Origin of the sequence: Micromonospora tulbaghiae, from assembly GCF_900091605.1 — a bacterium.
In the GTDB taxonomy this organism is placed as follows: domain Bacteria; phylum Actinomycetota; class Actinomycetes; order Mycobacteriales; family Micromonosporaceae; genus Micromonospora; species Micromonospora tulbaghiae.
In genome coordinates, this window is sequence record NZ_FMCQ01000008.1 from 1 (window position 1) to 110,999 (window position 110,999).

Annotated in this window: 109 protein-coding genes, 2 pseudogenes and 2 riboswitches (1 of these 113 running past the window's edge); of the genes and pseudogenes, 52 read left to right on the forward strand and 59 right to left on the reverse strand. The window is 73.3% G+C overall.

All coding sequences use genetic code 11. The features are described from left to right. The 3 genes and pseudogenes from GA0070562_RS21790 to GA0070562_RS21800 form a co-directional block, all read right to left on the reverse strand. Positions 1 to 241: pseudogene (locus tag GA0070562_RS21790) on the reverse strand (hypothetical protein); the annotation flags it as partial. Between the two features lie 1,000 nt (positions 242 to 1,241). Next, positions 1,242 to 1,925, reverse strand: a complete 684-nt coding sequence (locus tag GA0070562_RS21795) for a response regulator transcription factor (protein ID WP_091425325.1) — start codon at positions 1,923 to 1,925, stop codon at positions 1,242 to 1,244. A 21-nt stretch (positions 1,926 to 1,946) separates the two neighbouring features. Then, positions 1,947 to 3,239 carry a sensor histidine kinase gene (locus GA0070562_RS21800; RefSeq protein WP_254663853.1) on the reverse strand — a complete coding sequence of 431 codons (1,293 nt, stop codon included), beginning with the start codon at positions 3,237 to 3,239 and terminating at the stop codon, positions 1,947 to 1,949. Positions 3,240 to 3,439: 200 nt separating this feature from the next. Between GA0070562_RS21800 and phoU the strand changes: the two genes are divergently transcribed. Then, entirely contained in the window at positions 3,440 to 4,084 is a 645-nt protein-coding gene (gene phoU, locus GA0070562_RS21805; RefSeq protein WP_091425327.1) for a phosphate signaling complex protein PhoU, read from the forward strand. 46 nt (positions 4,085 to 4,130) lie between these two features. Here phoU and GA0070562_RS21810 read toward each other — a convergent pair whose 3' ends face one another. After that, positions 4,131 to 4,898, reverse strand: a complete 768-nt coding sequence (locus GA0070562_RS21810) for a phosphoglyceromutase (RefSeq protein WP_091425329.1) — start codon at positions 4,896 to 4,898, stop codon at positions 4,131 to 4,133. Positions 4,899 to 5,050: 152 nt separating this feature from the next. On the opposite strand from GA0070562_RS21810, the gene GA0070562_RS21815 reads away from it, so the two are divergent. Next, positions 5,051 to 6,376 (forward strand): MDR family MFS transporter, encoded by a 1,326-nt coding sequence (locus tag GA0070562_RS21815; protein ID WP_091425331.1) that lies wholly within the window; start codon positions 5,051 to 5,053, stop codon positions 6,374 to 6,376. An 80-nt stretch (positions 6,377 to 6,456) separates the two neighbouring features. Further along, positions 6,457 to 7,707, forward strand: coding sequence for an MFS transporter (locus GA0070562_RS21820; RefSeq protein ID WP_091425333.1), 1,251 nt, complete (start codon positions 6,457 to 6,459; stop codon positions 7,705 to 7,707). A 374-nt stretch (positions 7,708 to 8,081) separates the two neighbouring features. On the opposite strand, the pseudogene GA0070562_RS31115 reads toward GA0070562_RS21820, so the two are convergent. The 3 genes and pseudogenes from GA0070562_RS31115 to mshA form a co-directional block, all read right to left on the reverse strand. Next, positions 8,082 to 8,681 (reverse strand): annotated as a pseudogene (locus tag GA0070562_RS31115) (hypothetical protein); the annotation flags it as partial. Between the two features lie 662 nt (positions 8,682 to 9,343). Beyond that, a complete protein-coding gene (locus GA0070562_RS21830) occupies positions 9,344 to 9,877 on the reverse strand; it encodes a type III secretion system chaperone family protein (protein ID WP_013288782.1) in 534 nt (177 codons plus the stop codon). 45 nt (positions 9,878 to 9,922) lie between these two features. Continuing rightward, positions 9,923 to 11,284 carry a D-inositol-3-phosphate glycosyltransferase gene (gene mshA / locus GA0070562_RS21835; RefSeq protein ID WP_091425337.1) on the reverse strand — a complete coding sequence of 454 codons (1,362 nt, stop codon included), beginning with the start codon at positions 11,282 to 11,284 and terminating at the stop codon, positions 9,923 to 9,925. A 171-nt stretch (positions 11,285 to 11,455) separates the two neighbouring features. Here mshA and GA0070562_RS21840 point away from each other — a divergent pair, with 171 nt between their 5' ends. Then, positions 11,456 to 12,220, forward strand: coding sequence for an SDR family NAD(P)-dependent oxidoreductase (locus tag GA0070562_RS21840; RefSeq protein ID WP_091425339.1), 765 nt, complete (start codon positions 11,456 to 11,458; stop codon positions 12,218 to 12,220). A 56-nt stretch (positions 12,221 to 12,276) separates the two neighbouring features. Then, a complete protein-coding gene (locus tag GA0070562_RS21845) occupies positions 12,277 to 13,059 on the forward strand; it encodes an SAM-dependent methyltransferase (RefSeq protein ID WP_091425342.1) in 783 nt (260 codons plus the stop codon). Between the two features lie 171 nt (positions 13,060 to 13,230). On the opposite strand, the gene GA0070562_RS21850 is transcribed toward GA0070562_RS21845, so the two are convergent. Continuing rightward, positions 13,231 to 14,322 carry a UDP-N-acetylmuramate dehydrogenase gene (locus tag GA0070562_RS21850; RefSeq protein WP_091425344.1) on the reverse strand — a complete coding sequence of 364 codons (1,092 nt, stop codon included), beginning with the start codon at positions 14,320 to 14,322 and terminating at the stop codon, positions 13,231 to 13,233. Positions 14,323 to 14,392: 70 nt separating this feature from the next. Here GA0070562_RS21850 and GA0070562_RS21855 point away from each other — a divergent pair, with 70 nt between their 5' ends. From GA0070562_RS21855 to GA0070562_RS21885, 7 genes are all read left to right on the forward strand, one after another. Then, on the forward strand, positions 14,393 to 15,148 hold the full coding sequence (locus GA0070562_RS21855) for a maleylpyruvate isomerase family mycothiol-dependent enzyme (RefSeq protein ID WP_091425345.1): 756 nt from the start codon (positions 14,393 to 14,395) through the stop codon (positions 15,146 to 15,148). Positions 15,149 to 15,324: 176 nt separating this feature from the next. Continuing rightward, the gene (locus GA0070562_RS21860; protein ID WP_091425347.1) at positions 15,325 to 16,632 is read left to right on the forward strand and encodes an extracellular solute-binding protein; all 1,308 of its coding nucleotides are present in this window, start codon (positions 15,325 to 15,327) and stop codon (positions 16,630 to 16,632) included. Positions 16,633 to 16,702: 70 nt separating this feature from the next. Continuing rightward, a complete protein-coding gene (locus GA0070562_RS21865; protein ID WP_091425349.1) occupies positions 16,703 to 17,692 on the forward strand; it encodes a carbohydrate ABC transporter permease in 990 nt (329 codons plus the stop codon). Further along, positions 17,689 to 18,522, forward strand: a complete 834-nt coding sequence (locus GA0070562_RS21870) for a carbohydrate ABC transporter permease (RefSeq protein WP_091425352.1) — start codon at positions 17,689 to 17,691, stop codon at positions 18,520 to 18,522. Before GA0070562_RS21865 ends, GA0070562_RS21870 begins: the two co-directional genes overlap by 4 nt. Continuing rightward, complete coding sequence (locus tag GA0070562_RS21875; RefSeq protein ID WP_091425355.1) at positions 18,519 to 19,886, forward strand: GH1 family beta-glucosidase; 1,368 nt, start codon at positions 18,519 to 18,521, stop codon at positions 19,884 to 19,886. The genes GA0070562_RS21870 and GA0070562_RS21875 overlap by 4 nt, the downstream gene beginning before the upstream one ends. 19 nt (positions 19,887 to 19,905) lie before the next feature. Beyond that, complete coding sequence (locus GA0070562_RS21880; protein WP_091425361.1) at positions 19,906 to 20,913, forward strand: LacI family DNA-binding transcriptional regulator; 1,008 nt, start codon at positions 19,906 to 19,908, stop codon at positions 20,911 to 20,913. A 46-nt stretch (positions 20,914 to 20,959) separates the two neighbouring features. Then, positions 20,960 to 21,865, forward strand: coding sequence for a GNAT family N-acetyltransferase (locus GA0070562_RS21885; RefSeq protein ID WP_091425363.1), 906 nt, complete (start codon positions 20,960 to 20,962; stop codon positions 21,863 to 21,865). Here the strand turns inward: GA0070562_RS21885 and GA0070562_RS21890 are convergent. Beyond that, entirely contained in the window at positions 21,858 to 22,376 is a 519-nt protein-coding gene (locus tag GA0070562_RS21890; RefSeq protein ID WP_091425365.1) for an O-acetyl-ADP-ribose deacetylase, read from the reverse strand. The two genes, GA0070562_RS21885 and GA0070562_RS21890, sit on opposite strands and share 8 nt — an antisense overlap. Position 22,377: 1 nt before the next feature. Further along, entirely contained in the window at positions 22,378 to 23,169 is a 792-nt protein-coding gene (locus GA0070562_RS21895) for an EI24 domain-containing protein (protein WP_091425368.1), read from the reverse strand. A 40-nt stretch (positions 23,170 to 23,209) separates the two neighbouring features. Here GA0070562_RS21895 and GA0070562_RS21900 point away from each other — a divergent pair, with 40 nt between their 5' ends. Further along, on the forward strand, positions 23,210 to 24,205 hold the full coding sequence (locus tag GA0070562_RS21900) for a helix-turn-helix transcriptional regulator (RefSeq protein WP_091425370.1): 996 nt from the start codon (positions 23,210 to 23,212) through the stop codon (positions 24,203 to 24,205). On the opposite strand, the gene GA0070562_RS21905 is transcribed toward GA0070562_RS21900, so the two are convergent. Continuing rightward, the gene (locus GA0070562_RS21905) at positions 24,196 to 25,110 is read right to left on the reverse strand and encodes an SDR family oxidoreductase (protein ID WP_091425373.1); all 915 of its coding nucleotides are present in this window, start codon (positions 25,108 to 25,110) and stop codon (positions 24,196 to 24,198) included. The two genes, GA0070562_RS21900 and GA0070562_RS21905, sit on opposite strands and share 10 nt — an antisense overlap. 76 nt (positions 25,111 to 25,186) lie before the next feature. On the opposite strand from GA0070562_RS21905, the gene GA0070562_RS21910 reads away from it, so the two are divergent. Next, a complete protein-coding gene (locus GA0070562_RS21910) occupies positions 25,187 to 25,858 on the forward strand; it encodes a nucleotidyltransferase domain-containing protein (protein WP_091425375.1) in 672 nt (223 codons plus the stop codon). Positions 25,859 to 25,867: 9 nt separating this feature from the next. On the opposite strand, the gene GA0070562_RS21915 is transcribed toward GA0070562_RS21910, so the two are convergent. From GA0070562_RS21915 to GA0070562_RS21935, 5 genes are all read right to left on the reverse strand, one after another. Next, positions 25,868 to 26,605, reverse strand: coding sequence for an alanyl-tRNA editing protein (locus GA0070562_RS21915; RefSeq protein ID WP_091425376.1), 738 nt, complete (start codon positions 26,603 to 26,605; stop codon positions 25,868 to 25,870). Between the two features lie 11 nt (positions 26,606 to 26,616). Further along, entirely contained in the window at positions 26,617 to 27,504 is an 888-nt protein-coding gene (locus GA0070562_RS21920) for an alpha/beta fold hydrolase (RefSeq protein WP_091425378.1), read from the reverse strand. Then, entirely contained in the window at positions 27,501 to 27,815 is a 315-nt protein-coding gene (locus GA0070562_RS21925; RefSeq protein ID WP_091425380.1) for a DUF2516 family protein, read from the reverse strand. Before GA0070562_RS21925 ends, GA0070562_RS21920 begins: the two co-directional genes overlap by 4 nt. A gap of 72 nt (positions 27,816 to 27,887) precedes the next feature. Then, a complete protein-coding gene (locus GA0070562_RS21930) occupies positions 27,888 to 28,643 on the reverse strand; it encodes a hypothetical protein (protein WP_091425383.1) in 756 nt (251 codons plus the stop codon). After that, positions 28,640 to 29,257: a helix-turn-helix domain-containing protein gene (locus GA0070562_RS21935; RefSeq protein ID WP_091425385.1), complete on the reverse strand. Its 618-nt coding sequence runs from the start codon at positions 29,255 to 29,257 to the stop codon at positions 28,640 to 28,642. Before GA0070562_RS21935 ends, GA0070562_RS21930 begins: the two co-directional genes overlap by 4 nt. Before the next feature lie 113 nt (positions 29,258 to 29,370). Between GA0070562_RS21935 and GA0070562_RS21940 the strand changes: the two genes are divergently transcribed. After that, positions 29,371 to 30,168 carry an alpha/beta fold hydrolase gene (locus GA0070562_RS21940; protein WP_091425387.1) on the forward strand — a complete coding sequence of 266 codons (798 nt, stop codon included), beginning with the start codon at positions 29,371 to 29,373 and terminating at the stop codon, positions 30,166 to 30,168. A gap of 125 nt (positions 30,169 to 30,293) precedes the next feature. Here the strand turns inward: GA0070562_RS21940 and GA0070562_RS21945 are convergent, their stop codons facing one another. The 4 genes from GA0070562_RS21945 to GA0070562_RS21960 form a co-directional block, all read right to left on the reverse strand. Continuing rightward, positions 30,294 to 31,253: an asparaginase gene (locus tag GA0070562_RS21945; protein ID WP_091425389.1), complete on the reverse strand. Its 960-nt coding sequence runs from the start codon at positions 31,251 to 31,253 to the stop codon at positions 30,294 to 30,296. A gap of 94 nt (positions 31,254 to 31,347) precedes the next feature. Further along, a complete protein-coding gene (locus GA0070562_RS21950) occupies positions 31,348 to 32,190 on the reverse strand; it encodes a beta-keto acid cleavage family enzyme (protein WP_091425392.1) in 843 nt (280 codons plus the stop codon). A 111-nt stretch (positions 32,191 to 32,301) separates the two neighbouring features. Continuing rightward, positions 32,302 to 33,411, reverse strand: a complete 1,110-nt coding sequence (ygfZ, locus tag GA0070562_RS21955) for a CAF17-like 4Fe-4S cluster assembly/insertion protein YgfZ (protein ID WP_091425395.1) — start codon at positions 33,409 to 33,411, stop codon at positions 32,302 to 32,304. Continuing rightward, positions 33,408 to 33,815 carry a Fur family transcriptional regulator gene (locus GA0070562_RS21960; RefSeq protein ID WP_091425399.1) on the reverse strand — a complete coding sequence of 136 codons (408 nt, stop codon included), beginning with the start codon at positions 33,813 to 33,815 and terminating at the stop codon, positions 33,408 to 33,410. The genes ygfZ and GA0070562_RS21960 overlap by 4 nt, the downstream gene beginning before the upstream one ends. A 92-nt stretch (positions 33,816 to 33,907) precedes the next feature. Here GA0070562_RS21960 and GA0070562_RS21965 point away from each other — a divergent pair, with 92 nt between their 5' ends. Beyond that, positions 33,908 to 34,753 carry an aminotransferase class IV gene (locus GA0070562_RS21965; RefSeq protein ID WP_091425402.1) on the forward strand — a complete coding sequence of 282 codons (846 nt, stop codon included), beginning with the start codon at positions 33,908 to 33,910 and terminating at the stop codon, positions 34,751 to 34,753. Positions 34,754 to 34,832: 79 nt separating this feature from the next. Here the strand turns inward: GA0070562_RS21965 and GA0070562_RS21970 are convergent, their stop codons facing one another. Together GA0070562_RS21970 and mtfM are read right to left on the reverse strand one after the other, a co-directional pair. After that, on the reverse strand, positions 34,833 to 35,459 hold the full coding sequence (locus tag GA0070562_RS21970; RefSeq protein ID WP_091425406.1) for a heme-binding beta-barrel domain-containing protein: 627 nt from the start codon (positions 35,457 to 35,459) through the stop codon (positions 34,833 to 34,835). Then, a complete protein-coding gene (gene mtfM / locus GA0070562_RS30940; RefSeq protein WP_013288813.1) occupies positions 35,425 to 35,529 on the reverse strand; it encodes a small membrane protein MtfM in 105 nt (34 codons plus the stop codon). Before mtfM ends, GA0070562_RS21970 begins: the two co-directional genes overlap by 35 nt. 23 nt (positions 35,530 to 35,552) lie before the next feature. Here mtfM and GA0070562_RS21975 point away from each other — a divergent pair, with 23 nt between their 5' ends. From GA0070562_RS21975 to GA0070562_RS21985, 3 genes are all read left to right on the forward strand, one after another. Further along, positions 35,553 to 35,915, forward strand: coding sequence for a DsrE family protein (locus GA0070562_RS21975; RefSeq protein ID WP_091425409.1), 363 nt, complete (start codon positions 35,553 to 35,555; stop codon positions 35,913 to 35,915). A gap of 73 nt (positions 35,916 to 35,988) precedes the next feature. Then, positions 35,989 to 36,378, forward strand: a complete 390-nt coding sequence (locus GA0070562_RS21980; RefSeq protein ID WP_091425412.1) for an SCP2 sterol-binding domain-containing protein — start codon at positions 35,989 to 35,991, stop codon at positions 36,376 to 36,378. Continuing rightward, positions 36,375 to 38,453 (forward strand): amylo-alpha-1,6-glucosidase, encoded by a 2,079-nt coding sequence (locus GA0070562_RS21985; protein ID WP_091425415.1) that lies wholly within the window; start codon positions 36,375 to 36,377, stop codon positions 38,451 to 38,453. The genes GA0070562_RS21980 and GA0070562_RS21985 overlap by 4 nt, the downstream gene beginning before the upstream one ends. A gap of 2 nt (positions 38,454 to 38,455) precedes the next feature. On the opposite strand, the gene GA0070562_RS21990 is transcribed toward GA0070562_RS21985, so the two are convergent. From GA0070562_RS21990 to GA0070562_RS22015, 7 genes are all read right to left on the reverse strand, one after another. Continuing rightward, complete coding sequence (locus GA0070562_RS21990) at positions 38,456 to 39,307, reverse strand: hypothetical protein (RefSeq protein ID WP_091425419.1); 852 nt, start codon at positions 39,305 to 39,307, stop codon at positions 38,456 to 38,458. 55 nt (positions 39,308 to 39,362) lie between these two features. Then, complete coding sequence (locus tag GA0070562_RS21995) at positions 39,363 to 40,415, reverse strand: hypothetical protein (RefSeq protein ID WP_091425422.1); 1,053 nt, start codon at positions 40,413 to 40,415, stop codon at positions 39,363 to 39,365. A 130-nt stretch (positions 40,416 to 40,545) separates the two neighbouring features. Next, complete coding sequence (locus GA0070562_RS22000; RefSeq protein WP_091425424.1) at positions 40,546 to 40,884, reverse strand: DUF1416 domain-containing protein; 339 nt, start codon at positions 40,882 to 40,884, stop codon at positions 40,546 to 40,548. Next, a complete protein-coding gene (locus GA0070562_RS22005; protein WP_091425427.1) occupies positions 40,884 to 41,732 on the reverse strand; it encodes a sulfurtransferase in 849 nt (282 codons plus the stop codon). Before GA0070562_RS22005 ends, GA0070562_RS22000 begins: the two co-directional genes overlap by 1 nt. A 207-nt stretch (positions 41,733 to 41,939) precedes the next feature. Beyond that, on the reverse strand, positions 41,940 to 42,017 hold the full coding sequence (locus GA0070562_RS31005) for an Ms5788A family Cys-rich leader peptide (RefSeq protein ID WP_310503780.1): 78 nt from the start codon (positions 42,015 to 42,017) through the stop codon (positions 41,940 to 41,942). A 191-nt stretch (positions 42,018 to 42,208) separates the two neighbouring features. Next, the gene (locus GA0070562_RS22010; RefSeq protein WP_091425430.1) at positions 42,209 to 42,991 is read right to left on the reverse strand and encodes an LmeA family phospholipid-binding protein; all 783 of its coding nucleotides are present in this window, start codon (positions 42,989 to 42,991) and stop codon (positions 42,209 to 42,211) included. Positions 42,992 to 43,070: 79 nt separating this feature from the next. Next, positions 43,071 to 44,117, reverse strand: coding sequence for a hypothetical protein (locus tag GA0070562_RS22015; RefSeq protein WP_091425433.1), 1,047 nt, complete (start codon positions 44,115 to 44,117; stop codon positions 43,071 to 43,073). A gap of 246 nt (positions 44,118 to 44,363) precedes the next feature. On the opposite strand from GA0070562_RS22015, the gene GA0070562_RS22020 reads away from it, so the two are divergent. From GA0070562_RS22020 to pstB, 7 genes are all read left to right on the forward strand, one after another. Then, a complete protein-coding gene (locus GA0070562_RS22020) occupies positions 44,364 to 45,083 on the forward strand; it encodes a winged helix-turn-helix transcriptional regulator (protein WP_176722767.1) in 720 nt (239 codons plus the stop codon). Between the two features lie 151 nt (positions 45,084 to 45,234). After that, complete coding sequence (locus GA0070562_RS22025) at positions 45,235 to 46,089, forward strand: polysaccharide deacetylase family protein (RefSeq protein ID WP_091426008.1); 855 nt, start codon at positions 45,235 to 45,237, stop codon at positions 46,087 to 46,089. 67 nt (positions 46,090 to 46,156) lie between these two features. After that, the gene (gene mshD, locus GA0070562_RS22030) at positions 46,157 to 47,092 is read left to right on the forward strand and encodes a mycothiol synthase (protein WP_091425435.1); all 936 of its coding nucleotides are present in this window, start codon (positions 46,157 to 46,159) and stop codon (positions 47,090 to 47,092) included. 233 nt (positions 47,093 to 47,325) lie between these two features. Continuing rightward, the gene (pstS, locus tag GA0070562_RS22035; protein WP_091425437.1) at positions 47,326 to 48,423 is read left to right on the forward strand and encodes a phosphate ABC transporter substrate-binding protein PstS; all 1,098 of its coding nucleotides are present in this window, start codon (positions 47,326 to 47,328) and stop codon (positions 48,421 to 48,423) included. Positions 48,424 to 48,464: 41 nt separating this feature from the next. After that, complete coding sequence (pstC, locus tag GA0070562_RS22040) at positions 48,465 to 49,550, forward strand: phosphate ABC transporter permease subunit PstC (protein ID WP_091425439.1); 1,086 nt, start codon at positions 48,465 to 48,467, stop codon at positions 49,548 to 49,550. Next, positions 49,547 to 50,635 carry a phosphate ABC transporter permease PstA gene (gene pstA / locus GA0070562_RS22045; protein WP_091425441.1) on the forward strand — a complete coding sequence of 363 codons (1,089 nt, stop codon included), beginning with the start codon at positions 49,547 to 49,549 and terminating at the stop codon, positions 50,633 to 50,635. Before pstC ends, pstA begins: the two co-directional genes overlap by 4 nt. Before the next feature lie 20 nt (positions 50,636 to 50,655). Beyond that, complete coding sequence (pstB, locus tag GA0070562_RS22050; RefSeq protein ID WP_091426010.1) at positions 50,656 to 51,432, forward strand: phosphate ABC transporter ATP-binding protein PstB; 777 nt, start codon at positions 50,656 to 50,658, stop codon at positions 51,430 to 51,432. On the opposite strand, the gene GA0070562_RS22055 is transcribed toward pstB, so the two are convergent. Next, a complete protein-coding gene (locus GA0070562_RS22055) occupies positions 51,413 to 52,618 on the reverse strand; it encodes an epoxide hydrolase family protein (RefSeq protein WP_091425444.1) in 1,206 nt (401 codons plus the stop codon). The two genes, pstB and GA0070562_RS22055, sit on opposite strands and share 20 nt — an antisense overlap. 63 nt (positions 52,619 to 52,681) lie before the next feature. On the opposite strand from GA0070562_RS22055, the gene GA0070562_RS22060 reads away from it, so the two are divergent. Continuing rightward, positions 52,682 to 53,638, forward strand: coding sequence for a helix-turn-helix transcriptional regulator (locus GA0070562_RS22060; protein ID WP_091425447.1), 957 nt, complete (start codon positions 52,682 to 52,684; stop codon positions 53,636 to 53,638). Between the two features lie 2 nt (positions 53,639 to 53,640). Here GA0070562_RS22060 and GA0070562_RS22065 read toward each other — a convergent pair whose 3' ends face one another. Further along, positions 53,641 to 54,468, reverse strand: a complete 828-nt coding sequence (locus GA0070562_RS22065; RefSeq protein ID WP_091425448.1) for an NUDIX hydrolase — start codon at positions 54,466 to 54,468, stop codon at positions 53,641 to 53,643. 430 nt (positions 54,469 to 54,898) lie between these two features. Here GA0070562_RS22065 and GA0070562_RS22070 point away from each other — a divergent pair, with 430 nt between their 5' ends. Together GA0070562_RS22070 and GA0070562_RS22075 are read left to right on the forward strand one after the other, a co-directional pair. Then, positions 54,899 to 55,486, forward strand: a complete 588-nt coding sequence (locus GA0070562_RS22070; RefSeq protein WP_091425450.1) for a DinB family protein — start codon at positions 54,899 to 54,901, stop codon at positions 55,484 to 55,486. Positions 55,487 to 55,547: 61 nt separating this feature from the next. After that, positions 55,548 to 56,516: a Gfo/Idh/MocA family protein gene (locus GA0070562_RS22075; RefSeq protein WP_091425452.1), complete on the forward strand. Its 969-nt coding sequence runs from the start codon at positions 55,548 to 55,550 to the stop codon at positions 56,514 to 56,516. 48 nt (positions 56,517 to 56,564) lie between these two features. Here GA0070562_RS22075 and GA0070562_RS22080 read toward each other — a convergent pair whose 3' ends face one another. The 3 genes from GA0070562_RS22080 to GA0070562_RS22090 form a co-directional block, all read right to left on the reverse strand. Further along, positions 56,565 to 57,569 (reverse strand): inorganic phosphate transporter, encoded by a 1,005-nt coding sequence (locus tag GA0070562_RS22080; RefSeq protein ID WP_091425454.1) that lies wholly within the window; start codon positions 57,567 to 57,569, stop codon positions 56,565 to 56,567. A 4-nt stretch (positions 57,570 to 57,573) separates the two neighbouring features. Next, positions 57,574 to 58,200: a DUF47 domain-containing protein gene (locus GA0070562_RS22085; RefSeq protein ID WP_030504473.1), complete on the reverse strand. Its 627-nt coding sequence runs from the start codon at positions 58,198 to 58,200 to the stop codon at positions 57,574 to 57,576. 149 nt (positions 58,201 to 58,349) lie between these two features. Next, entirely contained in the window at positions 58,350 to 59,300 is a 951-nt protein-coding gene (locus GA0070562_RS22090; RefSeq protein ID WP_091425457.1) for a PPK2 family polyphosphate kinase, read from the reverse strand. A 187-nt stretch (positions 59,301 to 59,487) separates the two neighbouring features. Here GA0070562_RS22090 and sigJ point away from each other — a divergent pair, with 187 nt between their 5' ends. After that, the gene (gene sigJ, locus GA0070562_RS22095; RefSeq protein WP_091426011.1) at positions 59,488 to 60,441 is read left to right on the forward strand and encodes an RNA polymerase sigma factor SigJ; all 954 of its coding nucleotides are present in this window, start codon (positions 59,488 to 59,490) and stop codon (positions 60,439 to 60,441) included. Between the two features lie 6 nt (positions 60,442 to 60,447). Here sigJ and GA0070562_RS22100 read toward each other — a convergent pair whose 3' ends face one another. Continuing rightward, a complete protein-coding gene (locus GA0070562_RS22100; RefSeq protein ID WP_091425459.1) occupies positions 60,448 to 60,954 on the reverse strand; it encodes a DUF402 domain-containing protein in 507 nt (168 codons plus the stop codon). 124 nt (positions 60,955 to 61,078) lie between these two features. Between GA0070562_RS22100 and GA0070562_RS22105 the strand changes: the two genes are divergently transcribed. Next, positions 61,079 to 63,220 (forward strand): ATP-dependent DNA helicase, encoded by a 2,142-nt coding sequence (locus tag GA0070562_RS22105; RefSeq protein WP_091425461.1) that lies wholly within the window; start codon positions 61,079 to 61,081, stop codon positions 63,218 to 63,220. A 53-nt stretch (positions 63,221 to 63,273) separates the two neighbouring features. On the opposite strand, the gene GA0070562_RS22110 is transcribed toward GA0070562_RS22105, so the two are convergent. After that, entirely contained in the window at positions 63,274 to 64,548 is a 1,275-nt protein-coding gene (locus GA0070562_RS22110; RefSeq protein ID WP_307800465.1) for an AI-2E family transporter, read from the reverse strand. Positions 64,549 to 64,720: 172 nt separating this feature from the next. Between GA0070562_RS22110 and GA0070562_RS22115 the strand changes: the two genes are divergently transcribed. Together GA0070562_RS22115 and GA0070562_RS30355 are read left to right on the forward strand one after the other, a co-directional pair. Further along, on the forward strand, positions 64,721 to 65,068 hold the full coding sequence (locus tag GA0070562_RS22115) for a GroES family chaperonin (protein WP_091425468.1): 348 nt from the start codon (positions 64,721 to 64,723) through the stop codon (positions 65,066 to 65,068). Positions 65,069 to 65,187: 119 nt separating this feature from the next. Next, the gene (locus GA0070562_RS30355) at positions 65,188 to 65,346 is read left to right on the forward strand and encodes a hypothetical protein (protein WP_162881441.1); all 159 of its coding nucleotides are present in this window, start codon (positions 65,188 to 65,190) and stop codon (positions 65,344 to 65,346) included. 27 nt (positions 65,347 to 65,373) lie between these two features. Here GA0070562_RS30355 and GA0070562_RS22120 read toward each other — a convergent pair whose 3' ends face one another. Then, on the reverse strand, positions 65,374 to 66,930 hold the full coding sequence (locus GA0070562_RS22120; protein WP_175438827.1) for a PrsW family intramembrane metalloprotease: 1,557 nt from the start codon (positions 66,928 to 66,930) through the stop codon (positions 65,374 to 65,376). 23 nt (positions 66,931 to 66,953) lie between these two features. Beyond that, positions 66,954 to 67,076, forward strand: a riboswitch (SAM riboswitch). A 46-nt stretch (positions 67,077 to 67,122) separates the two neighbouring features. On the opposite strand from GA0070562_RS22120, the gene GA0070562_RS22125 reads away from it, so the two are divergent. Beyond that, positions 67,123 to 68,385 (forward strand): aminotransferase class V-fold PLP-dependent enzyme, encoded by a 1,263-nt coding sequence (locus GA0070562_RS22125; RefSeq protein ID WP_091425470.1) that lies wholly within the window; start codon positions 67,123 to 67,125, stop codon positions 68,383 to 68,385. A gap of 139 nt (positions 68,386 to 68,524) precedes the next feature. Here the strand turns inward: GA0070562_RS22125 and GA0070562_RS22130 are convergent, their stop codons facing one another. Next, on the reverse strand, positions 68,525 to 69,778 hold the full coding sequence (locus GA0070562_RS22130) for an FUSC family protein (protein WP_091425472.1): 1,254 nt from the start codon (positions 69,776 to 69,778) through the stop codon (positions 68,525 to 68,527). 69 nt (positions 69,779 to 69,847) lie between these two features. Between GA0070562_RS22130 and GA0070562_RS22135 the strand changes: the two genes are divergently transcribed. Beyond that, on the forward strand, positions 69,848 to 70,483 hold the full coding sequence (locus GA0070562_RS22135) for an HD domain-containing protein (RefSeq protein ID WP_091425474.1): 636 nt from the start codon (positions 69,848 to 69,850) through the stop codon (positions 70,481 to 70,483). Here GA0070562_RS22135 and GA0070562_RS22140 read toward each other — a convergent pair. After that, on the reverse strand, positions 70,409 to 70,741 hold the full coding sequence (locus GA0070562_RS22140) for a DUF4031 domain-containing protein (protein WP_091425477.1): 333 nt from the start codon (positions 70,739 to 70,741) through the stop codon (positions 70,409 to 70,411). The two genes, GA0070562_RS22135 and GA0070562_RS22140, sit on opposite strands and share 75 nt — an antisense overlap. 33 nt (positions 70,742 to 70,774) lie before the next feature. Here GA0070562_RS22140 and GA0070562_RS22145 point away from each other — a divergent pair, with 33 nt between their 5' ends. Continuing rightward, positions 70,775 to 72,175, forward strand: a complete 1,401-nt coding sequence (locus tag GA0070562_RS22145; protein WP_091425479.1) for an FAD-binding oxidoreductase — start codon at positions 70,775 to 70,777, stop codon at positions 72,173 to 72,175. Position 72,176: 1 nt separating this feature from the next. On the opposite strand, the gene GA0070562_RS22150 is transcribed toward GA0070562_RS22145, so the two are convergent. Next, on the reverse strand, positions 72,177 to 72,674 hold the full coding sequence (locus GA0070562_RS22150; RefSeq protein WP_091425480.1) for a hypothetical protein: 498 nt from the start codon (positions 72,672 to 72,674) through the stop codon (positions 72,177 to 72,179). 65 nt (positions 72,675 to 72,739) lie between these two features. Then, positions 72,740 to 74,557 carry a glycerol-3-phosphate dehydrogenase/oxidase gene (locus GA0070562_RS22155; protein WP_091425483.1) on the reverse strand — a complete coding sequence of 606 codons (1,818 nt, stop codon included), beginning with the start codon at positions 74,555 to 74,557 and terminating at the stop codon, positions 72,740 to 72,742. Positions 74,558 to 74,625: 68 nt separating this feature from the next. Between GA0070562_RS22155 and GA0070562_RS22160 the strand changes: the two genes are divergently transcribed. The 3 genes from GA0070562_RS22160 to GA0070562_RS22170 all read left to right on the forward strand — a co-directional run bounded on the left by GA0070562_RS22160 (position 74,626) and on the right by GA0070562_RS22170 (position 78,320). Then, the gene (locus tag GA0070562_RS22160; RefSeq protein ID WP_091425485.1) at positions 74,626 to 77,037 is read left to right on the forward strand and encodes a S8 family serine peptidase; all 2,412 of its coding nucleotides are present in this window, start codon (positions 74,626 to 74,628) and stop codon (positions 77,035 to 77,037) included. A 43-nt stretch (positions 77,038 to 77,080) separates the two neighbouring features. Beyond that, on the forward strand, positions 77,081 to 78,007 hold the full coding sequence (locus tag GA0070562_RS22165; RefSeq protein ID WP_091425487.1) for a GNAT family N-acetyltransferase: 927 nt from the start codon (positions 77,081 to 77,083) through the stop codon (positions 78,005 to 78,007). Positions 78,008 to 78,077: 70 nt separating this feature from the next. Continuing rightward, positions 78,078 to 78,320, forward strand: a complete 243-nt coding sequence (locus GA0070562_RS22170) for a hypothetical protein (protein WP_091425489.1) — start codon at positions 78,078 to 78,080, stop codon at positions 78,318 to 78,320. A 71-nt stretch (positions 78,321 to 78,391) separates the two neighbouring features. On the opposite strand, the gene groL is transcribed toward GA0070562_RS22170, so the two are convergent. From groL to GA0070562_RS22185, 3 genes are all read right to left on the reverse strand, one after another. Beyond that, entirely contained in the window at positions 78,392 to 80,014 is a 1,623-nt protein-coding gene (gene groL / locus GA0070562_RS22175; RefSeq protein WP_013288853.1) for a chaperonin GroEL, read from the reverse strand. A gap of 274 nt (positions 80,015 to 80,288) precedes the next feature. Continuing rightward, positions 80,289 to 81,401, reverse strand: a complete 1,113-nt coding sequence (locus tag GA0070562_RS22180; RefSeq protein ID WP_254663855.1) for a hypothetical protein — start codon at positions 81,399 to 81,401, stop codon at positions 80,289 to 80,291. 291 nt (positions 81,402 to 81,692) lie between these two features. Continuing rightward, entirely contained in the window at positions 81,693 to 81,896 is a 204-nt protein-coding gene (locus GA0070562_RS22185; RefSeq protein WP_013288855.1) for a cold-shock protein, read from the reverse strand. Positions 81,897 to 82,114: 218 nt separating this feature from the next. Here GA0070562_RS22185 and GA0070562_RS22190 point away from each other — a divergent pair, with 218 nt between their 5' ends. Then, positions 82,115 to 82,630: a GNAT family N-acetyltransferase gene (locus tag GA0070562_RS22190; RefSeq protein WP_091425493.1), complete on the forward strand. Its 516-nt coding sequence runs from the start codon at positions 82,115 to 82,117 to the stop codon at positions 82,628 to 82,630. 59 nt (positions 82,631 to 82,689) lie between these two features. Here GA0070562_RS22190 and paaN read toward each other — a convergent pair whose 3' ends face one another. The 4 genes from paaN to GA0070562_RS22210 form a co-directional block, all read right to left on the reverse strand. After that, a complete protein-coding gene (gene paaN, locus GA0070562_RS22195) occupies positions 82,690 to 84,363 on the reverse strand; it encodes a phenylacetic acid degradation protein PaaN (protein WP_175438828.1) in 1,674 nt (557 codons plus the stop codon). A gap of 52 nt (positions 84,364 to 84,415) precedes the next feature. Then, positions 84,416 to 85,435 (reverse strand): GNAT family N-acetyltransferase, encoded by a 1,020-nt coding sequence (locus GA0070562_RS22200; RefSeq protein ID WP_091425496.1) that lies wholly within the window; start codon positions 85,433 to 85,435, stop codon positions 84,416 to 84,418. 346 nt (positions 85,436 to 85,781) lie between these two features. Next, on the reverse strand, positions 85,782 to 87,071 hold the full coding sequence (gene thrC / locus GA0070562_RS22205; RefSeq protein ID WP_091425498.1) for a threonine synthase: 1,290 nt from the start codon (positions 87,069 to 87,071) through the stop codon (positions 85,782 to 85,784). A 12-nt stretch (positions 87,072 to 87,083) separates the two neighbouring features. Further along, a riboswitch (SAM riboswitch) is annotated at positions 87,084 to 87,216 on the reverse strand. Positions 87,217 to 87,288: 72 nt separating this feature from the next. After that, positions 87,289 to 88,263, reverse strand: coding sequence for a DMT family transporter (locus GA0070562_RS22210; protein WP_091425501.1), 975 nt, complete (start codon positions 88,261 to 88,263; stop codon positions 87,289 to 87,291). An 89-nt stretch (positions 88,264 to 88,352) separates the two neighbouring features. On the opposite strand from GA0070562_RS22210, the gene GA0070562_RS22215 reads away from it, so the two are divergent. Together GA0070562_RS22215 and GA0070562_RS22220 are read left to right on the forward strand one after the other, a co-directional pair. Continuing rightward, positions 88,353 to 88,661, forward strand: coding sequence for an ArsR/SmtB family transcription factor (locus GA0070562_RS22215; protein ID WP_091425503.1), 309 nt, complete (start codon positions 88,353 to 88,355; stop codon positions 88,659 to 88,661). A gap of 7 nt (positions 88,662 to 88,668) precedes the next feature. Then, on the forward strand, positions 88,669 to 89,346 hold the full coding sequence (locus GA0070562_RS22220; RefSeq protein ID WP_254663856.1) for a DUF4232 domain-containing protein: 678 nt from the start codon (positions 88,669 to 88,671) through the stop codon (positions 89,344 to 89,346). Positions 89,347 to 89,401: 55 nt separating this feature from the next. Here the strand turns inward: GA0070562_RS22220 and GA0070562_RS22225 are convergent, their stop codons facing one another. The 3 genes from GA0070562_RS22225 to GA0070562_RS22235 form a co-directional block, all read right to left on the reverse strand. Further along, entirely contained in the window at positions 89,402 to 89,848 is a 447-nt protein-coding gene (locus tag GA0070562_RS22225) for a DoxX family protein (RefSeq protein WP_091425507.1), read from the reverse strand. Positions 89,849 to 89,998: 150 nt separating this feature from the next. Beyond that, positions 89,999 to 90,916 carry an ABC transporter permease subunit gene (locus tag GA0070562_RS22230; protein ID WP_091425509.1) on the reverse strand — a complete coding sequence of 306 codons (918 nt, stop codon included), beginning with the start codon at positions 90,914 to 90,916 and terminating at the stop codon, positions 89,999 to 90,001. Continuing rightward, positions 90,916 to 93,780: an alpha/beta fold hydrolase gene (locus tag GA0070562_RS22235; RefSeq protein WP_091426016.1), complete on the reverse strand. Its 2,865-nt coding sequence runs from the start codon at positions 93,778 to 93,780 to the stop codon at positions 90,916 to 90,918. Before GA0070562_RS22235 ends, GA0070562_RS22230 begins: the two co-directional genes overlap by 1 nt. Positions 93,781 to 94,154: 374 nt before the next feature. Between GA0070562_RS22235 and GA0070562_RS22240 the strand changes: the two genes are divergently transcribed. Genes GA0070562_RS22240 through GA0070562_RS22270 form a run of 7 tightly spaced genes read left to right on the forward strand, consistent with a single transcriptional unit; the run spans position 94,155 to position 102,639 of the window. Next, positions 94,155 to 95,333 (forward strand): hypothetical protein, encoded by a 1,179-nt coding sequence (locus tag GA0070562_RS22240; RefSeq protein WP_091425511.1) that lies wholly within the window; start codon positions 94,155 to 94,157, stop codon positions 95,331 to 95,333. Continuing rightward, the gene (locus tag GA0070562_RS22245) at positions 95,320 to 98,175 is read left to right on the forward strand and encodes a nitrate- and nitrite sensing domain-containing protein (protein WP_091425513.1); all 2,856 of its coding nucleotides are present in this window, start codon (positions 95,320 to 95,322) and stop codon (positions 98,173 to 98,175) included. The genes GA0070562_RS22240 and GA0070562_RS22245 overlap by 14 nt, the downstream gene beginning before the upstream one ends. Then, positions 98,172 to 98,636, forward strand: coding sequence for a roadblock/LC7 domain-containing protein (locus tag GA0070562_RS22250; RefSeq protein WP_013288866.1), 465 nt, complete (start codon positions 98,172 to 98,174; stop codon positions 98,634 to 98,636). The genes GA0070562_RS22245 and GA0070562_RS22250 overlap by 4 nt, the downstream gene beginning before the upstream one ends. Further along, positions 98,633 to 99,082, forward strand: coding sequence for a DUF742 domain-containing protein (locus GA0070562_RS22255; RefSeq protein WP_091425515.1), 450 nt, complete (start codon positions 98,633 to 98,635; stop codon positions 99,080 to 99,082). Before GA0070562_RS22250 ends, GA0070562_RS22255 begins: the two co-directional genes overlap by 4 nt. Next, positions 99,060 to 99,821, forward strand: coding sequence for a GTP-binding protein (locus GA0070562_RS22260; protein ID WP_175438829.1), 762 nt, complete (start codon positions 99,060 to 99,062; stop codon positions 99,819 to 99,821). Before GA0070562_RS22255 ends, GA0070562_RS22260 begins: the two co-directional genes overlap by 23 nt. A gap of 45 nt (positions 99,822 to 99,866) precedes the next feature. Further along, positions 99,867 to 100,361 (forward strand): hypothetical protein, encoded by a 495-nt coding sequence (locus GA0070562_RS22265; protein ID WP_091426019.1) that lies wholly within the window; start codon positions 99,867 to 99,869, stop codon positions 100,359 to 100,361. A 37-nt stretch (positions 100,362 to 100,398) separates the two neighbouring features. Next, positions 100,399 to 102,639 (forward strand): AAA family ATPase, encoded by a 2,241-nt coding sequence (locus GA0070562_RS22270; protein WP_091425517.1) that lies wholly within the window; start codon positions 100,399 to 100,401, stop codon positions 102,637 to 102,639. Positions 102,640 to 102,711: 72 nt separating this feature from the next. On the opposite strand, the gene GA0070562_RS22275 is transcribed toward GA0070562_RS22270, so the two are convergent. The 4 genes from GA0070562_RS22275 to GA0070562_RS22290 form a co-directional block, all read right to left on the reverse strand. Continuing rightward, on the reverse strand, positions 102,712 to 103,740 hold the full coding sequence (locus GA0070562_RS22275) for an SRPBCC family protein (RefSeq protein ID WP_091425519.1): 1,029 nt from the start codon (positions 103,738 to 103,740) through the stop codon (positions 102,712 to 102,714). 3 nt (positions 103,741 to 103,743) lie between these two features. Beyond that, positions 103,744 to 104,199: a hypothetical protein gene (locus tag GA0070562_RS22280; protein WP_091425522.1), complete on the reverse strand. Its 456-nt coding sequence runs from the start codon at positions 104,197 to 104,199 to the stop codon at positions 103,744 to 103,746. 154 nt (positions 104,200 to 104,353) lie between these two features. Continuing rightward, on the reverse strand, positions 104,354 to 104,863 hold the full coding sequence (locus GA0070562_RS22285) for a GNAT family N-acetyltransferase (protein WP_091425524.1): 510 nt from the start codon (positions 104,861 to 104,863) through the stop codon (positions 104,354 to 104,356). Positions 104,864 to 105,013: 150 nt separating this feature from the next. Continuing rightward, positions 105,014 to 105,916 carry a hypothetical protein gene (locus tag GA0070562_RS22290; RefSeq protein WP_091425526.1) on the reverse strand — a complete coding sequence of 301 codons (903 nt, stop codon included), beginning with the start codon at positions 105,914 to 105,916 and terminating at the stop codon, positions 105,014 to 105,016. A 151-nt stretch (positions 105,917 to 106,067) separates the two neighbouring features. Here GA0070562_RS22290 and GA0070562_RS22295 point away from each other — a divergent pair, with 151 nt between their 5' ends. Continuing rightward, entirely contained in the window at positions 106,068 to 106,280 is a 213-nt protein-coding gene (locus tag GA0070562_RS22295; RefSeq protein WP_013288875.1) for a hypothetical protein, read from the forward strand. Positions 106,281 to 106,286: 6 nt separating this feature from the next. On the opposite strand, the gene GA0070562_RS22300 is transcribed toward GA0070562_RS22295, so the two are convergent. The 4 genes from GA0070562_RS22300 to GA0070562_RS22315 all read right to left on the reverse strand — a co-directional run bounded on the left by GA0070562_RS22300 (position 106,287) and on the right by GA0070562_RS22315 (position 109,771). After that, entirely contained in the window at positions 106,287 to 106,742 is a 456-nt protein-coding gene (locus tag GA0070562_RS22300) for a DUF3263 domain-containing protein (protein ID WP_091425529.1), read from the reverse strand. 138 nt (positions 106,743 to 106,880) lie between these two features. Next, complete coding sequence (locus tag GA0070562_RS22305; RefSeq protein ID WP_091425531.1) at positions 106,881 to 107,894, reverse strand: ABC transporter permease subunit; 1,014 nt, start codon at positions 107,892 to 107,894, stop codon at positions 106,881 to 106,883. Continuing rightward, positions 107,891 to 108,889, reverse strand: a complete 999-nt coding sequence (locus GA0070562_RS22310; RefSeq protein WP_091425534.1) for an ATP-binding cassette domain-containing protein — start codon at positions 108,887 to 108,889, stop codon at positions 107,891 to 107,893. Before GA0070562_RS22310 ends, GA0070562_RS22305 begins: the two co-directional genes overlap by 4 nt. 96 nt (positions 108,890 to 108,985) lie before the next feature. Next, on the reverse strand, positions 108,986 to 109,771 hold the full coding sequence (locus GA0070562_RS22315) for a DeoR/GlpR family DNA-binding transcription regulator (RefSeq protein WP_091425536.1): 786 nt from the start codon (positions 109,769 to 109,771) through the stop codon (positions 108,986 to 108,988). Positions 109,772 to 109,970: 199 nt separating this feature from the next. On the opposite strand from GA0070562_RS22315, the gene GA0070562_RS22320 reads away from it, so the two are divergent. Further along, a complete protein-coding gene (locus tag GA0070562_RS22320; RefSeq protein WP_091425539.1) occupies positions 109,971 to 110,900 on the forward strand; it encodes an SIS domain-containing protein in 930 nt (309 codons plus the stop codon). A gap of 55 nt (positions 110,901 to 110,955) precedes the next feature. Then, positions 110,956 to 110,999 carry the beginning of an ROK family protein gene (locus GA0070562_RS22325; RefSeq protein ID WP_091425541.1) on the forward strand. The gene runs 889 nt beyond the window's last position, so 44 of the gene's 933 nt are visible here — the first part of the coding sequence; the start codon lies at positions 110,956 to 110,958; the stop codon falls past the right edge of the window.

A 110,999-nucleotide genomic window follows, 5' to 3' on the forward strand; every position in this document is an offset into this window, starting at 1 on the left:
CCTTCTTCGTCGCCGCGATGATCGCCTTCACGTTGGCGGTCTGCTCGTCGTTCAGGTCGATGTGGGACTGGGTGCCCTGCACACCGTGCGGGATCAGCTTGTCACCCTGCACGCTAACGCTGACCGGCTTGGCGCTGGCCGTGGTGTCGGCCGCGTGAGCGGCGACCGGGCCGGCGAACACGCCACCGGTGAAGGCCAGACCAGCGATACCCAGGATGCTCTTCCGCAGGATCGTGTTCATGAGGGGGCTCCATTCGGGGGATCGACGCCCACACCGACGGGGGCCGGCGCGGGTGCGAGCACCGTCAGGCGCTCAAAAAGTCTTCGAGGGGGGATCTCGGCTGCTCGCGGGGCAGGGGGTGCCTCGTCGCGACGCCGGAAGCATGTCCAACGACCCGCCACCCGGCATCATTCCCGGGCTCACGCCGCCAGGGGAGCAGCGCGGGGGTTCACGTCGTCGGAACCGTGTTCAACGACCAGCCCGCCGGGATGATTCCCTGCGGCTCACGTCGCCGGAACCGTGTTCAACGACCGACAGCCCGCGGCTGTTCCCGCAGGCAGCGCGCCTCTTGCGCGGCTCGGCTGATGCTCGGTCGTTCACCCGGTTACAACGCCACCCACCCGCCGACGATTCCGCCGTCAGAGTGCCGCCCACCACCCCCGAAACGGACACCACACCACCCCGCGCCGTCGATCATGAGGTTGGCGGCGACAAAACGGGCACCGGCCGCCGCCAACCTCATGATCGACGCGGCCGGGCTGGGCCGCCCTGCGCGATCTTGCACTTGGAGCCCACCGAATGCCCGGTTGGCGAGGTTTGCGGGGTGCCAAAGTGCAAGATCGCCGAGCCCGGAAGGAGACCAGGACGGTCATGACTCGCCGCCCATAAGAGCTGCGACAAAGATCCCCGCAACCCGATCGGCGATCTTGGAGTTGTGGCACCTCGCAAACTTCGCGAAAAGGGCAAGGTGGGCGCCACGACTGCAAGATCGGCGAGGTCCACGCTCCAGCGGAGCAGCGACGGGCAGGGCTGAACGGTGAGCGCGTGAGGCGACGCGCAGGCCGCGGAGCGCCGGAGCGCCGGAGCGTCGGAGCGTCGGAGCGTCGGAGCGTCGGAGCGTCGGAGCGTCGGAGCGTCGGAGCGTCGGAGCGAACGGATCATGGAAGGAAAGGGCCCTCATAAGGGCCGAAATCTTCCAAGATCTGCCACGGTCACCCTCGCCGGACGGACCCCGGGCCGGTTACGGCTCGAACTTGTAGCCCAGGCCCCGGACCGTGACGATGTAGCGCGGCGCGGACGGCTCCGGCTCGATCTTGGAGCGCAGCCGCTTCACGTGCACGTCGAGCGTCTTGGTGTCGCCCACATAGTCGGCACCCCAGACCCGGTCGATCAACTGGCCGCGGGTGAGCACCCGCCCGGCGTTGCGCAGCAGCAGCTCCAGCAGTTCGAACTCCTTGAGCGGGAGTTGCACCCCGGCGCCGCCGACTGTCACCACGTGCCGTTCGATGTCCATCCGGACCGGGCCGGCGGCGAGCGTCGGCACGCCCGTCTCGTTCGACTCGGCGCTCTGCCGCCGCAGCACCGCCCGGATCCGGGCGACCAGTTCGCGCGGCGAGTACGGCTTGGTCACGTAGTCGTCGGCGCCGATCTCCAGGCCGACCACCTTGTCGATCTCGCTGTCCCGCGCCGTGACCATGATGATCGGCACGCGCGAGCGCTGGCGGAGCTGCCGGCAGACCTCGGTGCCGGACATCTCCGGCAGCATCAGGTCGAGCAGCACGATGTCGGCGCCGGTCCGGTCGAACTCGGTGAGGGCGGCGGGGCCCGTCGCGGCGACGGAGACCTCGAACCCCTCCTTGCGGAGCATGTAGGACAGGGCGTCGGAGAACGACTCCTCGTCCTCGACCACCAGTACGCGGCTCAACGGGTGTTTCCTTTCCTGTGGTCAGACCTGCCGGAGCTCGGCCGGGCCGGCCTCGATCCCAGCGGAGGCGAGTGTCGTCTCCAGGTCGTCCGGGGGGCGTGCGGGCAACCGGAGGGTGAACGTCGACCCTCCACCAAGGGTGCTCGACACTTCCACCCGGCCGCCATGGTTGCTGGCGATGTGCTTGACGATGGCCAGGCCCAGGCCGGTGCCGCCGGTCGCCCGGGAGCGGGCCTGGTCGGCCCGGTAGAACCGCTCGAAGATCCGGTCGACCTCGTTCGGGGCGATGCCGATGCCCTGGTCGGCCACGGCGATCTCGACGTGTTCCTCGGTGCCTGTGACTGTCACCCGGACCGTGGTGTCCTCGCCGGAGTAGGTGATCGCGTTCTCCACCAGGTTCGCGACCGCTGTGGCGAGTTGGCTGTCGCTGCCGTACACGGTCAGGCCCCGCTGCCCGCCGACGGCGATCTCCACCCGGCGGGCGGTGGCGGCGGTGCGGGTCCGGTCGACGACCTCGGCGAGCACCCAGTCCACCGAGACCGGCTCGGGGGCGGGCTGCGGTTCGGCGCCCTGAAGACGGGTCAGTTCCAGCAGCTCCTGCACCAGGCGGCCGAGCCGGGTCGACTCGTGCTGGATCCGCTCGGCGAACCGCCGCGCGGCCACCAGGTCCTCGGACAGGTCGGGCGCGCCGCCGGCAGCCGGCTCGGTGGCGTCGACGAGCGCCTCGGCGAGCAGTTGCAGCGCGCCGATCGGCGTCTTCAGCTCGTGGCTGACGTTCGCCACGAAGTCCCGGCGTACCCGCGCGAGACGGTGCGACTCGGTGACGTCCACCGCCTCGATCGAGATGTAGCCGGAGCCCAGTCCCATCGCCCGCAGGTGTACGCCGAGCGGGTTGTCCCCGCCGCCGTCGCGGCCCCGCGGCAGGTCCAGCTCGATCTCGCGCCGCACGCCCGTGCGGCGGACCTGCCCGGCGAGGGTACGGATCAACGGGTGCGCCGCGATCGACCCCGGCGTCGCCCCGGTACGGAGCAGACCCATCGCCCGGGCGGCCGGGTTCACCAGCACCGGCACGTCGTCCGGGCCGAGCACCACCACACCTGCCCGCAGCGAGTCGATCGTCTTGCGGCCGAGCCCGGATAGGCCCCCCTGCTGGTCGTCCGGAATCGTCGTCCTCCCTGCGTCACGACGGAGGCTCCCGCCGCCCCGCGACGCCCGGCGGCGCCGCCATTCGTCAACGGGTCCGGACAGCAGCGCCCCGGCGACCAGCCCGGTCACCAGCGCTCCGGCCACCACGGCGGCCACCGCCCATTCCACCCGGCGATCGTAGGGTCATTGTTAACCCGGGGATCGGGCACAAAGGGACGAACCACTCTCGCTTTCGGCAAAGTTCACCTGCGGGCCCCGCGTCGTTCATCCGCGTTCACCCTGGTGCAGGCCGTTCGGCCTAGCGTGGGGCGCGCACCTGCTCCTGCCGTACCCCTCGGGGTCGCGGCCACCGACCTCAGGAAGTGACGATGCGCGACGAGTTCCGGGCCGACCTGCAGATTGTCAGCCAGTTGCTGGTGGACATGGCCGAGGCGGTACGCGCGGCCATGCGGCAGGCCACGAAGGGTCTGCTGACCGCCGACCGGACGGCCGCCGAGACGGTGATCGCGCGGGACGCCGAGATCGACGAGCTGTACCGGCACGTGGAGGAGCGGGTCTGCGACCTGCTGGCTCGGCAGGCGCCGGTCGCCTCCGACCTGCGCGCCATGATCACCGCCCTGCACGTGGCCGCCGACCTGGAGCGGATGGGCGACCTGGCCGACCACGTGGCCAAGACGGCGCTGCGGCGGCACCCCTCGCCGGCCGTCCCGGCGGAGCTGCGGCCGGTCTTCACCGACATGGCCGGGATCGCCGACCGGATGGCCGAGAAGATCGGGTCCGTGCTGGCCAAGCCGGACGCCGACGTGGCTGCCGAACTGGACGGCGACGACGACGCGATGGACGACCTGCACAGGAGCCTGTTCGGCGTGCTGCTCGGCGACGACTGGCCGTACGGGGTGGAGACGGCGATCGACGCCACGCTGCTGGGCCGCTTCTACGAGCGCTTCGCCGACCACGCGGTGAACGCGGGCGAGCACGTGGTCTACCTGATCACCGGTTCGACGTCCGGCTGAGAACCGTGGGCGGGGCCGCCTCGGGGGAGGCCCCGCCCACGCCGTCTCAGCGGCCCTGGTTGGCGACCGCGGCAGCGGCGGCCTTGGCCGCCGCCGGGTCCAGGTACGTCCCGCCGAGCACCTGCGGGCGCAGGTCGGCGTCCAGGTCGTAGCGCAGCGGGATGCCGGTCGGGATGTTCAGCTTGGCGATCGCCTCGTCGGAGATCTGGTCGAGGTGCTTGACCAGGGCTCGCAGCGAGTTGCCGTGCGCGGCGACCAGCACGGTACGGCCGGCCAGGATGTCCGGCACGATCGAGTCGTACCAGTAGGGCAGCATCCGTTCGACGACGTCCTTCAGGCACTCGGTGCGCGGCATCAGCTCGGTCGGCAGCAGCGCGTACCGGGGGTCGCCGACCTGGGACCACTCGTCCGCGTCGTCGATCGGCGGCGGCGGCGTGTCGTACGACCGGCGCCAGAGCATGAACTGCTCCTCGCCGTACTCGTCGAGGGTCTGCTTCTTGTCCTTGCCCTGCAGGGCGCCGTAGTGACGCTCGTTGAGCCGCCACGACCGGCGCACCGCGATCCAGTGCCGGTCGGCGGCGTTCAGCGCCAGCTCGGCGGTGCGGATCGCCCGGCGCATCAGGCTCGTGTGCACCACGTCCGGCAGCAGGTCGTGCTCGCGCAGCAGCTCGCCGCCGCGCCGCGCCTCGGTCTCCCCCTTGGCGGTCAGGTCGACGTCGACCCAGCCGGTGAAGAGGTTCTTGGCGTTCCAGTCGCTCTCGCCGTGCCGCAGCAGGACCAGCGTCCCGACGGTGGGCCCCTCGCTCGCAGTCATGCCGATCATCCTGCCGTACCGGCCGGGCGGACACGCGGCGACCTGTGGTGACGACCACCACGTGGAAAACCTGATGACCACGGCTCCGGCCCGGCACTAGGTTGTAAGGCGTTCTGAACGGGCCGGTCATTACCAAAAACGGGGGCGTCGGGATGCGGACGGTGCGAGGCTGGTTCCAGGACACGGCCGGTGGCCTGCCACGGACGTTCTGGTACCTCTGGGCCGGCACGCTGATCAACCGGCTCGGCTCGTTCGTCCTGATCTTCCTGGCCATCTACCTGACCCAGGAACGCGGCTTCTCGGCCTCCCAGGCCGGTCTGGTGATCGGCCTCTGGGGCGCCGGCGGCGCGGTCGGCACCACCATCGGCGGCACCCTGACCGACCGCTGGGGGCGGCGGCCCACGCTGCTCACCGCGCACGTCGGCGCCGCGGGCATGATGATCGCGCTGGGCCTCGCCCGTCCGCTGTGGGCGGTCGCAGTGGGCGCGCTGCTGCTCGGCGCGTTCACCGAGGCGGCCCGGCCCGCCTTCGGCGCGATGATGGTCGACGTGGTGCCGGACAAGGACCGGCTGCGCGCCTTCTCGCTCAACTACTGGGCCATCAACCTCGGCTTCGCCTGCGCGGCCGTGCTCGCCGGCTTCGCCGCCCAGGGCAGCTACCTGCTGCTGTTCCTGGTGAACGCGACCACCACGCTGGTGACCGCGCTGATCATCTTTGCCAAGGTCGGCGAGACCCGCGGCCCGGTCACAGTGCTCCCCGCCAAGGGCATGCCGGCGCCGCCCGGCGCGCTGCGCACCATCCTCGCCGACCGGGTGTTCCTCGGCTTCGTCGCGCTCAACCTGCTCGCCGCGCTGGTGTTCCTCCAGCACATCTCGATGCTGCCGATCGCCATGGGCGACTCCGGGCTCAGCCCGGCCACCTACGGCTCGGTGATCGCACTCAACGGCGTGCTCATCGTGTTCGGCCAGCTCTTCGTACCCCGGCTCATCAAGGGCCGCAGCCGCTCGCACGTGCTGGCGCTCGCGTCGCTGGTGATGGGCGCCGGATTCGGGCTCACCGCGCTCGCCGACACGGTCTGGCTCTACGGCCTGACCGTGCTGATCTGGACCGTCGGCGAGATGCTCAACTCGCCGTCGAACGCCACCCTGATCGCGGAGCTGTCCCCGGCCGCGCTGCGTGGCCGCTACCAGGGCGTCTTCTCGCTGTCCTGGCAGCTCGCCGGCGCCGCCGCGCCGATCCTCGGCGGCCTGACGCGCGAGCACGCCGGCAACAGCGCGCTCTGGCTCGGCTGTGCGGGCATCGGCGTCGTGGCGGCGATCGCCCACCTGATCTCCGGGCCGGCCCGGGAGCGCCGCGCGGTCGCGCTGCGCGCCGTGGGCACGCCCGTCACGCCGGTCACCGCCACCGCCGCCCCGGCGCCCGAGGCGGCCGAGGCCGCGGCGACCGCACCCGCCGACCCGGTCCGCGCCGGTTCCTGAGTACGCCCCGGCGCGACCGCACCGAGGCGGGTGGATACGGTACGGGACGGAATCGGTAAGGAAACCTTCCTGGAGGACGGGTGCGCGGCCTGCGGCGCTGGTGGGACGACACGGCCGGCGGACTGCCGGCCACGTTCTGGTACCTCTGGTCCGGCCTGCTGATCAACCGGGCCGGCGCGTTCGCGCTGCTGTTCCTGTCGCTCTACCTGACCGCCGCGCGGGGCGCCCCGCCCTCGCTGGCCGGGTTGGTGGTCGGCGCGTACGGGATCGGTGGCGCGGCCGGGACGCTGCTCGGCGGCGTGCTGGCCGACCGGTGGGGACGGCGGGCCACCCTGCTCGCCGCCCACCTCGCCGCCGCCGGGCTGATGGCGGCACTGGCGTTCAGCACGCACCTGGCGGTGATCGCCGTACTCGCCACGCTGGTCGGGGTGGCGCACTCGATGCCCAGCCCGGCGTTCGTGGCCGCCATCGTGGACGTGGTGCCGGAGGCCCGCCGCTCCCGCGCGTTCAACCTCCAGTTCTGGGCGTTCAACCTGGGCATGGCGGTGGCCTCGCTGCTGGCCGGTCTGCTCGCCGAGGCCAGCTTCGTGGCGCTGTTCCTGGTCGACGCCGCTGCCACGCTGACGGCGGCGGTGGTGATCGCGCTGAAGGTGCCGGAGACGCTCACCCGGCGGCCCGCGCTCACGCCGCGGGCGGTGGCAGGACGCCGTCCCGGGCTGCACACCGCGCTCACCGACCGCACGTTCCTGGTGTTCGTCGCGCTGACGTTTCTGCTGGCCGTGCTGACCATGCAGACCTCCACGATCATGCCGCTGGCGATGCGCGCGGACGGTCTGCGCCCGTCGGCGTACGGGCTGGTGGTGGCGCTCGGCGGCGCGCTGATCGTAGTCGGGCAGCTGTTCGTGCCCCGGCTCATCGAGCCGTACCGCAAGTCGACCGTGCTGGCCGTCTCCACCGGCCTGATGGCGCTCGGGTTCGGCGCGCTCACAGTCGCCGACGGGTTGCCGCTCTACCTCGGTGCCGCGGTGGTCTGGACGATCGGGCAGATGCTCGCCGCGCCGCCGAACGCACAGATCAACGCGGACCTCGCGCCGCCCGAACTGCGCGCCCGATACCAGTCGGTGTTCTACCTGACGTTCCCGGCCGCGTCGTTCGTGGCGCCGGCGCTCGGCGGGCTCAGCCTGGAACGCCTGGGCGAGCGGCACTGGCTGGTGGTGGGCGCACTCGGCCTGGTGGCCGCGGCCGGGCATCTGCTCGCCGGGCCGCGCCGGGAGCGGCGGGTGGCCGCGCTGCGGGCTGCGGCCGCGGAACCGGTCAAGTCCGCCCGCTGAGGGGAGACAACGGCAGAGCGCCCACCCCGACCCCCGTCGAGATGGGCGCTCATACCGTACGCCCGGCGGCGGCGGGCGACACTCACCCCCGTAAGCGTCGCCCGCTCGCGCCGCCGGTTCCACGGGCGGCACCGTCCCCCAACGGTGTGCTCCACCCGATCTTCGCGTCTCGCCTGCGCGGATCTGATCGATCCACCGCTCCCCCGAACGAAAACAAGCGTGACGCGGTGCAATAAAGTTAGTTCGCCCGGATTCCGGATTCAACCCAGAACGCTGTCTTGCCCGTCACAGCACCCGTGTCGGAAACCCGGCTGTCCGTGCCGTCGTCCCTGGAATGGCAAACACGGGGTTCCCGTCGGCCATTCCCGCAAACCTCAGCCGTCCTCGCGATTCGGGTTCTCGGTCCGGAAGAAGTTGCTCTGCCGGCCGTCCCGCATCTGCTCCTGGTAGATCAGGTTCAGCCGCCGCAGGTCGAACGTGCGGAACCAGTCGTCCCAGGTGATCTCGCGGATCCGGCTGCTCTCCCGGTACCCGGGGATGTTGAACGTCAGCACCCCGGGCCGGCCCTCGCGCTCGGTGCCGGCGATGGTGGCGGGCTTCGCGCCCCGCGCCCGCGCCCAGCGCTGGATCACCTCGTGGTCACGGGTGACCAGGCTCCGGCCCGGACGCTCCGGCCGGTCCGCGAGTGACGTGATGAGCTGCGACGATCCGATCGACCGGCTGGACGCCGGCCCACGGGTCGGCGCGGTCTGCGCAGTCGGCGCCTTCCGAGCCGGTGCCGCCTTGGCCCGAGCCGGTGCCGCCTTCGCCCGCGACGGGGCCGCCTTGGCACGCGAAGGAGCGGCCTTCGCCCGCGACGGGGCGGCCTTGGCACGCGACGGGGCCGCCTTCGCCCGCGACGGGGCTGCCTTCGCCCGCGACGGAGCCGCCTTCGCCCGAGCGGGCGCGGCCTTCGCACGGGACGACGCAGCGGTGGCCCGCCCGGGTGCCGCCTTCGCCCGAGCCGAAGTCGCCTTGGCTCGAGACGGGGCCGCCTTCGACCTCGTCGCGGTCGCCCGCGACGAAGTCGCCTTCGCTCGGGACGGAGCCGCCTTGGCACGCGCTGTCGTCGCCCGCGCGGAAGTCGCCTTCGCTCGGGCGGGCGCCGCCTTGCGCGTACCCGTCGCCTTGGCCCTGGCGCCGGTGGCGCGTGCGGCCGGCGCGGCCTTGGCCGGCGACGCGGCGCTCCGGCGGGCCGACGTGGTCCGCTTCGCCGCCGTGGTCTTCTTGGCGGCGGTGCTCTTGCGGGTCGCCGACGGACGACCGGCCGGGCCGGTGCTCCGCCGGGCGGCGCCGCCCTCCCCGCGCATGCTTCGCGCCAGGGTCTTCACCAGTTCCGGCTTCCGCAGCGCGGAGATCCCCGTGACCCCGCGCCGCCGGAGCTGGCTGCGGATGTCGTCGACCTTCATCCGGGAGATCGCCGACTCCGACACCCCGGGGGTGTTCGGCGTCTGATTGCCGGTTTGCCGCTTGGTCCGAGTCGCAGTCGTGCCGCGACCTGAGCTGTTGCGCTGAGCCATGGGACACGCTCCTCGACAGTCCGTCCTCGGCCCGCGGTGGGTCCCAGTGCTCCGCACCGCGCGGGGCGGCATACCCGTCAGGAGGGCTCCGAACCTCCGGCGGACGATCCGGCAGTGGCGGACGGCTCGAAAAGGTGCGCGAACGCGGCCAGGTTGGCTGTCGACTCGCCGCGCTTGACCCGCCACTCCCACTCCCGGCGGATGGCGGTGCCGAAGCCGATCTCCAGCATGCTGTCGAACGACTCGTCGGCGTACGTCAGCACGGAACCAAGCAGCCGGTCCAGCTCGTCGGCGTCGATCCCGGCCAGGTTGACCCGCCCGGTCAGGTAGACGTCGCCGACCGAGTCGATGGAGAACGAGACGCCGTACATGCGGGCGTTGCGCTGGAGCAGCCAGGCCCACAGCTCCTCGCGGCGCTCGTCGGGCTGGCGCATCACGAACGCCTCGACCCGCAGCGCGTGCTCACCCACGATCAGGTTGCAGATCGTCTTGAGCTTGTGCGTGCCGGGCAGCGTCACCGCGTACGACGCCTCGCCGGTCGACTCCCACTCCAGCTCACGCTCCGCGCAGACGGACTCGATCAGCGCGGCGACCTCACTCCTGCGGCTCATCGCACCCACTCTACGACCGGCGTACCGGGGCCGCCCGGTGGCGGATCACCAGGAGCACAGCAGGGCCGGGTCGCCGAGCCGCCGCGCCAGCCGGGCCCGGTGCTCGGTGATCGCCTCCCCGTAGACCGCGAGCAGGCCGGAGGCGGTGCGGTGCCAGGAGAAGTCCCGGGCGTGCCGCTCGGCGCCCCGGCCCAGCGCGGCACGGCGTGCCCGGTCGGGCAGCAGCCGGGCCATCGCGCGGGCCCAGTCCACCGGGTCGTGCCCGTCGATGAGCATGCCGCTGACGCCGTCGCGTACCGCGGTGACCAGGCCGCCCACTGCGGCGGCCAGCACCGGAGTGCCGCACGCCTGGGCCTCCAGCGCGACCAGCCCGAACGACTCGTTGTGCGACGGCACCGCGACCAGATCGGCGGCGCGGTAGAGCGCGGGCAGGTCCGCGCCGGTCTGCGGCGGGAGGAAACGCACCCGGTCGGCGATGCCGAGCGAGTGCGCGAGTTCGATCAGCGCGGTGGGCCGGTCCAGGCCGGTGCCACTCGGCCCGCCGCAGATCACCACGGTCAGATCGCCGGCCAGCGCCGGATCCCGTTCGCGCAGCGCAGCGGCGGCGCGGACCAGCACGTCCGGTGCCTTGAGCGGCTGGATCCGGCCGACGAACGCGACCACGTACCCGTCGGTCGGCAGGCCGAGCCGGCGTCGTGCGGCCCGGGTCGCGGCGTCCCGGTCGCCCGCGGCGGGACGGAACCGCTCCAGGTCGACACCGGGTTCCACGACCGCCACCCGGTCCGGGGCGGCCGCGTACCGGTCGAGCAGGTCGCGGGCCTCGACCCGGGTGTTCGCGACCAGCCGGTCCGCCTCGGCGACCACCTGCTCCTCGCCGATCACCCGTGCCTTCGGCTCGGGACGGTCCCCGGCGGCGAGGCGGGCGTTCTTGACCTTGGCCAGGGTGTGCGCGGTGTGCACCAGCGGTACGCCCCAGCGCTCCTTGGCCAGCCAGCCGACCTGGCCGGAGAGCCAGTAGTGCGAGTGGAGCAGGTCGTAGTGGCCCGGCGGGCGGGCCGCCTCGGCCCGCAGCACCCCCGCGGTGAAGGCGCAGAGCTGACCGGGCAGTTCCTCCTTGGTCAGCCCTTCCAACGGCCCGGCGGTGACGTGCCGGACGGACACACCGGGTGCCACCTCGACCACCGGGGGCAGGTCACCGGCGGTGGCCCGGGTGAAGATCTCCACCTCGACGTCGGCCTCGGCCAGCCGCCGGGCCACCTCCAGGATGTAGACGTTCATGCCGCCCGCGTCGCCCGTACCGGGCTGGTGCAGCGGCGACGTGTGCACCGACAGGGTGGCGATACGGCGGGGCCGCGGCCACGGAAGGGCACCTCGCTGACGACCGACACCGGTGTGCAAATCCGCCACGTCCGCTCCCTCTGTCACGGTTGATGCCGTCCCGCACGACCGGCGCTTCTCGGTCAACCCGTGTGCCGGATCTCATCTTCCCCATCGGGGTACCGAAATGCTTTCCGCCGGGTCCCGGGCGTGACGGACCTCATCCCGCCGCCTGGCCCGGCGACGGGAGACAATGACCGGATGACTTCAGTCGCCATCGTCACCGGGGCGTCCAGCGGGATCGGCGCGGCCACCGCCCGCCGGCTCGCCGCCGAGGGATTCCACGTGCTGGCCGCCGCCCGGCGTACCGACCGGCTGGCCGCGCTCGTCGCGGAGATCGAGGCGGCCGGCGGCGCGGCGACAGCTGTGGCCTGCGACGTGACCTCGGACGAGTCGGTCGCCGGCCTGGCCGCCGCCGCCGAGGCCGTCACCGGGCCGGTCACGCTGCTGGTGAACAACGCCGGCGGCGCCCGCGGCCTGGACCCGGTCGAAACGGCCGACGTGGGCGACTGGCAATGGATGTACGACGTCAACGTGCTCGGCACGCTGCGCGTCACCAAGGCGTTGCTCCCCGCGCTGGAGCGCTCCGGCGCCGGCACGATCGTGATCGTCAGCTCCACCGCCGGGCGCGTGGTCTACGAGGGCGGCGGCGGCTACACGGCCGCCAAGCACGCGCAGACCGCGGTCGCCGGCACGCTGCGGCTGGAGCTGTGCGGCCGTCCGGTCCGGGTGATCGAGATCGACCCCGGCATGGTGAAGACCGAGGAGTTCGGCCTGGTCCGCTTCGGCGGCGACGCCGACCGGGCCGAGGCGGTCTACGCCGGAGTCGCCGAACCACTCGTGGCCGACGACGTGGCCGACTGCGTCGCCTGGTGCGCGACCCGCCCGCACCACGTCAACATCGATCAGCTCGTGGTCCGCCCGCTGGCTCAGGCCGCGCAGCACAAGGTCCACCGGACGTCGTGAAGCGCGAGGAGTGAGCCGGTCTTGCGAGCCCCGCAGTCGCTGACCCGGAGGCATTGATGGAGCGTCCGCTCGGCGCGGCCACCCGGGGGACGACGAACCCCAACCGGCTCCGGCGGGTGGACAACTGGATCGTCGAGACATGCGGCGACGCGCTGCGCGCCGCCGCCGACCCGCTCGTGGTGGACCTGGGCTACGGCGCCACCCCGGTAACCCCGGTCGAACTGCGGGCCCGTCTCGCGGCCGGGGTCCGCCCGGACGTGCGGGTGGTCGGCCTGGAGATCGATCCGGTACGCGTCGCCGCCGCCCGTCCCGCCGCCGACCCGCCCGGGCTGACGTTCGCCCGGGGCGGCTTCGAGCTGGCCGGACTGCGTCCCGCGCTGGTGCGGGCGTTCAACGTGCTACGCCAGTACGACGAGAGCGAGGTGGCCGACGCCTGGCGTACCGTCACCGGGCGGCTCGCGCCGGGCGGGCTGCTGGTCGAGGGCACCTGCGACGAGCTGGGCCGGCTCGGCTCGTGGGTGCTGCTGGACGCCGCCGGCCCGCGCACGCTCACCCTGTCGGCGAAGCTGACCACGCTGGAGACCCCGGCGACGCTCGCCGAGCGGCTACCGAAGGCGCTGATCCACCGCAACGTGCCGGGCGAACGCATCCACGGCCTGATCGACGCGCTGGAGCACGCGTGGCGTTCGGCCGCCGGTTACGCCCCGTTCGGCCCCCGGCAGCGCTGGCTGCAGACGGTCGAGGCGGTGAAGGAGACAGGCTGGCCGATCCTGGACACCCCGCGCACGTGGCGCCACGGCTACCTCACGCTCCCCTGGCCCGCCGTAGCCCCCCGCTGACCCGCCCGCCGCCCGCCGCCCGCCGATCTTGCAGTTGCAGCCCTCACATAGCGCGCGGACCAGACATTCCGGCGGCCGCAACTGCAAGATCGCCGGCGCAGGAGGACGGCGGGCGGTGCAGGAGCACGGCGGGCGGGCGGGTGAGTGAGGGCAGCCGGCAGGGGCCCTGGGTCAGATGGTGCAGTTGATGAGGACTGGCTCGGGGTGCAGGGTTACGCCGAAGCGGGACTGCACGCCGTCGCGGATCTCGCGGGCCAGCGCCACCAGCGCGGCCGTACTCGCGGTGCCGGAACGGTTCGTCAGCGCCAGCGTGTGCTTGCTGGAGATGGCGACGCCCTCGGGGCCCGCGTACCCCTTGCCGAACCCGGCCTTGTCGATCAGCCACGCCGCGCTGACCTTCACCGTGCCGTCGGCGCCCGGCCAGTGCGGCGGCTGCCCCAGGTCGGCGGCGCGTTCCCGCACCTGCTCGAACACCTCGCCCGGCAGCACCGGGTTGGTGAAGAACGAGCCCACCGACCAGGTGTCCGGGTCGGCCGCGTCCAGCACCATGCCCTTGCCTGCGCGCAGCTTGCGCACCGTGGCGCGGGCATCGGCGAGCGGCACCCGGTCACCGACCTCGACGCCGAGCGCCCGGGCCAGTTCGGCGTAGCGGACCGGGCCGGACAGTTGGGACCGGGTGAGCCGGAAGTCGACGGTGAGCACCACCCAGCGGTCGCTGTACTTGAAGATGCTGCCCCGGTAGACGAACCCGCAGTCGGCCGCGGCGATCCGCACCACCTCGCGGCGGGTCCGGTCGTACGCCTCGACGGCGACGATCGTCTCGGCGACCTCCTGGCCGTAGGCGCCGACGTTCTGGATCGGGGTCGCGCCGGCCGACCCGGGGATGCCGGAGAGGCACTCCAGCCCGGACCAGCCGCGCTCGACGGTGGCGGCGACGAGGTCGTCCCACGGCTCACCGGCTTCGACACGTACCGTGACGGTGTCGCCGTCCTCGGCGACGACCTGGAACCCCCGGGAGCGGACGAGCACGACGGTGCCGGGGAAGCCCTGATCGCCGATCACGACGTTGCTGCCGCCCGCCAGCACCAGTACGGCCTGCTCCCGGGCTTCCGCTTCCTGCACTTTTAGTACGATCTGGGCGGCGTCCCCGGCGATCTCCAGCCGCCCGGCGGGGCCACCGAGCCGGAGCGTGGTGTAGCGCGCCAGGGTGGCCGGATCGGTCGGGTCACCGGCAGTCGCCGGTTCGGCGTAGACGTCTGACACGCCTTTCACCCTAGGCTGAGGGGTAGCCGGAGCACCCACTGGTGGCCCGGTCACCCCCGGGAGGATGGCGATGAGCAGACTGCACCACACGAAGGACTTCTGGATCGGCGCGCTGCGCACGGAGGGCCCCGCCTTCGCCACGGCGGTGGCGGAGGCGCCGCCCGAGACACCCGTGCTGTCCTGTCCCGGCTGGACGGTGACCGATCTCGCTCATCACCTGACCCGCACGTACGCCTGGGCGGGCACCGTGCTGACCGCCGGCGTGCCGACCCGCCCCGAGCGGCACGACCCGGAGCCGCCCGCGGGCCTGACCGCGGCGCAGTGGTACGCGCAGGAGTACGAGCGGATCAGCGCGCTGCTGGAGGCGACGGACCCGGAGGCGCCGGCCTGGAACTTCGCGCCCCAGCCGAAGAAGGCGGCCTTCTGGCCGCGCCGGCTCGCGCACGAGACCGCCGTGCACCGCTGGGACGCCCAGCTCGCGATCGGTGCGGGTGATCCGATCGAGGCGAAGCTCGCGGCCGACGGGGTGAGCGAGGTGCTGGACACCTGGCTGCCGGCGGGACGGCGGGTGCATCCGGGGCAGTGGCGCGGCGTGGTGCAGCTGAACGCGACCGACGCGGCGCAGGAGTGGTACCTGCGGTTGCGGGGCGAGGGCGTCGCGCTGCTGGACACCGCGACGATCCTCGACCACGACGACCACCGTGCGCGGGCGCAGGTGGCCGGCACGGCGAGCGATCTGCTGCTGGCGCTGATGGGCCGGATCAGCTTCGACGCGCTGGACGTGGCGGGCGACCGTTCCCTGCTGGGCGGCCTGCGGGCCGGCTGACGAACGGCATCACGCGGAGAGGGGCGGCCATCGCCCCTCTCCTTCTTTTCGGACACCTCTGAGAGCGCTCTCTTGACAAGGTCCACGCCCCTCCCCCACGCTGTCGTGAGAGCGCTCTCTTAGTTCCGGAACCGCCTTCCACCACCCGTTTCGACGACCCGAGAGGTCAGGACAGCATGCTCACCTTCACGCGCCGCCGCCTGGCGGCGGTTGCAGTGGTCGCCGCCACCGCGCTGCTCGGCACCACCGCCTGCGGCGGCGGCGACGATGCCGCCGCCGACGGGCCGATAACGCTCACCGTCGACGTCTTCGGCCAGTTCGGTTACGCCGATCTCTACCAGGAGTACATGGCCAGCCACCCCGGCGTGAAGATCGTCGAGCGCGGCACCGGCGGCAACCTCGACGAGTACTCCCCGAAGCTCACCCAGTGGCTCGCCGCGGGCAAGGGCGCCGGTGACGTGGTCGCCATCGAGGAGGGCCTGCTCGTCGAGTACAAGGCCAACCCCCAGAACTTCGTCAACCTGCTCGACCACGGCGCGGCCGACCTGAAGGGCAACTTCCTCGACTGGAAGTGGAACCAGGGGCTCACCGCCGACGGCAAGCAGCTCATCGGCCTCGGCACGGACGTGGGCGGCATGGCGATGTGCTACCGGACCGACCTGTTCGCCAAGGCCGGTCTGCCCACCGACCGGGAGGCCGTGTCCAAGCTCTGGCCCACCTGGCAGGACTACATCAAGGTCGGTGAGCAGTTCACCGCGAAGAAGACCGGCGCCTCGTTCCTGGACGCGGCGACGAACACCTTCAACACGATCCTGCTCCAGACCGCCGGCAACAGCAGCGGCTACAGCTACTACGACACCGGCAACAACCTGGTCGTGGGCAGCAACCCGGCGGTGAAGCAGGCGTACGACACCACGATGGACATCATCGACTCGGGGCTGTCCGGCAAGTACGGCTCCTGGTCCGAGGAGTGGGTGTCGGCGTTCAAGCAGTCGAAGTTCGCCACCGTCGCCTGCCCGGCCTGGATGACCGGCGTGATCGAGGGCTACGCCGGCGCGGGCGCCAAGGGCAAGTGGGACATCGCCCAGGTCCCCGGCAACGGCGGCAACTGGGGTGGCTCGTTCCTCGCCGTGCCGAAGCAGAGCAAGCACCAGGCCGAGGCGATCGAGCTGGCCAAGTTCCTGACCAGCGCCAAGGGCCAGATCGGCGCGTTCAAGGCGAAGGGCCCCCTGCCCTCTTCGCCGCAGGCGCTGGACGACCCGGCGATCCTCGACTCCAAGAACGCCTACTTCTCGGAGGCGCCGGTCGGCAAGATCTTCGCCACCGGGGCCAAGAGCCTGAAGCCGGTCTACATGGGACCGAAGAACCAGGCCGTGCGCACCGAGGTCGAGAACGCCGTCCGCAGCGTGGAGCTGGGCAAGCGCTCACCGGAGCAGGGCTGGACCGACGCGGTCTCCAAGGCCGAGAAGGCCGCCGCCAAGTAACCCGAGCAGCGCGTGCGGGCGGCTACCCGGCCACGGGTGCCGCCCGCACGGCGGAAAGGAGTCCCGGGTCATGGCCGTCCAGCTCGACGCCCGCCCGCCGGTCGCACCGGCGCCCCGCCCCACCCGTCCCGGCCTGGGCAACCGGCTCAGCCGGATCGACACCAAGTACTCGCCGTACCTGTTCATCGCCCCGTTCTTCCTGTTGTTCGGCGTCTTCGGGGCGTACCCGTTGGCTTACACGTTCTGGGTCTCGCTGCACGACTGGGACCTGCTCGGCGCCGAGCACCCGTTCATCGGCTTCGACAACTACACCCAGCTGCTCGCCGACCCGGACTTCTGGCACTCGGTGGTCAACACGCTGGGCATCTTCGTGATCTCCACGGTCCCCCAGTTGCTGGCCGCGCTCTGGCTGGCCAACCTGCTCAACCGGCAGCTCCGTGCCCGTACCACCTGGCGGATGGCGGTGCTGATCCCGAACGTCACCTCGACCGCCGCCGTGGCGATCGTGTTCGCGGTGCTGTTCGGGCGCGACTTCGGCATGATCAACTGGCTGCTCGACCACGTCGGGATCAACGCGATCGACTGGAAGGCGAACCGGTTCGCCGCCTGGGTCGCCATCTCCACCATGGTCGACTGGCGCTGGACTGGCTACAACGCGCTGATCTTCCTGGCCGCCATGCAGGCCATCCCCCGCGACCTGTACGAGTCGTCGGCGATCGACGGCGCCGGCCGGGCCCGGCAGTTCTGGTCCATCACGGTGCCGCTGCTCAAGCCGACGATCATCTTCGCGGTCATCATCTCCACCATCGGCGGCCTGCAGCTCTTCACCGAGCCGCGGATGTTCAACTCCGGCACCAACGCGATCCGCGGCGGACCGCTGCGGGAGTCGCAGACAGTGACCATGTACATGTTCGAGAACGCCTTCGCGCCGCACTACAACTTCGGCTACGGCTCGGCGGTCGCCTGGCTGCTGTTCGCCCTCATCGCGGTGGTCGCGGCGATCAACATCCTGCTCCTGCGCCGGCTCGGCGGCGCCTCCCGCAAGGAGGTCTCCCGATGACCCGCCTCTGGTCGGCCAGCCGGCTCACCTACCTGGCGCTGACGCTCTCGGCCGTCCTGTCGATCTTCCCGATCTACTGGATGTTCGTGGTGGCCAGCCGCACCAGCGACACGATGGGCCAGGTACCGCCGCCGCTCACGCCCGGCGGCAACCTCGGCGCCAACATCGCCCGGCTGTTCGACAACACCGACGCGTACTTCCTGGCCGGCCTGATCAACTCGGCCATCGTGGCCAGCACCGTCACGATCTCGGTGGTGTTCTTCTCCACGCTGGCCGGTTTCGCGTTCGCCAAGCTGCGCTTCCGCGGGCGCAACGCGCTGCTGCTGGCCATCGTCGCCACCATGATGGTCCCCACCCAACTCGGCGTGATCCCGCTCTACCTGCTGATGACGAAGCTGAACTGGAACGACCGGCTGCCCGCCGTGATCGTGCCGGCGCTGGTCACCGGCTTCGGCGTGTTCATGATGCGCCAGTACGCGGGCCAGGCGGTGAGCACCGAGCTGATCGAGGCGGCCCGGATGGACGGCTGCAACACCGCGCGGATCTACTGGAACGTGGTGCTGCCCGCGCTGCGCCCGGCCGCCGCCGTCCTCGGCCTGCTCACGTTCATGACCACCTGGAACGACTTCCTGTGGCCGTACGCGGTGCTGAACGACCCGGAGAACCCGACGGTGCAGCTGTCGCTGCGGGCCCTCTCCGACGGGTACTACCAGGACATGTCGCAGGTGTTCACCGGCACGGCCATCGCCACGCTGCCGCTGCTGCTGGTGTTCGTCGTCTTCGGCCGCCAGATCATCGGCGGCATCATGGAAGGTGCGGTCAAGGCATGAGCAACGTCCGATTCCCGGAGGGCTTCGTCTGGGGCGGAGCCACCGCCGCGTACCAGATCGAGGGCGCCGCCCGCGAGGACGGCCGCGGTCCGTCGATCTGGGACACCTTCAGCCGTACGCCGGGCGCGGTGTTCCAGGGACACACCGGCGACGTGGCCTGCGACCACTACCACCGGTACGCCGAGGACGTCGCGCTGATGGCCGAGCTGGGACTGCGGGCGTACCGGTTCTCGGTGTCCTGGCCCCGGGTGCGGCCGGACGGCACCGGCCCGGCCGAGCCGCGCGGGCTCGACTTCTACGACCGGCTGACCGACGCGCTGCTCGACGCCGGCATCGACCCGATCGTCACGCTCTACCACTGGGACCTGCCGCAGGCGCTGGAGGACCGGGGCGGCTGGACGGTCCGGGAGACCGCCGAGCACTTCGCCGAGTACGCGCTCGCCGTGCACGGCCGGCTCGGCGACCGGGTGCGCACCTGGACCACGCTCAACGAACCGTGGTGCTCGGCCTATCTCGGGTACGGCTCCGGGGTGCACGCCCCGGGGCGGCGGGACGCCGGTGACGCGTTCCGGGCCGTACACCATCTGCTGCTCGGCCACGGCCTGGCGGCGCGGGCGCTGCGCGCGGCCGGCGCGGAGACGCTCGGGATCACGCTCAACCTGGCCGACGTGCAGCCGGCGGACGCTGGCAGCGCCGCTGATGCCGAGGCGGTCCGGCTCGTCGACGGCCTGCACAACCGGATCTTCCTGGACCCGCTGACAGGCGGCGGCTACCCGGCGGACGTGCTGGCCCACGTCAGCCGGATCGTCGCGCCGGACTTCGTCCGGGACGGGGACGAGAAGCTGATCGCCGCGCCGCTGGACCTGCTCGGCCTGAACTACTACGCGCCCACCTACGTGGCCGGGCGGGCGGGCGGCGCGGGCGGCGACGCGTGGCCGGGCACCGCCGGAACGGTCGAGTTCCTGCCGCCGGCCGGGCCGCTGACCGACATGGGCTGGTCGATCGAGCCGGCCGGGCTGACCCGGCTGCTGGAACGCGTGGCGTCCGACCACCCGGGGCTGCCGTTGATGATCACCGAGAACGGCGGGGCGTTCCCGGACACCGGGCTCGACGAGCGGGGCGGGGTGGCCGACGCCGACCGGGTCGCCTACCTCGACGGGCACCTGCGCGCGGCGCACGAAGCCATCGCCCGGGGCGTGGACCTGCGCGGTTATCTCGTATGGTCGGTGCTGGACAACTTCGAATGGGCCGAGGGTTACCGGAAGCGGTTCGGGATCGTCCACGTCGACTACCTGACCCAGCGGCGCACACCCAAGCGCAGTGCCCGCTGGTACCAGGAGGTGATCGCCCGGAACGGGCTGTGACGAGGTGGTGGTTACGGGGATGACGACGGCACAGCGACCGACCCTGGAGGCGGTGGCCCGGCTGGCCGGCGTGTCCCGGGCAACGGTCTCCCGGGTGGTGAACGGCTCGACCACAGTCGCCGAGCCGATCCGGCAGGCGGTACGCCGGGCGGTCGAGGAACTCGGGTACGTCCCGAACCTCGCCGCCCGCAGCCTGGTCACCCAGCGGACCGACTCGGTGGCGCTGGTGCTGCCCGAGGCGGCCACCCGGGTCTTCTCCGACGACCAGGTGTTCCCGGGCATCATCCGGGGCGCGGCACAGGAGCTGGAGGCCGCGGACAAGCAGCTCGTGCTGATGCTCGCCGGTTCGCCGGCCGGGCACGAACGGGTCGAGCGGTACACCACCGGCCGGCACGTCGACGGGGTGCTGTTCGCCTCGCTGCACGGCGAGGACCCGCTGCCCGGCCGGCTGGCCCGGCTCGGCATCCCGGTGGTGTGCAGCGGACGGCCGCTCGACGGCGCCGACGTGCCGTACGTCGACGTCGACCACGAAGGCGGCGTGAGCACAGCGGTCCAGCACCTGATCGCGAGCGGACGGCGGCGGATCGCCACCATCGCCGGGCCGCAGGACATGGTCGCCGGGATCGAGCGGCTGATCGGCTATCGCAGCGCGATCACCGACGCCGGGCTGCCGGAGCTGGTCGCGTACGGCGACTTCACCCGGGAGTCCGGCACCGCCGCGATGCGCGAGCTGCTCGCCGCCGACCCGGAACTGGACGCCGTGTTCGCCGCCTCCGACCTGATGGCGCACGCCGCCCTGCGTACGCTGCGGGAAGCCGGGCGGCGGGTGCCCGAGGACGTGGCGGTGATCGGGTTCGACGACATCGAGACTGCTGCCTACACCGAGCCGCCGCTGACGACGGTGCGGCAGCCGATAGTGGAGCTGGGCCGGTCGATGACCCGGCAACTGCTGCGGATCGCCGCGGGCGAGGAGGTCGAGCAGGCGCTGGTGCTGCCGACCGAGCTGGTGCTGCGCGAGTCCGCCTGATTTAACCGGTCGCGGCGCGGGCGACGACGGGTCTAGGGTCCGCCGGATGAGTGGAGCCCTGATCCGTCCCGCCCGTGCCGACGACGCGCCCGCCGTGGTGGCGTTGCGCGCGCTCGTCTACCCGTACCTGGTGCGCGGCGTCGAGTCGACCCGCCGCATGATCGCCGAACCACCGCCCGGCGAGGACTGGGCGGCCTGGGTCGCCGAGGCGAACGGGCAGGTGGTCGGCTGGGTGTCGGCGTACCGCAACACGCATACCTCCACACCGGGCGTCGGCGAGATCGCCCTGCTGCACGTGCACCCGGAGCACCGCCGCCGGGGCGCCGGCACCGCGCTGTTCGACGCCGCGCTCGGTCACCTGCGGACCCTCGGGTCCACCCGGGTGCTCACTCACGCCCGTACCGAGTCGCTGCCGTTCGCGCAGCGGCACGGCTTCACGCCCAGCCGGGAGCTGCGCTACTCGGCGCTGGACCTGAGCACGCTCCAGCCGATGCCGCAGGTGCCGCCGGGCGTACGGCTGGTGCCCGCCGCCGGGCTCGACCCGCGCCTGGTGCACCGGGTCGACGCCGAGTCGTCCCGGGACGAGCCGGGGGACGTACCGACGGACGCGCTCAGCTTCGACCTGTGGCGGCACGAGTGCTGGGACAACCCGGGGCTGGACCGGGAGGCCAGCACGCTCGCCGAGGTGGACGGGGAGCTGGTCGCGCTGAGCCTGGTCAAGCGGGACGGCGACCGGATGTGGTCGGACTTCACCGGCACGCTGCCCGCCTACCGGGGGCGAGGGCTGGCCCGGCTGGCCAAGCAGGCCGCGCTGCACGCCGCCGCCGCGCGTGGGGTACGGACCGCGTACACCTCGAACGACGAGGCGAACGCGCCGATGCTGGCCGTGAACGAGCGGCTCGGCTACCGGCCGGTTGACAGCCAGTGGTCGTGCCGGCGCAAACTCACCTGAGCCCGGCGGCCACCCGCACCGCCGTGGCGTACGTGTCGGCGCCGAACAGCACCAGCCGGGCCTCGGTGACGTGCGCCGGCGTGGCCGCGTGCAGCACGGTGAGCGCCTGCGCCACCGCGTCCTCGACCGGCCAGCCGTAGATCCCGGCGGAGATCAGCGGGAACGCGATCCCGGTCGCGCCCAGCCCGTCGGCGACGCGCAGGCTGTTGGCGTAGCAGTCGCGCAGCAGCGCGGACCGGTCCTCGCCCGGCGAGAAGACCGGGCCGACAGTGTGCACCACCCAGCGAGCGGGCAGGTTGCCGGCGGTGGTGGCGACGGCCTGGCCGGTGGGCAGCCCGCGCCCGTAGCGGGAGGCGCGCAACGCCCGGCACTCCTCCAGGATCGCCGGACCGCCGCGCCGGTGGATCGCTCCGTCCACTCCCCCGCCGCCGAGCAGCGACGAGTTGGCGGCGTTGACTATCGCGTCGACCTGCTGCGCGGTGATGTCCCCCTCGATCAGGACGGTGTCCATCTCAGCCCTCCTCGACGGGCTGGCCCAGCGAGCGGCGGGCCAGCAGCGCGGCCCCGGCGACGGCAGCCGGCATGACCAGCACCGCGCCGAGCGGGATCAGGAAACACAGGAAGACCGCCACCCCGAAGCCGAGCGCGGTCGGGCGGTCGGCCCGCAGCCGCGACCGCCGGTCCGGCAGCCGCATCCCCCGCCGGTAGAACGGCGCGCCGACCAGCTCCAGCGCCAGGAACCAGCCACCCACCAGGGCGCCGACCACAGGCACCACCGTCTGTCCCACCACCGGGATGAAACCGGCGGCGAACAGGGGTACGCCGATCAGCGCGGACAGCGCCACCAGGCGCAGCGAGTCGGCGAGGCTGCGCCGCAGCGAGGACCAGAACGGCACGTCCACAGCGCCGGGCGTACCGCCGAGCCGGTCCTCGACCCGCTCGGAGATCGCCTCGTAGAACGGGTCACCGATGACCAGCGTGACGGCGGTGAACGTGAGCACCCCGACCAGCGCGGCGACCCCGACCACCGCCAGCCCGGCGGCGACCCGCAGCAGCCCGCGCCAGGGCGACGACCAGTCGTCGGCGAACGGGGTGAGCCAGCCCGCCAGGTCGTCCACGAAGTAGAGAAGCGTGGCGAACAGGGCCACGTAGAGCGCGCCGGTGATCAGCGCCGGGATCACGCCGAGCAGCATCAGTTTCGGGCTGCGGACGTACATGCCGAAGCCGCGCAGCAGCAGCCCGGCGCCGCCGAGGAAGCGGGTGGCCGCGCCGGTGACCGGCGCGACGGTACGGGAGGCGTTCACGACGGCACAGCCTAATCTCCCGGTGCACCACAATGGGCCTGTGCGTGCGTCCCGGCTGATCTCGCTTGTGCTGCTGCTCCAGTCCCGGGAGACGATGACCGCCGCCGAGCTGGCCCGCGAGCTGGAGGTGTCCGAGCGCACCGTCTACCGCGACGTGCTGGCGCTCTCCGCCGCCGGTGTCCCGGTGTACGCGGACCGGGGCCGGGCCGGCGGCTACCGGCTGCTCGGCGGCTACCGGACCCGGCTGACCGGGCTGAGCCGGGACGAGGCAGAGGCGCTGTTCCTGGCCGGGCTGCCCGGACCGGCCGGGGACATGGGACTCGCCGACTCGGTGGCCGCCGCCGAGCTGAAGGTGCTCGCGGCGCTGCCGCCGAGCCTGCGGGACGCGCCCGCCCGCACCGGGCAACGGTTCCACCTGGACGTGCCGGGCTGGTTCCGGGAGACCCCGGCGCCGCCGACGCTCGCCGAACTGGCCCGGGCGGTCTGGCGGGACCTGACGGTGGAGCTGCGTTACCGGCGCGGGGACCGTGAGGTGACCCGCACGCTGGCGCCGTACGGGCTGGTGCTGAAGAACGGGGTCTGGTACCTGGTCGGCCGGGTCGGTGACGCCTGGCGGACGTACCGGGTGGACCGGGTGGTCGCGGTCGAGGTGGGCGCCGACGGCTTCGACCGGGACGAGGGTTTCGACCTCGGGGCGTACTGGCGGGAGCAGGCGGGCCCGTTCCTGCGCGAGCTGCTGCGGGAGCGGGTGACGGTGCGGCTCGGCCCGTCCGGGCTGCGCATGCTGCGGCACCTGGTGGACGCGCCGTTCGTCTACACCGAGGCGGTGGACGCGGCCGGGCCGCCGGACGAGCAAGGGCGGCTGGTGCTGCGGCTGCCGGTCGAGTCGGTGGACGTGGCGTACACCCAGTTGCTGGCGCTCGGTCCGGAGGTGGAGGTGCTGGCGCCGCCGCGGCTGCGGGCACGCTTCGCCGAGGCGGCCCGCCGCGCGGCGGCGCTCTACACCGCACCGTCGAAGGACGCCGGTCAGCGGTAGCCGGCGGGGTCGGCCGGCTTGCCCGGCTTGACCACCTCCTCGTAGTAGCGGGCCCAGTGCGGGCGGCTGCCGTCGACGTCGGTGAAGCCGTACACCTGGGCCAGGCCGCCGCTGTCGAGAGACTGCCCGTTCCAGCGGGCCCGGTCCGGGTCGGCGGCCAGGGCTGCCACCGCACGCCCGACGAGCGCAGGCGTCTCCGACATGACGAAGTGCGGCTCGGTCTTCGCGGCGTCGCGCCAGGTGGCCTCGGTGACGCCGTAGTGTTCGAGCATCGCCTCCGAGCGCAGCCAGCCGGGCGTGAGCGAGACGGCGGTGCAGTCGTGTGGGGCCAGCTCGTGCGCCTGGCTGAAGCCGAGCCGGTTCACCGACACCTTGGCCAGGTCGTAGAAGACCGACAGGCGGTACTCCCGGTCGTTGTGCTCCTTGGTGCCGTCGCCGACCTCGACGACCAGCCCGCCGGGCTTGCGGATCAGCAGCGGCAACGCGAAGTGGCTGGTGATGATGTGCGTGTCGACGGCCAGCCGCAGCGTGCGGAACCCGGCGTCGAGCGGCTGCTCCCAGACCGGCTTCTCCCAGGTGATCAGCGGGTCCGCGCCCCAGACGTCGTTGACGAGGACGTCGAGGCGGCCCTGTTCGGCGTCGATCCGCTCGACCAGGCGGCGTACCTGCTCGGGGTCGAGATGGTCGACCGCGACGGCGATCCCGGTGCCTCCGGCGGCGGTGACCAGCTCGGCGGTCTCCTCGATGGTCTCCGGCCGGGCCATCTCGGAGCGGCGCTCGCGGGTGGTGCGGCCGGTGGCGTAGACGGTGGCCCCGGCGGCGCCGAGCTGCACGGCGATCTGCCGGCCTGCGCCCCGGGTCGCGCCCGCGACGAGCGCGACCTTTCCGGTGAGTGGTGAGTTCATGGGATCACCGTGTCACCGATACCTGACAGCGGAAGTCCGGTTTCCCTCCAGACCCGGATGGGCGATCATCACCGGTATGCACCTGCTGCTGTCCGGGATCGTCGGCTCGGTCGCGTACGGGCTGGCCGGACCCGGCTCGGACACCGACCGGATCGGCGTGTTCGCCGCGCCCACAGTCGCGTTCCACGGCCTGCACCCGCCCCGCGAGTCGGTCGTGACCACCGACCCGGACGTCACGCTGCACGAGGCCCGCAAGTACGCGCTGCTGGCGCTGAGCGGCAACCCGACCGCCACCGAGCTGATGTGGCTGCCCGACGACTGCTACGAGACCCGTACCGCATTCGGCGAGGAGCTGATCGCCATCCGGTCGGCGTTCCTGAGCGCGCCCCGGGTCCGCGACGCCTACCTCGGGTACGCCTCGCAGCAGTTCCGCAAACTCGCCAGCCGGCCCGCCGACGCAGAGGGGCGGCGGCGATCGGCGAAGCACGCCCGGCACCTCGCCCGGCTGCTGCACCAGGGCCGGGTGCTGTACGCGACAGGTGTGCTGGAGATCCGCCTCGCCGACCCGGGCTGGTTCCGCGCGTTCGGCGAGCGGGTGGCAGGTGGCGGGCTGGACGAGGCGCAGGCCCTGGTGGCGGCCGCCGAGGCGGAGTTCGATCGGGTCCGCTCGCCGCTGCCGGAGCGCCCGGACGAGGAGACAGTGGAACGCTGGCTGCTCGCCGTCCGGGCGGCGTACCTGCCGCGCTGAACGGTGTCGTCAGTCCGCCAGGCGTACGCGTACCCGGCGGTTCGCCCGTCCCTTGCTCTCCACCTTGACCACCTGGACCTTGCCGATCTGGGCGGTGGAGGCGACGTGCGTGCCGCCGTCGGCCTGCACGTCCAACCCGACGATGTCGACGATCCGCACCTCCTGCTCCTCCGGCGGGATCAGGTTCGACTGGGTACGGATGATGTCCGGCAGCGCGAGCGCCTCGGCGCGCGGCAGCACCCGCACGGCCACCGACCGGTCGGCGGCCACCTCGGCGTTCACCAGCTCCTCGATGCGGGCCTTGAAGTCCGGCGGCACCTCGGGAAGGTTGAAGTCCATCCGGGCCTCGCCCGGCTCCATGTTGCCGCCGGTCACGAGCGCGCCGAAATCGCGGAACACCACGCCGCAGAGCACGTGCAGCCCGGAGTGGGTACGCATCAGCATGGTCCGGCGGGTGTCCTCCACCGCGCCGGCCACCTCGGTGCCGACCGGCGGCAGCGGGTCACCCTCGGCCGGGATCAGCCACAGGTCGTCGCCCTTGCGGGTGCCGACGATTCGGGTCTGTACGCCCTGCCAGAGCAGCACCCCGTGGTCCGGCGGCTGCCCGCCGCCACCGGGGTAGAACGCGGACCGGTCCAGCACGATGCCCTGCTCGGGATCGGCCGCCAGCACCCGGCAGGTCCACTCGCGCAGGGTCGGGTCGGCGAGGTCGAGCCGGTGCGTACGGCCGTGGTGTGTGACGCCCATGGACGGCGACGTTACCCGTTCAGGAACTCCGAGACGCGCTCCCGCAGGTCGGCGCGTTCGGTCCAGAGCACGCCGGGCCGGTCGTACACGTGCAGTGTGGCGTTCGGGAGCGCGGCGGCGAGCCGTTCGGCGACGCCGACCGGGTGCAGGTCGTCCTCGGCGGCGGCGATGACCAGGGCCGGCGCGGTGACCGCGGCGAGCGACCCGGCGTCGTCGAGCGGGGCCTGGGCGGGCAGGTCGGCCAGCCCCGGCGCGAGCCCGTCGCGCAGCAGCTGGTCGAGCCGCTGCCGCAGGTACGCCCACCCGGCCGGGGTGTTGCGCACCGACGGCGGCAGCTCCAGCGACACCGCGTCGGCCAGCGCCGAAGCGTCGCCCTCGGCCACCGCGTCGAGCAGGCCGGTGAGCCGGGCGCGGGCCACCTCGCCGCGCGGCGTGTCCAGCACGGCGGGCAGGAAGAAGACGAGTTTCTCGAAGCGTTCCGGGCTCTCCACGAGCAGCCGGCAGAGCGCGCCCGCGCCGAGGCTGGCGCCGAACGCCCGGGTCGCGCCGCCCAGGTCGGCGACGGCTCGCAGGTCACGGGCGAGGTCCAGGTAGCTCCACCGCCCGGGCGGGGAGTCGGAGCGGCCGTGCCCGCGGAACTGGAAGAAGATGCGCCGCCCGGCCACGCCGCTGCCGAACGGGCGGGTGGTGGCGATGCCGCTGCCCAGCCCGTGCGCGAACACGGTGACCGGGTCACCGGTGCCGGTGACCAGCCGTTCCAGGCTCGCCCCGTGCGGGGTGGCGACCAGCTCCGTCTCCGGCTCGGGCAGCGCGGGCCGCCCGGTGCGGGGCGCGCCGGGACCGGGCCCCCAGGTGCGGGGACCGCCGTCCGGTGGCGGAGGCCAGCGGAAACCTCTCACCAGGACCCTCGGCCGTCGTGCAGGTCCCGCAGGCCGGGCCGCACGTCGAGCAGGTAGATGAGACCGGCGGCGATGCCGACCAGTCCGAACAGGCTGATCGGGCCGAAGCCGAGCAGGGTGAGCGCCAGGCAGACCGCCAGGATGGCGATCCAGCCACCCTTGGGCAGCGTGCCGATCGCGGCGAATCCGTCGCCGCGCTGGGTGACCGCGTGCACCAGCGCCACCCCCTGAACGACGAGGGCGAAGACGAGCAGGATCAGCTGGATCACGCTTTGGACTGCGAACGCGAAGATCGGCGCGGCGGTGGCCATGGGTGCAAGCTTATGCCGAGACCCCGGAAACGTCCGACAGGACGTTGTCCGGGGTCTCGGTGGAGCATCAGATCATTCGGCGGCCGGGCGGGTCCGCTTCGTGGTCTTCGGCAGCTTCGCCGACGGGGTGGCCGGCTTGGTCGCCTTGGTGGCGGTCGTCTTGGCGACGGCCTTGGTCGCGGTCGCCTTGGTGGCGCGGGTGCGCTTCACCGCGGCCGGCTTGGCGGCCACCGCCTCGGCCACCTCGGCCGGGCTGGGCACCTCGGTCGTCGCGGCGACGGCCGTCGGGGCCTCGTCGGCCTTCGGGGTCTCGTCGGCCTTCGGGGCCACGTCGATGCCGGTGGCCTCGGTGGCCGCGATGTCGGCGTTCACCGTGTCGGCGGCCTCCAGCACGCCGGCGCCGACGACGCGCTCACCGCGGGCGACCAGTTCGGCGTACGCGGCCAGGGCGCGCTCCTGCGCGGCGTGCGCACCGGCCACCACGACGGCGGCGTTGCGGGTGGCGGCCTCGCGCAGCTTGTCCAGGTTGGCGGCCTCGCGCAGCTTCTCCAGGTTGGCGGCCTCACGGAGCTGGTCGAGGTCGGTGGCGACGGCCCGCTCGCGCAGCCCGGTGGCGGTCTGGTTGGCGGTCTTCAGCGTCTCGGTGGCCTTCTGGCGCAGCTCGAAACCGGTGACGACGGCCTTGCCGCCGAGGTCGGTCACGACCCGGGTGCCGAGGCCGCTGACCACGGTGGGCAGCTTGCGCAGCTGCTCCAGGGCCAGCTCACCGGCGCCGGCGGCGGCGTAGAGGGGTGCGGGGATGCGGTTGGTCTTCGGCTGGGTGGTCATGACTGCTCCTCCTCGGCCGCACCGGCGGCCTTCCGGGCCGCCCGGCGGGCGGTCGTGTGCTCAGGGGCGGCTGTGGTCGGGGCGGGCGCGGCACCCGCTTCGGTGACGGCTACCGATTCGAGGACCGCCTCGGTCGGGGTGCCCTCCGGCGTGACCGGACCGGTCGCGGCCGCCGCGACGGTGGCCGGGGCCTCAGTCGCGGTGGCCGTCTCGGTGGTCTCGGCCGTGGTGGCCGCTTCCGTCGTGGTGGCGGCCTCGGTCGCCTCGGCCAGGCGGGCGTTCTCGCGCCGGAACGTCTCGTAGATCTGGGTGAGCGACTGCTTCTGGGCCATGGTCAGCTCGGGGTCGACGGCGATCGCCGCGAGTACGCCCTGGCCCTCCTTGTCGTCCAGCAGCCCGGCACGCAGGTACATCGCCGGGGTGGAGACGCGCAGCGCGCTGGCGAGCTGCTGGAGCACCTCGGCGCTCGGCTTGCGCAGCCCGCGCTCGATCTGACTCAGGTAGGGATTGCTGACGCCCGCCTGCTCGGCGAGCTGGCGCAGTGAGATCTTCGCGTTGCGCCGCAGGTCGCGAATGAACCCGCCGACATCGGGAAGGTCCTTGCTGGTGGCCATGACTCAACGCTAGCTCGGGCCGCTAACTCCTGCAAGCAAAACGCTAGCCAGAGTTAGCGGGGTCACCGAAGACGGGTTGCGGAGGCCATGTCCGGTCCGTACCGTTCCCTCCCGTGACCAAGATCGATATCAACGGCGCCCAGCTCGCGTACGACGAGAGCGGCACCGGCACCGCCGTGGTGTTGCTGCACGCCGGCATCGCCGACCGGCGGATGTGGCGCGAGCAGGTCCCGGCGCTCGCGCAGCGACACCGGGTGATCGCGCTGGACCTGCGCGGCTACGGCGACTCGGAACTGCCGCCCGCGCCGTTCGCCCATCACGACGACGTGATCGGGCTGCTCGACGCGCTGGGCATCGAACGCGCCGCGCTCGTCGGGTGCTCGTTCGGCGGCCGGGTGGCGGTGGACGCCGCGCTCGCCCACCCGGAGCGGGTCTCGGCGCTGGCGCTGTTCGGCGCGCCGGTCTCCGGCAACGAGTGGTCCGAGGAGACCGAGCAGCTCTGGGAGGAACTGGTCGGTGACGTGGACCCGGAGGACTTCGCCGCCACCGCCGCCGGCGAGGTGCGGTTCTGGGTGGTCGGCCCGACCCGCCGACCGGAGGACGTCGACCCGGAGCTGATCCGGTTCGCCGAGGAGATGGACCGCCGGGCGCTCGCCGCCGAGCAGGCGCTGAGCGCGATCGAGGTGGGCGAGCTGGACCCGCCGGCCATCGACCGGCTGGGCGAGTTGCGCGTACCGGTGCTCGTCGGCACCGGCGCCGACGACCTGGCCGACATCCGCCGCCTGGCCGACCGCATCGCCGACGAGGCCCCGAACGGCGTACGCCTCCCCGACGTGCCGAACGCCGCTCACCTGCTCCCCCTGGAGCGCCCCACCGAGGTCAACACGGCCCTCCTGCCCTTCCTCCCCTGACTCACCCTCCCCCCTCTGCGCGTCGATCTTGCACTTGCGGCCCTCGGCACGCCTGGGATGCGCGTTCTGCCAGGGCGGTAAGTGCAAGATCGCCGGGGGCCGGAGAGGGAGGGCGGGGGCGGGGGTCACCAGGTGGGGCGGATGGAACCCACCGGGAGGCCGCCGCCGAGCAGGGGTGGCTCGGCGTACTCGACGAGGATGGGGGCGCGCACGTTCAGGCGGGACAGCGCGGACGCCAGGACGGGTGTGCGGGCTCTCGCGGCACCGTCGTCGATCTTCAGGGCCACGGCGCCGACGTCCGGGATCGCCGCCGCGATCACGCCCTCCGCGCCGATCTTGGCGAGCAGGCCGGGTACGCCGCGCATCAGCCGGGTGTCCTCCGCCTGGGTGCCGCCGACCAATTCCGGGTACGTCCGCATCGCGTCCGCCACGGTCCGCTCGACGGTGCCGGGCTCGGCGTCGACCAGCCGCAGGAACGCCCGCGCCAGCCCGGTCAGCGAGACGGCCAGCACCGGCGCGCCGCAGCCGTCCACGCCGACCGCCGCCGCCCGCTCACCGGTGATCTCCTCGATCGTGGTGGTCAGGCACTGCTGGAGCGGGTGCTCGGGCCGCCAGTAGCCGTCCAGTGGCCAGCCGGCGGCCAGGCAGGTTCGCACCATGCCGGCGTGCTTGCCGGAGCAGTTCATCAGCACCCGGGCCGGGCCGCCGCCGGCCCGCAGCACCGCCTCCCGGGCGGCCTCGCCGAACGGCAGGTCCGGCGGGCAGTGCAACGCGTCCTCGGTCAGGCCGGCGTCGCGCAGCAGCGCGGTCACCCGCTCGACGTGGAACTCCTCGCCCGCGTGGCTCGCCGCGACCAGCGCGATGTCGGCCGGGTCGGTCAGCGGCAACCCGGCCCGGAGCATCCCGATCGCCTGCATCGGCTTGTTCGACGAGCGCGGGAAGATCGGCGAGGTGACGTCGCCGGCCCCGGCGACCGGCTCACCGGCGGCGTCGAGCACCACCACGGAACCCCGGTGGACGCCCTCCACGAAGCCGGACCGGACCACCTCGGCGAGCGGCACGCCGCCCTCGTACGTTTTTCCCACGGTATGGACCGTACCGAGGGGACGGACCCGGTCGGCGGCGGGGTGACCTGCGACGTCGACCGGGGCGGTACGGGGTCGCTGCTGGGTACGCCGCTTACCGGGCGACGGCCGGGAGGCCGAGCAGCGTACGGGCCTCGGCAGTGGTCAGCGGAGGACGCTGGGCGAGCTGGGCGAAGCCCACCGCCCGCGCGACGAGCTGCATGTTGGACTCCACCGGACGCCCCTTGGCGTACGTGACCGTGTCCTCCATGCCGACGCGCAGATGACCGCCGGTCGACAGCGAGGCGAGCATCACCGGGATGGTGCTGCGCCCGATGCCGGTGGCCGAGAACGTGGTGCCCTCGGGCAGGTCGCGCAGCATCTGCTGGGCCGCCACGAGAGTCGCCGTGGTGCCCGGCATGCCGCCCGGCACCCCCATCACGAAGTCGACGTGCACGTGCCCGCCGTGCGGCAGGCCGTACTTGCCGAGCAGCCGCTGCAACGCGGTGAGGTGACCGAGGTCGAAGATCTCGTACTCGGGGACGACGCCCCGCTCCTGCATGCGGGTGTGCAGGTCGACGATGAACTCCCACCGGTTGAGGAACACGTCGTCGCCGAAGTTGACAGTGCCCATGGTGCAGGACGCCATGTCCGGCCCGGCATCCAGCACCGCCAGCCGGGCGGACTCCGGGTCGGTCACCGCGCCGCCGGAGGAGAGCTGCACGATCAGGTCGGTGTTCTCCCGCAGCGCGGCCACCGTGTCGCGCAGCCGCCCCTGGTCGAGCGTGGGCCGCGCGTCGTCGTCGCGGATGTGGACGTGGATCACGGCGGCGCCGAGCGCCTCGCACTCCTTGGCGGTCAGCAGCAGCTCGTCGAGCGTCACCGGCAGCGCCGGCACCTCCGCCTTCGCCGACTCCGCGCCGGTGGGGGCAACCGTGATCAACGTCCCTGTCGTCATGCCCCGGATCCTAGACCGGCGCCCGGCACCTGGTCGACCGGAGGATTTCCGGTGCGAGCGGCGCCAGGAAGGGATCCTTCCGCCACCGGGGGCGTTACGAAGGGGCCCTTCCTACGCGTCGATCGCGGCGGCGCTCTCGCCGACGAGCAGGCGGGCGTCGTCGGGCGTGTTGCGCTTCAGGACGGCGAGCGCCACCTGGCCCAGCTCGTAGTGCTGCACGGCGGTACCCACGAAGCCGACGGTCCGGCCGTCGAGCGTCACCGGCGTACCGGCGACGGGCGGCTGGTCGCTCGCCACGCCGTCGAGGTGCAGCAGGACGAGCCGGCGGGGCGGCTTGCCCAGGTTGTGCACCCGGGCCACCGTCTCCTGCCCCCGGTAGCAGCCCTTGTCCAGGTGCACGGCCCGTGCGATCAGGTCCACCTCGGCCGGGATCGTCCGGTGGTCCGTGTCCACGCCGGCCCGGGCCCGCTTGGCGGCCACCCGGATCGCCTCGTACGCCCACAGTCCGGCCACCGGCACACCGGCGCCGCGCAGCTCCGCCACCACCTCGTCCATGCCCGCCCGGGGCACCAGCAGGTCGACGCCGAGCGCCACCCGCCGGGCCCAGCCACCCACCGGCAGCGGCTTGACGTCGTACACCACCGAGGGCCGCGCGGGCATCTCGCCGGAACGGAACTTCGGACCCGGCACCGCGACCACGTCGGGAGCGGCAAGCCCGGTGACGCCGAGCGTGTCCAGCGCGGCCGGCGCCTCCGGCCCGACCAGCGAGAGCAGCGCGTGGTCGGCGGTGGCGTCGCGCGGGTCGACCCTGCTGAAGAACCGCATCTTCTCCAGGTATGACAGCAGGCCCTCGGTCATCCCCGGCTCGGTGTCCAGCCAGGTGGTCTCGCCGTCGTCGGCGACCATCGCGTGCTGCTCGACGTGCCCGTGCGGGGAGAGCACCAGCAGCTCGGTGCCCTGCCACGGTGCCAGTGCGGCCAGGTGCTGGCTGGTGAGCGTGTGCAGCCAGCTGATCCGCTCCTCGCCCGGCACCGCGACCACGCCCCGGTGTGAGCGGTCGACCAGGCCGACGCCGGTGGCCAGGAGCCGCTGCTCGCGCATCGGGTCGCCGTAGTGGGCGGCCACCGGGCCGACCCCGGCCGCCCGGTGGGCCGGCTCCGGCTGGTCCCGGGTCTGGTCGTCGATGGCGTCGGTGGTCACCGCTCCCGCGATGTCGATCATGTGCGTTCCCCGTCCTGTGCGCAGCGGCCGCAGACCCCGAAGAGCGCGACATGCCCGATGTCGACCTTGAACCCACGCTGCTCGTCCAGCTGGTCGGCGAGCGGACGGAGCATCTCCGGCGCGATCTCGTCGATCGCCCCGCACTCCCGGCACACCAGGTGCACGTGCTGGTGCTCACCCGCCGCATGGTAGGTCGGCGAACCGTGCGACAGGTGCGTGTGCGTCACCAGGCCGAGCCGTTCCAGCAGCTCAAGCGTGCGGTAGATGGTGGTGATGTTGACGCCGGCCGCCACCTCGCGGACCGCCGTGTGCACCTGCTCGGGGGTGGCGTGCCCCAGATCCAGGACGGCCTGGAGCACCAGCTGCCGCTGCGCCGTCAGCCGCAGCCCGCGCGCGCGGAGCATTTCCGCGAGGGAGGATTCGGACACCCTTCGATCATAGTTCGGCCGCCGCGCCGGCCGGTCCGCCGCCGGGGGTACGCCACTACGCTGCGCCAGTGGGTACGACACGGGTGGCGGTACTCGGCCGAGGGCTCGTACCGGCGGGTGAGCCGGTGCTGCGCGGCGACGACCGGGGCGTCCTGCACGGCGACGGCCTGTTCGAGACGCTGCACCTGCGCGACGGCCGCCCCTGGTTGCGCGAGGCCCACCTGACCCGGCTGCGGGCCGGCGCGGCGGCGATCGACATGCGGCTGCCACCGGACGCCGCGCTGGTCGAGCTGATGGACGCGGTCTGCGCCGACTGGCCCGCGCACACCGAGGGCGCGCTGCGGCTGATCTGCACCCGGGGACCGGAGGGTGGTGGGCCGCCCACGGTGTACGCCACGCTCGGCGAGGTGCCGCCGGCCGCCCGCCTGGCCCGGCGGGACGGGGTGACTGTGGCCACGCTGCCGCTCGGGGTGGCCGCCCGGTCCCGCCCGCAGCTGGAGTGGCTGCCGAGCGGCGTGAAGTCCACCTCGTACGCGCTCAGCACCGCTGCCCGGCGGTGGGCGCAGCGGACCGGCGTGGACGACGTGCTCTGGGTCTCGACCGACGGCTACGTGCTGGAGGCGCCCACCGCCAACGTGGTGTGGCTGAGCGGCGGGACGCTCCGCACGGTCCCGGCGGCACAGACCGGAATCCTGCCCGGCGTGACCGCGGCTCATCTGCTGGAACGGGCGGCCGAGCTGAACCTGACCGCGGCCGAGCGCCTGCCCACCGTGGCCGACCTGCACGAGGCCGAAGGCGTCTGGCTGACCAGCTCCCTACGCGGCGTCGCTGAGATCACGGCCTTGAACGGAACCCCCCGTCCGAGTTCCCCGCTGACCACCCGCCTACAAACCCTCCTGAACTTCCCCCGTTGACCATGAAGTTGGCGGCGCCGGTTGCCCGATTTGTCGCCGCCAACTTCATGATCGCCGGGAACAACGGCGGGGGTGGCGGTCAGCCGGCCACCCGGGTCAGGCGGGCGGAGAGGTGCGGGCTCAAGGGCTGGCCCACGGCGGCCATCTCCTGGGCGTAGAGCAGGGCGCCCTCGACGATGCCGAACAGCCGGGCACCGGCGGTGACCTCCTTCGCCGTCGCGGTACGCACGACAGCGTCGGTGACGAACTCGATCTGGGTGCCCTTGCGCTTGCCGATGTGCAACTCCATCACGCCGGTGGGCGTGGTCATCAGCGCCTCCAGCTCGTCGGTCACCCGCTCACCGTCGAGCACCGGACGCCACCAGCCCACCTCACGGCCGGCCGGGCGGACCGCGCGGCTCTGCTCGTCCAGGATCCAGGCCCGCGACTCGTAGAACAGGAACGGCCGGCCGTCGTGGCTGATCCGGATCTCCTGCGCGTAGTCGAAGTCCTCGATCGTCGGGAACCCACCCCGGCCCCGGCCACGCCACACCCCGACGTACGGCAGCAGGGCGTCCAGGCTCGGGTGCAGCTTCGGGCCGACGCGCAGGTCGTGGCTCTCCTCGTACGGGTACGGGTCGACCGGCGGCGCGTTCAACCACGGCGGCTGAAGCGGATTCTCACTCACAGATTCACCACTTACCTCTAGCGATTCGCACTGCGACATAGACCAGGCCACCGGCGAGCGCGCCCAGGCCGGCGACCAGCAGGCTGACGAACCCGATCTCGGTAACCATCCGGGTCATCCTATGCTGGCGGCATGGCGCGCACTCTCGTCGTCAAGGCCACCGCCGGCGCGGACTCCCCGGAACGCTGCGCCCAGGCGTTCACAGTCGCCTCGACCGCAGCCGCGGCCGGGGTGGACGTCTCGCTCTGGCTCACCGGCGAGTCCACCTGGTTCGCGCTCCCCGGGCGGGCGCAGACGTTCGAGCTGCCACACTCCGCGCCGCTCGGCGAACTGCTGCACGTGGTCCTGACCACGGGCCGGGTGACCGCATGCACCCAGTGCGCGGCCCGGCGGGACATCGGCCCGGACGACGTCATCCCCGGCGTACGCATCGCGGGCGCCGCGGTGTTCGTCGAGGAGGCGATGGCAGAGGGCGCGCAGGCGTTGGTCTACTGAGCAGTCCGCCCGGGATGTCCACTCTGCCCGGTGCGTCGATCCTGACCCGGCATGTCCGGATTACGCCTACGATGTGAACGTGAGTGAGGCCATCCGACAGTTCTTCGCGTCGCTGCCGGCGCGCGCCGCGTCAGTGCTGAACAGCCCGATCGGCGGCACGCTCCAGATCGACCTGGCCGACGGCAACCGCACCGAACACTGGTACCTGACGCTGGCCCCCGGCTCGGCCCAGGTGAGCCAGGAGGAGCAACGGCAGGCCGACGGCGTGCTGACTCTCTCCACCGAACTGTTCGAGAAGCTGGTCACCGGCCGGGAGGCCGGCATGGCCGCGGTGCTGCGCAACGAGGCCACGTTCAGCGGGCACGTCGTGCTGTTCCTGGCGTTCCGCCGGTTCCTGCCGGCCCGGCCCGACGTACGGGATCCGCGGGACGCCGCCCGCGAACACGTCCGGCGGCTGGCGTGAAGGACCGGGTCAGCATCCTCGACGGCAACACGTTCCTGGTCAGCGACGATCGCGGCAACATCCAGCCGTCGTACGACTTCCCCACCGGGCTGTTCTCCTTCGACACCCGGTTCCTCTCCACCTGGATCCTCACCCTCGACGGGGAACCCCTGCACGCGCTCTCCATCGACGACTCGCTGTCGTACAAGACCCGGTTCTTCCTGGTCCCCGGCGAGCCGACGCACTACCTGGACGCGAAGGTCTCGGTCATCCGCAGTCGCGCGATCGGCGGCAGTCTCGACGAGGAACTGACCCTGCTCAACCATTCCGAGCAGGAGAAGGAGTTCGGGCTCCGGCTGGAGATCGGCTCCGACTTCGCCGACCTGTTCGAGATCAAGCACCAGCGGAACAAGAAGGGACACACCACCCCCACCGTCGAGACGAACGCGCTGCGGCTGACCTACCGCAGGCGGGCGTTCCACCGCGAGACGCTGGTGACCAGCAGCGCGCCGGCCGAGGTCGACGAGAACGGGATGACGTTCCGGATCCGGGTCGGACCGCACGGCGAGTGGACCACCCGGCTGCACATCGACACGGTCATCTACGGCGCCCGGGGCGAGGACATCCGGGCCGTCCTGCCGCTGGGCGGCGAGCGCACGGCGGCCGACATCGAGGCGGAACAGAGCGCCCTGATCAGCCGCGCGCCGAAGCTGGGCTGCGACTGCGAACCGCTGGCCGGGGCGTACCGGCGCAGCCTCAACGACCTGGCCGCCCTCCGGTACGAGTCGATCACGCTCGGCGTCCGGCTGCTCGCCGCCGGCCTGCCCTGGTTCATGACGCTGTTCGGCCGGGACAGCATCTTCACCTCGCTCCAGGTGCTGCCGTTCCTGCCCGAGATGGTCAAGCCCACGATCGTCATGCTCGCCGGTCTCCAGGGCAGCCGGGTCGACGACTTCCGGGACGAGGAGCCCGGCAAGATCCTGCACGAGCTGCGCTACGGCGAGACCGCCGGCTTCGAGGAGCAGCCGCACTCGCCGTACTACGGCGCGGCCGACACCACGGCGCTGTTCGTGATCCTGCTCGACGAGTACGAGCGGTGGACCGGTGACGCCGACCTGGTGCGCAAGCTGGAATACGAGACCCGCGCGGCGCTGACCTGGCTGGACACGTACGGCGACCTGCTCGGCACCGGTTACGTCTGGTACATGTCCCGCAACCCGGAGACCGGCCTGCCGAACCAGTGCTGGAAGGACTCGCCGGACGCCATCTCCTACGCCGACGGGCAGATGCCCGAGTTCCCCCGGGCCACGTGCGAACTGCAGGGGTACGCGTACGACGCGAAGCTGCGCGGCGCCCGCATGGCCCGCACCTACTGGAACGACCCGACGTACGCCGACCGGCTGGAACACGAGGCGGCGGAGCTGAAGGAACGGTTCAACCGCGACTTCTGGATCCCGGACCGGGAGTACTACGCGCTGGCGCTCGACCCGCTGGGCCGGCAGGTCGACGCGCTCACCTCCAACATCGGCCACCTGCTGTGGAGTGGCATCGTCGAGGAGTCCCGGGCGCCGGCCGTCGCCGCCCACCTGCTCGGCCCGCGCCTGTTCTCCGGGTGGGGCGTACGCACGCTCGCCGACGACCAGGGCCGGTACAACCCGGTCGGCTACCACGTCGGCACGGTGTGGCCGTTCGACAACTCGATCATCGCCTGGGGCCTGTGGCGGTACGGCTTCCGGCAGGAGGCCGGCCAGATCTGCGACGCCCTGCTCAGCGCGTCGCACTACTTCGACGGGCGGCTGCCCGAGGTGTTCGCCGGCTACGAACGCGGCCTCACCGACTACCCCGTGGAGTACCCCACCGCGTGCAGCCCGCAGGCGTGGTCCGCCGGCACGCCGCTGCTGCTGCTACGGGTGATCCTCGGGCTGGAACCGCAGGGCGAGCACCTGATCATCGACCCGGCCGTGCCGCCCGGGATGGGCCGGGTGGAACTGCTCGACATCCCGGGCCGCTGGGGCCGGGTGGACGCGCTGGGCCGCAGCCGGGAGCCGCACGAGGAACAGCCGTCGCCCCCGGCGCTCACGCTGCCCGGCGGCTGACGTCAGGCCGGACAGGGCGTGGTCACCGCGACCCGGACCCGCTCCCCGGCCCGCAGCGCCAGCACCGCCGGATCGCCCGGACGCGCGTACGCGTCTGCCGAGTCCACCACCGGCGCGACGCCGCCGCCGAACGCGGCGGCCAGCGACTGATCAGCCGGCGCCGCCGCCTCGGACCGGGCGGTGCGGGCCGTCCCGCCGCCCGGGCAGGGCGCAGCGAGCACCTGGACCGGCCCGGACGCGCCGCCCCACCGGCCCAGCGCCGCCGCCAGCACGGCCGACTCGGAGGCGGCGTCGGCGGACGGGGCCCGGTAGCCGGAACCCATCGGGCGGCAGCCGGTGGCCGCGGTGAGCAGCACCCGGCCCGGACCACCGGCCCGGCCCTCGACCGTGACGAACTCGCCCGCGTCGGCGCGCAGCAGCGGCTCGCCGTCGAGCGTCGACACGCCGGCCCGCCAGCCCGACGGCAGCCGGTCGGCGACGCCGCGCAGCACCTCGCGTACGTCGTCGCCCCCGATCGCCACCTCGACGCCGCGTTCCAGCGTCGCGCCGTCGTCCATCGGCGTGATCCGGCAACCGCGCTCCAGGCGGTCCGGAAGGAGCGCCGGTACGCCCGCGGCGCCGACCGCGGCGGTCAGCTCACCGATCGCCCGGTCCACCACCGGGCCGGCCTGGTCCAGCGACCGCTGCTCCTTGACCGTCGGCGCGTCCGTACGCACCGACCACCAGGTCAGACCCGCGAGCAGCACGGCCCACGCCAAGGTGGCGGCCGTCAGCCAGCGCAGCCGGCGTCGGCCACCGGGGCCGGGCCGGCCGGGCGGGGTGGGCGGGGCGTAGCCCGTCTCGACGGCAGTCACCCGGCCATGGTGTCACGGACCGGCGAGCTGCCCGGCTGCGCCTCGGCACCCTCGCTCAGACCGGCACCGACCGGCGGGACAGCAGCCACAGCAGGTAGAAGGGGCGCTGCCGCAGCTCGCCGCGACGGTCGGCGTACTGGTCGGCGGCGAGCACGGCGGAGAAGAACCCGCCCGCGCCCAGCATGCCGAGCACCGGCGCCAGATGCGTGCCCTCGACCGCCACCAGGGTCGCCGCGACCGTCGCCACCGCCGCGCCGGCGGCCTGCACGGCCGAGCGCCGGGACACCCGGGCGACCTCGGCCCGGGCCGCCCGCACGCCCTCCCGGATCTCCGCGTCGAGCTTCGCGAGCTGCACGAGCGCCCTGTCCGGATCGGTGTCGACCTCCAGCATCCGGCCCCGCAGGTACGCCTGGGTCGCGGCGAGCGCGTCGCCCTCCTGGGTCAGGATGGCGCAGTAGTCGCGCAGCGAGGTGCCCTCCAGCATCGGCAGGTCGAGCTGGAGCAGCGGGGTGACCAGCCGTGCCTTCACCGGATCCCCGCTCGGCACGTCGACGACCCGGTGCCCCTTGACGATCAGGTCGAGCGTGCGGTCCGGGTTGTCGCCCAGTTCGATCCGACCCATGGTGTCGAACGGCGACGAGGTGGACTGCGCGTCCGGCGCCCGCGACTCCAGATGGCTGCGGCGGAAGGTCTGCGGGAAGTAGACGAGCTGCCCCAGCTCCAGCAGCGGCGCGCAGTCCCGCAGGTACGCGCCGAGGCGGCCCAGGTCGTCGCACTCGGCGAAGAGCTGGTCGATCTGGATGTCCCCGTACCGGCAGTCCCGGCCGCAGTGCTCCGGATCCTTGCCGCACCGCTTGCAGGTCTCCCGGTTGGCCAGATAGCAGCGCTCGCCGCCGGGCTGGGAGAGGACCAGCTTGCCGGTGACGAGCGTGGCCCGCTTGGTGAGGAACGACAGGTCGGTGTCGAGGCTTGCCACCGAGACGTCGAACGGGCGCCGCCGGCCGGGCCCCTCGGTGCGCTGGAGTTCGCGGACGACCTCCTCGCCCCGGTTGCCGTCGATGAAGTCGATCAGATAGCGGCGGGCGTGGGCAGCGGCGTCGTCGGGCACCTGATCCCCCTCCGGCGCGTCCGGTGCGCACCGCCGTCCAGCCTGCCAGCCACGAGCGAGACGCACAGTCGCCGGAACGGCTCGTGGCCCGCCACCCGGGTGGGGCGGCGGGCCACGATCAGAGCGTGGGTCAGGCGGCGACCGAGACGGTCACCTCGTTGATCCCGCGGGCCGCGGACACGGCGGTGTCGCCGTTGCCGTGGCGGGACAGCGCCCGCAGCGTCCACGAGCCCGGCGCGGCGAAGAACCGGAACTGCCCGGCCGCCGACGTCACCACCTCGGCGGTGAACTCGCCGGTCGAGTCGAGCAGGCGCACGTACGCGCCCGGCACGACCTCACCGGACTCGGCCAGCACGCGGCCGGTGATCACTGTTTCCTTCTCCAGGTCCAGGCCCGCCGGGAGGGGGGCGGACTGGTCCGGCGCGGCGCAGCCGGCGGCAGCCGTCGAGGCGGCGGAGGCGGCGGTCATCAGGCCTCCCCCGGCTCGTCGCCGAGCGCCACCGGCACGCCGACGAGCGAGCCGTACTCGGTCCAGGAACCGTCGTAGTTCTTCACGTTGCGGTGCCCGAGCAGCTCCTGGAGCACGAACCAGCTGTGCGAGGAGCGCTCGCCGATCCGGCAGTACGCGATCGTCTCCTTGCTGTCGTCCAGCCCGGCGTCGGCGTAGATCTTGCGCAGCTCGTCGTCGGACTTGAACGTGCCGTCCTCGTTGGCCGCCTTGGACCACGGAACGCTGATGGCGGTCGGGATGTGGCCGGCCCGCTGCGCCTGCTCCTGCGGCAGGTGGGCGGGAGCGAGCAGGCGGCCCGCGAACTCGTCGGGGCTGCGCACGTCGACCAGGTTCTTGGTGCCGATCGCGTCGACCACCTCGTCGCGGAACGCGCGGATCGAGGTGTCCGGCTCCTGCGCGACGTACTGCGTCTTCGGCCGCTCCACCGCGTCGGTGACGAGCGGACGGGCGTCCAGCTCCCACTTCTTGCGGCCGCCGTCGAGCAGCTTCACGTCGCGGTGGCCGTAGAGCTTGAAGTACCAGTACGCGTACGCGGCGAACCAGTTGTTGTTGCCGCCGTACAGGATCACGGTGTCGTCGTTGGCGATGCCCCGGTCGGACAGCAGCGCCTCGAACTGGCTCTTGTTGACGAAGTCCCGGCGGACCTGGTCCTGCAGGTCGGTGCGCCAGTCCAGCTTGACGGCGCCGGCGATGTGGCCGGTGTCGTAGGCCGAGGTGTCCTCGTCGACCTCGACGAAGACGACGCCCGGGGCGCCGAGGTTCTTCTCGGCCCACTCGGCCGAGACGAGTGCGGTGTCGCGACTCATCAGATCACTCCCTGGTGAGGATGGTTTGGTGAGCCTGCGCGTGGAGATCGATGTCGATGGTTGTCGCACCACACGCGGACCCTGAGCTAGGAACGGATCACGGGTACGTGCGACGGCGCCGCTGCCGGGCGTTGAGGAGGGGGGGAACCGGGAAGGTTCGTGGACCCTGGGTGACCGCCGTTCAGGCGACCGGAGACAGCCCCGCCGTCAGATGACGGGGCGACACAGGCAGGTGGCCACGCGGCACAGGTCGACCGCGCGCCGTTTGGTGAGGTGGGTCCCCATGGGCAGGGAGATTACCAGCCGGGGCCACAGCTGCCACCAGGCCGACCAGCATCCGGGACGGCCGGCCCGCTCCCCGGGGCCGGCCGGTGCCGGCCTCAGCCGGCGGAGTTGACGGCAGGCCGGCTGTTCAGCCGGCGGAGTTGACGGCAGGCCGGCTGTTCAGCCGGCGGAGTTGACGGCAGGCCGGCTGTTCAGCCGGCGGAGTTGATCGGCACGTTCGCCGCGTCCGCCGTGACCACCAGGCCCTCCGGCTTCGGCTCCACCTTGCGCAGGTTGAGCTGGAACGGCAGCTCAGGCAGCGGCACGTCGATCGAGATGCCCTGCGCGTACCGGGTCAGCGCGGCCCGCGCCAGCGGCACGTTCGGCAGGCCGTCGGCGGTGAGGTCGTTGAAGCGCAGTGCCACCTTGTTGCCGGCCACCGTGACGTCGGCGGTGCCGTTGACGGTGAGCTTGATGCCGAGGACGTCCACCGGGGCGGTGACCGCCAGCTTGCCGTTGCGCTCGCCGAGCGTCAGCCCGGGCCGGTCCAGCAGCTTGGCCAGGCTCTCGTAGGTGACGGTGCCCCGCCCGTCCACGCTCTCGGCCACCACGTCGCCCCGCCCGGAGCGCAGCGTGTCCAGCGAGGCGGTCACGTTGCGCGCGTCCACGTCCAGCTTCGGCACCTCGACCGCGTCGCCCTGCACGTCGCCGCGCACGTCGGTGAGCTGGATCGAGATGCGCTCGTAGCGGCCGTCGAGCACCTGGGTGAGGAACGGGAAGCCACCCACCTCGACCTGCGGCGCGGCGGACTGCGCGTCCTGCTTGGCGATCTCCTGCCGGACCTGGTCGGCGATGGCGCGCTCGGCCACGCCGGCGGCGACCCGGTCGGCGACGACGAGCAGACCGGCCAGCACCAGCAGCAGGACGATGAAGCCGATCAGCACCTTCCGGCCCCGTCGCCGGGGTCGGCCCTCCGCCGGATACGCCTCTGCCACGCCGCCTCCCGTCCTCGCCCCCGTCACCGCGCCTCGCGGCGCAACCGTACTTACCCGAGGCGAATCTTCCCCAACCGCCTCAGAGGAACAGCACGCACATGGCGTACGCGGCGGGCGCGGCCAGCGCGAACCCGCCCAGCGGTCCCTGCATGTGCCGGGCCACCCACATCGTCGGCGGTTCACCGGCCATCAGCCGGCCCGCCTCGGCGTACCCGACCGCGAGGTCGGCCAGGACGGCGGTGGCCGCGCTGACCACCCCGACCAGGGCGGCGCTGGTCGGGGTGAAACCGACCAGGTAGCTGCCGAGGACGGCGCTGGTGAGCGTGCCGAGCATGGCGCCGACGACCACGCCCGCCGCGCCGCGCGGCACCTGCGGGGCGAGCCGGGGCCACGGCGCGACCGCGTCGGTGAGCCGGGCGACGAGCAACGCCACCCCGGCGGCGGTGAGGCAGACCGTGATCGCCTGGGTGCCCTTGGGGATCCGGCTGAGCACGATGAGCGTGGCGAAGGCGACCACACCCATCACGATGAGCAGGGTGCCGCCGAGCGAGTCGGTCACCCGGACCCGGTCCACCCGCCGTACGAGCTGCCCCAGCACGGCGAGCAGGAGCCCGGCCGCGGCGGCGTAGCCGAGCGGGCCCAGGCCGGCGATGTCCGACCGCACGGCGGCGACGTCGGCGATTGCCGCCGTCGCGGCGCTGACGAGCGCGACGACGAGCAGCGCGGGCGGCCGCATGGCCATCGTCCAGGCCAGCACGAACAGCAGTTGGACGCCGAAGATGATCGCGGCGAACGGCAGCCGGTGCCCCGGGCCCGAGGTCTGCGCGCCGAGCACCAGGCCGACGCCGAGCAGCGCGGCGAAGCCGGCGACGGTGAGCGCCAGAGGGCGGCGTACCGGGACCGGCGGCACCTCCTCCTCGGGCTCCTCGTCGGACTCGTCGTCGGGACGCCGGCCGGGACCGCCCTTGCGCAGCCGGCGCGGGCCCTTGCGTTCCGGCCGGTCGCCCTCCTCGGCGGGGCCGGTACGCGGGGCGGGCGGGTAGCCACGGGCGGGGCCGGACGGCCCGGCGGACGGATCGTCGGCCCACGGTTCACGACCGGTGTCGCGCGAGGTGGAGGGAAACACGCTCCGATCGTGCCAGACCCGGGCGGTTCGGCGGAGGTCCCGGTTTCGGCGACGTTAAAACCTGCGCCGCGATCGAGGGCAGAAAGGGCAAACGGTAAATCGCGCGAAGGTGACGGCCGGTCCATCGGTTACGCTCAGGCCGTTACCCGCCCGTCGACGACGCCGGGACCCACGCAAGTTCACAGTGCCGCCCCCCACCTGGGCGTGTCACTGGTCGCGCGCGGCCGGAAGGCCGCCGGGACGGAGGTGATCGTGGAGCTCCTGCTGCTCGTGACCGCGCGGGCCGGTGAGCCGTCGGCGGTGCTGCCGGCACTCGACCTGCTGCCACACTCGGTTCGCACCGCACCCCGCGACGTCCGCACACTGGTCTCCGGCCCGACCCCGGACGCCGTCCTGGTGGACGCCCGCTCCGAGTTGAGCGAGGCGCGTGCCACGTGCCGGATGCTGCACGCCACCGGGCTCGGCGTACCGCTCGTCGCGGTCGTCACCGAGGCCGGGCTGATCGCGCTGAACGCGGACTGGGGCGTCGACGACGTGATCCTGGCCGGCGCCGGGCCGGCCGAGGTGGAGGCTCGCCTGCGGCTCGCTGTGGGCCGGCTCAGCAACGCCACCGCGGGCGCCGGCGGCTCGATCCGGGCCGGCGAGCTGAACATCGACCCGGACACGTACGCCGCGAAGCTGAAGGGCCGGCCGCTCGACCTCACGTACAAGGAGTTCGAGCTGTTGAAGTTCCTGGCCCAGCACCCGGGGCGGGTGTTCACCCGGGACCAGCTTCTGCGCGAGGTCTGGGGCTACGACTACTTCGGCGGCACCCGGACGGTGGACGTACACGTGCGGCGGCTACGCGCCAAGCTCGGCTCGGAGTACGAGTCGATGATCGGCACCGTCCGCCAGGTGGGCTACAAGTTCGTCGTCCCGCCGTCGCGCTCGCTGCCGGAGTCGGAGCCCGCCCCGCTGCCGGTCTGACCGCCCACGCCCCACCTCGCTAGAGGGCACTTTTCTCGTATGCCCTTTTTGCCCGATCAGTCAGCCATATCCTGGCTGCCGGAATTGTCGGGCTTAAGGGGGCGACGGTGCGCGCGGTTACCACGGGGGCGACGAACGGCCGGTGCCGCTGATGCGGGGCTCGACGCTGCGCGCCGCCGGGCTCGTGACCGTCGTGCTGGCCGGCCTGCTCGGTTCGGCGTTCGCGCTGGGCCGCAGCCTGGTGCCCGACCCGCATCCGTCGGCCGCCGGCGTCGCCACCACGCTCAACGGGCCGCGGTACGGCGAGCAGCCACCCGGCACCGACTTCCCCGGCGGTACGGCCAGCGCCCGGCCGAGCCCCGACGCCGCGCCGGACGCCGCCCCGGTCGAGCCCGACGGCGACGGCCCGTACGGCAGCCTGGTCGTCACCGGTTCGTCCCGGGTCGCGCTGACCTTCGACGACGGCCCCGACCCCCGCTGGACGCCGCAGGTGCTCGCGCTGCTGGCGCAGTACGGCGTGAAGGCGACGTTCTGCGTGGTCGGCGAGAACGCCGAGGCCCATCCGGACCTGATCCGCTCGATCGTGGCCGAGGGGCACACCCTGTGCAACCACTCCTGGGAGCACGACGTCGACCTGGGCAAGCGGTCCCCGGCGACGATCCGGGCCGACATCCTGCGCACGAACGACGCGATCCTGGCCGCCGCGCCGGGCGCGCGGATCGCGTACTTCCGTCAGCCGGGCGGAGCCTGGACGCGCCCGGTGGTGTCGGCTTGCGCCGACCTGGGCCTGACCCCGCTGCACTGGAGCGTGGACCCGTCGGACTGGAGGGCGCCGGGCGCGCTCACCATCGAGACGAGGATCCGCACGCAGATGGGGCCGGGGGCGATCGTGCTCATGCACGATGCGGGCGGGGACCGTTCCGGCACCGTCGCGGCGTTGCAGGAACTCCTGCCCGAGTTGCTGGGCCGGTTCGAGTTGGAGCCGCTGCCCGTCGGCACCCCGTGACGAGCGCCACCGATCGCCCGTCCCGTCCGGCGCGAACCGTGGCCGCACGGCCGCTACCGTGACTCAGATGAGCACCGAGCCGACGAGTGGTCCCACAACCGACCGGATCGCCCGGGCGGACCGGCTGACGCCGGACGAGGTCGCCGAGGTGCTGGCGACGGCCCGCGCCGCCGGTGACGCCGACGGCGCCGACCCGCTCGACGAACACGTGCTGCTGCGGCTGCGCGACCCCGAGGCGCCCGCCGTGCACCTCACCGCCCGGACCACCGACGGCACCCTGACCGGGTACGCGCACCTCGACACCACCGCCCCGGCCGAGGGCGTCGGCGTGGAGATGGTCGTGCACCCGGCGTACCGGCGGCGGGGTTCCGGCCGCGCGCTGGCCCGTGGTGTGGTGGCCGCCGCGCCCGGACCGCTGCGCGCGTGGGCGCACGGCGACCACCCGTCAGCCGCCGCGCTGGCCGTCGACCTGGGCTTCTCCCGGGCCCGGGTGCTCTGGCAGATGCGCCGTCCACTCACCGCCGAGCTGCCGGCGCCGGTCGTACCGGACGGCGTGACGCTGCGCGCGTTCCGTCCCGGCGAGGACGACGAGGCCTGGCTGGCGGTGAACAACGCGGCCTTCGCCCAGCATCCCGAGCAGGGCAGGTGGACGCTCGACGACCTGCGCGTACGCATCGCCGAGCCGTGGTTCGACCCGGCCGGGTTCCTGCTCGCCGTCGACCCCGCCACCGGGCGGCTGCTCGGCTTCCACTGGACCAAGGTGCACGAGCGGCCGGGCTCGGCCCGGATCGGCGAGGTCTACGTGCTCGGCGTCGACCCGTCCGCCCACCGGGGCGGGCTCGGCCGGGTGCTCACCGCCGCCGGCCTGACCCACCTGCGCGACGAGCGCGGGCTGGACCGGGTGATGCTGTACGTGGACGAGAGCAACACCGCCGCGGTCGCGCTCTACGAGCGGCTGGGCTTCGCGCGCTGGTCCGCGCACGTCAACTACCAGCTCGGCTGAGCGCGCGACTGCCCGGGAAAATCGTCACAAAGGCGATGCCGGGCCGCTAGTTCACGAAATGGACAACCCTTCCTCAGCGTACGGCCACCTCGTCGGCTGAACGTGTTCACCGCGCGTTCACTTGCGTCCGGCGAACCGTCCACCTGGCCCTCCTACCTTTCGTGTCAGCCGGTCAGCGCCGGCGCCCGGCACTCCGGGCGACCTGACCAAAGACGTGAAGGGAAACCCCTGAAGTGAAGCTCCAGCGGCACGGCGCCATCGCCTGTCTCGCTCTTACCGCGGTTCTCGGTCTCAGCGCCTGCGGCTCGGACAACAACGAGCCGGCCGGCGCCTCCGGCTCCACCGCAGCGGCGGACTGCGCGACGGGCACGCTGAACGCGCAGGGCTCCTCCGCCCAGAAGAACGCCATGGCCGAGTGGATCAAGGCGTACCAGCAGAAGTGCGCCGGTACCACGATCAACTACGAGCCCAGCGGTTCGGGCGCCGGCATCCAGGCGTTCATCGCCGGCACCGCCGACTTCGCCGGCTCGGACTCCGCCCTCAAGCCGGAGGAGCAGCCGCAGGCCGACGCCAAGTGCGTCGGCGGCCAGGCGCTCAACCTGCCCATGGTCATCGGCCCGGTCGCTGTCGTCTACAACGTCAACGGCGCGAACGACCTCCAGTTCAGCCCGGCCACCCTGGCGAAGATCTTCGCCGGCAAGGTGACCAAGTGGGACGACCCGGCGATCAAGGCCGACAACCCGGACGCCAAGCTGCCGTCGACCGCCATCCAGGCCGTGCACCGCTCCGACGAGTCGGGCACCACCGACAACTTCACCAAGTACCTCTCCAAGACCGCCGAGGCGGACTGGACGCTCGGCAACTCCAAGGCGTGGAAGGCCCCGGGCGGCGTCGGCGCGGCCAAGTCCGACGGTGTGGCCAGCAAGGTCAAGAGCACCGACGGCACCATCAGCTACGTCGAGTGGTCGTACGCCGAGAACTCCGACCTGAAGACGGCGAAGATCCGCAACGGCAACGGCGAGTTCGTCGAGCTGACCGGCGACTCGGCCGGCAAGACCATCGCCGGCGCCAAGTTCGAGGGTCAGGGCAACGACCTGAAGATGTCGATCGACTACAACACCAAGGAGGCCGGGGCGTACCCGATCGTCCTGGCGACCTACGAGATCGTCTGCAGCAAGGGCCTCGCCGCCGACAAGCTGCCGCTGGTCAAGGGCCTGCTCGGCCACGCCGCCAGCGCCGAGGGGCAGAAGGAGCTCGTCGAGCTGGGCTACGCGCCGCTGCCCGAGACCGTCCGCACCAAGGTCGAGGCCGCGGTCAAGAGCCTCTCCTGACGCTCCGACCGACACCTCCTCAACACGAAGCGAGCGAGCAGATGGGTGACACCCCTCAGCGCTCGGCCCACGCCGGCACCGGCGGGAACCCCGTGGCCACGAGCCACGAGCGACCCGCCGGTGCCTCGGCGCGTGTGGCCGAGCGCCCCGGCAACCCGGGCCGCCCCGACGGTGGCCTCGGCGGCGGCGGTGCCCTCCCCCGGGCCCGCGCCTTCGGCGCGGAACGGGCGTTCCGCGGCCTGACCCTGGCCGCCGGCACCACGGTCCTGGTGGTCATCGCGGCCATCGCGATCTTCCTGGTCGCCAAGGCCGTCCCGGCGCTGCGGGCCAACAACGAGTCGTTCTGGACGTTCGAAGGCTGGTTCCCGAACGACGACCCGCCGCAGTTCGGCATCGGCGCGCTCGCCTTCGGCACCGTCCTGAGCTCGCTGCTGGCGCTGCTCATGGCGGTGCCGGTCGCGCTGGGCATCGCCCTCTACCTGTCGCACTACGCGCCCCGGCGGCTCGGCAACACCCTGGGCTTCCTGATCGACCTGCTCGCAGCCGTGCCGAGCGTGGTCTTCGGCCTCTGGGGCCGCGACTACTTCGCCCAGCCGGTGGCCGACCTGTCCGCCTGGCTGAACAGGCACTTCGGCTGGATCCCGATCTTCGGCGACGGCCCGTACGGCAACTCCATCCTGCTCGGCTCGCTGGTGCTCGCCATCATGGTGCTGCCGATCGTCACGTCGCTGTCCCGCGAGGTGTTCCGGCAGACCCCGACCGCGAACGAGGAGGCCGCGCTCGCGCTCGGCGCCACCCGCTGGGAGATGATCCGCACCGCGGTCCTGCCGTACGGGCGGCCTGGAGTCATCGCCGCGGTGATGCTCGGCCTGGGCCGGGCACTGGGCGAGACCATCGCGCTGGCGCTCACGCTCGGCTCCACGTACGCCATCTCGTTCAACATCCTGGCCAGCGGCGGCAACTCGATCGCCGCCAACATCGCCAACCGGTTCGCCGAGGCGAACGACACCGGCCGGGGCGCACTCATCGCCTCCGGCCTGGTGCTGTTCGCGATCACGCTGATCGTCAACATCACCGCGCGGGCGATCATCTACCGGCGGCGCGAGTTCACGGAGTCGGCCGCATGACCACCACCCTCACCCCCCGCCGCCCGCGCCCGCCGGCCCAGCCGGCCACGCTGCGGGCGAGGCGACTTCCCGCGTACGCCGCACCGGTCATCGCCGTCGCGGCGCTGCTGCTCGCGGCGGCCCTGGTGTACGGCGCCGGCATCGGCGGCCCGGTCCTGGTAGTAGTGGTCGGCGCGCTGCTCTACCTGGCCGGTCTCTTCGTCGCGGCGAACGCGGTGGAGGGCCGCCGGTCGGCCCGCAACCGGACCTGGAGCGCGCTGATCCACTCCGCGTTCGTGCTCGCCGTGCTGCCGCTGGCCTCGGTGGTCTGGACACTCGTCAGCAAGGGCTCCGAGCGGCTGGACGCGAACTTCTTCGGCACCTCGATGAACAACATCGGGGCGCGGGACGCCAACGGCGGCGCGTACCACGCGATCGTCGGCACGTTGCAGCAGGTGGGCATCGCCACGCTGATCACGGTGCCGCTCGGGGTGCTCTGCGCGATCTACATCGTCGAGTACGGCCGGGGCCGGTTCGCGTTCACCATCCGCTTCTTCGTGGACGTCATGACCGGCATCCCGTCGATCGTCACCGGCCTGTTCGTGCTGGCGTTCTGGGTGCTGATCGTCTCGCCGTGGTTCAACGACGGCCGGCCGGGCTTCTCCGGATTCGCCGCCGCGCTGGCGCTGAGCGTGCTGATGCTGCCCACTGTGGTCCGATCCACCGAGGAGATGCTCCGCCTGGTGCCCGCGCCGCTGCGCGAGGGCGCGTACGCCCTGGGCGTACCGAAGTGGAAGACGATCCTGCGGGTCGTGCTGCCGACCGCGCTGCCCGGCATCGTCACCGGCATCATGCTCGCCGTCGCGCGGGCCGCCGGCGAGACGGCGCCGGTGCTGCTCGTCGCCGGCGGCGGCGCGGCGATCAACTTCAACCCGTTCGAGAACAACCAGTCGTCGCTGGCCCTCTTCGTCTACCAGCAGGCCGGTGAGGCGTCGAAGTACTCGCCGGCACGGGCGTGGACAGCGGCGCTGACCCTCGTCGCCCTCGTCCTCGTCCTCACCGTCGCGGCGAAGTTGCTGGCCCGTCGTAACCGGCTCGGCCGATGAACCCCGGAGGTACCACCACCATGGCCAAGCGCATCGAAGCCACGAACGTGACCGCCTACTACGGCGGGTTCAAGGCGATCGAGAACATCAACCTGACCGTCGAGCCGAAGACCGTCACCGCCCTGATCGGGCCGTCCGGCTGCGGCAAGTCCACGTTCCTGCGGTCGATCAACCGGATGCACGAGGTGCTGCCGGGCGCCCGGGTCGAGGGCAGCCTCACCATCGACGACCAGGACGTCTACGACCGCGACGTGGACGTCACGGCGGTCCGCCGGATGATCGGCATGGTCTTCCAGCGGCCGAACCCGTTCCCCACCATGAGCATCTTCGAGAACGTGGTGGCGGGCCTGCGGCTCAACGGCGTACGGCGCAAGTCGATCCTGGAGGAGGCGGCCGAGCGGGCGCTCCGCTCGGCGAACCTGTGGGACGAGGTGAAGGACCGCCTCGGCAAGCCCGGCGCGGGCCTGTCCGGCGGTCAGCAGCAGCGGCTCTGCATCGCCCGTACCATCGCCGTCGAGCCGCAGGTGGTGCTGATGGACGAGCCCTGCTCGGCGCTGGACCCGATCTCGACGCTGGCCATCGAGGACCTGATGTTCCAGCTCAAGGACAAGTTCACCATCATCATCGTCACGCACAACATGCAGCAGGCCGCCCGGGTGTCGGACCGGACCGCCTTCTTCTCCATCGAGAAGACCGGCGATCCGGGCCGCCTGATCGAGTACGACAACACCCAGAAGATCTTCAGCAACCCGGCCCAGAAGAAGACCGAGGACTACATCACCGGTCGCTTCGGCTGAGCGGTGCGGCGAAGAACTGCCGCAGGTCGGCCACGAGCAGGTCGGGTACCTGGTGGGCCGCGAAGTGCCCGCCCCGGTCGTACGTGCGCCAGGAGACGATGTTCTTGTGGTCGCGCTCGGCGAGCGTACGGATCGACTGGAAGTCCCAGGCGAAGTTGGCGAGACCGAGCGGCACCGTTGTCGGCTCCGGCATGTCCGTTCCCCGTCCGTTCACCTTCTGCGTCGGGTGCACCACCTCTGCGTCCTCGTAGTAGTAGCGGGCCGCTGAGGCGGCCGTGTTCGTCAGCCAGTAGACGGTCGTGTGGGTGAGCACGTGGTCGACGTCGATCTGATCCCCCATCAGCTGGCCCAGCCAGCCGAGCAGGCCGACCGGCGAGTCGGCCAGCGCGTGCGCCACGTTCTGCGGCGCGGTCGAGTGCAGCTTGTCGTAGCCGCCCTGCCGCTGCACGAAGAACTCGGCGAACGCCACCTTGCCGCGCTCCTCCTCGGTGAGCGCGGCCAGCTCGGCCGGATCGCCGGACGGCAGGGAGAAGATCTGCGTGACGTGCACACCGAGCACGTGCTCCGGGTCGGCCCGGCCCACCTCGGGCGACACGAACGCGCCGAGGTCGTTGCCGGCCGCGCCGTACCGGTCGTAGCCGAGGCGGCGCATCAGCTCGGCCCAGGCCCGGGCGACCCGGTAGCGGTTCCAGCCGCGCTCCCGGGTCGGCCCGGAGAAGCCGAACCCCGGCACCGACGGGATGACCAGGTGAAAGGCGTCGGCCGGGTCGCCACCGTGCGCCCGCGGATCGGTCAGCGGACCGATCACGTCCAGCCACTCGGCAACGGTGCCCGGCCAGCCGTGGGTGAGGATCAGCGGGGTGGCACCGGGCTCGGGCGAGCGGACGTGCAGGAAGTGGATCCGCTGCCCGTCGATCTCGGTGGTGAACTGTGGGTACGCGTTCAGCCGCGCCTCCCACTCCCGCCAGTCGTAGGTGGTGCGCCAGCGCTCGGCCAGGCGCCGTACCCAGCTCAGCGGAACGCCGTACTCCCAGCCGGGCGCGACGGGGCCGGCGGGGGCGGCCGGGTCGGGGTCGGGAGGTAGTTCCTCGGCCCAGCGGGTCCGTGCGAGCCGGTCGGCGAGGTCGTCCAGGTCGGCCTGCGGGACGTCGATGCGGAACGGGACGATCGCTGTGTTGTCTGCCATGCCCAGGAGCGTAGGAGGCAATTAGGAACATCCCGTTCCTAATGAACTGGCAGGATTCGAGAAATGTTGGAGACCTCCGCACGGCTGCTGCGCCTGCTGTCGCTGTTGCAGACCCCGCGTGACTGGACTGGCGCCGAACTGGCCGAGCGCCTCGCGGTGAGCACCCGGACCGTGCGCAACGACGTGGAGCGGCTACGCGAGCTGGGCTATCCCGTACACGGCACGCGGGGCGCGGTCGGCGGGTACCGGCTGGGCGCCGGTGCGGCCCTGCCCCCGCTGCTCCTCGACGACGAGGAGGCGGTGGCGGTGGCGGTCGGGCTGCGCACGGCCGCGGGCGGCAGCGTCGCCGGCATCGAGGAGACATCCCTGCGTGCGCTGGCCAAGCTGGAGCAGGTGCTCCCCCACCGTCTGCGCCGGCGCGTCGCCGCCCTGCACACCCACACCATCCGGGTGCCGCACGACCAGCCCGGCCCGACCGTGGACGCCGGGACCCTCAGCCTGATCGGGGCCGCCTGCCGGGACCGGGAGCGGCTGCGGTTCGACTACGTCCGGCACGACGGGACCGCCGATCGACGGGACGTCGAGCCGTACCGGCTGGTGAACTGGGGCAGGCGCTGGTACCTCGTGGCCTTCGACCCGGCGCGGGACGACTGGCGCACGTTCAGGGTGGACCGGCTCACCCCGCGTACCCCGACCGGCCCCCGGTTCGCGGCGCGCGAGTTGCCCGGGGACGTGGTGGACCGGGTCCGGCAGGGTGTCTCCTCGGCGGCCTGGCGGCACCGGGCGCGCGTCCGCGTGCACGCCCCCGCCGAGGCGGTGGCCGACCGGATCAATCCGGCCGTCGGCACTGTCGAGCCGGCCGGCGACAGCGCCTGTCTCCTGCACACCGGCGCCGACCGGCTGGAGAACATCGCGGTCTGGCTCGGCCTGCTCGACCTCGACTTCACCGTCGAGGAACCGCCCGAACTGGCCGATCTCCTACGCACCCTCGCGGCCCGCTACCTTCGCGCCGCCGGCTGACGTCAGGACAGACGGAAGCGGGGGGCCTCGACGTCGGAGAGGTCGAGGTGCGGCATGACGGGGACGCCGGGGTCGCGCTTCACCGCCGCGCCGGCCACACCGCCCAGGTCGCCGGCGGCGGCCACCTCGGCCAGCGTGACCATTGTGGGCGGCAGCATCGTCAGCTCGCCGGCCTCCGCCCGGGCCAGGGCGTCCGCCGGGCGCAGCCACAGCGTGTGGTCGGCCTCCCCGGAGACGTCCCGGGTCCGCTGCCCCTCGGGCAGCAGGGCGACGAAGAAGTACGTGTCGAAGCGGCGCGGCTCGAACTCCGGGGTGATCCACCGGCTCCACGGCAGCAGCAGGTCGGATCGCAGCGTCAGACCCCGACCGGCCAGCAGGTCCGCAAAGCCGACCCGCCGTCCCTCCAGATCCTGCCGGGCCGCCTCCCAGTCGTCGCCGCTCACGTCGCCGACGACCGTGTCGGGGTCCGGGCCGGCGAGCAGCACGCCCGCCTCCTCGAAGACCTCGCGGGCGGCGGCGCACACCACCGCCTGCGCAGCGGCCGGGTCGAGCCGGAGCCGCTCCCCCCACTCCGCCGGGCCCGGGCCGGCCCAGCCGAGGTGCGCCTCCGAGTCGGAGCGGTCCACCCCGCCGCCCGGGAAGGCGTACATGCCGCCGAAGGTCATGGCCGCGACCCGGCGGATCATGTAGACCTCGAACCCGTCGCCGGCCGGGCGGAGCAACAGCACCGTGGCGGCGACCCGGGGCACGGCCGGTACGGCGCCCTCGGCCCGGAATCGGCGGGCGTGCTCCACCAGGGCGGGGGGTGCGGCGAAGCCGTCGATCGTCATGCGCCGAGCCTAGTTCCCGCCTGGCAGTCCGGTCGGCGACGGTTCCCGTCGACTCACGGGACACACGTGCTCCGAGCGCGGGCCGCCCGGCCACGGTGCGTAGTTCTCCCCGTCCGCCCAAAGGCATACCTCCGTGCCCTTTGCTCTGCAGCCGAATCCGCAATGGCAACCGTCCGTGTGCGGTGCGCATGAGGCTGCAGAGCAAAGGGGACGAGAGGGCATCGGCCCAGCCGAGCGGGCTCGGGCTTATGTCCGTAAGAGCGCCTTTGGGCGCCCGGTCCTGGCGAAGAGAGGAGCAATCGCCGTCACGCTGCGCTATCTTCACGCTCCGTATTCGATCGACGTCACATGGCCCTTCGGGGCGCAGCGTCGGAAGCCGCAGGAAGCGCGGGACTGCGTCCGTCGGTCGCGCCTGGCAGGGTCGTGACCCGTGATCGACGACTTCGCGAAGGAATACCTGCACAACGACCTGCGCCAGATCCGCGAGGCGATGCTGTGGAAGCTCGACGGGCTGTCCGAATACGACGTACGCCGTCCTCTGACCGCGTCCGGCACCAACCTGCTCGGCCTGGTCAAGCACCTGTCGTTCGGGGAGGCCCGGTACTTCGGCGAGGTGTTCGGCAGGCCGTTCCCGGAACCGCTGCCCCGGTGGGACGACCCGGATCCGGACGGCATCGACATGTGGGCGAGTGAGCACGAGACCCGCGAGGAGGTGATCGGCCGCTACCGGCGGGCGGCCGAGCACGCGGACGCGACGATCGAGGCCCTCGCCATCGACGCGCCCGGCCACGTGCCGTGGTGGCCCCGTCCGGACGTCAAGTTGTTCAACGTCCTGGTCCACGTGCTGACCGAGACCGGCCGGCACGCGGGGCACGCCGACATCCTGCGCGAGCAGCTCGACGGCTCGACCGGGACCTGGGCCGAGTACGCATACCTGGAACCCGACCAGCCGACGCTGACGGCGCGGCGGGCGATGATCGAGCGGGCCGCCCGCGCCGCCGCCGACGCCCGCGGCTGAGCCGTCCCGACCGGTGGATCACCCTGCCGGCCCCGGAGCGGTACGGGATAGCGTGCCGGGCATGACGCGTTGGGGAATCCTGGCCACCGGAAACATCGCCGCCCGCTTCGCCGAGGATCTGCGGCTGGTGCCGGGCGCCGAACTGGTGGCGGTCGGCTCGCGTACCCGGGAGAGCGCCGAGCTGTTCGCGCGCCGGCACGACGTGCCGCGGGCGTACGCCTCGTGGGCGGAACTGGCCGCGGACCCGGACCTGGACGCGATCTACGTGGCCACCCCGCACGCCGCCCACCACGAGGCGGCGCTCGCGTGCCTGGCCGGCGGCAAGGCCGTGCTGGTGGAGAAGCCCTGCACGCTGGACCTGCCGACCACCACCGAGCTGGTGGAGACGGCCCGCGACCGGGGTCTGTTCCTCATGGAGGCCATGTGGATGCGGACCAACCCGCTGATCCTGCGGGTGCTGGAGCTGATCCGGGACGGCGCGATCGGTGAGGTGACGCACGTACGGGCGGACTTCGGCGTGGCCGGCCCGTTCCCGCCGGAGCACCGGATGCGGGCCCGCACGCTCGGTGGCGGCGCGCTGCTCGACCTCGGCGTCTACCCGCTGAGCCTGGCCCACCTGGTGCTCGGCGTGCCGCAGCACGTGCAGGCGTGGGCCAAGCTGACCCCGGAGGCGGTGGACGAGAACACCGGCATGGCGCTCGGCTGGGACTCCGGCGCGGTGGCGACGCTCAGCTGCGGCATGGTCGGCGCGACAGCGATCACCGCTTCGATCACCGGTACGACCGGCCGGATCGACCTGCCCGAGCTGTTCTTCCGGCCCGCGCACGTGGTGCTGCACCGGGCCGGCGCCGAACCGGAAACGATCCCGGCGGACCTGACCGGCGGCGGTTACCAGTACGAGGCGATCGAGGTGCAGCGCTGCCTGGCGGCCGGGCTGACCGAGAGCCCGCTGGTGCCGCACGCCGCGACGCTCGAGGTGATGGGCCTGATCGACGACATCAAGGCCCGGATCGGCGTCTCCTACGCGTGAGGGGTTCCCCGCCACGGCGGGGAACCCCTCGACGTCACCGCGCGGAGATCAGAACAGGGGCCGGACCAGCAGGTACGCGAGGCAGGCGATCGCGGCGGCGGCCGGGAACGTGATGATCCAGGCGATCACGATGTTGCCCGCCACGTTCCAGCGCACCGCGGAGAGCCGTTTCGTGGATCCCACACCCATGATCGCCGAGGTGATCGTGTGCGTGGTGGAGATCGGCGCCTTCAGCACCAGCGCGTTGAAGTAGAGCACCGCGCTGGCCACGGTCTCGGCCGCGAAGCCCTCCGCGGGGCCGAGGTCGATGATCTTCCGCCCGAGCGTACGGATGATCCGCCAGCCGCCCGCGTACGTGCCGGCCGCCAGCATCGCGGCGGAGGTCCAGAAGACCCAGCCCGGGATGTGCGTCTTGCTCTCCTGGAAACCGCCGGTGTAGAGCGCGAGCACGATGATGCCCATGGTCTTCGCGGCGTCCTGCATGCCGTGACCGACCGACATGGCGGCGGCGGACGCGGTCTGCGCCCACCGGAAGCCACGGCTGAGCTTGCCCGGCTGGCCCTTCCGGAACAGCCACATGATCGCCAGCATCACCAGGAAGCCGAGGATCAGGCCGACCACCGGCGAGAGCACCATCGGGACGAGGACCTTCTCGATGATGGTGCCCCACTGGACGATGCCGTCGGCGGCGAACAGGGTCGCGCCGACCAGGCCACCGAAGAGGGCGTGCGAGGACGAGGACGGCAGGCCGAAGTACCAGGTGATCAGGTTCCAGATGATCGCGCCGAGCACGCCGGCGAAGACCACGCCGAGGCTCTCCACCCCGGTCGGCAACGTCACCAGCCCGTCGCCGACCGTCTTGGCCACCCCGGCGCCGAAGTGCGCGCCGACGAAGTTGCCGACGGCGGCCAGCGCGAGCGCGATCCGGGGGGTCAGCGCCCGGGTCGAGATGCTGGTGGCGATCGCGTTGGCCGCGTCATGGAAGCCGTTCGTGTAGTCGAACGCCATGGCGACCGCGATCACCGCCAGCACGGCGATGAGTTCGGGTGTCACTGGATCAGGACTCCTTGACCGCGATGGTCTCGACGGTGTTGGCCACGTGCTCGAAGGCGTCGCAGGCGGCCTCCAGCTCGTCGGCCACCTCCTTCATCTTCAGCACCGTGAGCGCGTCGTACTCACCGGAGAAGAGGCGGACCAGCAGCATCCGGTACGCCTGGTCGCCGTCGTTCTCGAGCCGGTTGCACTCGATCCAGTAGTCCTCGAGGTCCTTCATCGACTTCAGCCGGGGCATCGCCTCGGCGGTGAGCTTGGCCTGCAGGTCCAGCACGTTAACCAGCTCGTGCAGCTCGCGCGGAAGCGACGGGAGCTTGGTCAGGCCGTACAGGTAGAGCAGGTTGCCGACCGCCTCCAGGTGGTCCATCACGTCGTCGAGCAGCGAGCCGAGCCGGTAGATGTCCTCCCGGTCGAACGGCGTGATGAAGGTGGAGTTGATCTTCTTGTACAGCTCGTGCGTGATCTGGTCGCTGTCGTGCTCGATGTCGGTCAGCCGCTCGCTGATCGACTGCACGTCGGCACCGGGCAGGCCCAGCTCGTTGAGCAGGTCGGTCCCCTTCACCAGGTTCTGCGCGGCCCTGGTGAAGAGCTCGTAGAAAGCGCCCTCGGTGGGACGGAAGGAAAACTTCACAGCACGGACCTCGTCGTGTCGGTGGAAGGGTGGCCGTCGCCCCCCGGGCGTCTGCTCTGCGCATGCTAGGGACCGCGCCGAACCTACTTTCGATCGGCCCACCCCTGGTCAGGCCCGATTCACCGCTCGTTCACCTTCCGTTCACCTGATCACTCACGGCGCTGGCTCCGTAACCGGTCACGCTCCCGTTCGACGTCGAAATCGGCAGGCGGATACCCCAGATCCAACCCGTCGAACGTCTCCCGCAGCAGGTGGGCGACCGCCCAGTCCCGGTACCACTTGCGGTCCGCCGGCACCACGAACCAGGGCGCGGCGTCCGTGCCGCAACGCTCGAAGGCCTCGGCGTACGCGGCCTGATAGTCGTCCCAACGTGCCCGGGTGTCCAGATCGCTCGGGTTGTACTTCCAGAACTTCGCCGGGTCGGTGAGCCGCTCCATCAGCCGCTCGCCCTGCTCGGCGTACGAGATGTGCAGCATGACCTTCACCACTGTGACCGCCTGCTCGGTCAGTTCCCGCTCGAAGTCGTTGATGATCGCGTACCGGGACCGCCAGGTCGCCTCATCGACCAGCCCTTCGACGCGAGCGATGAGCACGTCCTCGTAGTGCGAGCGGTTGAACACGCCGACGTACCCGGGTGGCGGCAGCGCCCGGCGCACCCGCCACAGGAAGTCGTGCCGCAACTCCTCCTCGGTGGGCGGCCCGAACGAGCGGATGTGCAGCCCGAGCGGGTTCATCGCGCCCGCCACCCGCTTGACCGTGCCGTCCTTGCCGCCGCAGTCCATCGCCTGGAGCACCAGCAGCACCCGGCGCGGCCGGTCGCCGTCCAGTCCGGCGTCCGCCTGCGCCGGCGCGCTGGTGGCGCTGCCCGGCCCGGCGGCGCCCTGCGCCGAGGCGTACAGCATCTCCTGCTGCCGCCCCAGTCCCGCGCCGATCAGCTCGACCTGGGCCCGCGCCCACTCCTTGCGCGCGGGCCCGCGCCCGGCCGCCGCCGGCAGCCCTGGCGTCGACCGGGGGTCGATCGCCTCCAGGTCCACCGGCCCCGGCGCCACCCGGAGCAACTCCCGCATCGGCCCGCCCTCGGGCCCCACCACCTCACTCATCCCCCGATCCTCACCCCCGGAGCCCTTCCCCGCTCGCCCCACTCCGCCGATCTTGCGGTTGCGGTCCCCGGCACGCCCGGAAAGCACCGTTTGCCGGGGCGGCAACTGCAAGATCAGCGAGGGCCGCCGGGGGCGGGGCGGGGCGGGCGGGGCGGTGGGGCGGGGGCGGGGGCGGGAGAATGGGTGGGTGGAGGAGCTTGCGGGGGAGTTCGAGGCGGAACGAGGGCGTCTCCTGGCGGTCGCGCAGCGGATGCTCGGCAGCCGCAGCGAGGCCGAGGACGCGGTGCAGGAGACCTGGCTGCGCTACTCCGGCGCGCTGAGCGACCCGGAGGAGCGCGCCCGCGTACGCGACCTGCGGGGCTGGCTGATCACCACCTGCTCCCGGATCTGCCTGGACGTGCTCCGCTCCGCCCGGGTGCGCCGGGAGGCGTACCCCGGTCAGTGGCTCCCCGAGCCGGTGGTGACCGCGGCGCCGGCGGCGGACGGGTTCGCGCCCGACCCGGCCGAGCGGGCGGTACGGGCCGACCAGCTCGGTACCGCGCTGCTGGTGGTGCTGGAACGGCTGACGCCGGAGCAGCGGGTGGCGTTCGTGCTGCACGACGTGTTCGCGGTGCCGTTCCCCGACGTGGCGGACGTGCTCGCGGTGACGCCGGAGGCGGCCCGTCAGCTGGCGTCGCGCGCCCGCCGGGCGGTGCACGGGCCGGACGCGCCCCGGCACAGCGCCGACATCGCCGAACAGCGGCGGGTGCTCGCCGCGTTCGCCGCCGCGGTGGAGTCGGGTGAGCTGGAGCAGTTGGTCCGCGTGCTCGCCCCCGACGTCGTGTCGATCGGCGACGCCGGCGGTCACTTCCCGGCGGGACGCCGGCCGGTGGCCGGCGTCGACTCGGTCGCCCGCCTGCTCCTCGGCCTGTACGGCCAGGCCCGGCAGCGGGGTGGACTGCGCGGCCGGCCGGTGCTGGTGGACGGCACGCTGGGGTGGCAGACGGAGTTCTTCCACCGGGACGGGCGGACCATCCGGATGGTCACCTCGTTCGCGGTCCACGAGGGGCGGGTCACCGGCGTGTTCAACCAGCTCAACCCGGACAAGGTGAGCGGGCTGCCGCCGCTGGGGCCGGACGCCGTCTGGCCGCCGCGCTGGTGAGCCGGCTCAGACCACCACTGCGAGCCACTTCCGGTACGACGTGGCGAACGGCTCGGTGCCGTCGCCGAGCGCGCCGAGCAGCCAGCGGGACGCGGCCTCGGCCTCGGTGACCACGTCGTCCGGGTAGCCCCAGCGGGCCCGGTGCACGGCGAACTCGTCCTCGTCACGCAGCTCGACCAGGCCGGTCTCGCGGCGGCGCACCACGTCCAGGTCGAGGTCGATCAGGTGGACCGTCTCCTCACCCTCCCAGCGGGCCGGGGTGGCGATGTCGCAGTAGACCTCGCTGGTGCGCGGCGGCGGGTTGAACATGCCGGTCCACCAGCCGTGGTGCGGCACCAGCAGGACGAACGGGATCTGCTCGACGGACGGGCGGCCGTGGTAGACGGACTCGGTGCCGGCGGGCACGCCGAGCCAGACGCCGAGGTCGTCCTCGGCGAGCCGGCGGGCCGGGTAGTCGCGGTGGGCGCTGCCGTCGTACTTGCGGTAGATCACGCGGACCACGTCGCTCGGCATGCCTGGCACCCTAACCGATTCCGGCCACGCCACGCGATCGGCAGGTAACCGGACGCGACCCGCCGTCCCGCCACGCCGCCGGAGCGGCCGGACCCCCGTCGGTGCCGGCGGGTACGGTCGCACGGTGACCCCGTCCCGCACCGCCACCGGCCCGGCCGTCCCGAAGAAGCGCCGCAGTGGCCGCGCCGGTGCCGGGGAGCTGCTGACCGCCGCGGTGGGCGCGGTTCCGGGCGGCGCGGCACGGCCGGGTCAGCAGCAGATGGCCGAGGCGATCGAGCGCAGCATCGCCTCCGGCGAGCACCTGCTTGTGCAGGCCGGCACGGGCACCGGCAAGTCCCTCGCCTACCTCGCTCCGGCGCTGACAGTGGACGGGCCGGTGGTGGTCTCCACCGCCACGCTCGCGTTGCAGTCCCAGCTCGTCGAGCACGACCTGCCGAGGCTGGCCGACGCGGTCGAGCCGGTGCTGGGCCGCCGTCCCACCTTCGCCGTGCTGAAAGGGCGCCACCACTACCTGTGCCTGGCCCGGTTGGACAGCTCGGTCGAGGACGAGCCGGACGACGTGCTGTTCGACGCGCCGCGCCCCGGCAACGGGGGCACCAAGTGGCTCGGTGAGGCGGGCCGTCTGGGCAAGCAGGTGCAGCGGCTGCGCGACTGGGCCGAGGAGACCGCCACCGGCGACCGCGACGAGCTGGATCCGGGCGTGGACGACCAGGTGTGGCGCAGCGTGTCCATGCCGGCCCGGGAGTGCGTCGGCGCGAGCCGCTGCCCGTTCGGCCAGGAGTGCTTCGCGGAGGCGTCCCGGGCGCGCGCCCGGGAGGCCGACATCGTGGTCACCAACCACAGCCTGCTCGCCGTCGACATGCTCGCCGGGCGGCACATCGTGCCGCCGCACCGGCTGCTCGTGGTGGACGAGGCGCACGAGCTGGCCGACCGGGTCTCCTCCGCCGCCCAGGCGGAGCTGGTGCCGGAGCTGATCGACAGGTCCACCCGGCGGGCCCGGCCGCTGCTGCGCCCCGACGTGGCCGAGCGGCTCACCGAGGCCGGTGACGCGCTCGCGGTGGGGCTGGCCGAGGCGCCGGCCGGGCGGCTCACCGCCGGTCTGCCGCCAGCGCTGCGTGAGGCGTGCACGCTGCTGGACTCGGCGACCCGGGCCGCGCTGGAGGCGATCGGCGACGTGAAGGCCGACGACCCCGACCCGGTACGCAAGCAGCAGGCCAAGGCGGTGCTGGACGAGCTGTCCACCACCGCCCAGCGGCTGCTCGAGGAGGCCGACCACGACGTCGCCTGGGTCGAGAAGCCGGACAACGGCAGTCGCCGGGCGCTCGTGGTGGCGCCGCTGTCGGTGGCGGGCACGCTCGCCACCCACCTGTACGACGAGCGCACAGTGGTCGCCACCTCGGCCACGCTGGCGCTGGGCGGGCGCTTCGACACGGTGGCCCGGGCGCTGGGGCTGGACGCGCCGCCGCCCGCCCCGCCGTCCCCGGCCGCCGCCGCGCTCGCCACCGCTGCCGCCGCCGGCCGCGCCCAGGTCACGCCGGTGGCCGCCACCGAGGGCAGCCGGGCGGCGATCGGCACCGTACCGGCGACCGAGGGGCCGGGCTGGAGTTCGCTCGACGTCGGCTCGCCGTTCGACTACGCCCGGCAGGGCATCCTGTACGTGGCAGCGCACCTGCCCCGCCCCAGCGTCTCCGGGCTGCCCGGGCCGGCCGGCGAGGAGCTGCTGGCGCTGGTCGAGGCGCTCGGTGGTCGTACCCTCGGGCTCTTCTCGTCGCGGCGGGCCGCGCAGCAGGCGGCGGAGCTGGTCCGCGCGCGGACCGACCTGCCGGTGCTGCTCCAGGGCGAGGAGGCGCTGCCGTTGCTGGTCCGCCGGTTCCGCCAGGAGCGGGAGAGCTGCCTGTTCGGGGTGATGTCGCTGTGGCAGGGCGTGGACGTGCCGGGCGACGCCTGCCAGCTCGTGGTGATCGACAGGTTGCCGTTCCCCCGCCCCGACGAACCGCTCGCGGCGGCGCGGGCGGCGGCGGTGGACGCGGGCGGCGGCTCCGGGTTCGCGGCGGTGAGTGTGCCGATCGCGGCGGTCCGGCTGGCCCAGGGCGTCGGCCGGCTGATCCGGGCCACCGGCGACCGGGGCGTCGTCGCGGTGCTCGACTCGCGGCTGGAGACGGCGCGCGGGTACGGCCCGTTCCTGCGCCGCTCGCTGCCGCCGTTCTGGTACACGACGCGGCCGGAGGTGGCCCGGGGCGCGCTGGAACGGCTCGCCAAGAGCTGACGCCCGCGCCTCCCCGGGTGGGGTGACGCGGGCGTCGGCGGAGCTGTTGCCGGTCAGGGCGCCTGGGAGGCGACCACCACCGCGTCCGGTGGGGTGTCCGGCACGGTACGCGCGGCGAGCCGCCGGACCGCGGTGTTGACCACGGCGATCAGCGGCACCGCGACGAGCGCGCCGGCGATGCCGGCCAGCACCACACCGGCGGCGATGCCGATGATCACGGCGAGCGGGTGGATGGCCACCGCCCGGCCCATGATCAGCGGCTGAAGCACGTGGCCCTCGACCTGCTGCACGCCGACCACCGCGCCGAGGATGATCAGGGCGGTCACCGGGCCGCTGTCGACGAGCGCCACCAGCACGGCCACCACGCCGGACAGGAACGCGCCGACGATCGGGATGAACGCGCCCAGGAAGACCAGCGCGGCCAGCGGGAACGCGAACGGGATGTCGAACAGCACCAGGAAGATGCCGATGCCGACCGCGTCGATGAAGGCGACGAGCACGGTGGCCCGCACGTACGCGCCGAGCGTCGCCCAGGACGCGCGCCCGGCGTCGTCGACCTTCCACCGCGCCGCAACCGGCAGCAGCCGGACCAGGAACCGCCAGATGTTGTTGCCGTCGCGGAGGAAGAAGAACGTGGCGAAGAGCACCAGCACGGCGCCGGTGAGCACCTCGGCCAGCGTGGCGGCGGTGCTGAGCGCGCCGCTGGTGAACCGCTCGGTGTTGCCGTTGATCCAGTTCTGCGCCTCGTCGATGTAGCGGTCGAGCTGGCTGTCGGACAGGTGCAGCGGCCCGGTCTTGAACCAGTCCTGGATCTGCCGGACGCCCTCGGAGGACTTCTCGCTCAGCTTCGGGACGCCCTTGATGAACTCGTTCACCACGAGCGTCAGCGTGCCGACCACCGCGGCCAGGCCGCCGACCAGCACCACGCCGGTGGCCAGCGAGCGGGGCAGGCGGGCCCGGAGCAACCAACCGACCGCCGGGGCGAGCAGCGCGGAGAGCAGCAGCGCGACCGTCAACGGGATGATCACGATGCTGATCGTGCCGATGATCCTGATGAGGGCCCAGGTCACGATGCCGATCACGATCAGCCGCCAGCACCAGGCGGCGGCGATGCGCAGCGCGTGCGGCACCTCCGTGTCGTCCCGGCTGACCGTCGAGGAGTGCAGCGCCGCCGGCGACCCGGCGCCCACGACCATCGCCTCCGGTGAGGCGGGCGGCCCCGGCGCGGCGGGCGAGGCCACTCCCGCGTCCCCTGCCTCCGCGGCGGCCCGCCGGGTGCGGGCCGTCTCCCGGCCCGACTCGTACGCGCGGCGGAGCCGTCCGCGCATCCGCTCGAAGCGGCTCAAGCGCACCTCCGGCAAAATCAGCCCCACCCGGTCGCAGGGGGCACAGGATACGTCCGTACGCCCCACCCTAGGGCGACTCGGCCACACATTGCCCGCCCGGCGCTCTCGCCAACCACGCCGGAATCGACCGACGGCCACGCGGTAGCGTCTTCGCGTGACCGCCGACCAGAGTCTCGACGCCGGGCTGCCGATCCGCCTGCTGCACGACCGCGTGCTGGTGCGTACCGAGGGTGGCGAGGGGGAACGCCGCTCCACCGCCGGCATCGTGATCCCCGCGACGGCAGCCGTGGGCAAGCGGCTGGCCTGGGCCACAGCGGTCGGCGTCGGGCCCAACGTCCGCGCGGTCGTGGCCGGCGACCGGGTGCTGTTCGACCCGGACGAGCGCTCCGAGGTCGAGTTGCACGGGCGGGCGTACGTGCTGCTGCGCGAGCGGGACGTGCACGCCGTGGCGGCCGAGCGGGTGGAGACCGCCGCCGCCGGCTCCACCGGTCTCTACCTGTAGCTCTCACCTCCGACGGCGGCCCCCGACGCCGGTCGCTCCGCGGCGACGCTGTTTGCGGCGCTGCCCGGCGGGAAGCCCAGGCACCTCAGCGCGCCCTGGGGAGGGACACCATGCCGGTAGTGATCAAAAAGATCCTCGCCTGGGGATTCCTCGCGTTCCTGATCTACTTCATGGCGTTCCGGCCGGACGGGGCGGCGCAGGTGTTCAAGGGCATCGGCGGTGCGCTGATGGCCATCGCCCAGGGGCTCGGCGACTTCCTGACCGGCCTGATGAGCTGACCACCGCCGCTGACGAGCCGACCGGCATCAGCGCCCGGGGTGCCAGGGCGCGCCCGGGTCGTGCCAGCCGCCCGGGCCGTGGCCGGCACCCGGGCCGTAGCCGTGGCCGGAAGCCGGACCGTGACCGGCGCCCGGGCCGCCGTGCCAGCCGCTCGGGCCGTAGCCGCCCTGCGGGAAGGCGGGCGGCTGGGCCAGCACCACCGGGATCGGCACCACCGGGTCGTCCGGCGCCTCGACCGGGCGCTGCGAACCGTCCGGGAACCGCAGGTGGTAGCGCTGACCGTCCCAGACCCCGACCGGCGCCTGCGGGTCACGACCGACGAAGAACGACCGGTACGCGGTGATCGCGTCCAGCAGCTCCCGTTCCTCCCGTGCCGTCCGCTCCCGCTCCTCCGGCTTGCGGTCCAGCCCTCGGCGCATCCCGTCCCGCAGAAGCGCCAGACGGGTCGCGGCGAACTGGTAGCCGCGCATCGCGCGTACCCCGCCGTCACCGGCGACCCGTCGCGCCCAGGTACGCGCCGCGTGCCGCCGGCCCAGGCTGCCCAGCGCCGCCACCTCGGGCGGGGTGAGCCAGCCCGCGCGTACGTAGTCGGGCAGCGTGCGCTCGGTCAGCCGGCCCTCCCAGGCGCGCAGCCAGACCGCCAGCCCGACCATCGCGAAGAAGATCGGCACCATCACGCCGATGTAGCCGTAGAGCACGATCACGGTCTCCCCGGTGGCCTGGGCCAGCGAGGGCAGCAGGTTCCAGGTGCCGTGCAGGATCATCGCCAGCAGCAGCCCGGCGAGCGGCGCGAGCACCCGTACCCGCCGGTCGGCGGTACGCGCGGCGACACCCAGCCCGACGCCGGTCATCGACGTGAACAGCGGGTGGGCGAAGCCGAACAGCAGGATCCGGACGATGAAGATCGCGATCACCTGCTGCGCGCCGGTGGCCGGGCCGTACTCGTCGGCGCCGGCACGGTAGCCGTGCCCGCCCAGGTAGAGGATGTTCTCCACCATGGCGAAGCCGACCGCGGAGAGCCCGCAGTAGACCAGGCCGTCGGTGATGCCGGAGAACTCCCGCCGCCGGAAGATCAGCACCAGGAGCGGGCCGGCCGCCTTGGTCAGCTCCTCGATGAACGGCGCGACCAGCACCGCGGTCAACGCGACCGGCAGCCCCCGGTCTTCGAACAGCCCCGCGCTGGCCGTGTTCACCAGCAACGAGATCGCGGTGGAGACGAAGGCGCCCCAGGCGAAGCAGAAGATCAGGTACTTCAGCGGCTCCGGTTCGTAACGGTCGAGCCAGAGGAAGCAGAAGACCAGCACCGGTACCGGCAGGATCGCCGCGATCACGCCGATCAGCAGCGCCTCGGCGCCCAGGCTCTCGCCGAGCGTGAACACCATGAACAGCGCACCGGCCGCGATCAGCAGCACCACACCGGCCAGCACCAGGAAGCGCCGCCAGCCGAGCCGGCGCAGCGGCATCCGGGGCGCCGGCGCCCCCGGCGGGGCGGCGGGCGCGTGCGGTGGCGGCGGGGCTGCGCCGGGCGGGATGTCGGCCATGCGGTCAGCGTAGTCACCCACGACCCACTGGTCCGGTCCCATCGTGAGGGCTATGCTCCCGGACAGGTCACGAGCGCCAGCGTCAAGCCCCGGCTTGCTGGCCGGCAACCCTCGTCGAGGTTCGCGGTGGGGTGCCCCGGGTGATGACCGGGCCCGGTGCCGCTCCGCGCGCCGGGCAAGCGCGGACCCCGTCCCGGCACCACCTGGGGTCCCTGTGACCCGGGAGGCTCCGGCATGACCCTCACCCTCGTACCCTCGCTGCCCGTGCTGACCGCCCCGGTCCGGCCCGACCCGCTCGGCGTGCTCGGCGTACCGGGGGAGATCAACCTGGACCACGCCGCCAGCGCGCCGTGCTCGCGGGCCGCGGCCGACGCGGTGGCTGGGCTTCTTCCCTGGTACGCGAGTGTGCACCGCGGCGCGGGCGCGCTGTCGCGGCGCTGCACGCTCGCATACGAGCGGGCCCGGCAGACCGTCGGCGACTTCCTCGGCGCCCGCCCCGACGATCACGTGATCTTCACCCGGAACACCACCGACGCGCTGAACCTGCTGGCCCGCGCCCTGCCCGCCGGCACCACGGTGATCACGTTCGGCGGCGAGCACCACGCCAACCTGCTGCCCTGGCCGCGCGGCTCGGTACGGCTGCCGGTGCCGGACAGCCCGGCCGGCGCGGTCCGGTCCCTCGCGGCGGCGCTCGGCGAACTCGCACGCGACGCCCGGCCCGGCCTGCCCGTGCTGGTCGCGGTCACCGGCGCGAGCAACGTCACGGGCGAATGCTGGCCGGTCGCCGAGCTGGCCCGGGTGGCCCACCGGCACGGCGCCCGCATCCTGGTCGACGCCGCGCAGCTCGCCCCGCACGCACCGGTCGACCTGACCGCGCTGGACGTGGACTACCTGGCCCTGTCCGGGCACAAGCTGTACGCCCCGTTCGGCGCCGGCGTGCTGGCCGGGCGCGCGGACTGGCTGGACGCGGCCCCGCCGTACCTGGCCGGAGGCGGCGCCACCAGCCACGTCGGCGCGGCGACGCACGAGGTGCGCTGGACGGCCGGCCCGGCCCGGCACGAGGCCGGCACCCCGAACCTGCTCGGCGCGGTGGCGCTCGCCGCGGTCTGCGAGGCGCTCGGCGCGGCCGACCGGAACGCGCTGCACGCCCGGGAACAGGCGCTGCTGGCCCGGCTGCGTACCGGCCTGGCCGCGCTGCCGGACGTGGTGGAGCTGCGCGTGTTCGACCCGGACGCGCCCCGGGTGGGCATCGTCAGCTTCGTGGTCGCCGGACGGGACTCCGCCGAGGTGGCCGCCCACCTGGCGAGCCGGCACCGGATCGGGGTACGCGACGGCCTGTTCTGTGCGCACCCGCTGACCCGGCGCCTGCTGGCCGAGGCCGCCGCCCGTACCGGCCGCACCGACCTGCCCCCGACCGCCCTACGAGCCAGCCTCGGCCTCGGCACCACCACGGCCGAGGTGGACGCCCTCCTGACCGCCCTGACCCACCTCCCCTAACCCCGCCGCCACCCCACCGCCACCCCACCGCCACCCCACCCCACCCCGTCGATCATGACGTTGACCGCTCCGGAAAGCGCTCTCTCGCCAGCTAACTTCATGATCGCCGCGGAGAAGCCCGGGGGCCCGGCGACGGGGGTCAGCCGACGGGTGGGGCTGTGGGCGGGTGGGCGGCGGGGTTCCGGGCTGCGGGTTCGCCCTGGCGGTTCTCGCCGAACGCCTGCCGCACCAGCCGGTTCGCCTCATCCTGCTCGATCCCGGAGGCCACCAACAGGTCACTCGCCGTGGTCCGTACCTGGGCGATCACCACGCTGCCGGAGAAGCCCACCCCCTCGGCGTACGCCCGGCCGGCCTCGCTCACCGCGCGCAGCGACCGTTCGCGGGCCTCCTCCGGCTCCTGTCCGGCGGCGAACTCCTGCCGGAGCAGGCGTACCGACTCGGCCAGGTGACCGATCGCGTCCGGCATCGGCTCGGGGATCGGCTCCTCGTCCTCGATCATGGTGACGGCGCGGCGGATCAGCGTGCCGCTGTTGCGCATGGCCCGGTCGATCGGGTCGGCGGCCTCGGCGTAGTGGGTCAGCTCGCCGCGCCGGTGCCAGCGGGCCGGGGAGAGCGTGCTCGTCTCCTTGGCGCCTTCGATCGCCTCGGAGAGCGCGGCCAGTTCCTCCTTGTTCTCGCGCAGCCGGAGCAGCGCCCGCTGGGCCGCTTCCCGGTCCCCGCTGCGCAACGCGTCGGCGCAGGCGTCGAGCTGGTCGGAGAGCAGGTCCAGCGCCGGCCGGGCGGCCCGGTTGATCACCCGCAGCGGGTTGAGCGGCAGCAGGATGGCGGTGACCAGCAGCGCGATGCCGCCGCCGAGGAACGCGTCGATGAAGCGGGGGAACTCCAGGTTCTCCGTGGACGGGCTGAGCGTCACGATCAGCACGGCGGTGGCCGCCGCCTGGATCACGATGGCGACGCTCGCCCCGGCGAAGATGCTCAGCAGGATCGCCGAGGTCACGACGAGCGCGAGCTGCCACGCGCCGGTGCCGACGAAGTAGATGAGCGCGTCGCCGACGAGCACGCCGACGGCCACCCCGACGATCAACTCGACGGTGCGGCGGAACCGTTGCCCCACCGAGGCGGCGAGCGTGCCGACCGCGGAGATCGGCGCGAAGACCGGCTGGGGGTTCTTCAGCAGCCGGTGGGAGATCAGGTACGCCAGGCCGGCGGCGAGCCCGGCCTGCACCGCCAGGCCGAACGCGGTACGGACCCGGTGCAGCCGGTCGTGCAGTGTGGCCTTGCTGCGGTGCCGCAGTTCGTCCATCGCGGAGGCGATCCGCTGGCCGTCACGGTCACCCGGGCCTTCTCGCTGATCGCCGCGACGAAGAAACGGCAGTCGTCGGTCCCGGGCCATGGCGGGTACTACCCGCGACGATCCCGCTGAATCCCCGGTCCGATCGCGGAGTGGGGCAGACTGCACCCGGTGGACGACCTGACGGCACGGTGGCGGGAGACGGCACGGGCGGCGCGCGCGACCGATCCGGTGGGAGTCGACCGGGCCGGCGCCCGGCTGCTGGCGGGCTGGCGGGAGCCGCACCGGCGCTACCACGACGAGGCGCACCTGCGGGCGGTGCTCGACGTGGTCGACGCGTACGCCGGTCTGGCCCGCGACCCCGACCTGGTCCGGCTGGCGGCGTGGTGCCACGACGCGGTCTACGACCCGCGCGCGGCGGGCGACGCCAACGAGCGGGCCAGCGCCGACCTGGCCGGCGAGCTGCTGGCCGCCGCCGGGCTCCCGGCCGCGACGGTGACCGGGGTACGCCGCCTGGTGCTGCTCACCGCCGGTCACGTGGTCGGGCCGGACGACCCGGACGGCGCGTTGCTGTGCGACGCCGACCTGGCGGTGCTCGCCGCCCCGGCGGACCGCTACGACAGGTACGCCGCCGCGATCCGCGCCGAGTACGCGCACGTGGCCGATCCGGACTTCCGCGCCGGCCGGGCCGCGGTGCTGCGGCACCTGCTCGCCCTGCCGGCGCTGTACCGCCTACCCGAGCCGCACGCCCGCTGGGAGGCTCGGGCGCGCGCCAACCTGTCCCGGGAACTGGCCGATCTCGCCTGAGACGCGGTGCTTCGGGCGGCGCAGACCGGCGTCACGCAGCAGCCGGACGATCTCCCGCGAGGGCACGACCGTGGCGCCGAGCCAGACCGCCGCCCGGAACCGCTCGGCCGGCACGTCGTAGTGGTCCCGGTCGAAGCCGCGCCGGGGCGCGCCGAGCATCTCGGCGAACGCGTGCAGCTCGGCGTACGAGACGTCGCTGATCAGGTGCGACCAGAGCCGGCCGCGCCAGGGCACGGTGGGCGGGTCCAGGTAGAGCACGGCAACAGACGGTACGCCGGTAGCCTTCCCGGCATGGCCGCCCATCCCCTCCTCGACGACCTGCGGGCCGCGCTCGGCGACGCCGCCGTGCTGACCGACCCGGACCTGCTGGCCGGGCACGAGCGCGACGAGGCCGACCTGTGCGACTCGGGCACCCCGCTGGCGGTGGTACGTCCCCGCGACACCGGCGAGGTGGTGGCGGTGGTCCGGGCGGCCGCGCGGCACGGCGTACCCGTGGTGCCGCAGGGTGCGCGGACCGGGCTGGCCGGCGCGGCGAACGCGGTCGCCGGCGCGGTGGTGGTGAGCACCGTGGCGATGGACGCGGTCCGGGAGATCGACCCGGTCGGCCGGATCGCTGTGGTGCAGCCGGGCGTGGTGAACGCGGCGCTCGCCCGCGCGGTACGGGAGCACGGCCTCTGGTATCCGCCGGATCCCGGCTCCTGGGAGTCGTCCACCATCGGCGGCAACGTGGCCACCAACGCCGGTGGCATGTGCTGCGTGAAGTACGGCGTGACCAGCGAGTACGTGCTGGGCCTGGAGGTGGTGCTCGCCTCCGGCGAGGTGCTGCGCACCGGACGGCGTACCGCCAAGGGGGTGGCCGGGTACGACCTGACCCGGCTGTTCGTGGGTTCGGAGGGCACGCTCGGCGTGATCACCGAGGTGACAGTGGCGTTGCGTCCGGCCCCGGAGGAGTCACTGACCCTGGTCGCGGTCTTCCCCACGGTGGCGACGGCCGGTGGCGCGGTCGCCGGGATCGCCGAACGAGGGCTCACCCCGAGCCTGCTGGAACTGCTGGACCGGACGCATCTGCGGGCGATCGAGGCGTACCGGCCGATGGGTCTGCGCACGGACGCCGAGGCGCTGCTGCTCGCCGCGGTGGACACCGGTGCCCGGGCCGCCGACGACCTGGCCCGGCTGGCCGAGGTCTGCACCGCGGCGGGCGCCGACGAGGTCTACGCGGCCACCGACGCGACCGAGGCCGCCGCCCTGCTCCAGGCGCGGCGGCTGGCCCATCCGGCCATGGAGCGGTTCGCGGCCGAGACGTTCCCGGGCGGCAACGGCGGCCTGGTCATCGACGACGTGGCGGTGCCGCGCGGCCGGCTGGCGGAGCTGCTCGACGGGGTGGCCCGGATCGCGGAGGCGTGCCAGGTGCCGATCGGTGTGGTCGGCCACGCGGGCGACGGCAACATGCACCCCAACATCGTGGTCGACCGGGCCGATCCGGCGAGCCTGGCCCGGGGACGGCGAGCATTCGACGAGATCATGCGGCTGGGGCTGGAACTGGGCGGCACCTGCACCGGGGAGCACGGCGTCGGGCTGCTCAAGCGGGACTGGCTGGCCCGCGAGATCGGCCCGGTGGGCGTACGCGTGCACCAGGCGATCAAGACGGCGCTGGACCCGGCGGGGCTGCTCAACCCCGGCAAGGTGATCTGAGTCAGCCCTTGTCCTCGGCCGGTGTGGCCTGGGTGACGAGCAGCAGCACCTCGTAGGCCACCTTCGGCTTCGGCTCGCCCGGGCAGTCCTGGATGGTGACGGTCAGGTCCGGCGGCACGAGCAGCGTCGAGGTCAGCACGCCGATGCAGCCCTGCTTGTAGCCGCGGGCCTGGTCGGTCTCCTTCGCCATCGCCGGGTCCGCGAGCATCCGCTGGAGCCGCCGCGTCTGGTCCGGGTTCAGCGTGCCGGTGGCGTCGACGCCGTCACCGGCGCAGTCGCGGCACTGCCAGCGGCCCGACGGGTCCACGTCCAGGTTGCGGACCGGGCCGTCACCGAGCCGCTGCACCAGGGAGACGCGCCTGCTGTCCGGTGTCGGACTGGCCGTGCCCGCCGCCCCGGGTGTGGTGGCGCCCTCCGCCTGGCCGAAGGAGCAGCCGGTCAGAGCCAGCAGGACCACGACGCACAGGGCGGGGACGCGCAACCAGGATGGGCGAACCACGCCGGAAACCTACACTTCCGTAGGTAGCGCGCACTACCGGCCGAGCGGCCCGGGTCGGGGATCCCCTACCTGGGGGAGGCCGGAAGTTCAACGCCCGGGCCGTCGGTGCCCCGGTCGGCGGCGAATCCGCGTACGTCGGGCGCGCCGAGGCGGGCCGCGTCGGCCGCGATGTCGTCCGGCATGAGCTGCGACTCCCGCTCGGCCAGCACCCGCGCCCGGTAGTGGGCGACCTCCCGGTCCCGGGTCGCCGCGTCCCAGCCGAGCACCGCGCCCATCAGCTCCGCGGCGTGCTCCGCCGACTCCAGGCCGCGGTGGCTGGTCTCGATCGAGATCCGGGTACGCCGGGTGAGCACGTCCTCCAGGTGCAGCGCGCCCTCGGCGCGGGCGGCGTACGTCACCTCGGCGGCGAGGTATTCCGGTGCGCCCGCCAGCGGCGAGCCGAGCAGCGGATCGGCGTCGACCAGGGCGAGCAGGTCGAGCGTGAGGGTGCCGTAGCGCTCCAGCAGGTGCTCGACCACGCCGACCGCCACCCCGTGCCGGCGGGCCAGGTCGGCCCGGTCCCGCCACATGGCCGCGTACCCGTCGGCGCCGAGCAGCGGCAGGTCGGCGGTACGCGAGGGGCGGGTCCGGCCGAGCCGGTGCATCGCGCGGTCGACCACGTCGGAGGCCATCACCCGGTAGGTGGTGTACTTGCCGCCGGCGACCAGCAGCAGGCCGAGCATCGGCTCCACCACCGCGTGCTCGCGGGAGAGCTTGGAGGTGGAGTCCGCCTCGCCGGCCAGCAGCGGGCGCAGCCCGGCGTAGACGCCCTCGATGTCGGCGGTGGTCAGCGGCCGGTCCAGCACCTCGTTGACCTGCGACAACAGGTAGTCGATGTCGCTCGCGGTCGCGGCCGGATGGGACCGGTCGAGTTGCCAGTCCGTGTCGGTGGTGCCGATGATCCAGTGCCCGCCCCAGGGGATCACGAACAGCACGCTCGTCGCGGTACGCAGGATCAGGCCGGTCTCGCCGACGATCGCCGAGCGGGGCACCACGAGGTGCACCCCCTTGGAGGCCCGGACCCGCAGCTTCGGGCGCAGGCCGACGTCGTTGAGCATCCGCGACATGTCGTCGCTCCACACGCCGGTGGCGGCGATCACGGTGCGGGCGCGTACCTCGAACTCGGCGTCCGGCGAACCGGCGGGCGCCTCCAGGTCGCGGACCCGCACGCCGGTGACCTCCCGGGCCTGGCGGATCAGGCCGACCGCGCGGGCGCTCGTCACCACTGTCGCGCCGAGGCTCGCCGCGGTGCGCGCCAGCGTCACCACCAGGCGGGCGTCGTCGACCTGGCCGTCGTAGTAGCGGATCGCGCCGGCCAGCTTGTCCGGGCGCAGGCTGGGGAAGATCCGGCGGGTGCCCTCGCGGGTGAGGTGCCGGTGCAGCGGCATCCCGCGCCCACCGCCGAACACCCCGGCGAACGCGTCGTACGCGGCCACGCCGAGGCCGTAGTAGGAGCGGCGGAAGAACCGCCCGGGCAGGTCACCCGCGCCGCCTGCGGCGGGGAGCGGCACCAGGATCGGCACCGGGCGGACCAGGTGCGGTGCGAGCCGGGTGGCGAGCAGGCCGCGCTCGGTCAGCGCCTCGTGGACCAGGTGGAACTCCAACTGCTCCAGGTAGCGCAGGCCGCCGTGGATCAGCTTGCTGGATCGGCTGGACGTGCCGGCAGCGTAGTCGCGCGCCTCCACCAGGGCGACCTTCAGCCCTCGGGACGCGGCGTCGAGGGCGGCGCCCGCTCCGGTCACGCCACCGCCGATGACCAGCACGTCGAACCGCTCGGCCCGGAGCCGGCGCAGGTCGTCGGCGCGGCGCTCGGCGGAGAGCCGGCCGGCCGTGGATCGGGACACACTCGGGTCACGCACCAGTCAACGGTAACCGTCCCGGGCGCGCGGCGGCACGGCCCGGCCGTACCGTGATGACCATGCTGACCGGCCCGCCGCCCGCTCCCGTACCGCCGCCTCCGCGCGAGACCGGTCCGTGGCCGGTCGTCGCGGCGGCGGCGACCGGGGTGTGGATCGTGCTGGTCACCGTGCCGGGCCAGATCACCGGCTGGCTCGTCGACCAGGTGGCGCTGGTGATCGGCGCGGACCGGCCGGTGGCGGGCTGGCCGGTGGTCGCGTTGGCCACCGTGCTGCTGGCCGGCGCTCCGGCGCTGGCGCTCGCGCTCGCGCCCCGCTCCCCCGCGCTGCGGGTGACCGGCCGGGCCTGGACCGCCGCCGTGGTGGCGCTCGGCGCGACCACGCTGCTGCGGACCGTGCCGCCGGTGCACCACGAGGCGTACCTGGCCGCGCTCGCGGTGACCGCCGCGGCGCTCGCGCTCGTCGCCGTCCGTCTCGGCCGCGTCCGGCCGCCGGTCGTGGTGGACGCGGTCCCGGAGGGCCGGTTCGGGTCGGTGTCGCTGCTGGCGATCGCGGCCGGCCTGGCCGTGCTGCTGCCCTGGGCCTGGGTGGGCGCGCTGGGCGGTGCGCTGGAGACGTTGCTCGCCGGTCTGGCCGCCGCCGCGCTGGGCGCGCTCGCCGGGGCGCTTCTCGGAGCCGGTTTCTGGGCCGCGTTCGGGCCCGGCCCGGCCCGGCTGGTGCTGGTCGGCGGTCTGGTCGCGGGCGTGGCGCTGACGCCGCTCGCCGCCGGCGCCGGGCAGTCGGGCGTGCAGTTGCCGGCGCTGGTCCTGCTGCCGCCGCTCGGTTTCGTGCTGGCCGCGCTGGAGGCGGCGGCCCGCCACGCGGGCCGGCCGGCCGGGTCCGCGCCGGTGCGCCGGCTGGTCGGGCTCGCCCTGCTGGGGCCGCTCGCCTTCACCGACCCCGAGGAGGTCAGCCTCCTGCTCTCAGCCACCCGCGACATGCCGTTCTGGGTCGCGGTGGGGACCGGCGTGGCGTTCGCCGTCGCGGTCCTGCTGGCCGTCGGGTACGGCGTGCTGCTCGCCCGGTCCCGTGCCCACGCGCCCCGGCGCGGTGCGGCCGCGCTCGCCGCCGCCGCGCTCCTCGCCGCCGTCGCCGTGGTGTACGTCGTCCCTGGCCGGCCGGGGCTGTACGGCGAGCGGCTGCTCGTGGTGCTGCGCGAGCAGGCCGACCTGACCGGCCTGCCGGCCGGGACGCCGGGCCGGGCGGGGCGGGACGCCCGGGCGGCCGAGGTCTACCGGCGGCTGGTGGCCACGGCCGACCGCACGCAGGGCGACCTGCGCCGCACGCTGACCGGGATGCGGCTGAGCCCGACGCCGTACTACCTGGTGAACGCGATCGAGACGGACGGCGGTCCGGCGGTGCGGGCCTGGCTGTCCAGCCGTCCCGAGGTGGCCCGGGTGCTGGTCAGCCAGCGGCTGCGCCCGCTGCCGGCGCTCGCCCCGCAGGCTCGCGGCGACGCGCCGGCACCGGCCGGCCCGGCCTGGAACGTCTCGCTGATCGGCGCGGACCGGGTGTGGTCCGAGCTGGGCGTCACCGGGTCCGGCGTGGTGGTGGGCAGCTCCGACTCCGGGGTGGACGGCCGGCACCCGGCGCTCGCGGACGGCTTCCGGGGCGGCGACGACTCGTGGTACGACCCGTGGGAGGGCCGCCGCGCCCCGGCCGACCGGGGTGGTCACGGCACCCACACGCTGGGCAGCGCGGTGGGCCGGGACGGGATCGGCGTCGCGCCGGGCGCGAGCTGGGTCGGCTGCGTCAACCTGGACCGCAACCTGGGCAGCCCGGCCCGCTACCTCGACTGCCTCCAGTTCATGCTGGCCCCGTTCCCGCCGGGCGGGAACCCGCTCACCGACGGCCGTCCCTCTCGCGCCCCGGACGTGCTCACCAACTCGTGGGGCTGCCCGCCGGTGGAGGGGTGCGACCCGGGGGCGCTGCGACCGGCGACCGCCGCGCTGACCGCGGCCGGCATCCTCGTGGTGGCCGCGGCGGGCAACACCGGCCCGTCGTGCGGTTCGATCGCGGACCCGCCCGCGCCGTATGCGGACGTGCTGACCGTCGGGGCGGTGGACCGGCAGCGGCGCGTCACCGAGTTCTCCAGCCGCGGCCCGGCGCCGGACGGTCGGGCCAAGCCGGACCTGGTCGCTCCGGGTGCCGCCGTGCTCTCCGCGATGCCGGGCGGCGGGTACGCCACCCTGGACGGCACCTCGATGGCCACGCCGCAGGTCGCGGGCGTGGTGGCGCTGATGTGGTCGGCGAATCCGGCGCTGGTCGGGGACCTGGAACGGACCCGGGCGATCCTGCGCGACACCGCCCAGCCGGTCACGCCGCCCACCGGGGCGGACACCTGCGGCGGACCGCAGGACGTCTCCGGCGCCGGGCTGGTGGACGCGTACTCGGCGGTGCGCGCGGCCCGGTCCGCGGCGACCGGTTAACAACCCTGTCCATTGGCCTGCCGATGTTCTAGGGTCGGCGTCCATGGACGTGGAGATCATCGAGCTGGGCCGGGACCGGCTGCCCGAGGTGGTCGAACTGTGCCGGCTGTCGCTCGACCTGCCGGAGGACGCGGCCGAGGCGTCAGCGGTGGTGGTCACCGTGTCGGAGCGGGCCGAGGCCGGCCGTCCGGTGCTGCGCCTCGGCGCGGTACGCGACGGCGCGCTGGTGGGCGTACTCGTCGGGTCGCTGTCGGCGGCCGATCCGCGCCTGGGCCACGTCGACCTGGTCGCGGTGGCGCCGAAGGACCGCCGCCAGGGCGTGGGCGGGACGCTGCTGGCCGAGGCGGAGAGCCGGCTCGGCGCGCTCGGAGCGGCCGAGGTGCTGCTCGCCGGCAACCCGCCGCACTACGCCTGGCCGGGCATCGACGTGCGCTACACGCCGGCGATCTGCGCCGCGCAGCGGCTCGGTTACCGGCAGGACCGTACCGCCTGGAACATGACCGCCGAGCTGGCCGAGGGGTCGGCGGCGCTGCGCTCCACCGAGGCCGCCGAGCAGCGGCTGGCCGGACGGGGCGTGAGGGTACGCCGTGCCGGCTCCGACGACCTGCCGGCGCTCGCCGCGTTCGCCCGGTCCACGTTCGGTGGCGCCTGGGACGGTGAGCTGGCCGGTTCGGTGGGACGGCCGGACGCGGGTGTGCACCTCGCCGAACGGGACGGCGAGATCCTCGGGTTCGCGGCGTACGGGTCGGCGCGGCCGAGCTGGTTCGGGCCGATGGGCACCGCACCGGCGGCGGAGGGCTCCGGGATCGGTGGCGTGCTGTTGCGCCGCTGCCTGCGCGACCAGGCGGCCGCCGGGATCACCGCGGCGCAGATCGGCTGGGTGGGGCCGGTGCCGTTCTACTCGAACGCGGCCGGGGCCCGGATCGAGCGGGTGTTCTTCCTCTACCGAAAAGCCATCAAAGGGGCATAGACGTCAATAGCGCCATTCGGCCTCCTTTGCCATCGACCGGGCTCTACGGTCGGAGCAGAGGAGGCGGTGCATGACCACGAATGACGAACGGGCCGAGGATCCGGCGGCGGCCCGACGCCCGGCCGACGAGCTTCCCGGCCAGCTCCCGTTCGACCGGCTCGACGTCGGCGACGCCGAGCAACTCGCCGAGCTGACCGGCGCCGCCGGGCCACCGGTGGAGGAGCCACGGCAGCCGGTGGACGAGCCGAGGCGGCCGCCACCGCCGTACGACAGGGCGCACAAGCGGCGCAACCAGCGCCCACTGCCCACCTGAGCCGGGCACGCGGAAAGGGGGCGGACCGCTGACGCGGCCCGCCCCCTTCGGCGTACTGGGTGAAGCTGGACTCAGAAGTCCATCTCCCCGCCACCCGGACCGGCCGGGGCAGCCGGGGTCTTCTCCGGCTTGTCCGCCACGACGGCCTCGGTGGTGAGGAACAGCGCGGCGATCGAGGCGGCGTTCTGCAGCGCGGAACGGGTCACCTTGGCCGGGTCGATGATGCCCGCGGCCAGCAGGTCCACGTACTCGCCGGTCGCGGCGTTGAGGCCGTGACCCGGGTCGAGGTTGCGGACCCGCTCGACGACGACGCCACCCTCCATGCCGGCGTTGACGGCGATCTGCCGCAGCGGGGCGTCCAGCGCGATCTTGACGATCTGCGCGCCGGTCGCCTCGTCACCGGCCAGGTCCAGCTTGTCGAAGGCGGTCTTGCCGGCCTGCACCAGCGCGACGCCACCACCCGGGACGATGCCCTCCTCGACGGCGGCCTTCGCGTTGCGGACGGCGTCCTCGATGCGGTGCTTGCGCTCCTTCAGCTCGACCTCGGTGGCCGCGCCGACCTTGATCACCGCAACACCGCCGGCCAGCTTGGCCAGACGCTCCTGCAGCTTCTCCCGGTCGTAGTCGGAGTCGCTCTTGTCGATCTCGGCCCGGATCTGGTTCACCCGGCCCTGGATCTGCTCGGCGTCGCCGGCACCGTCGACGATGGTGGTCTCGTCCTTGGTCACCACGACCTTGCGGGCGCGGCCCAGCATCTCGAGGCCGGTCGCGTCCAGCTTGAGGCCGACCTCCTCGCTGATGACCTGGCCACCGGTGAGGATGGCGATGTCGGTCAGCATGGCCTTGCGGCGGTCACCGAAGCCCGGCGCCTTGACGGCGACCGACTTGAAGGTGCCACGGACCTTGTTGACCACCAGGGTGGCGAGGGCCTCGCCCTCCAGGTCCTCGGCGATGATCAGCAGCGGCTTGCCCGACTGCATGACCTTCTCCAGGATCGGGAGCAGGTCCTTCACCGACGAGATCTTGCTGTTGACGATCAGGATGTACGGGTCGTCGAAGACGGCCTCCATACGCTCCGGGTCGGTCATGAAGTAGGCGGAGATGTAGCCCTTGTCGAAGCGCATGCCCTCGGTGAGCTCGAGCTCCAGGCCGAAGGTGTTGCTCTCCTCGACGGTGATGACACCTTCCTTGCCCACCTTGTCCATCGCCTCGGCGATGATCTCGCCGACGCTGGGGTCGGCGGCGGAGATGGAGGCGGTGGAGGCGATCTGCTCCTTGGTCTCCACGTCCTTGGCGAGCTTGAGCAGCTCCTCCGAGACGCTGGCCACGGCCGCCTCGATGCCCCGCTTCAGGGCCATCGGGTTGGCGCCGGCGGCCACGTTGCGCAGACCCTCACGAACCAGGGCCTGGGCCAGGACGGTCGCCGTCGTCGTGCCGTCACCGGCGACGTCGTCGGTCTTCTTCGCGACCTCCTTGACCAGCTCGGCGCCGATCTTCTCGTACGGGTCCTCGAGCTCGATCTCCTTGGCGATGCTCACACCATCGTTGGTGATGGTGGGGGCACCCCACTTCTTCTCGAGCACGACGTTGCGGCCCTTGGGGCCGAGGGTCACCTTCACGGCGTCGGCGAGCTGGTTCATGCCCCGCTCGAGGCCGCGGCGCGCCTCTTCGTCGAACGCGATCATCTTGGCCATACGGCGTTGTCCTCCTGGACACTCACGGGCCACCCGGATGCCCGGATGGGCCGTCTGGTGTACGCACCTTGGGGACGTCGCCACCTGGCGACGACGACGTCTCCTCGGTCGGGCCGGACAGCCCGCGACGACCGGCCTCGTACCGCTCCGGCGCCCCTTCGGACACCGGCGCGGCCGTGGCCCTACCGCCCCGACCTTCTGGCACTCACCGTACGCGAGTGCCAATGACTTGTTTAGCACTCTCCCTAGCCGAGTGCAAGCACGACAGCCCCGCTCAGCCGAGTTCCGCCGCGAGCCGGGCCGCGTTCACCGGGCCTTCCTGAGCCCGCTGCTCGGCGTACGTGACGACCAGTCCGACCTGCTGCGCCAGGTACGCCGGGGCAGCCAGCAGGGCGCCGAACACGGCGAACGCCACGGCGCCGATCGCGGTGCCGACGGCCGTCATCGGCTCGACGCCGAACAGCGCCCCGCTGATCCCGCCCACGACCGCGTCCAGCACCGTCGCCGCGAGGAGGACCGCCATCACCAGGGCGACCCGGCCCAGCACCATGCCGAACCGGCTGTGGAACATCCGCCAGGCCCGCCCGATCGGCTCCCGCCGCTCGAACAGGTAGACCGGACCGAACAGGGCCAGCGCGAACGCGGCGTAGAGGCCGGGCAGCAGACAGAAGCAACTGCCGACCACGACCAGCAGCGAGACCAGGAGCGTCCAGCCCCACAGGCCGAGGGCACGGCGCATCCCGTACCGGAAGGCGGCGCCGAGTCCGGTCGGCTCACCGGCGGCCTGGCGGGCGACCACCCAGGTGCCGGCGGCCCAGCCCGCCGCCTGGAGCAGGCCGAAGGCCAGCCCGGCGGCCAGGAGCACGCCGTAGAAGGCGAACAGCTGCCCCCAGAAGCCGGCCGGCAGCCCCGGCGCGCTGTCCGGGGCGGTCGCCAGTTCACCCTCGGGGCTGAAGACGAGTGTGAGGACGCCGATCACCGCCGCCGGGAGCACCTGGGTGAGGAGCACGATCGGTAGCAGTTGCCGCCAGCCGCGCCGCAGCGCGGCGCTGCAGCGGGCGAACCAGGGACCGATGCCCCCGTGCGGCGGGTTGACGAGCGGATCCTGCGGGTCGATGCCGGGATACCAGCCGGCGTACGCCCCGGGACCGGCCGGGACCGGGTACGCCGCGCCGGGCATCGGGTACGCCGCGCCGGGCATCGGATAGCTCGGGTACGCGGGGCCGCCCCAGCCCGGCGGCGGCGTACCCGCCGGCGCGGTCCAGCCCTGCGGCGGGGTGCCCGGCGCGTTCCAGCCGGGCGGGGCGCCCCAGGCGGGTTGACCGGCCGGGTTCGGGGCGCCGGGCTGCGGGCTGTCGTACACCGGTTGGTCAGGGACGATCGGCACGGGGCCGGTATGACCGGCCCACGGGTCGGCGCCGGACGCGCCGGAGGCGGGCGTGGCCCCTCCGGTGGTCCCCGACGGTCCCGGTGCCCGCTCGGCAGCAGGAGGCGGGGGCGCGGTCGGGTCGTCCGGAGGGCCGGACGCCGCCGGCTCGGTGGAACCCGACGGGGGCAGATCGGACATGGGCCCTCCTCAGCGACTACGGCTGGAACGGCTCATGATCTTCCATGGTGGTCGGCCGCACCGCAGCCCCCGGTCCGGGGGGCCGGTCGCGGGAGCACCGCCCGCCGCGGGTCAGGCGATGACGCGGACCCGCTCGGCCTGCGGACCCTTCTGCCCCTGCGCGATCTCGAACTCGACCCGCTGGCCGTCGTCGAGCGCCTTGTAGCCGTCCATCTCGATCGCGGAGAAGTGGACGAAGACGTCCTGCCCGCCGTCGACGGCGATGAAGCCGTAGCCCTTTTCGGCGTTGAACCACTTCACGGTGCCCTGTGCCACGGTGCACTTCCTCACTCTGCGCGGCGTTCCAACACCCGGAAACCGGCGGACCGGCACCGGTGGCCCACCGATTCAGCGATCGGTGATGCTGAATTCAGTGACCGAAATCGCACGCTACACGAGGCGTGACGACGGCGCACGACCACAAATCGGGCATATTCCGGGGCGTACCCGGGCCTGTCGCACACCCGCTGCGGGCCGTCCGGTATGCATGCGGCATGACCAGCGCGACCACCACGACCACCGTCCGCCGGGTCCGGCCGACCGACGCCGCCCGGATGCGGGCGCTCCGGCTGGAGATGCTGGCCGACTCCCCGCTGGCCTTCCTGGAGACGGTGGCCGAGGCCGCCGCCCGACCGCACGCGGAGTTCGCGGCCCGGGTCGCGGCCGTCTCCCGGGGCGACCACACCGCGCAGTTCGTGGCCGACCCGGGCGGCCGCCTGGTCGGCCACGCCGGCGGCACCGCCGCGCCGGACGAGCCGGGCCTGACGCTCGTCTACGCGGTCTACGTGACGCCGGCCCGGCGGGGCAGCGGCCTGCTGGCGGCGCTCGTCGACGAGGTGGCGGCCTGGTCGCGCGCCTGCGGACGGCCCGACCTGATGATGGAGGTGGTGGCCGGCAACGACCGCGCCTACCGGGCCTATCAGAAGCTGGGCTTCGTGGACACCGGGGTACGGGTGCGGCACCCCCGGATCGCCGGCCTGTACGAACTCCAGATGCGCCGCCCGGCCTGAAGCCGCATCCGGGTGCGCCGGTCGTCACCGCGACGACAGGCGCACCCGGAACCGGTGACTCAGACGTGCCGGCGGCTCTGCACGATGCGGAACCGGTTGGCGACGTACGCGCCGTCGGTCAGCGCCGAGTTGGCCGCCGCGTTCGCGCCCGAGCCGTGGAAGTCGGAGAACGCCGCCGACTGGTTGACGAACACCCCGCCGGTCAGGTTGCAGGACAGGTGCACCCCGGCGTCGATCGCCGCCGCCTCGGCCGCGTCCAGCACCGCCTCGTCGGTGGAGTAGACGCCCGCGGTCAGCGCGCCCTTCTCCCCCACCGTCTCGCGCAGGATGCGCAGGCTGTGCTCGGTGGAGTCGGTGGCGATGGCGAACGAGATCGGCCCGAACCACTCCCGCGAGTAGGTCGCGGTGTCGGACGCGTCCAGCTTCACCACCGTCGGCGTACGCACCACCGCGCCGGGGAAGGACGGGTGCTCGACGGTGCGCGACTCCAGCACCGGCTCGCCGACCTTGGTGACCTCGTCCAGCCGCTCCAGCACCCCGTCGTTGACGATCGCGCCGGTCAGCTCGACGCCCCGGGCCGGGTCGGCGGTCAGCTTGGCGACCGCGCCGGCGATCCCGGCCGCCACCTCGTCGAAGCTCTTGTGCCCCTGGTCGGTGGAGATGCCGTCGCGCGGGATCAGCAGGTTCTGCGAGGTGGTGCACATCTGGCCGCTGTACAGCGTCAGCGTGAAGCCCAGGTTGCGGCAGAGCCCGGCGAAGTCGTCGGTGGAGTCGATCACCACCGTGTTCAGGCCGGCCTTCTCGGTGTAGACGGCGGCCTGCCGGGCGTTCGCCTCCAGCCAGTCGCCGTACTCGGTGGAGCCGGTGAAGTCGACGATCTTCACGGCCGGGTGCAGGGCCAGCGTGGTGGCGAGCTTCTCGCCGTCCGTCTCGGGGGCGAGCTGCACCAGGTTCGGGTTGAACCCGGCCTCGGCGAGCACCTGGCGGGCGTACCTGACGGTGATCGCCAGCGGCAGGACCGCGCGCGGGTGCGGCTTCACCACCACCGGGTTGCCGGTGGCCAGCGAGGCGAACAGGCCGGGGTACGAGTTCCAGGTCGGGAACGTGTTGCAGCCGATGACCAGCGCGACCCCGCGCGGCACCACGTGGAACGTCTTGGTCATGCGCAGCGGGTCGCCCTTGCCGGCGGCCTTCTCCCAGCCGGCGGTCCCCGGGTGGCGGGTCATCTCCGCGTACGCGTAGGCGACCGACTCCAGGGCCCGGTCCAGCGCGTGCGCGCCACCGGCCTGGAACGCCATCACGAACGCCTGGCCGCTGGTGAACTGCACCGCGTTGGCCAGCTCGAACACGTTGCGGTGCAGCCGGTCCAGGATCTCCAGGCAGACACCCGCCCGGGCCTGCGGGCCGGCGTCGCGCCAGGCGGGCAGCGCGGCGCTCGCGGCGGACACCAGCTGGTCGGCGCTCGCGTGCGGGTAGCGCACGTCCAGCGCCACCCCGAACGGGCTGACCTCGGTGGCCACGGTGGTGCCGTCACCGGCCTGGTCGAGCGGGAAGTCCCCGCCCAGGTACGCCTCGAAGGCGGCCTTCCCGTCGGCGGCGGCGGTCTCGCCGTACACCCGGGGGCTGGGCGACTCGGGGTAGGCCGACCAGTACCCGCGCTCCGCGATGGCGGTCAGCGCCCGGTCGAGGGTCTCGCGGTGCCTGTCGTACAGGGGGTGCGGGGTCTCCGTCATGCCCGCCATCATGCAACAGAAAGGCACCAGATCAGTAGGGGCGTGTCACAACTCAGATCGTCAACTGCCAGTCGACGGAACCGGCGGCGGGGCGGAAGCCGAGCTGGTCGTTGATCGCGATCATGTGGCGGTTCGCTACCGCGTTCCAGGTGTCGACGGCCCGCAACGCCGGTTCGTGCGCCAGCGCGTACTCCAGGTTCCCGGCCTTGCAGAGCAGGCCGAGCCGGTGGCCGCGGTGGCCGGGGTCGACGATGGTGATCTCCTGCCAGGCGTGGCCGGTGCTGCCCGCGTCCAGGCCGAGCTGGGTCCAGCCGACCAGCCGGCCGGACGCCTCGTGCACCACCCCGGTGTTGTAGCGGCGTACGCCCCGGGCGTCCAGCGCCCGCTCCGCGTCCCGCACCCGCGCCGCGTCCACCTGCTCCGGCTCCCAGTCCAGCTCACCCATGGGCGCGTCGAGCAGCAGCCGGCCCTGGAGGTGGGCGACGTCCGCGACGTACTCCTCGGGGGTGTGGTCGCGCCACCGCACCGGCCGGTAACCGGTCGCCGCGGCGCGGGCCCCGGCCAGCAGCGCGGACAGCCGGTCGCGGTCGAGTCCGGCCACGTCGAGGCGGCGGCGGACGTCGGCCAGCGCCGGCTTGGCGCCCGTGGCGGCGGCGAACGCGGCGCCGGGGAACACCCGGTCCTCCTCGCCGGGCAGCGCGGCGACCGTCGCGCCGACAAGGCGTTTGCCGCCGTGCTCCCGCAGCAACCGGACGCCGTGGTCGTGCAGCGCGCGCCCGATGCCACGCCGCCGGTACGCCGGATCCACTGTCAGTTCGACGCTGGCGTTCTCGGTGTTGTCGATCGTGTGCAGGTAGAGGCGGAGCCAGCCGACCGGCGTCCCGTCGAGGCGGGCCACCAGCCAGCGCGTGTCGATGCCGGGCATCGGGTGCCGCAGCGGCGCCTCGAACCGCCACCGGCAGGGCGGGGGCAGGTCGGGCTCGTCGGCGGTCTGCGCGGCACAGGCGATCCGGTGGACCGCGTCGAGCGTCTGCCGGTCGGTGGGATCCAGCGGCGTCACGGTCGGCGTCATGTCACCGAGGGTGCGCCGGACACAGCGAAGGGGCCAGCGGTTTTCCGCCGGCCCCTTCGGACGTTGGTCGGGAGGGACGTCCGCACAACGCCTCCGGCGTTGGGTCGCAAGAACTTGAAAAGTCTCCGGCGGATGCCCTCCCGCACGAAGCATCTTGCGCCGTCCGGTTCCTGCCGTCAAGTCCTTGAGGGCGGTTTTCTGGCACTCACCGCACATCACCGGTTACCCACCGGTCTCACCCGATCCCCCACCCGGGCGAGCCCACCTCCCCCACCCGGCCACCCGCCCGCCCGCTGCGGTGATCTAGGAATTCGTGTCCCGAAACGCCGCACAGGCGGCGGGGCGGTCAGGCCAGGAGGCCGGCGTCGCGGGCGGCGCGGAGGCTCGGCTTGATGCGGTGGGTGGGGCCGACCTGGGCGGCCACCGCGTCGAGGGTCTTCAGTCCCTCGCCGGTGTTGAACACCACCGTCTCGGCAGCCGGGTCGAGGCGGCCCGACTCCACCAGCTTGCGCAGCACCGCGACCGTCACGCCGCCCGCCGTCTCGGCGAACACCCCGGTGGTACGGGCGAGCAGCCGGATACCCGCACGGATCTCGTCGTCGTCGGCGTAGTCCATCCAGCCACCGGTACGGCGCACCGCCTCCAGCGCGTACAGCCCGGCGGCCGGGTCGCCGATGTTCAGCGACTTGGCGATGCCGGCCGGCTTGACCGGCACGATCGTGTCGGTGTCGCCGTGCAGCGCGGTGGCGATCGGGTTGCAGCCGGCCGACTGGGCGCCGAACACCTTCCAGCCGCCGGCCGGCGCCTCGACCAGCCCGATCTCGACCAGCTCGGCGAACGCCTTGTCGATCTTGGTGAGCAGCTCGCCGCTGGCCATCGGGATGACCACCTGGGCCGGGATCCGCCAGCCGAGCTGCTCGGCCACCTCGTAGCCGAGCGTCTTGGAGCCCTCCGCGTAGTAGGGCCGCACGTTCACGTTGACGAACGCGGTGTCCTCGAACTCGTCGGTCTCCACCAGCTCGCCGCAGAGCCGGTTCACGTCGTCGTACGAGCCGTCGATGGCGACCAGGTCGCCGCCGTAGACCGCTGTGGTGACGACCTTGCCCTGCTCCAGGTCGCCGGGGATGAAGACGATCGACGGCACGCCGGCCCGGGCCGCGTGCGCGGCGACGGAGTTGGCGAGGTTGCCGGTGGAGGCGCAGGCGTAGCGGGTGAAGCCGAGCGCCCCGGCCGCGGTGAGCGCCACCGAGACGACCCGGTCCTTGAACGAGTGGGTGGGGTTCGCGCTGTCGTCCTTGACCCAGAGCGGCGCGGTGAGCCCCAGCTCGGCCGCGAGGTGCGGGGCGGCGACGAGCGGCGTCAGCCCCGGGTCGAGCGTGACCCGGGTGGCCGGGTCCTGACCGGCCGGCAGCAGCGCCGCGTACCGCCAGATGTTGGCCGGACCGGCCTCGATCTGCTCGCGGGTGACGGCGGCCAGTGCGGCGGTGTCGTAGTCGACCTCCAGCGGCCCGAAACACTCGTAACAGGCGTGCTGCGCGGCGAGCGGGTACCGCGCCGAACAGGCACGGCAGACCAGGGCGCGGGCCGGGCTGAAGGTGGTGTCGATACCGGTGGCGACGGGAAGCGTCGACGTCATGTCGAGGATTTCCTCTCATCTTTCCCCGCATCGCCGGGTGCGGCGGGGACGGAATTGGCACCTGCCCGCCGTCGCTCGTCGTCGAGCGTGCGGGTGGTTGCCGGGGCGTCGTCGGGCCGTATCCCTCAGCCCCTCTGGATGAGGTATTCAGTTGTGCCGCCGAGTCTAAGCGCTGCTCACGGCCGCGCCACCTCGGGATCCCACGCTGTGGGCCGGCTCAGCGCCCGACCACCGCGACCGGGTCCACCACCGCGGGCCGGTCCACCACCGCGAGCGGCTCCGGCGCCGCCGTGGCCCGCGCTGCCGAGCGGGTACGGGTGACGAGGTTCGCGGCCACCAGGGCGGCGATGGTCAGTCCGGCGCCCACCAGCTCCACCGCGACCGGCCGGTAACCGCGCAGGATCTGCACCGCGAACGTGGCCACCGGCACCAGGTTCATGAACAGCGCGGCGTCGGCCGGGCCGAGCCGCCGCACGCCGGTGTTCCAGGCCAGGACCGCGAGGACGGCGGCGACAAGCACCGCGTACGCGAGCTGGGGAGCGATCGCGACGAGGTCGGCGGCGGCCGGCGCGTGCTGGAGCCCGGTGAGGTCGGCGACGGCGCTGGCGGCGATCATGGCGAGCATGCCCGCGACGGCGGTCAGCGTGGTGTAGCGCAGCGCGGACCACTCCGGGAACCGGCTCGCGCCGTGGGTGTAGAACGCCCAGCCGAGCACGGCGCCGATCATGAGCAGCCCGCCCCAGCCGAACTGGCCCAGTCCGTCGAGCCGGCCGCGAGTGATCACCAGACCGACGCCGACCAGGGCGACGAGCGAGATGCCGAGCAGCGCCGGGCGCGGGCGGACGCCGTCGCGCGCCCAGCGGACGAACTGGGTGACCAGCGGCACGGTGGCCGCGAACAGCGCGATCTGCTGCGGCGCGGCGTGGCCGAGGGCGAGATTCATCAGCGTGTTGAACCCGGCGAAGCCGAGCGCGCCGAGGAGCACCACCTCGACGCCGCGCCGCTGGGTGGCCAGGGCGGTGACCCCCTCGCGGGCCAGCAGCAGGGCGAGCAGCACGGCGGTGGCGAGCACGTAGCGGGCGGTGGTCAGGTTGAGCGCGTCCACGCGGGTGAGCGCGCTGGCGAGCACCGGGAACATGACGCCCCAGCTGACCGCGGCGAAGATCGGGAGGGTGGCGTGACGGGAACGCATCGCAGCTCCTAAGTTCGAATACCGTCGAACCAACGGCACGACTCTAGGAGCTTGTTCGACGGTTGTCGAACATGGGTTATCGTAGTCACATGGAGCTGCACGAACCCGAGCTGCGCGAGGTGCCGGTCACGGCCGTGCTGGCGGCGCTGGCCGACGACGTCCGGCTCCAGATCGTGCGGGCGCTCGCGCCGGGCGGGGAACACGCCTGCGGCTCGTTCGAGTTCGGCGTCTCCAAGGCCACCCGCAGCCACCACCTCAAGGTGCTGCGCGAGGCCGGCCTGACCCGCACCCGGGTCGCCGGCACCACCCGCTACGTGCGGTTGCGCCGCGAGGAACTGGACCGCCTCTACCCGGGCCTGCTCGATGCGGTCCTCGCCGAGCGCGGCGGAGTGGCATGATCGCCGGATGCGGAGACCGGCGCGCCTGATCGGCGCCCTCACCGGCGTGACGCTGATGGCCGCCTGCGCCCCGACGCAGGGGCCCGCGGACGGGAGGCTGCCCGACCCGCCGCCCACGGGCATCGACCCGCTGACCACGGTTCCGCCGCGGCCGGGTGCTCCCACGGCCGACCACACGCCCACCGCCACCTGCTCCCCGGAGGGCATCGCGATCACCGAGAGCGGGGTGAGCGCCGCGATGGGCCTGCGGGCGATGGGCCTGGAACTGGTCAACTGCGGCGACCAGCCGTACGAGCTGCGCGGCTATCCGGCGGTCACGCTCCGGGACGCCGACGGCGACCCGATCAAGGTGCGGATCATCCCGGGCGTCAAGCCGATCACCTCCGGCTTCGACCACCCGCCCACCCGGATCGTGCTGGCCCCCGGCGAGCGGGCCGGCGCGGCGCTGATCTGGCGGAACCTGGTCACCGACCCGACCGTGGTGGCGACCGACGGCAGGGAACTCGACGTCGCGCCGGTGGCCGGCCGGCGGCCGTACCCGGTCGCCTTGGACGGGCCGATCGACCTCGGCAACACCGGCCGGCTGGGCGTCAGCGCGTGGGAGCGCCGCAAGCCCGGCCCGGCCGACGCGCCCACGCCGGCCGACACGCCGCCGCCCACGACTCCGCCGGTCAATCCGCTGTAGAACCAGAGCCCGGCACGGGAGCGCCCCGACCGGGATCTGATTCGGCGGCGAACGCTCAGACCGGGACCGTGGCCGGCGCGGCGGCGGGCTCGGTCGCGGTGGACCGGCGGCGGGCCAGCAGCGCGTCGAGCGCCCAGTTTCCCGGGCCGAGCACCGCGACCAGCAGGAACGACCAGCAGAAGAGCGCGGCCAGCTCGCCGCCGTTCTGCATCGGCATCAGGTGGTCCGGCTGGTGCACCACGAAGTACGCGTACGCCATCGAGCCGGAGGCGAGCAGGGCGGCCGGCCGGGTGAACAGACCGAGGAGCACCAGCGCGCCGCACACGAGCTGGATCAGCGCCGCCCACCAGCCGGGCCAGGTGGCGAACGGCACCGCCCCGCCGGTGGCCGGATTGCCGCCGAAGACGCCGAAGATCGAGGCGGCGCCGTGGCAGAGGAAGAGCACGCCGGTGACGATGCGGAACAGGGACAGCACGGGGGCTTTCAGCTGCGCTGGGATCATGGGAAACCTCCTGGTACGGGTGCCGGACGCCGTCCAGGATGGCGGGACTATTGATTGATGTTAATCGATTTCTTTGCAGGCGGGACAATCTTGTGGGAACGCTCCCATGATATGGGCCGGATCACTCCGTGGCGACCCCGTCCGGTCACCTCAGCTCGTGACGTCCTTGCGGGTGAAGCGCCAGAAGGCCAGACCCCAGAACAGCGTGGCGTAGACGACCGCCGAGAACGCGCCCTTGACCACGTCGTCGGTCTGCATCGGTGTCGACAGCAACCCCAGCCAGGCGCTGCTGTAGTGGGTCGGCAGCAGGTTCCGCAGCCCGCCCAGCGCGGTGATCTGGTCCAGGATGCTGGACAGGATCCAGAGCAGCACCGCCCCGCCGACCGCTCCGAGCGCGGCATCGGTGGTCACCGACAGCAGGAACGCCAGTCCGGCCACCACCAGCAGCACGACCGCGAGATAGCCGAGCACGCCGAGCAGCCGCAGCAACCCGTCGGCCGGGGCCAGCTCGGCCGAGACCTGACTGCTCAGCGGCTTCCAGCCGTACCGGAGCGTGCCGGCGAGCAGCGCGGTGCCGGCCAGCAACAGCAGGGCCAGCCCGGAGTACGCGAGCGCGACGATCAGCTTCACCGCGAGCAGCCGGGCCCGGGGCACCGGCACGGCGAGCAGGTAGCGCAGGCTGCCCCAGCTCGCCTCGCTGGCCACCGTGTCGCCGCAGAACAGCGCCACCACCACGACGAGCAGGAACGACGCGGACACCAGGATCGAGAACAGGGTGAAGTTGAGGCCGCCCGAGGTGGCCAGGTCGGCCAGGCTGGAGAACTCGCCCCGCCCGCCGCCGTCGTCGTCCCCGGCGTCGAACTGGAACGCCACCAGGATGATCAGCGGCAGCAGCACCATGAACCCCAGTGCGAGCTGGGTACGCCGGCGCGACGCCTGCCGCCGGAACTCCGCGGCGAACGGGAGCGTGGCCGAGGGCCGGTAACCGGCCGCCGCCCCGCCCGCGCCGGGCCCAGCCGTACCGGACGTGCCGCCGCCAGGCGACGATGCCACAGACGAACCCGCCATCACCGGTCCCCGCTTCCCCGAGAGTTCTCGCCGACCAGGGCGAGGAACGCGTCCTCCAGGCGGCGCCGGGGCACCACCCGGTCCACCCCGATGCCGGCGCGGACCAGTTCGGCCACCACCTCGCTTCGGGCGGTGCCGTTGGTGTCGACCACCAGCCCGCCGTCGACGTCGGGCAGCACCCGTACGCCGCCGAGCCGGTCGAGCACCGCACGCGCCGCGTCCGGGTCGCTCACCTCGAACAGCACGCTCGGCGACTCGCCCACGATCTCCTCCACCGGGCCGGACGCCACGATCCGGCCCTTGTTCACCACCACCGCGTGCGTGCAGGTCTGCTCCACCTCGGCCAGCAGATGGCTGGAGACCAGCACCGCCCGGCCGTCGGTGGCGTAGCGCTGGAGCACGCGGCGCATCTCGGCGATCTGCGGCGGGTCCAGCCCGTCCGTCGGCTCGTCCAGCACCAGCAGCTCGGGCAGGCCGAGCATGGCCTGGGCGATGGCCAGCCGCTGCCGCATGCCGTGGCTGTACTTCTTCGTCCGCCGGTGCACCGAGTCGCCCAGGCCGGCGATCTCCAGCGCCTCGTCGAAGTGCGCGTCCTCCCACGGCCGGCCGGTCGCCCGCCAGTACGCCTTGAGGTTGTCCAGGCCGGACAGGTGCGGCAGGAAGCCCGGACCCTCGACCAGCGCGCCGATCCGGGACAGCACCGGCGAGCCGGGCACCAGCCGGTGACCGAAGACGTAGATCTCCCCGGCGGTGGGCTGGGTCAGCCCCATCAGCACCCGCAACGTGGTGGTCTTGCCCGCGCCGTTGGGCCCGAGCAGGCCGACCACCTGGCCGGGGTGCACCTCGAAGTCCACGTCGGAGACCGCGACGAAACCGTCCGCGTACTCCTTGCGCAGGTTGCGCACGGCGAGCGGGACGCCCGCGTACTCCGGGTGCACGGAGTCGTCCTGGCGGCGGTGCCGGCGACGGGTGAGCAGCACGACCACGACGAGCCCGGCCACGATCGCGGCGAGCAGGCCGGCCAGCGCCCAGCGCCAGATCGTGGCGGTGGTGGGGATCGGCGTGGCGTCGACGGTGGGCAGCGTCAGCGGCCCGTCCGCGAGCGCCACCGTGTGCACGGCCGGTTCGGCAGGCGAGGCGTACGCCTGGTCCGACGTCGCCACCACGAGCCGCAGCCGGTGCCCGGCCTCGACCCGCCGGACGATCCCCGGCAGCGTCACGGTGACCGGCGTGGCCGCGTCGACGGTGGCCGGCAGGCCGGTCAGGCGCACCGGCGCGACCAGGCCGGAGGGCAGCGTGGCCGCGCCCTGCGGGTCGACGTCGTAGAGCTTCACGAACAGCACCGCCTCGCCGGTCGGTGAGGCGGCCCTGATCCGCACGGTGGGCGCTCCCACCACGTCTACCGGCTCGTCCAGCGGCGCCGACTCGAAGCGGGCGTGCTGGCCGGGGATGTCACCGGCGACGCCGTCCAGCAGCGAGCCGAGCGCGCCCGCGAACGGCACCGAGGAGATGGCCGCCGGGTTGCCGTTCGGCGGTACGGCGACCGGCTGGGGCGGGCCGGCGAGCGTCACCTCGCGGCGGCCCTCGCCGGTCAGGCCCGGATAGTCGGCGGTACGGAAGCCGGTCGCGACCAGGCCCCGGTCGAGCGCGTCGAACCCGGCGATCCGGGAGAACGTGAACGTGTCGCCGGGCGCCGCCCCGTCGCCCTTGACGTAGTGGTCGAGCCACTGCGCGGTCAGGAACTTCACCCGGTCGGAGTCGGAGGTGGGTCCGGAGCCGCCGTCGTGGCCGCCGGTGAACCAGGCGACCCGTACCGGCGTGCCGGCCGCCGCGATACCGCGGGCGTTGGCGTCCGCCTCGGCCAGCGGGAAGAGCGTGTCCGCCTCGCCCTGCACCAGCAGCGTCGGCGACTTGATCCGGTCCAGCACGCCGGCCGGCGACGACCGGCGCAGCAGCTCGACCGCCGCCGCGTCCGCCCGGCCGGTGGTGGCGATGCGCAGGTACGCGGCGCAGACGTCGGCCGCGAAGCGCCCGCAGGACGGGTCGGCGGCGCCGGCCGGCGCGCGACCGGAACCGGTGCCCGGCCCGGCGCCCGGCTGCGGGCTCGGCGGGCCGGCGGACTCCGGTGCGCCCTCGGGTGCGGCGGCGGTGGCCCCGGAGAGCCCGGCCGGGCCGGATCCGGCGTTCCCGCCGCCGCCGAAGAAGATGCCCGCCCAGCCCTTCTTGAACACGCCGTCGGTGGGCTGCCGGCCGCTGTTCTCCGGCAGGAAGGCCCGGGACAGGTCGTTCCAGGTGATCATCGGGACGATCGCGTCGATCCGCTGGTCCTGCGCGGCCAGCAGCAGGGCCAGGCCGCCGCCGTACGAGCCGCCGACCACACCGACCCGGGGGTCGCCGGCCGCGTCGAGGCGGATGTCCGGCCGCTGCGCGAGCCGGTCGAGCAGCCGCTGCGCGTCCCGCACCTCGTAGTCGGGGTTGTCCAGGTGGATCTGACCGCCGCTGCGCCCGAACCCGCGGGCGGTCCAGGTGAGCACCGCGTACCCGCGGGCGACCAGGTCCTCGGCGTCGGAGCGGACCGAGTCCTTGGTCCCGCCGAAGCCGTGCGCCAGCAGCACCGCCGGCACCCGGTTGGACGAGGAGGCGTCCTCGGGCAGGTAGAGCGTGGTGTCCAGGTCGACCGGCTCGTCGCCGGAGGGCCCGGAGCGCACCGTCACCAACGCCGGCTCGGTCCGGAAGTCCGCGCCCTGCGGCCGGGCCACCCAGACCAGCGCCGCGGCCACGAGGACGACCACCGCCACTGCGGCGACGGTGCGGCGCGGACGGCCGGCCAGGGCGCGCCGGAGCCGCGCGGCGGTTGATCTCATGCGCCACACGGTACGGGCCGACGGCTGAGCATTCGCTGAGATCCGCCGTACGTCTGTCCGGTTGCGCCGATCGTCGCGTAGCGTCCGTCATCCGCCAAAGGTCCAGAGCGTCCCAGCGGGACGTATTCGGATCATGTGAATTCACATCTACGGGCGCAAACCATCGTCGATGTCACTTCTCGGCAACACGATCACACGCTACGTACCATTCGCCCTGACACAGGGTCACCCAAAGTAAACTGACGTGAAGCCGACTCATCCGCCGAGGTCCCACCCGCGTCCGGTTCGGCTACTTTTCCGGTCCGGTGCACGGGACTGCGTACGGCGACCTCCCGGGGCACCGATCGCCCCGCCGTCGCCGGAGGAGACACACCATGACAGTCCCCGCGTCGCGGGTCCGTCGGCGGCCCGCCGTACCGGGCCGTACGCTCGCCCTGGTGCTGGTGCTGGCGTTGCTGGCCCCGCTCGGGCTGATCTTCGTCCAGGCCGAACGCGACTTCGCCGACGACCACGACCTGGCGAGCCGGGAACGGCTCGGCGTCCGCTACCTGCGCGCCCTCGGGCCGATCACCGACGCGCTGGTGGAGGCTCAGGCCATCGCCGTCGCCGAAGGGGCCGTCTCCCGGGCCTCGCTCGCCGCCGCCATCGAGCGCGTCGCGGAGGTGGACAACGCCGTCGGCGACGAGCTGCGCACGCACGAACGCTGGGCCGGTCTGCGGGCCAAGCTGGAGTCGCTGCCGGACCGCGGGATCGGTGACCCCGAGGCCGCGTACCGGGCCTACGGCGAGGCGTCCGACCTGCTCCTGGCCCTCTACCGCAAGGTTCGGGAGAGTTCCGGACTGATCCGCGACCCCCGCTCCGACTCGTTCTTCCTCCAGGACGGCATCGGCGGGGACCTGCCCACCGCGACGGTGCTGGCCGGCCGCCTCGTCGACCTGGCCCGGCTGTCCGCCAAGCGCCCCGCCGCCGAGCGCGCGCGGGTGGGCGCGGAGCTGGCCGAGCTGCGCGTGTCCGCGCTCGGTCCCGCCACCGACCTGGTCGCCGACCTGCGGTCGGCGGTCGACAGCTCGGAGAGCACCGACCTGGGCGCCAACGTGCTCACCCCGCTGGACACGTACCAGCGCTCACTGGAGACGTTCGCCGTCTACTCGGCCCCCGGCGCCGGCCGGGCCGCGCCGGGCACCGACCAGCTCACCCGCGCCGGGATCAGCGCGCAGAACGCCGCCAAGCAGCTCCGCACGGTCATCCTCGACCAGCTCGACGCGCTGCTGCGGGAACGGCTCGACGCCCTAGAGCGGGACCGGCTGCTGGGGCGGATCGCCGCCGGTGCGGCGTTGGCGCTGATCGCCGGGATCGTCGCGCTGCACGTCGCAGCGCTGCGCCGGGACCGGTCCCGGGCCACCCCGGCGCGCCGGGAACCGGCCGAGGCCGCGTCGCCGCCCACTGTCCACCCGGAACCACCGCTCACCGCGCCCGGGGCCGACCGCCAGCCGGTCGCGGTGGGGCACGGTGGCGACGCCGACCGGTGGAGGCCGTTCGATGCTGCTCGGTAGGTTACGCATCCGGGGCAAGCTCGCCCTGCTGGTGATCATTCCGCTGCTCAGCATGGTCGGGCTCGCCGTACCGGTCGTCATCGACCGGGTGACCGCCGCCCGGCAGGCCGCCGACACCGCCGAGACCGTCCGCGTCGCCAGCCGGGTCGGCAGCCTGGTCCAGGACCTCCAGCAGGAACGCCTGCTCTCGGTCGGGCTGCTGCTCGGGCGGGTGAGCCGTACCGAGCTGATCCAGAAATCGGCCACCGTCGACGACCGGGTCGCCGACCTGCGCGCCGAGCCGCTGCCCGCGGCCGTCCGCGAGAGCCTCGACGGGGTACGCCGGCTGGAGGACGTCCGCAACGCCACGCTCGGCGGCCGGGCCACGCCGCAGCAGATCCTGACCGTTTTCGGCGAGGTCGACACCGCCTTGATCGACGCGCTGCGGCTGCCCTTCCGGGTGGACACCGACACCGCGGCCGGACGACAGGTGCTCGCCCTGGACTCGCTGCTGCGCGTCGACGAGGCACTGAGCTCGTGCACCACGCAGATCGTGCTGGTGAAGGCGACAGGCGACCCGCAGGTGGCCCGGTCCTTCGTGGCCTGCATGGCGGGGCTCAACGTCGACAACCGGCGGTTCCGCAAGCTGATCACGCCCGAGCAGCTGAAGGTGGCCGAGCTGGACGACGCGGCGGTGGCCGCCCGGACCAGCCCGACGTTCCTGGTGGACAGCCTCCGGGATCCGGACAAGGCGATCGCGCCGGTGCCGCTGGACGTGCTGTTCCCGTCGGCCCGGTCGATGATCACGCTGGGCCAGTTCGTGGAGAAGAAGGTCGTCGCGGACGTCATCGCGGAGACCCGCGCCCGGGAACGGGAGGCCCTGACGGCAGCCTGGCTGGTCAGCCTGACGGCGGCGGCGATCCTGCTCGTCGTGGTGCTGCTGAGCATGACTGTGGCGCGTACGGTGGCCCGGCCGCTGAGCCGGCTCACCCGCTCCGCCGAGCGGGTCGCCCGGGTCACCGAGGCCGAGCTGACCCGGGTCGCCGACGACGAGTCCGAGACCGTCCCCCCGGTACGCCTCGACCCGGTGGAGATCAGCGCCCGGGACGAGATCGGCGACCTGGCCCGCGCGTTCGACCGGGTGCAGCACACCGCCGCCCGGCTGGTCGAACGGCAGGTCGCCGGGCGGCGCAACGTGGCGCAGATGTTCGGCCACGTCGGCCGGCGTACGCAGAACCTCGTCGGCCGCCAGATCGCGCTCATCGACCGGCTGGAACGGCAGGAGACCGACGCGGGCCGCCTGGAGCACCTCTACCGGCTGGACCACATCTCCAGCCGGTTGCGCCGCAACGCGGGCAGCCTGGTGGTGCTCTCCGGCGCCACCGGCTCGGACGGCCACGTGGCGCCGGTCCCGCTGGCCGACGTGGTCCGGCTCGCGCTCGGCGAGATCGAGGACTACACCCGCGTCGACGTGGAGGTCCCGCCCGGTGTGGCGGCGTCCCCCGCCATCGCCGGCGACCTCGTGCTGACGCTCGCCGAGCTGATGGAGAACGCCACCTCGTTCTCGCCGCCGCACACCCGTGTGGTGGTGACCGGTGAGCTGACCGACGGCGGGGCACGACTGGTCGTGGTCGACCACGGCATCGGCCTGACCGAGGACCGGATGGTCGAGGAGAACGCCCGGTTCACCCGGCGGGAACGCCTCGACCTCGCCCCGACCGAGGTGCTCGGCCTGTTCGTGGTCGGCCGGCTGGCCCGGCGGCACGGCTGGAGCGTCCGGCTGAGCCACACCCCCGGCGGCGGCGTCACCGCCGCCCTGGAGATCCCGGGCGCCTCGCTCGTGATCCGCCGTCCCGAGCCGGTCGGCGTCAGCGCCGGCCGGGCCGCGGTGCCCGGCGCCCGCGAGCCGGAGCCACCGGCCGTCGAGGCGCCGGCCGGCTTCGACGCCGAGTTGCTGACCCGGGCCACACGCAGCATGTCCAGCGGCGACCCGTGGAACGCCTTCGGCAGCCAGGCCGACACCGCGGAGGCGGACGAGGACGCCGGTCCGGCCACCGGCGGTCCGCCGCCGGTCTGGCCGCCGTCGGCCGTACCGCCGGCCCTCCGGCCGTCCGGACCGGCGGCGCGTCCCGGGCACGTCTCCCCGCCGACACCGGTCGTCGGCCCGGCCCAGGCCGCTCCCCCGGCCGCCGGTCCGGCGGCCGGCCCGACCCTGACGCCGCCGGCCACCCGCCCGGCGCCGCCGCCCGCCGGTCCCGGGCTCGCCCCGCAGCACGGTCCCGGGCTCGCGCCACAGCACGGTCCCGGGCTCGCGCCACAGCACCGCCCGGCGATCGCGCCACAGCACGGTCCGGGGCTCGTGCCGCCGCCCGGTACCGCCCGCCCGACGGCTCCGGCCGCGCCACCCACGGCCGTGCCGGCGCCGACCGGACCGAACCCGGTCGGGCCGCCCGCCGGCCGGCCCGGTACCCGGTCGCCGATCCGGCAGCGGGTGCCCGGCGCCAACCTGCCGGCCGCCCCGCCGGTGGCCGGACCGGCCGGTCCGGCCACCGGCGGGCCGCTGATCGGCGTACCGGCGGACCCGTCGAGCGTCCGGGCCCTGGTCGAGGCGTTCCAGGACGGGGTACGGCGGGCCGAGGACGACGTCGACCACGCGCCTCCGGCTGCGGAACGGCCCCGGCTCAGCCGCCGGGTGCCCGGCGCGAACCTGTCCGTCTCCCCGGCGCAGTCCGTGCCCACCAGCTCCGACCCCGGCGACCCCGTCGAGGTCCGCAACCGGATCAGCGAGTTCGAGGCGGGCGTCGCCCGTGCTCTGCGCGAAGTCAGTACCGACCGCCGCTACGAAGAGGACCCATCACGGTGACCAGCCCCTTCCTCCACGAGAACGTCGAACAGAGCACCACCGGCGACCTCAGTCCCGAGGCACGCACCTTCAACTGGCTGCTCGACTCCTTCACCTCCAGCACCGCCGGGGTGATGGAGGCGATCGCGGTCTCCTCGGACGGGCTGCTGATGGCCATGTCCGCGATCAAGGACCGGTCCAACGCGGAACGACTCGCGGCCGTGGTCTCCGGCATGACCAGCCTCGCCGGGGGCGCGGCGAGCTGGTACGCGCTCGGCGCGCTCAACCGGGTGATCGTCGACATGGCCGAGGGTTACCTGCTGATCAGCGCGATCAGCAGCGGCTCGGTGCTCGGCGTCGTCGCCGACCGCACGGCCAACCTGGGCACCGTGGCGTACGAGATGACGCTGTTCGCCGGCCGCGCCGGCGGCGCCCTGAGTCCGCGCCTGATCGCCGAGCTGAAGAACGCCGTACAGCAATGATCCCAGGGGCCGCCGGCGCGGACCCGGAGCCGGAACCCGGCGTCCGGATCCGCCCCTTCCTGCACGCGTCCGCTCCGGTTCCGGAGCCGGACGCGGGCGACGGGGAGCCGACCGGCCCACGCCCCTTCGTGCTGACCTCCGGACGGGTGGACGGCGACCCGGCGATCGGCCTGGAGACCCAGGTCACCGCTAATCCGGGCAGCACATCGTGGGCGGTGACCGCCCGGTTGGCCCCGGAGCTGGCGGCGATCGTCGCGATCTGCGCCGAGCCCGTCTCGGTGGCCGAGATCTCCGCCCGGACCCGGATGCACTTCGGGGTGACCCGGGTGCTGGTCGGCGACCTCCGGGCCGCCGGCCATCTCGACGTGCACGTCGCGGACGTCGACGACGCCCTCGATCCCGACATCATCCTGCGAGTGATTGATGGACTTCGTGCGATCTCCTGAATGGCCGGCGGCCGCCACGGGCGGGCCGTCCGCCAACAGCGCCCCGAGCCGCTACGGCGGCCCGGCGCCGCTGATCGGCCGGGCCACGCCGCCCCCGCCCACGCCGCCGCTGCCGTACCTGCCGCCGGGTGTGCCGCCGTCCGAGCCGGCCCCGATCGTCAGCCGGGTGCCGGCGCCCCGGCCGCCGATCCCGGTCAAGATCCTCATCGCCGGCGGGTTCGGGGTCGGCAAGACCACCACTGTCGGTGCGATCTCCGAGATCGCTCCGCTGACCACCGAGGCGGAGATGACCACCGCCGGCATCGGCATCGACGACCCGGGCGGGGTCGCCGGCAAGACCACCACCACCGTCGCCATGGACTTCGGCTGCGTGACCATCGACCGCAGCCTGAAGCTCTACCTCTTCGGTACGCCCGGACAGGCGCGCTTCGGGTTCATGTGGGACGACCTGGCCCGGGGTGCGCTCGGCGCGCTGGTGGTGGTGGACAGCGCCCGGCTCGACGACTGCTACCCGGCGATCGACTTCTTCGAGCGGTCCGGGCTGCCGTTCGCGGTGGGCGTCAACGCCTTCGACGGCCGGCTGGCCCTGGACCTGCCGTCGATCCGCTGGGCGCTGGCGATCGGTGAGCACGTGCCGCTGGTGCAGTTCGACGCCCGGGACCGCCTCTCGGTACGGGACGCCCTGCTCGTCGTCCTGGACCGCGCGCTGGACCGGGCCACCCGATCCCGGGCAGGCTGAACCGGCAGTCGTTTCGATCCGTTGTCTGGCGAAGGGGTGGACGCCATGAGAGGTGATCTGGACGAGACACTGGCCCGGATGGCACGGCGCGAGGAGGCGCTGCGCCGCCGGGCGCCGATGCCCGGTGAGCCGGCCGGGGCGACCGAGCGGGACGTACCCGTGGAGGCGGCGGACGAGGCGGGCGACGGGCGGGCGGGGCACGGCGCGTACCGGCTGCGCGGTGGCGAGGCGCCGGTGCGGCGTGACCCGGTCGAGGAGGTCGCCGAGGCGGTCCGCCGGGTGGTGGCGGAGCACCCCGGGCTCGCCGTGACGCTGCGCGTGGAGCTGGGCGAGCAGGCGTACCCGCTGCGGGTCTCCTGGTCCGGCGCGGCGGTGACGGTGGGCCCGGCGACGCCGCCCGCGCCGCCGCCGGCGTGGCCCATGTCGGTGAAGACGGTGCCCGCGCCCGGCCACGACCCGCTGGAGTCCGACCCGGCGGCCCGGCTGGCCGAGATGATCCGGCGCGACCCCTCGCTGCTGGACGACCCGGGTCCGCGCTGACCCGGCACCCGATGATCGGGGCGGCTACTGTCGGCGGGTGGCCGAACCCGACCTGACCCTGACCGCGACGCTGCGGCCGGCCGCGCTCGACGCCCGCCGCGGCGTGGTGCGCCTGCATCCCGAGGTGCTCACCGCGTTGGCGCTGCGCCCCGGCGACCCGGTACGCCTGACCGGCCGCCGGGTCACCGCCGGCATCGCGGCCGCCGCCGAGCCGAGCACCAGCGGCGCCCTGCTGCACGCCGACGACCTGCTGCTGGGCAACCTCGGCCTGCGGGCCGGCGGCCAGGTCACGGTGAGCCCGCTGCCCGCGACCCCGGCACGCCGGCTCACCCTGTCCGGCCCGGCGGCGGTGGTCGCCGCGGTCCCGCCGGAGATGCTGCGGCTCGCACTGCTGGGCAAGGTGGTCACCGGCGGCGACGACGTCTCGCTGCTCCCGCAGGACGTGCTGCCGGACGCCGCGGTGCGCGGCCTGATCGAGGCCGCGCGGCGCAGTCTGGCCAGTTCCGTCGGGTACGCCTGGACGAGCACGCTGCTCAGCGTCGTGTCGGCCGAACCGGCGGTCGGCGCGCTCGTCACCATGGACACGGTCGTGGGCTGGGAACACGGCCCCGCCACCCGCGGCTCCGGCCCGGCCCCCTCGGCCTCCACCGCGCGGGTCTCCGCCCCCGCCACCCCGGCCGGGACGGAACCCGACATGGACCTGCTCGGCCCGGAGGACGCGCCCGACGTGGACGAGCTGCCCGGCCTGCGCGCCCAGGCCGAGGAGCTGACCGAACTGCTGGACCTGGGCTTCCACCACCGCGAGGTGCTGGGCCGGCTCGGCACCACCGTCTCGCTCGGTGTGCTGGTGGAGGGTCCGGCCGGCTCGGGCAAGTCCGCGCTGGTGCGTGCCGTCGCCGCCCGGGTCGGCGCGGGCGTCCGGCCGCTGTGGGCACCGGAACTGGCCGCGCTCAGCAACGACGCGGCGGCCCGGCGGCTGCGCGAGGCGGCCTCGGCGGTACGCGCCGGCGGTCCCGCCGTGCTGCTGGTCACCGACGTGGAGTCGATCGCCCCGGCCGACGAGCCGGGCCCGCTGGCCACCGTGTTCCGGCAGGTGGTCGCCGAGACGCTGCGGGCCGGCGCCGCTGTGGTGTGCACCAGCGGACGCCCCGAGGCGGTCGACCCGGCGCTGCGCGGCCCGGACCTGCTCGCGCTGCGGATCACCGTGCCGCTGCCCGACGCGGCGCTGCGCCGGGAGCAGTTGACGGTGCTGACCCGTGAGGTGCCGCTGGCCGGTGACGTCCGGCTGGACGAGGTGGCCGCCCGTACCCCCGGGTTCGTCGCGGCGGACCTGGCGGCGCTGGTACGCGAGGCCGGGGTACGCGCGGCGCTGCGACAGAAGACGGCGGAGACGCCGACGGTGGCGATGGCCGACTTCACCGCCGCGCTGGAGGTGGTCCGGCCGACCACGATGTCCGCGTCCACGCTGGAGCTGGCGTCGGTGACGCTCGACGACGTCGGTGGGCTGCACGAGGTCAAGCAGACGCTCACCGAGTCGGTGCTCTGGCCGCTCACCTATCCGGACACGTTCGCCCGGCTGGGCGTGACACCGCCGCGCGGCGTGCTGCTCTACGGCCCGCCCGGCTGCGGCAAGACCTATCTGGTGACGGCGCTGGCCGGTTCCGGGCGGGCCAACGTGCTCTCGGTGAAGGGCGCGGAGCTGCTCTCGAAGTGGGTGGGTGAGAGCGAGCGCGCGGTGCGGGAGCTGTTCCGCCGCGCCCGCCAGGCCGCGCCCACGCTGGTGTTCCTGGACGAGGTGGACGCGCTGGCCCCGGTACGCGGGCAGGCCACCGACGGTGGTACCACCGACCGGGTGGTGGCGGCGCTGCTGACCGAGCTGGACGGCGTGGAGGCCCTGCGCAACGTGGTGGTGGTCGGCGCGACCAACCGTCCCGAGCTGGTCGACCCGGCGCTGCTGCGTCCCGGCCGGCTGGAACGGCTGGTCTACGTGCCGCCGCCGGACGGCCCGGCTCGTACGGAGATCCTCCGCGCGTCCGCCCGGGACGTCCCGCTCGCGCCGGACGTGGACCTCGACGCGCTCGGCGCCGAGCTGGACGGCTTCTCCGCCGCCGACTGCACTGCGCTGATCCGGGAGGCGGCGCTGGCCGCCATGCGGGAGTCGCTGGAGGCGAGCACCGTGACCGCCGCGCACGTCGAGGCGGCCCGGACCCGCGTCCGTCCCTCCCTGGACCCGGTGCAGCTCGCGCATCTGGAGTCGTACGCCACCGGCCGGTCCTGACCGGTCAGCTCTCGTCGCGGCGGCGGGCGCTCGACCCGGCGGCCGGCGCTCGACCGCCGGCCGCCGGTCCGGTCAGCTCTCGTCGCGGCGGCGGGCGGCCGGGCGGCGGGGACGCTCCGGGACGCGGCGGCGCCGCTCGGGTTCGCGCTGCCCGCGTGCCGGACGGCGGGAACGCTCCGGCGCGGTCAGGACCGGCTCGTCGGCGTACTCGTCGTCGTCGAAGTCCTCGCCCTCGTCGTAGGCGGCGTACTCGTCGTCAGCCGGCCCGGCCTCGCCCCGCTCCTCCCGGAGCGCGGTCTCGTGGTCCTTGACCACCTGGGAGTCCTCGATCTCGCCGCGCCAGCCCTCGACTGCGTCCGGGTCGAGCACGGTCCGGGTCATCACGTGCCGGACGAAGTGCTTCAACTCCAGCCGCACGCGGCGGCCCTGGGCCCGCCACAGGTTGCCGGTGTGCTCGAAGAAGCCCTGCGGGTGGTACTCCAGCACCACCAGGATCTTCGTCAGTTCCGGGCCTACCTCGTGGAAGCTGACGGTGCCGTCGACCGAGCCCTTCTCGCCCTTGGACCGCCAGTGGATCAGCCGGTCCGGGATCTGCCGGACGATCGTCGACTCCCAGGTCCGGTGCGACCAGAGCACCTGCGCCTTCCAGGTCATCTTCTCGTCGGCGTCGCAGTCGGCCTGCTCGACCTTCTTCATGAAGCTCGGGAAGTCGCCGAACGTCGTCCACTGGTTGTAGGCGACCCGGACCGGCACGCCGACCTCGATGGTCTCGACAATGTTGGTGACCTTGAGCGCTTTGCCGCCGTCCCCGCCACCCTTGCGACCGAACGCCGCCATCAGCTTCTCCTTACCGCCGGCCACGCCGGCATGGAACATGGCCTTCACCGGCGAGGCGCCCCCGGCGAGCCGCTGCGCGCCGGTGGCGGCGGCGACCAGGCCCGGGTCGCCGCCCCGCTTCGCGTACTCGCTGAGTCGTCCGGTCGCGTCGGTGACCCGGTCGGTGACGACCTGCACGGCTCGATCACCGAGGGCCGAGGCGAGATTGCGCAGTTCGCCGCCGATCTGGTCGCGGGCCCGGTTGGCCAGGCTGCTCGTCGCCACGGCTCACCGCCCCCGATCGGCTCGGGCCGGCACCGGCGCGCCGGGCTGGTCGTCCAGCTCCTGCTCCTCGTCGGGCGCGGAGCGCTCGGCGTTCGGCGCGGAGCGCTCGGCCTCCGGCGCGGAGCGCGCCCCGTCCGGCCGGCCCGCGCCGCTCTTGCGGCGCAACGCGTCGGCACCGCCGCGCAGCCGTCCGCCGATCGCGTCGATACCGCTGCCGGCGGCGGCGGTCGCGGCCGCCCGCCCGGCCGCCACCAGCGGCGGACCCAGCCCACCGAGGTTGCGCAGCTGCGGGTTCGCGGCCATCAGGTCCGCGCCGAACTGCTTCAGACCTCCCGGGCGCCGGCTGGCCCGCCCGGCGGCGACCGCCGCGGCGAGCGTCAGCGCGGTACGCATCTTCTTCCGGCGACCCAGCAGATAGCCGAAACCGACTGCCAACGCCACCCGTGATCCGCTTTTCATCCGCTCTCCTTCGCGCTCTCCGGGAGGCGGACATCGCGTCCCGGAGAGGCGGGCAGTACCCGTCACCCCATCGGCAAAACATTTCCGCCGGGGCGCGAAACCGCCCATCAAGGCGGCACTGAGCAGGAGAAACGTGAATGGGGAGCGAGAAGCCTCAGCGGATCGGAAGTGCCGAATCCAGGCTCATCCGGGCGTGCAGGCTTCCGTCTTCCTCACGCAATTCCGCGCCGCATTTACGCAGCACCGAGATCGCACCCGCGTTGTCCGGAGTGGTGTTCGCGACCACCGTGTGCATTCCGGCCGCCGCAGCGGCGTTCAGCAGCTGCCGCAGCGCCGCCGCGCCCAGGCCCCGGCCCCGCGCCGACCGGCCCAGCCACATGCCGGTCTCCACCGTCCCGGGCTCCTCCCGGCGGGTCATCCGCACCATGCCGACCACCTCGCCGCCGGAGACGATCGCGTACATGGCCGTGCCGGTCGGGCCGTTCAGCCCGCCGAGGCTGGCGCGGTGGAACTCGCGGAACGCGTCGCGGCGGGCCAGCGACCAGCCCGCGGGGGCGTCCACCGGAGGCATGACGTCCTCCGGCTCCGCCTCAGCCGCCGCTACGGAGAGCAACGGTTCCAGGTTCCGTTCGTCCACCGGCTCCAGCCGCACAGCACCCGTCACGTCGCGCAGTCTGCCGCGCGTGGCCCGGGTCGTCCACCCCTTTGGGGAGGGATTGCCGCTATGGCCGACCGCCTCGTCCGGTCGTACCCCCGGGGTGTTCCCGCCTCACGCTGCGTTGTCATCCGACCGGTCGTTCCGGCGTGAGCGTGGTCACGCCGACGGGTCGAACTCGCAGAGCACAGCCGAGGCGTCGTCGGTGCGCTTGTGCCGCCGCAGCCGGTCCGGGTGGTCCCGCTCGGCCGTGCGGACCCTGCCGATCAGCCCTTCCGGGCCTTCCACGGTCAGCACCTCCAGCAGCCCGGCCCAGTCGAGCAGGCCGAACTGGTCGACCGCGCAGGAGGCGCCGTCGCTGAGCAGGGCGGCCCGGCGCAGCGCACCCGGGCCGCGCAGCGGAAGCGTCCCGGCCAGCGCGTGGTAAGCCGCGTCCGGATCGCTCGCCGCCGCCCAGTAGCCGTGGGTGCGGTTCATCCGGGTCCGCTGCGCTGTCGTCGCGCGCCGGAACCGGGTCACCGGGTCGGTCTCGCCGTCCGGCAGCGCGGCGGCGCTGCGACGCAGGTCCGCCACCGCGTCCGCCAGCCGGTCGTCGGCGACCACCTCGATCCCGCGGTCGGTGTCGAGCACCAGCGGGCTGTCGCAGAGCACCAGGTAGTCGACCCGGTCGCCGCTGTGCCGGAGCAGGCAGACGGTGGACGACGGGGTGCCGGGATGGTCGAGGTCGCACGTCCCGCCGTGGTCGGCCCGTACGGCGAGGATGGCCGCCGCGAGGCTGCTCATCAGCGTGGCGGCGGGGCGGGCCGCGATCGCCAGGCCGATCCGGGCGGCCAGGTGCCGGACGTACCAGGCGGGACCGTGCGCGCAGCCGGTGTCGAAGCCCTCGGGCACCGTCGCGCCGTCGAGGACGCCGACGAGCGGGCCGAACCGGAAGACCACGTCCTCGTTCTCCGGCCGGCCGGGCGCCGGGTCGGAGGCGGAACGCACCCGCATCACCGGCGCCTCCGCGGCCGGGCGGGCCGGCCTGCTGCCGATCGCGTACCGGCGGTCCGGTGCCCCCATCGTCGACCTCCGTTCGTCGTCGCCGGCCGCCTACCCGGCCCGCGCCCGGTCATCCGCGGCCGACCCGATCCAGGTAACCGTGCGTCATCTTCTCCGGACTTTCGGTAGCGTCGGACGCGACCGGGTCGGTCCCGGTGACAGGGGGTTCGAGATGTTGGAGCGGTTGCACGAAGGCGGCATCCGGGCGGAGCACGCCTACCTCGCCGGGTTCGTCAGCATCGGCCTCTCGGTCACCAGCTGGTTCCTCTCCAAGCACATGGAGCGCGCCGGGGTGGCGCGGGCGGACCGCTGGGGCATCTTCATCGGCGAGTGGGCGCCGACGTTCTTCGCCATCGGCAACGGGCTGCGCACGTACGAGAAGTGACGCCGGTCAGCGACGCCGGTTACGGGCACGCGACGAGCGCAGCCGGCGCAGCCGGCCGATCAGCACCGGCTCGGCGGCGAGCGCGGCCGGCTGGTCGAGCAGGGCGTTGAGCAGCTGATAGTAGCGGGTGGCGGAGAGCCCGAAGGTGTCCCGGATGGCCTGCTCCTTGGCCCCGGCGTGCTTCCACCACTGCGCCTCGAACGCGAGGATCCGCCGCTCCCGCTCGGTGAGGCCGTCGCCCAGCGCGTCGGACGGCGCCGGGGCGGACGCCGTACCACCGGACGGGGCGGCGTCGTCGAGGGGCGTGCTGTCGTCGGCGGGCGCGGACCGGTCCGGCGGCGTGGACTCGACCGGGGGTGCGGTGCGCGGCGGCGGGACCGCAGCGGCGCGGCGCGTACCCGCTGTCGGCGCCGACGGGTCGGGCCGGTCGACGGCGGCCCGCTGCGAGGCGTCGGCGGACATGGCGCTCCTCTCCGACGGCGGGGTGGCCGGCACGCGGAGACGCGCCGGCCGGGGAAGCCCCAGCGTAACCAGGGCCGCCCCCGGCCGCATCGGACGCGGGGTCCGCGCCGCCGGCCGGTGCCGGCGGCGCGGACGAGGTCAGGAGATGTCCCGCCGCCGCATCGTCCAGAACGCGGCCACGAGCGCGCCCACCAGGGCCACGCCGAACACCACGGCCGACTGCTGCCAGGTGACCATGTACGTGGCCGGCTCGCAGGCGCCCTGGGAGAACTGGCAGGTGTCGTAGTCGAACAGCTCCGCCTGCTTCAGGAACCACGACTGGGCGTACGTGGAGAGCACGTACCGGTCACCGAACTGGACGCCGAGCACCGCGACCGCGATCCGGATGCCGATCTCGCTCACCGCGAAGATCCCCACCGCCGCGCCGAGCGCCATCGCCGTGTGCCGGCCGAGCGAGGCCAGTGCGAACCCGACCGCCGCCACGAGCAGCGTCATCCCCAGCGCACGCAGCCCGTCCAGCCCGATCGACTGCCACACTCCGCCGGTCATCTTCGCGGTGCTGCCGCGCTGGCTGGCGATCAGCCAGAACGCCGCCGTCCAGAGGGCGCCGAGCACCACGGTCAGGCCGAACACGGTGGTGAGCAGGGCGGCCAGCTTCGTGCCCAGCACGGTGAGCCGTTTCGGCCGCCAGAGCAGCAGGTTCATCATCCCGCCGGTGTTCCACTCGGCGCCCACGAAGGAGGCGCCGACGATGAAGCCGAACAGCGCCACGGAGGCGGCGAACACGGCGATGAACAGGGGGAACTCGGCCCGGAAGTCGAACTGGTACGGCAGGTACCACTTCGCCTCGAACATGTCGGGCTGCGGCTGGTAGTCCTTGCCGCAGTTCGGGCCGTACCGATCCTCGGTGTTCTCGCCCCGGCCCGCGGCGGCCTCGCACTCGGCGATGGTGCGCTTCCACTCCGTCATCGCGGTCTGGTAGTCGTTGTTCGCCTTGGCCTCGGCCTCGGCCACCGCGGCGGGCGACAGCTTCTCGCTGGAGAAGCTGAACGCGGTCGCGACAGTGGCCAGGCCGAGCACCAGCAGCACGAGCATCAGCCGGGTCACCCGGCGCTTGCCGAGCCGGCGCAGCTCGGTGACGAACAGGCTCATGCGCCCCAACCTCCTGCGGTGCCGGTCTGGTCGACCTTGGCGGACTGATCGACCTGACGGTGCTGGCCGGGGACCGGCGCGGTGGCGGTCAGTTCGAGGAAGACGCTCTCCAGGTCGACAGCGACCGGGGTGAGCTCGCTGACGTACAGGCCCTGCTCGGCGAGGAGCCGGCTCACAGTGGCCGGCTTGTCCACACCGGACAACATCAGGTGGTCCGGCTCGGTGGCGACGCGAACCCCGGCGCGGGTGAGCGCGTCGGCGGCCTGGGACAGGTCACTGACCGCCTCCAGGCGTACCCGCACGGAGCCCTGGGAGTGGGCCGCGAGCACCTGCTCGACCGGCCCGAACGCGACCCGGCGGCCGAGCGAGATGATGGTGACCGAGTCGCAGATGAGCTGGATCTCGCCCAGGATGTGGCTGGACAGCACCACTGTCATGCCGTTCTCGGACAGATCCCGCATCAGCCCGCGCATCTCCCGGATGCCGCCCGGGTCGAGGCCGTTCGCCGGCTCGTCGAGGATCAGCAGCTTGGGGTTCTTGAGCAGCGCGGAGGCCACGGCGAGGCGCTGCTTCATGCCGAGTGAATAGGTCTTCACCCGCTCGCCGGCCCGGTCGCGCAGCCCGACCAGCTCCAGCACCTCGTCCACGCGCTGCCTGGGCAGCTCACCGGCCTGGGCCAGCAGGCCCAGCGTGTCCCGGGCGGAGAAGTGCGGGAAGAACTGCGGACTCTCCACGATGGCGCCGACCTGGCCGGCGACCGCCGGCAGCGCGTGCGGCAGCTCCTGGCCGAGAATGGCCATCCGGCCGCCGTTGGGCCGGATCAGGCCGAGCAGCGTACGCAGCGTGGTGGTCTTGCCCGAGCCGTTCGGGCCGAGGAAGCCGTGCACCTGGCCGGCCTCGACTCGCATGTCGAAGCCGTCGAGCGCGTGGCGGACCCCGCGTTTCCGGCTCCGGTACGTCTTGCGGAGACCTTCGATCTCCAGGACAGCCGACACAGCTGACCTCCCCCGATAAGTAGGCGTCAGCGACACCATACGCGGTATGCACCGGAAGGCAATACCCGGTATGCAGTGTCGGCGTGTCGGGTGAGGTCAGGCGCAGACGACGTGCACGCCCGCGTCGCGGAACGCCGCCACCACGTCGGGGGACGCGCCGGAGTCGGTCACCAGCGTCTCGATCCGGTCCACCGGGCAGATCCGGGCGAACGCGTGCCCACCGAGCTTGGAGGAGTCAGCTATCACGACGACCCGCTTGGCCCGAGCGACCATGAGGCTGTTCATGGCCGCCTCGCCCTCGTGGTGCGCGGCGGCGCCGAGCTGCGGGTCGATCGCGTCCACGCCGAGCAGCGCGACGTCCAGCGTGACCTCGCGCAGCAGCGCCCCGCCGAGCGGGCCGACCAGCTCGAACGACTTCGGCCGGACCACGCCGCCGGCCACCACCACCTTCATCCGCGAACGCACCAGCAGCTCGTTGGCGATGTTCAGCGCGTTGGTGACCACTGTGAGCTGGGCACCTTCCGCACTGGTGTTGAGATCGGGACGGACCGCCAGCGCCCGCGCCACCTCGGTGCTCGTGGTGCCGCCGTTGAGGCCGACGACGGTGCCCGGCGACACGAGCGCGGCGGCCGCGGCGCCGATCCGCTGCTTCTCGGCCGAGTGCTTCGCGGTCTTGTAGCGCAGCGGCAGGTCGTAGGAGACGCCGTTGGCGACCGCGCCACCCCGGGTACGGGTGATCATCTGCTGCTGGGCGAGCTGGTCGAAGTCACGCCGGATGGTGGCCTGGGAGACGTCGAGCCGGTCGGCCGCCTCCTCGACGGTGACCCGCCCGCTGTCGGTCAGCATCTCCAGCAGCGCGTTCCAGCGCGCGTAGCGGTCCACCGCGGGGCCCTCCCCAGACTGTGCGTGAACGGTGATCGGTTGCGTGCACACTAGTGCGCGAAACTGGGTCCGCGCAAAACCCTGCGCTGCGCGAACTGGGAGACGGTTGCCACGGCCACCCCACTTCGCGCAGAATGACGCGCGAAAGGCGGCCATATCGCGCCGTATTGCGCAAGGTCTCCCCCGGCGAGGAGTTGTCATGGCGTACGTGCACGCGGAGATCGCGAGCCAGCCCGACTGCTGGCGGGAGGCGGCGCGACTCGCCCCGACCGTCGCCGAGCACCTGCCGCGCCCCGGCGAGCGGGTCGCCGTGGTCGGTTGCGGCACGTCGTGGTTCATGGCCATGGCGTACGCCGGGCTGCGCGAGGCCGCCGGCCAGGGCGAGACCGACGCCTTCCAGGCCAGCGAGTTCCCGGCCGGCCGCCGGTACGACCGGCTCATCGCGATCACCCGCTCCGGCACCACCACCGAGGTGCTCGACCTGCTCACCGCGCTGCGCGGGCGGATCCCCACCACCGTCCTGGTCGGCAACCCGGACTCGGCCGCCGTCACGCTCGCCGACGCCACAGTCGCGCTGCCCTTCGCCGACGAGCGGTCGGTGGTGCAGACCCGCTTCGCCACCACGGCGCTCGCGCTGCTGCGCGCCCACCTCGGCGAGGACCTCGGCCGCCTGGCCGCCGACGCCGAGGTGGCCGTACGCGCCCCGCTGCCGATCGACCCGGCCGGCATCGAGCAGGTCACCTTCCTCGGTCGCGGCTGGACCGTCGGGCTGGCCCAGGAGGCCGCACTGAAGTGCCGCGAGGCGGCCACGTTCTGGGCCGAGGCGTACCCGGCCATGGACTACCGGCACGGCCCGATCTCGGTCGCCGCGCCCGGCCGCCTGGTCTGGGCGCTCGGCGAGATCCCGGACGGCCTGCCCGAGGACGTGGCCGCGACCGGCGCCGCGTTCGTGCACAGCCGCACGCACGGCTGGCGCACGGTGCTGACGAGCTGGTCGGCCGGCCGCAACCCGGTCGACCCGATGGCCGACCTGATCCTGGCCCAGCGCTTCGCTGTCGCGCTCGCCACCACCCGTGGCCTCGACCCGGACGCGCCCCGTCACCTGACCCGGTCCGTGGTCCTGGCATGAGCGAACGCACCGAGCGCAGCGAGGGCCGTGAGCGCATGCGCGGCTGGCAGACGGCGTGAGTGCGGGCGACGAGGTCGTCGTCGCGCTGGACGTGGGCGG

What these genes read in the sequence shown, in the direction of transcription:
- phoU (WP_091425327.1), top strand. Translation starts at nt 3,440, where the DNA reads ATGCGCGACGAGTTCCGGGCCGACCTGCAGATTGTCAGCCAGTTGCTG.
- GA0070562_RS21810 (WP_091425329.1), bottom strand. Translation starts at nt 4,898, where the DNA reads ATGACTGCGAGCGAGGGGCCCACCGTCGGGACGCTGGTCCTGCTGCGG.
- GA0070562_RS21815 (WP_091425331.1), top strand. Translation starts at nt 5,051, where the DNA reads ATGCGGACGGTGCGAGGCTGGTTCCAGGACACGGCCGGTGGCCTGCCA.
- GA0070562_RS21830 (WP_013288782.1), bottom strand. Translation starts at nt 9,877, where the DNA reads ATGAGCCGCAGGAGTGAGGTCGCCGCGCTGATCGAGTCCGTCTGCGCG.
- GA0070562_RS21840 (WP_091425339.1), top strand. Translation starts at nt 11,456, where the DNA reads ATGACTTCAGTCGCCATCGTCACCGGGGCGTCCAGCGGGATCGGCGCG.
- GA0070562_RS21845 (WP_091425342.1), top strand. Translation starts at nt 12,277, where the DNA reads ATGGAGCGTCCGCTCGGCGCGGCCACCCGGGGGACGACGAACCCCAAC.
- GA0070562_RS21855 (WP_091425345.1), top strand. Translation starts at nt 14,393, where the DNA reads ATGAGCAGACTGCACCACACGAAGGACTTCTGGATCGGCGCGCTGCGC.
- GA0070562_RS21860 (WP_091425347.1), top strand. Translation starts at nt 15,325, where the DNA reads ATGCTCACCTTCACGCGCCGCCGCCTGGCGGCGGTTGCAGTGGTCGCC.
- GA0070562_RS21865 (WP_091425349.1), top strand. Translation starts at nt 16,703, where the DNA reads ATGGCCGTCCAGCTCGACGCCCGCCCGCCGGTCGCACCGGCGCCCCGC.
- GA0070562_RS21870 (WP_091425352.1), top strand. Translation starts at nt 17,689, where the DNA reads ATGACCCGCCTCTGGTCGGCCAGCCGGCTCACCTACCTGGCGCTGACG.
- GA0070562_RS21875 (WP_091425355.1), top strand. Translation starts at nt 18,519, where the DNA reads ATGAGCAACGTCCGATTCCCGGAGGGCTTCGTCTGGGGCGGAGCCACC.
- GA0070562_RS21880 (WP_091425361.1), top strand. Translation starts at nt 19,906, where the DNA reads ATGACGACGGCACAGCGACCGACCCTGGAGGCGGTGGCCCGGCTGGCC.
- GA0070562_RS21885 (WP_091425363.1), top strand. Translation starts at nt 20,960, where the DNA reads ATGAGTGGAGCCCTGATCCGTCCCGCCCGTGCCGACGACGCGCCCGCC.
- GA0070562_RS21890 (WP_091425365.1), bottom strand. Translation starts at nt 22,376, where the DNA reads ATGGACACCGTCCTGATCGAGGGGGACATCACCGCGCAGCAGGTCGAC.
- GA0070562_RS21905 (WP_091425373.1), bottom strand. Translation starts at nt 25,110, where the DNA reads ATGAACTCACCACTCACCGGAAAGGTCGCGCTCGTCGCGGGCGCGACC.
- GA0070562_RS21910 (WP_091425375.1), top strand. Translation starts at nt 25,187, where the DNA reads ATGCACCTGCTGCTGTCCGGGATCGTCGGCTCGGTCGCGTACGGGCTG.
- GA0070562_RS21915 (WP_091425376.1), bottom strand. Translation starts at nt 26,605, where the DNA reads ATGGGCGTCACACACCACGGCCGTACGCACCGGCTCGACCTCGCCGAC.
- GA0070562_RS21925 (WP_091425380.1), bottom strand. Translation starts at nt 27,815, where the DNA reads ATGGCCACCGCCGCGCCGATCTTCGCGTTCGCAGTCCAAAGCGTGATC.
- GA0070562_RS21930 (WP_091425383.1), bottom strand. Translation starts at nt 28,643, where the DNA reads ATGACCACCCAGCCGAAGACCAACCGCATCCCCGCACCCCTCTACGCC.
- GA0070562_RS21935 (WP_091425385.1), bottom strand. Translation starts at nt 29,257, where the DNA reads ATGGCCACCAGCAAGGACCTTCCCGATGTCGGCGGGTTCATTCGCGAC.
- GA0070562_RS21950 (WP_091425392.1), bottom strand. Translation starts at nt 32,190, where the DNA reads ATGACGACAGGGACGTTGATCACGGTTGCCCCCACCGGCGCGGAGTCG.
- ygfZ (WP_091425395.1), bottom strand. Translation starts at nt 33,411, where the DNA reads ATGATCGACATCGCGGGAGCGGTGACCACCGACGCCATCGACGACCAG.
- GA0070562_RS21960 (WP_091425399.1), bottom strand. Translation starts at nt 33,815, where the DNA reads ATGCTCCGCGCGCGCGGGCTGCGGCTGACGGCGCAGCGGCAGCTGGTG.
- GA0070562_RS21970 (WP_091425406.1), bottom strand. Translation starts at nt 35,459, where the DNA reads ATGTCGCAGTGCGAATCGCTAGAGGTAAGTGGTGAATCTGTGAGTGAG.
- mtfM (WP_013288813.1), bottom strand. Translation starts at nt 35,529, where the DNA reads ATGGTTACCGAGATCGGGTTCGTCAGCCTGCTGGTCGCCGGCCTGGGC.
- GA0070562_RS21975 (WP_091425409.1), top strand. Translation starts at nt 35,553, where the DNA reads ATGGCGCGCACTCTCGTCGTCAAGGCCACCGCCGGCGCGGACTCCCCG.
- GA0070562_RS22000 (WP_091425424.1), bottom strand. Translation starts at nt 40,884, where the DNA reads ATGACCGCCGCCTCCGCCGCCTCGACGGCTGCCGCCGGCTGCGCCGCG.
- GA0070562_RS22005 (WP_091425427.1), bottom strand. Translation starts at nt 41,732, where the DNA reads ATGAGTCGCGACACCGCACTCGTCTCGGCCGAGTGGGCCGAGAAGAAC.
- GA0070562_RS31005 (WP_310503780.1), bottom strand. Translation starts at nt 42,017, where the DNA reads ATGGGGACCCACCTCACCAAACGGCGCGCGGTCGACCTGTGCCGCGTG.
- GA0070562_RS22025 (WP_091426008.1), top strand. Translation starts at nt 45,235, where the DNA reads ATGCGGGGCTCGACGCTGCGCGCCGCCGGGCTCGTGACCGTCGTGCTG.
- mshD (WP_091425435.1), top strand. Translation starts at nt 46,157, where the DNA reads ATGAGCACCGAGCCGACGAGTGGTCCCACAACCGACCGGATCGCCCGG.
- pstC (WP_091425439.1), top strand. Translation starts at nt 48,465, where the DNA reads ATGGGTGACACCCCTCAGCGCTCGGCCCACGCCGGCACCGGCGGGAAC.
- pstA (WP_091425441.1), top strand. Translation starts at nt 49,547, where the DNA reads ATGACCACCACCCTCACCCCCCGCCGCCCGCGCCCGCCGGCCCAGCCG.
- pstB (WP_091426010.1), top strand. Translation starts at nt 50,656, where the DNA reads ATGGCCAAGCGCATCGAAGCCACGAACGTGACCGCCTACTACGGCGGG.
- GA0070562_RS22055 (WP_091425444.1), bottom strand. Translation starts at nt 52,618, where the DNA reads ATGGCAGACAACACAGCGATCGTCCCGTTCCGCATCGACGTCCCGCAG.
- GA0070562_RS22060 (WP_091425447.1), top strand. Translation starts at nt 52,682, where the DNA reads ATGTTGGAGACCTCCGCACGGCTGCTGCGCCTGCTGTCGCTGTTGCAG.
- GA0070562_RS22065 (WP_091425448.1), bottom strand. Translation starts at nt 54,468, where the DNA reads ATGACGATCGACGGCTTCGCCGCACCCCCCGCCCTGGTGGAGCACGCC.
- GA0070562_RS22075 (WP_091425452.1), top strand. Translation starts at nt 55,548, where the DNA reads ATGACGCGTTGGGGAATCCTGGCCACCGGAAACATCGCCGCCCGCTTC.
- GA0070562_RS22090 (WP_091425457.1), bottom strand. Translation starts at nt 59,300, where the DNA reads ATGAGTGAGGTGGTGGGGCCCGAGGGCGGGCCGATGCGGGAGTTGCTC.
- GA0070562_RS22100 (WP_091425459.1), bottom strand. Translation starts at nt 60,954, where the DNA reads ATGCCGAGCGACGTGGTCCGCGTGATCTACCGCAAGTACGACGGCAGC.
- GA0070562_RS22110 (WP_307800465.1), bottom strand. Translation starts at nt 64,548, where the DNA reads ATGCGCGGACGGCTCCGCCGCGCGTACGAGTCGGGCCGGGAGACGGCC.
- GA0070562_RS22120 (WP_175438827.1), bottom strand. Translation starts at nt 66,930, where the DNA reads ATGGGACCGGACCAGTGGGTCGTGGGTGACTACGCTGACCGCATGGCC.
- GA0070562_RS22125 (WP_091425470.1), top strand. Translation starts at nt 67,123, where the DNA reads ATGACCCTCACCCTCGTACCCTCGCTGCCCGTGCTGACCGCCCCGGTC.
- GA0070562_RS22130 (WP_091425472.1), bottom strand. Translation starts at nt 69,778, where the DNA reads ATGGCCCGGGACCGACGACTGCCGTTTCTTCGTCGCGGCGATCAGCGA.
- GA0070562_RS22145 (WP_091425479.1), top strand. Translation starts at nt 70,775, where the DNA reads ATGGCCGCCCATCCCCTCCTCGACGACCTGCGGGCCGCGCTCGGCGAC.
- GA0070562_RS22160 (WP_091425485.1), top strand. Translation starts at nt 74,626, where the DNA reads ATGACCATGCTGACCGGCCCGCCGCCCGCTCCCGTACCGCCGCCTCCG.
- GA0070562_RS22165 (WP_091425487.1), top strand. Translation starts at nt 77,081, where the DNA reads ATGGACGTGGAGATCATCGAGCTGGGCCGGGACCGGCTGCCCGAGGTG.
- GA0070562_RS22170 (WP_091425489.1), top strand. Translation starts at nt 78,078, where the DNA reads ATGACCACGAATGACGAACGGGCCGAGGATCCGGCGGCGGCCCGACGC.
- groL (WP_013288853.1), bottom strand. Translation starts at nt 80,014, where the DNA reads ATGGCCAAGATGATCGCGTTCGACGAAGAGGCGCGCCGCGGCCTCGAG.
- GA0070562_RS22190 (WP_091425493.1), top strand. Translation starts at nt 82,115, where the DNA reads ATGACCAGCGCGACCACCACGACCACCGTCCGCCGGGTCCGGCCGACC.
- paaN (WP_175438828.1), bottom strand. Translation starts at nt 84,363, where the DNA reads ATGACGGAGACCCCGCACCCCCTGTACGACAGGCACCGCGAGACCCTC.
- GA0070562_RS22200 (WP_091425496.1), bottom strand. Translation starts at nt 85,435, where the DNA reads ATGACGCCGACCGTGACGCCGCTGGATCCCACCGACCGGCAGACGCTC.
- thrC (WP_091425498.1), bottom strand. Translation starts at nt 87,071, where the DNA reads ATGACGTCGACGCTTCCCGTCGCCACCGGTATCGACACCACCTTCAGC.
- GA0070562_RS22210 (WP_091425501.1), bottom strand. Translation starts at nt 88,263, where the DNA reads ATGCGTTCCCGTCACGCCACCCTCCCGATCTTCGCCGCGGTCAGCTGG.
- GA0070562_RS22215 (WP_091425503.1), top strand. Translation starts at nt 88,353, where the DNA reads ATGGAGCTGCACGAACCCGAGCTGCGCGAGGTGCCGGTCACGGCCGTG.
- GA0070562_RS22220 (WP_254663856.1), top strand. Translation starts at nt 88,669, where the DNA reads ATGCGGAGACCGGCGCGCCTGATCGGCGCCCTCACCGGCGTGACGCTG.
- GA0070562_RS22225 (WP_091425507.1), bottom strand. Translation starts at nt 89,848, where the DNA reads ATGATCCCAGCGCAGCTGAAAGCCCCCGTGCTGTCCCTGTTCCGCATC.
- GA0070562_RS22230 (WP_091425509.1), bottom strand. Translation starts at nt 90,916, where the DNA reads ATGGCGGGTTCGTCTGTGGCATCGTCGCCTGGCGGCGGCACGTCCGGT.
- GA0070562_RS22235 (WP_091426016.1), bottom strand. Translation starts at nt 93,780, where the DNA reads ATGAGATCAACCGCCGCGCGGCTCCGGCGCGCCCTGGCCGGCCGTCCG.
- GA0070562_RS22240 (WP_091425511.1), top strand. Translation starts at nt 94,155, where the DNA reads ATGACAGTCCCCGCGTCGCGGGTCCGTCGGCGGCCCGCCGTACCGGGC.
- GA0070562_RS22245 (WP_091425513.1), top strand. Translation starts at nt 95,320, where the DNA reads ATGCTGCTCGGTAGGTTACGCATCCGGGGCAAGCTCGCCCTGCTGGTG.
- GA0070562_RS22255 (WP_091425515.1), top strand. Translation starts at nt 98,633, where the DNA reads ATGATCCCAGGGGCCGCCGGCGCGGACCCGGAGCCGGAACCCGGCGTC.
- GA0070562_RS22260 (WP_175438829.1), top strand. Translation starts at nt 99,060, where the DNA reads ATGGACTTCGTGCGATCTCCTGAATGGCCGGCGGCCGCCACGGGCGGG.
- GA0070562_RS22265 (WP_091426019.1), top strand. Translation starts at nt 99,867, where the DNA reads ATGAGAGGTGATCTGGACGAGACACTGGCCCGGATGGCACGGCGCGAG.
- GA0070562_RS22280 (WP_091425522.1), bottom strand. Translation starts at nt 104,199, where the DNA reads ATGAAAAGCGGATCACGGGTGGCGTTGGCAGTCGGTTTCGGCTATCTG.
- GA0070562_RS22290 (WP_091425526.1), bottom strand. Translation starts at nt 105,916, where the DNA reads ATGGGGGCACCGGACCGCCGGTACGCGATCGGCAGCAGGCCGGCCCGC.
- GA0070562_RS22295 (WP_013288875.1), top strand. Translation starts at nt 106,068, where the DNA reads ATGTTGGAGCGGTTGCACGAAGGCGGCATCCGGGCGGAGCACGCCTAC.
- GA0070562_RS22300 (WP_091425529.1), bottom strand. Translation starts at nt 106,742, where the DNA reads ATGTCCGCCGACGCCTCGCAGCGGGCCGCCGTCGACCGGCCCGACCCG.
- GA0070562_RS22305 (WP_091425531.1), bottom strand. Translation starts at nt 107,894, where the DNA reads ATGAGCCTGTTCGTCACCGAGCTGCGCCGGCTCGGCAAGCGCCGGGTG.
- GA0070562_RS22320 (WP_091425539.1), top strand. Translation starts at nt 109,971, where the DNA reads ATGGCGTACGTGCACGCGGAGATCGCGAGCCAGCCCGACTGCTGGCGG.